89 protein-coding genes, 1 tRNA gene, 1 other RNA gene and 4 pseudogenes (1 of these 95 running past the window's edge) are annotated in these 94,600 nt (G+C 69.2%); 40 read left to right on the forward strand and 55 right to left on the reverse strand.

Features of this window, described 5'->3' with window-relative positions:
* Positions 1–835 carry the 5' portion of a glycosyltransferase 87 family protein gene (locus tag ON30_RS20340; RefSeq protein ID WP_083911539.1) on the reverse strand. Its footprint begins 479 nt before the window's first position, so 835 of the gene's 1,314 nt are visible here — the first part of the coding sequence; the start codon lies at positions 833–835; the stop codon falls past the left edge of the window.
* A 120-nt stretch (positions 836–955) separates the two neighbouring features.
* Between ON30_RS20340 and ON30_RS20345 the strand changes: the two genes are divergently transcribed.
* Positions 956–1,777, forward strand: a complete 822-nt coding sequence (locus ON30_RS20345; RefSeq protein ID WP_040709311.1) for a cyclase family protein — start codon at positions 956–958, stop codon at positions 1,775–1,777.
* A gap of 7 nt (positions 1,778–1,784) precedes the next feature.
* Here the strand turns inward: ON30_RS20345 and ON30_RS20350 are convergent, their stop codons facing one another.
* Positions 1,785–3,347, reverse strand: coding sequence for an FAD-binding oxidoreductase (locus ON30_RS20350; RefSeq protein ID WP_051029587.1), 1,563 nt, complete (start codon positions 3,345–3,347; stop codon positions 1,785–1,787).
* Between the two features lie 238 nt (positions 3,348–3,585).
* Here ON30_RS20350 and ON30_RS20355 point away from each other — a divergent pair.
* Positions 3,586–4,932: pseudogene (locus ON30_RS20355) on the forward strand (ammonium transporter); the annotation flags it as partial.
* Positions 4,933–5,393: 461 nt separating this feature from the next.
* Here ON30_RS20355 and ON30_RS20360 read toward each other — a convergent pair.
* Positions 5,394–6,413 (reverse strand): DMT family transporter, encoded by a 1,020-nt coding sequence (locus ON30_RS20360; RefSeq protein ID WP_083911541.1) that lies wholly within the window; start codon positions 6,411–6,413, stop codon positions 5,394–5,396.
* 414 nt (positions 6,414–6,827) lie between these two features.
* On the opposite strand from ON30_RS20360, the gene ON30_RS20365 reads away from it, so the two are divergent.
* The 3 genes from ON30_RS20365 to ON30_RS20375 all read left to right on the forward strand — a co-directional run bounded on the left by ON30_RS20365 (position 6,828) and on the right by ON30_RS20375 (position 10,639).
* The gene (locus ON30_RS20365) at positions 6,828–7,955 is read left to right on the forward strand and encodes a metallophosphoesterase (RefSeq protein ID WP_373282593.1); all 1,128 of its coding nucleotides are present in this window, start codon (positions 6,828–6,830) and stop codon (positions 7,953–7,955) included.
* Positions 7,956–8,243: 288 nt separating this feature from the next.
* The gene (locus ON30_RS20370) at positions 8,244–8,933 is read left to right on the forward strand and encodes a DUF899 domain-containing protein (RefSeq protein WP_040709083.1); all 690 of its coding nucleotides are present in this window, start codon (positions 8,244–8,246) and stop codon (positions 8,931–8,933) included.
* Positions 8,934–9,454: 521 nt separating this feature from the next.
* Positions 9,455–10,639, forward strand: a complete 1,185-nt coding sequence (locus ON30_RS20375) for an ATP-binding protein (RefSeq protein ID WP_245554133.1) — start codon at positions 9,455–9,457, stop codon at positions 10,637–10,639.
* 303 nt (positions 10,640–10,942) lie between these two features.
* Here the strand turns inward: ON30_RS20375 and ssrA are convergent.
* Positions 10,943–11,314: a transfer-messenger RNA gene (gene ssrA, locus ON30_RS36940) on the reverse strand.
* 360 nt (positions 11,315–11,674) lie between these two features.
* On the opposite strand from ssrA, the gene ON30_RS20380 reads away from it, so the two are divergent.
* Positions 11,675–12,979, forward strand: coding sequence for an ABC transporter substrate-binding protein (locus ON30_RS20380; RefSeq protein ID WP_040709085.1), 1,305 nt, complete (start codon positions 11,675–11,677; stop codon positions 12,977–12,979).
* Positions 12,980–13,015: 36 nt separating this feature from the next.
* Here the strand turns inward: ON30_RS20380 and smpB are convergent, their stop codons facing one another.
* The 9 genes from smpB to prfB all read right to left on the reverse strand — a co-directional run bounded on the left by smpB (position 13,016) and on the right by prfB (position 20,884).
* Positions 13,016–13,489, reverse strand: coding sequence for an SsrA-binding protein SmpB (gene smpB, locus ON30_RS20385; protein WP_040709087.1), 474 nt, complete (start codon positions 13,487–13,489; stop codon positions 13,016–13,018).
* An 85-nt stretch (positions 13,490–13,574) separates the two neighbouring features.
* Complete coding sequence (locus ON30_RS20390; RefSeq protein ID WP_040709089.1) at positions 13,575–13,790, reverse strand: WLR motif membrane protein; 216 nt, start codon at positions 13,788–13,790, stop codon at positions 13,575–13,577.
* 101 nt (positions 13,791–13,891) lie between these two features.
* Positions 13,892–14,968 (reverse strand): metallophosphoesterase, encoded by a 1,077-nt coding sequence (locus ON30_RS20395; protein WP_040709091.1) that lies wholly within the window; start codon positions 14,966–14,968, stop codon positions 13,892–13,894.
* A 34-nt stretch (positions 14,969–15,002) separates the two neighbouring features.
* The gene (recQ, locus tag ON30_RS20400; protein ID WP_245554134.1) at positions 15,003–16,868 is read right to left on the reverse strand and encodes a DNA helicase RecQ; all 1,866 of its coding nucleotides are present in this window, start codon (positions 16,866–16,868) and stop codon (positions 15,003–15,005) included.
* Between the two features lie 84 nt (positions 16,869–16,952).
* Positions 16,953–17,855: a permease-like cell division protein FtsX gene (gene ftsX / locus ON30_RS20405; RefSeq protein WP_040709092.1), complete on the reverse strand. Its 903-nt coding sequence runs from the start codon at positions 17,853–17,855 to the stop codon at positions 16,953–16,955.
* A complete protein-coding gene (gene ftsE, locus ON30_RS20410; RefSeq protein ID WP_040709318.1) occupies positions 17,855–18,544 on the reverse strand; it encodes a cell division ATP-binding protein FtsE in 690 nt (229 codons plus the stop codon). The genes ftsX and ftsE overlap by 1 nt, the downstream gene beginning before the upstream one ends.
* 50 nt (positions 18,545–18,594) lie before the next feature.
* Positions 18,595–18,792 carry an Rv3103c transmembrane domain-containing protein gene (locus ON30_RS20415; protein ID WP_157183787.1) on the reverse strand — a complete coding sequence of 66 codons (198 nt, stop codon included), beginning with the start codon at positions 18,790–18,792 and terminating at the stop codon, positions 18,595–18,597.
* Complete coding sequence (locus tag ON30_RS20420; RefSeq protein ID WP_083911560.1) at positions 18,779–19,624, reverse strand: mechanosensitive ion channel family protein; 846 nt, start codon at positions 19,622–19,624, stop codon at positions 18,779–18,781. The genes ON30_RS20415 and ON30_RS20420 overlap by 14 nt, the downstream gene beginning before the upstream one ends.
* Positions 19,625–19,768: 144 nt before the next feature.
* Positions 19,769–20,884, reverse strand: coding sequence for a peptide chain release factor 2 (prfB, locus tag ON30_RS20425; protein WP_040709320.1), 1,116 nt, complete (start codon positions 20,882–20,884; stop codon positions 19,769–19,771).
* A gap of 168 nt (positions 20,885–21,052) precedes the next feature.
* Between prfB and hisN the strand changes: the two genes are divergently transcribed.
* Positions 21,053–21,844 (forward strand): histidinol-phosphatase, encoded by a 792-nt coding sequence (hisN, locus tag ON30_RS20430; RefSeq protein ID WP_040709097.1) that lies wholly within the window; start codon positions 21,053–21,055, stop codon positions 21,842–21,844.
* Positions 21,845–21,943: 99 nt separating this feature from the next.
* On the opposite strand, the gene ON30_RS20435 is transcribed toward hisN, so the two are convergent.
* The 3 genes from ON30_RS20435 to ON30_RS40405 form a co-directional block, all read right to left on the reverse strand.
* Entirely contained in the window at positions 21,944–22,453 is a 510-nt protein-coding gene (locus tag ON30_RS20435; protein WP_245554135.1) for a GNAT family N-acetyltransferase, read from the reverse strand.
* A 1-nt stretch (position 22,454) separates the two neighbouring features.
* Positions 22,455–23,411 (reverse strand): NHL repeat-containing protein, encoded by a 957-nt coding sequence (locus tag ON30_RS20440; RefSeq protein WP_040709099.1) that lies wholly within the window; start codon positions 23,409–23,411, stop codon positions 22,455–22,457.
* Positions 23,412–23,496: 85 nt separating this feature from the next.
* On the reverse strand, positions 23,497–23,796 hold the full coding sequence (locus ON30_RS40405) for a hypothetical protein (protein ID WP_040709101.1): 300 nt from the start codon (positions 23,794–23,796) through the stop codon (positions 23,497–23,499).
* Between the two features lie 274 nt (positions 23,797–24,070).
* Here ON30_RS40405 and ON30_RS20450 point away from each other — a divergent pair, with 274 nt between their 5' ends.
* Positions 24,071–25,480: an acyl-CoA dehydrogenase family protein gene (locus ON30_RS20450; protein ID WP_174387535.1), complete on the forward strand. Its 1,410-nt coding sequence runs from the start codon at positions 24,071–24,073 to the stop codon at positions 25,478–25,480.
* Between the two features lie 34 nt (positions 25,481–25,514).
* A complete protein-coding gene (locus ON30_RS20455) occupies positions 25,515–26,729 on the forward strand; it encodes an acyl-CoA dehydrogenase family protein (RefSeq protein WP_040709103.1) in 1,215 nt (404 codons plus the stop codon).
* 93 nt (positions 26,730–26,822) lie between these two features.
* Here the strand turns inward: ON30_RS20455 and ON30_RS20460 are convergent, their stop codons facing one another.
* From ON30_RS20460 to ON30_RS20515, 13 genes are read right to left on the reverse strand one after another with little or no spacing between them, the layout of a single operon-like run.
* Complete coding sequence (locus ON30_RS20460; protein ID WP_245554136.1) at positions 26,823–28,049, reverse strand: tyrosine-type recombinase/integrase; 1,227 nt, start codon at positions 28,047–28,049, stop codon at positions 26,823–26,825.
* 35 nt (positions 28,050–28,084) lie between these two features.
* Positions 28,085–28,270 (reverse strand): helix-turn-helix transcriptional regulator, encoded by a 186-nt coding sequence (locus ON30_RS20465; protein WP_040709107.1) that lies wholly within the window; start codon positions 28,268–28,270, stop codon positions 28,085–28,087.
* An 11-nt stretch (positions 28,271–28,281) separates the two neighbouring features.
* Positions 28,282–29,976, reverse strand: a complete 1,695-nt coding sequence (locus ON30_RS20470) for a replication initiator (protein ID WP_051029598.1) — start codon at positions 29,974–29,976, stop codon at positions 28,282–28,284.
* Positions 29,973–30,146, reverse strand: a complete 174-nt coding sequence (locus tag ON30_RS39285) for a hypothetical protein (RefSeq protein ID WP_157183788.1) — start codon at positions 30,144–30,146, stop codon at positions 29,973–29,975. The genes ON30_RS20470 and ON30_RS39285 overlap by 4 nt, the downstream gene beginning before the upstream one ends.
* The gene (locus ON30_RS20475) at positions 30,143–30,481 is read right to left on the reverse strand and encodes a hypothetical protein (protein ID WP_157183789.1); all 339 of its coding nucleotides are present in this window, start codon (positions 30,479–30,481) and stop codon (positions 30,143–30,145) included. The genes ON30_RS39285 and ON30_RS20475 overlap by 4 nt, the downstream gene beginning before the upstream one ends.
* Entirely contained in the window at positions 30,478–30,687 is a 210-nt protein-coding gene (locus ON30_RS20480) for a hypothetical protein (RefSeq protein WP_040709112.1), read from the reverse strand. Before ON30_RS20480 ends, ON30_RS20475 begins: the two co-directional genes overlap by 4 nt.
* A complete protein-coding gene (locus ON30_RS20485) occupies positions 30,684–30,929 on the reverse strand; it encodes a hypothetical protein (RefSeq protein ID WP_040709114.1) in 246 nt (81 codons plus the stop codon). Before ON30_RS20485 ends, ON30_RS20480 begins: the two co-directional genes overlap by 4 nt.
* On the reverse strand, positions 30,926–32,293 hold the full coding sequence (locus ON30_RS20490) for an FtsK/SpoIIIE domain-containing protein (protein ID WP_051029602.1): 1,368 nt from the start codon (positions 32,291–32,293) through the stop codon (positions 30,926–30,928). Before ON30_RS20490 ends, ON30_RS20485 begins: the two co-directional genes overlap by 4 nt.
* Positions 32,290–32,532, reverse strand: a complete 243-nt coding sequence (locus ON30_RS20495; RefSeq protein WP_040709116.1) for a hypothetical protein — start codon at positions 32,530–32,532, stop codon at positions 32,290–32,292. The genes ON30_RS20490 and ON30_RS20495 overlap by 4 nt, the downstream gene beginning before the upstream one ends.
* Positions 32,529–32,765 (reverse strand): hypothetical protein, encoded by a 237-nt coding sequence (locus ON30_RS20500; RefSeq protein ID WP_040709118.1) that lies wholly within the window; start codon positions 32,763–32,765, stop codon positions 32,529–32,531. Before ON30_RS20500 ends, ON30_RS20495 begins: the two co-directional genes overlap by 4 nt.
* A 1-nt stretch (position 32,766) precedes the next feature.
* Entirely contained in the window at positions 32,767–33,621 is an 855-nt protein-coding gene (locus ON30_RS36255) for a DUF2637 domain-containing protein (RefSeq protein ID WP_051029604.1), read from the reverse strand.
* A gap of 2 nt (positions 33,622–33,623) precedes the next feature.
* The gene (locus ON30_RS20510; RefSeq protein WP_157183791.1) at positions 33,624–33,857 is read right to left on the reverse strand and encodes a hypothetical protein; all 234 of its coding nucleotides are present in this window, start codon (positions 33,855–33,857) and stop codon (positions 33,624–33,626) included.
* A 2-nt stretch (positions 33,858–33,859) separates the two neighbouring features.
* Complete coding sequence (locus ON30_RS20515) at positions 33,860–34,294, reverse strand: hypothetical protein (RefSeq protein WP_040709122.1); 435 nt, start codon at positions 34,292–34,294, stop codon at positions 33,860–33,862.
* Between the two features lie 195 nt (positions 34,295–34,489).
* Here ON30_RS20515 and ON30_RS20520 point away from each other — a divergent pair, with 195 nt between their 5' ends.
* Positions 34,490–35,350 carry an AAA family ATPase gene (locus ON30_RS20520; RefSeq protein WP_040709124.1) on the forward strand — a complete coding sequence of 287 codons (861 nt, stop codon included), beginning with the start codon at positions 34,490–34,492 and terminating at the stop codon, positions 35,348–35,350.
* Positions 35,347–35,874, forward strand: a complete 528-nt coding sequence (locus ON30_RS37630) for a kinase (protein ID WP_083911543.1) — start codon at positions 35,347–35,349, stop codon at positions 35,872–35,874. Before ON30_RS20520 ends, ON30_RS37630 begins: the two co-directional genes overlap by 4 nt.
* Before the next feature lie 1,682 nt (positions 35,875–37,556).
* Here ON30_RS37630 and ON30_RS20525 read toward each other — a convergent pair.
* On the reverse strand, positions 37,557–37,784 hold the full coding sequence (locus ON30_RS20525; RefSeq protein ID WP_040709126.1) for a hypothetical protein: 228 nt from the start codon (positions 37,782–37,784) through the stop codon (positions 37,557–37,559).
* 878 nt (positions 37,785–38,662) lie between these two features.
* The gene (locus ON30_RS20530; protein WP_040709128.1) at positions 38,663–39,340 is read right to left on the reverse strand and encodes a hypothetical protein; all 678 of its coding nucleotides are present in this window, start codon (positions 39,338–39,340) and stop codon (positions 38,663–38,665) included.
* A gap of 130 nt (positions 39,341–39,470) precedes the next feature.
* Here ON30_RS20530 and ON30_RS20535 point away from each other — a divergent pair, with 130 nt between their 5' ends.
* From ON30_RS20535 to ON30_RS20560, 6 genes are all read left to right on the forward strand, one after another.
* Positions 39,471–39,974, forward strand: coding sequence for an ArsR/SmtB family transcription factor (locus tag ON30_RS20535; protein ID WP_040709332.1), 504 nt, complete (start codon positions 39,471–39,473; stop codon positions 39,972–39,974).
* A gap of 150 nt (positions 39,975–40,124) precedes the next feature.
* Complete coding sequence (locus ON30_RS20540; RefSeq protein WP_040709334.1) at positions 40,125–41,747, forward strand: acyl-CoA synthetase; 1,623 nt, start codon at positions 40,125–40,127, stop codon at positions 41,745–41,747.
* A gap of 137 nt (positions 41,748–41,884) precedes the next feature.
* A complete protein-coding gene (locus ON30_RS20545; protein ID WP_051029654.1) occupies positions 41,885–43,543 on the forward strand; it encodes an acyl-CoA synthetase in 1,659 nt (552 codons plus the stop codon).
* Positions 43,544–43,643: 100 nt separating this feature from the next.
* On the forward strand, positions 43,644–44,207 hold the full coding sequence (locus ON30_RS20550) for a hypothetical protein (protein ID WP_051029606.1): 564 nt from the start codon (positions 43,644–43,646) through the stop codon (positions 44,205–44,207).
* A gap of 85 nt (positions 44,208–44,292) precedes the next feature.
* On the forward strand, positions 44,293–45,735 hold the full coding sequence (locus ON30_RS20555) for a PepSY-associated TM helix domain-containing protein (protein ID WP_040709339.1): 1,443 nt from the start codon (positions 44,293–44,295) through the stop codon (positions 45,733–45,735).
* Between the two features lie 99 nt (positions 45,736–45,834).
* Positions 45,835–46,533: a DUF8020 domain-containing protein gene (locus tag ON30_RS20560; protein ID WP_040709130.1), complete on the forward strand. Its 699-nt coding sequence runs from the start codon at positions 45,835–45,837 to the stop codon at positions 46,531–46,533.
* An 89-nt stretch (positions 46,534–46,622) separates the two neighbouring features.
* Here ON30_RS20560 and ON30_RS20565 read toward each other — a convergent pair whose 3' ends face one another.
* The 3 genes from ON30_RS20565 to ON30_RS20575 form a co-directional block, all read right to left on the reverse strand.
* A complete protein-coding gene (locus tag ON30_RS20565) occupies positions 46,623–47,390 on the reverse strand; it encodes an alkyl sulfatase dimerization domain-containing protein (protein WP_040709131.1) in 768 nt (255 codons plus the stop codon).
* A gap of 251 nt (positions 47,391–47,641) precedes the next feature.
* On the reverse strand, positions 47,642–47,890 hold the full coding sequence (locus tag ON30_RS20570) for a hypothetical protein (RefSeq protein WP_040709132.1): 249 nt from the start codon (positions 47,888–47,890) through the stop codon (positions 47,642–47,644).
* Positions 47,891–47,917: 27 nt separating this feature from the next.
* On the reverse strand, positions 47,918–49,606 hold the full coding sequence (locus ON30_RS20575) for a sodium:solute symporter family protein (protein WP_040709341.1): 1,689 nt from the start codon (positions 49,604–49,606) through the stop codon (positions 47,918–47,920).
* Positions 49,607–50,068: 462 nt separating this feature from the next.
* Here ON30_RS20575 and ON30_RS20580 point away from each other — a divergent pair, with 462 nt between their 5' ends.
* Genes ON30_RS20580 through ON30_RS20590 form a run of 3 tightly spaced genes read left to right on the forward strand, consistent with a single transcriptional unit; the run spans position 50,069 to position 52,808 of the window.
* Positions 50,069–50,665 carry a pyruvoyl-dependent arginine decarboxylase gene (locus ON30_RS20580; RefSeq protein WP_169334930.1) on the forward strand — a complete coding sequence of 199 codons (597 nt, stop codon included), beginning with the start codon at positions 50,069–50,071 and terminating at the stop codon, positions 50,663–50,665.
* Positions 50,662–51,237 (forward strand): hypothetical protein, encoded by a 576-nt coding sequence (locus ON30_RS20585; protein WP_040709133.1) that lies wholly within the window; start codon positions 50,662–50,664, stop codon positions 51,235–51,237. Before ON30_RS20580 ends, ON30_RS20585 begins: the two co-directional genes overlap by 4 nt.
* Positions 51,237–52,808, forward strand: coding sequence for a GGDEF domain-containing protein (locus ON30_RS20590; protein WP_083911546.1), 1,572 nt, complete (start codon positions 51,237–51,239; stop codon positions 52,806–52,808). The genes ON30_RS20585 and ON30_RS20590 overlap by 1 nt, the downstream gene beginning before the upstream one ends.
* 6 nt (positions 52,809–52,814) lie before the next feature.
* Here the strand turns inward: ON30_RS20590 and ON30_RS20595 are convergent, their stop codons facing one another.
* The 3 genes from ON30_RS20595 to ON30_RS20605 form a co-directional block, all read right to left on the reverse strand.
* Positions 52,815–53,489, reverse strand: coding sequence for a TetR/AcrR family transcriptional regulator (locus tag ON30_RS20595; RefSeq protein WP_040709134.1), 675 nt, complete (start codon positions 53,487–53,489; stop codon positions 52,815–52,817).
* A gap of 5 nt (positions 53,490–53,494) precedes the next feature.
* Positions 53,495–54,181: a DUF6319 family protein gene (locus tag ON30_RS20600; RefSeq protein ID WP_245554137.1), complete on the reverse strand. Its 687-nt coding sequence runs from the start codon at positions 54,179–54,181 to the stop codon at positions 53,495–53,497.
* Between the two features lie 239 nt (positions 54,182–54,420).
* The gene (locus ON30_RS20605) at positions 54,421–55,053 is read right to left on the reverse strand and encodes a TetR/AcrR family transcriptional regulator (protein ID WP_040709136.1); all 633 of its coding nucleotides are present in this window, start codon (positions 55,051–55,053) and stop codon (positions 54,421–54,423) included.
* A gap of 204 nt (positions 55,054–55,257) precedes the next feature.
* Between ON30_RS20605 and ON30_RS20610 the strand changes: the two genes are divergently transcribed.
* The 4 genes and pseudogenes from ON30_RS20610 (at position 55,258) to ON30_RS20620 (ending at position 60,101) form a co-directional block, all read left to right on the forward strand.
* Positions 55,258–56,298 (forward strand): NAD(P)-dependent alcohol dehydrogenase, encoded by a 1,041-nt coding sequence (locus tag ON30_RS20610; RefSeq protein WP_040709137.1) that lies wholly within the window; start codon positions 55,258–55,260, stop codon positions 56,296–56,298.
* A gap of 9 nt (positions 56,299–56,307) precedes the next feature.
* Positions 56,308–57,981, forward strand: a complete 1,674-nt coding sequence (casG, locus tag ON30_RS20615; protein WP_040709138.1) for a steroid-24-oyl-CoA synthetase — start codon at positions 56,308–56,310, stop codon at positions 57,979–57,981.
* Between the two features lie 530 nt (positions 57,982–58,511).
* Positions 58,512–58,734: pseudogene (locus ON30_RS41190) on the forward strand (alpha/beta fold hydrolase); the annotation flags it as partial.
* Positions 58,735–58,910: 176 nt separating this feature from the next.
* On the forward strand, positions 58,911–60,101 hold the full coding sequence (locus ON30_RS20620; RefSeq protein WP_040709140.1) for a DoxX family membrane protein: 1,191 nt from the start codon (positions 58,911–58,913) through the stop codon (positions 60,099–60,101).
* 174 nt (positions 60,102–60,275) lie between these two features.
* Here ON30_RS20620 and ON30_RS20625 read toward each other — a convergent pair whose 3' ends face one another.
* On the reverse strand, positions 60,276–60,752 hold the full coding sequence (locus ON30_RS20625; protein WP_157183792.1) for a hypothetical protein: 477 nt from the start codon (positions 60,750–60,752) through the stop codon (positions 60,276–60,278).
* Between the two features lie 1,266 nt (positions 60,753–62,018).
* Here ON30_RS20625 and ON30_RS20630 point away from each other — a divergent pair.
* Positions 62,019–62,207, forward strand: coding sequence for a hypothetical protein (locus ON30_RS20630; RefSeq protein WP_040709143.1), 189 nt, complete (start codon positions 62,019–62,021; stop codon positions 62,205–62,207).
* On the opposite strand, the gene ON30_RS20635 is transcribed toward ON30_RS20630, so the two are convergent.
* The gene (locus ON30_RS20635) at positions 62,204–63,373 is read right to left on the reverse strand and encodes an alpha-hydroxy-acid oxidizing protein (protein ID WP_040709144.1); all 1,170 of its coding nucleotides are present in this window, start codon (positions 63,371–63,373) and stop codon (positions 62,204–62,206) included. The two genes, ON30_RS20630 and ON30_RS20635, sit on opposite strands and share 4 nt — an antisense overlap.
* 53 nt (positions 63,374–63,426) lie before the next feature.
* Positions 63,427–64,254, reverse strand: a complete 828-nt coding sequence (locus ON30_RS20640) for a nuclear transport factor 2 family protein (RefSeq protein WP_040709347.1) — start codon at positions 64,252–64,254, stop codon at positions 63,427–63,429.
* 83 nt (positions 64,255–64,337) lie between these two features.
* On the opposite strand from ON30_RS20640, the gene ON30_RS20645 reads away from it, so the two are divergent.
* Both ON30_RS20645 and ON30_RS20650 read left to right on the forward strand, forming a co-directional pair.
* On the forward strand, positions 64,338–65,129 hold the full coding sequence (locus ON30_RS20645; RefSeq protein WP_040709145.1) for a phosphatidylethanolamine N-methyltransferase family domain-containing protein: 792 nt from the start codon (positions 64,338–64,340) through the stop codon (positions 65,127–65,129).
* A 99-nt stretch (positions 65,130–65,228) separates the two neighbouring features.
* On the forward strand, positions 65,229–65,924 hold the full coding sequence (locus ON30_RS20650; RefSeq protein WP_040709348.1) for a DUF8020 domain-containing protein: 696 nt from the start codon (positions 65,229–65,231) through the stop codon (positions 65,922–65,924).
* A gap of 283 nt (positions 65,925–66,207) precedes the next feature.
* Here ON30_RS20650 and ppnP read toward each other — a convergent pair whose 3' ends face one another.
* Positions 66,208–66,519, reverse strand: a complete 312-nt coding sequence (ppnP, locus tag ON30_RS20655; protein WP_040709146.1) for a pyrimidine/purine nucleoside phosphorylase — start codon at positions 66,517–66,519, stop codon at positions 66,208–66,210.
* 68 nt (positions 66,520–66,587) lie between these two features.
* On the reverse strand, positions 66,588–67,181 hold the full coding sequence (locus ON30_RS20660) for a lipocalin family protein (protein ID WP_040709148.1): 594 nt from the start codon (positions 67,179–67,181) through the stop codon (positions 66,588–66,590).
* Positions 67,182–67,445: 264 nt separating this feature from the next.
* Here ON30_RS20660 and ON30_RS20665 point away from each other — a divergent pair, with 264 nt between their 5' ends.
* A complete protein-coding gene (locus ON30_RS20665) occupies positions 67,446–68,291 on the forward strand; it encodes a MerR family transcriptional regulator (protein ID WP_040709150.1) in 846 nt (281 codons plus the stop codon).
* A gap of 165 nt (positions 68,292–68,456) precedes the next feature.
* On the opposite strand, the gene ON30_RS20670 is transcribed toward ON30_RS20665, so the two are convergent.
* Both ON30_RS20670 and ON30_RS20675 read right to left on the reverse strand, forming a co-directional pair.
* Complete coding sequence (locus ON30_RS20670; protein WP_040709153.1) at positions 68,457–69,806, reverse strand: TIGR01777 family oxidoreductase; 1,350 nt, start codon at positions 69,804–69,806, stop codon at positions 68,457–68,459.
* An 89-nt stretch (positions 69,807–69,895) separates the two neighbouring features.
* A complete protein-coding gene (locus ON30_RS20675) occupies positions 69,896–71,137 on the reverse strand; it encodes a PucR family transcriptional regulator (RefSeq protein WP_040709155.1) in 1,242 nt (413 codons plus the stop codon).
* A gap of 229 nt (positions 71,138–71,366) precedes the next feature.
* On the opposite strand from ON30_RS20675, the gene ON30_RS20680 reads away from it, so the two are divergent.
* The 3 genes from ON30_RS20680 (at position 71,367) to ON30_RS20690 (ending at position 75,398) form a co-directional block, all read left to right on the forward strand.
* The gene (locus ON30_RS20680; RefSeq protein ID WP_051029609.1) at positions 71,367–72,509 is read left to right on the forward strand and encodes an esterase/lipase family protein; all 1,143 of its coding nucleotides are present in this window, start codon (positions 71,367–71,369) and stop codon (positions 72,507–72,509) included.
* Positions 72,506–73,879, forward strand: a complete 1,374-nt coding sequence (locus ON30_RS20685; RefSeq protein ID WP_051029611.1) for a PucR family transcriptional regulator — start codon at positions 72,506–72,508, stop codon at positions 73,877–73,879. Before ON30_RS20680 ends, ON30_RS20685 begins: the two co-directional genes overlap by 4 nt.
* 295 nt (positions 73,880–74,174) lie before the next feature.
* A complete protein-coding gene (locus tag ON30_RS20690) occupies positions 74,175–75,398 on the forward strand; it encodes a lipase family protein (RefSeq protein ID WP_245554138.1) in 1,224 nt (407 codons plus the stop codon).
* Positions 75,399–75,472: 74 nt separating this feature from the next.
* Here ON30_RS20690 and ON30_RS20695 read toward each other — a convergent pair.
* Positions 75,473–75,766: pseudogene (locus ON30_RS20695) on the reverse strand (ArsR/SmtB family transcription factor); the annotation flags it as partial.
* A 110-nt stretch (positions 75,767–75,876) separates the two neighbouring features.
* Here ON30_RS20695 and ON30_RS39295 point away from each other — a divergent pair.
* Together ON30_RS39295 and ON30_RS20705 are read left to right on the forward strand one after the other, a co-directional pair.
* Positions 75,877–76,326, forward strand: a pseudogene (locus tag ON30_RS39295) (heavy metal translocating P-type ATPase); the annotation flags it as partial.
* A 188-nt stretch (positions 76,327–76,514) separates the two neighbouring features.
* Positions 76,515–77,384, forward strand: a complete 870-nt coding sequence (locus tag ON30_RS20705) for a CE1 family esterase (RefSeq protein WP_040709161.1) — start codon at positions 76,515–76,517, stop codon at positions 77,382–77,384.
* 31 nt (positions 77,385–77,415) lie between these two features.
* Here ON30_RS20705 and ON30_RS20710 read toward each other — a convergent pair whose 3' ends face one another.
* The gene (locus tag ON30_RS20710) at positions 77,416–78,066 is read right to left on the reverse strand and encodes a nitroreductase family protein (RefSeq protein ID WP_040709352.1); all 651 of its coding nucleotides are present in this window, start codon (positions 78,064–78,066) and stop codon (positions 77,416–77,418) included.
* A gap of 156 nt (positions 78,067–78,222) precedes the next feature.
* Positions 78,223–78,296, reverse strand: a tRNA-Met gene (locus ON30_RS20715).
* Between the two features lie 561 nt (positions 78,297–78,857).
* Between ON30_RS20715 and ON30_RS20720 the strand changes: the two genes are divergently transcribed.
* On the forward strand, positions 78,858–79,388 hold the full coding sequence (locus ON30_RS20720; RefSeq protein ID WP_040709163.1) for a transglycosylase family protein: 531 nt from the start codon (positions 78,858–78,860) through the stop codon (positions 79,386–79,388).
* Positions 79,389–79,533: 145 nt separating this feature from the next.
* On the opposite strand, the gene ON30_RS20725 is transcribed toward ON30_RS20720, so the two are convergent.
* Positions 79,534–82,530 (reverse strand): UPF0182 family protein, encoded by a 2,997-nt coding sequence (locus ON30_RS20725; protein WP_040709166.1) that lies wholly within the window; start codon positions 82,528–82,530, stop codon positions 79,534–79,536.
* Positions 82,531–82,759: 229 nt separating this feature from the next.
* On the opposite strand from ON30_RS20725, the gene ON30_RS20730 reads away from it, so the two are divergent.
* Complete coding sequence (locus tag ON30_RS20730; RefSeq protein WP_040709168.1) at positions 82,760–83,338, forward strand: PPA1309 family protein; 579 nt, start codon at positions 82,760–82,762, stop codon at positions 83,336–83,338.
* A 6-nt stretch (positions 83,339–83,344) separates the two neighbouring features.
* Here ON30_RS20730 and ON30_RS20735 read toward each other — a convergent pair whose 3' ends face one another.
* The gene (locus tag ON30_RS20735; protein WP_218006289.1) at positions 83,345–84,367 is read right to left on the reverse strand and encodes a YlbL family protein; all 1,023 of its coding nucleotides are present in this window, start codon (positions 84,365–84,367) and stop codon (positions 83,345–83,347) included.
* Positions 84,368–84,529: 162 nt separating this feature from the next.
* On the opposite strand from ON30_RS20735, the gene ON30_RS20740 reads away from it, so the two are divergent.
* From ON30_RS20740 to ON30_RS20750, 3 genes are all read left to right on the forward strand, one after another.
* Entirely contained in the window at positions 84,530–85,912 is a 1,383-nt protein-coding gene (locus tag ON30_RS20740; protein WP_040709170.1) for a zinc-dependent metalloprotease, read from the forward strand.
* A gap of 84 nt (positions 85,913–85,996) precedes the next feature.
* Positions 85,997–86,854, forward strand: coding sequence for a hypothetical protein (locus tag ON30_RS20745; RefSeq protein ID WP_040709172.1), 858 nt, complete (start codon positions 85,997–85,999; stop codon positions 86,852–86,854).
* 82 nt (positions 86,855–86,936) lie between these two features.
* The gene (locus ON30_RS20750) at positions 86,937–88,280 is read left to right on the forward strand and encodes an ABC1 kinase family protein (protein ID WP_040709174.1); all 1,344 of its coding nucleotides are present in this window, start codon (positions 86,937–86,939) and stop codon (positions 88,278–88,280) included.
* A 210-nt stretch (positions 88,281–88,490) separates the two neighbouring features.
* On the opposite strand, the gene ON30_RS20755 is transcribed toward ON30_RS20750, so the two are convergent.
* The 3 genes from ON30_RS20755 to ON30_RS20765 all read right to left on the reverse strand — a co-directional run bounded on the left by ON30_RS20755 (position 88,491) and on the right by ON30_RS20765 (position 91,591).
* On the reverse strand, positions 88,491–88,835 hold the full coding sequence (locus ON30_RS20755) for a WhiB family transcriptional regulator (protein WP_063719918.1): 345 nt from the start codon (positions 88,833–88,835) through the stop codon (positions 88,491–88,493).
* A 121-nt stretch (positions 88,836–88,956) separates the two neighbouring features.
* Positions 88,957–89,334, reverse strand: coding sequence for a hypothetical protein (locus ON30_RS20760; protein WP_040709175.1), 378 nt, complete (start codon positions 89,332–89,334; stop codon positions 88,957–88,959).
* Between the two features lie 112 nt (positions 89,335–89,446).
* On the reverse strand, positions 89,447–91,591 hold the full coding sequence (locus ON30_RS20765; protein ID WP_051029613.1) for an ATP-dependent DNA helicase UvrD2: 2,145 nt from the start codon (positions 91,589–91,591) through the stop codon (positions 89,447–89,449).
* Between the two features lie 107 nt (positions 91,592–91,698).
* Between ON30_RS20765 and ON30_RS20770 the strand changes: the two genes are divergently transcribed.
* Entirely contained in the window at positions 91,699–91,929 is a 231-nt protein-coding gene (locus ON30_RS20770; RefSeq protein WP_083911550.1) for a mycoredoxin, read from the forward strand.
* Positions 91,930–91,956: 27 nt separating this feature from the next.
* On the opposite strand, the gene nudC is transcribed toward ON30_RS20770, so the two are convergent.
* Positions 91,957–92,856, reverse strand: coding sequence for an NAD(+) diphosphatase (nudC, locus tag ON30_RS20775; RefSeq protein WP_040709177.1), 900 nt, complete (start codon positions 92,854–92,856; stop codon positions 91,957–91,959).
* Between the two features lie 45 nt (positions 92,857–92,901).
* Entirely contained in the window at positions 92,902–93,975 is a 1,074-nt protein-coding gene (locus tag ON30_RS20780; RefSeq protein WP_040709178.1) for a potassium channel family protein, read from the reverse strand.
* Here ON30_RS20780 and ON30_RS39300 point away from each other — a divergent pair.
* The gene (locus tag ON30_RS39300; RefSeq protein WP_157183793.1) at positions 93,969–94,151 is read left to right on the forward strand and encodes a hypothetical protein; all 183 of its coding nucleotides are present in this window, start codon (positions 93,969–93,971) and stop codon (positions 94,149–94,151) included. The two genes, ON30_RS20780 and ON30_RS39300, sit on opposite strands and share 7 nt — an antisense overlap.
* Here the strand turns inward: ON30_RS39300 and ON30_RS20785 are convergent.
* Positions 94,148–94,600, reverse strand: a 453-nt coding sequence (locus ON30_RS20785) for a PD-(D/E)XK nuclease family protein (protein ID WP_040709179.1), incomplete at its 5' end; no start/stop codon positions are given. The two genes, ON30_RS39300 and ON30_RS20785, sit on opposite strands and share 4 nt — an antisense overlap.

Raw genomic sequence — 94,600 nt, forward strand, 5'->3', positions numbered from 1 at the left:
GGATCGTGAACGTCGGTTCGGGCACGCTCAACCGGGCCAGCACCGCCTGGATGCTCTGGTTGGTGTGGAAGGCCGAACCGCTCAGCCCATCGACATTGCCCAGACCGCCGAACCAGTACTTCACCGAGGCGTCGGGCAGGACCGCGAAACTCAGCGCGGTCGCCGCCGCGCCCGTCACCGCGGCGGTGAGCGCGGCCTTGTAGTCCTTGCGCACCACGAAGTACAGGACGAACGCCGCCGGGGTCAGCTTGATCGCGGCCGCGATGCCCACCAGCATGCCGCGCCGCCAGCGCGGCTTCTCGGTCAGACAGTCCGCGGCCACCAACGCCATCAGCAGCAGGTTGACCTGACCGAAATCCAGTGTCGAACGGGTGGGTTCGAGGATCATCGCCAGCGGGGCGGCGCAGGCGGTGGCGAACAGCACCAGTCGCCGCGACTCGGCCGCGGGCCAGACCCGCCGGGCCACCAGGTACAGCGTCAACGCCAGCGCGGCCGTGGAGGTGACGAAGAACGTGAACGCGGCGGCGTCCCACGGCAACAGCGCGAACGGTCCGAGGAACAGCGCGGCGAAGGGCGGGTAGATGAACGGCAACCCGATGCCGAGGGTGGTCTGCGGCAACTGCCCGTACATGTCGCCGCCGTCGCGCAAGGTCTCCACGCCGAGGCGATACACCTGGAGATCGATGAATTCGGCGGTGATCTCCTTGCACGGCCACAGCGGCGTCGTCAGACACAGCGTCGCGAAGATCACGAGTAGCACCGGGAGAAGCCACAGTGCGCCCGGGAAACGGCGACTCGATGACTTCGACTTGTCGGCGGCAGCGGAACTACTCATCCGCGGCGACTATACCGGTGGACCCCCGGCCGACCGAAGTCCGCCGAGGAGTGCGGACGACGCGACCCCGCTTCGGCGACAATCCCGCCGTGGACGGCGATGGCCGGTATCTTTCGTGCGGTGTGTGCCCCCGAGATCGTGCGATCCGCTCACGACAATGCCGTGCGACCGAGTCGGCGGGGTCTGCTCGGCGCGCTGAGCGTCGCGGCCGTCGCCACCGCCGTCGGGAACCTCCCCCTGGCCCGGGCCACCCCGGCGCCGAGCCGGGTCGTGGACCTGACCCACACGCTGTCCCCTCGGCTTCCCGTCTGGCCGGGCAACCCGCCGCCCGCGATCGTTCCCGTCGCCACGCACGACTCCGGCGGCTTCGCGCAGAACGCGCTGGCGCTGTGGGAACACACCGGCACCCACCTCGACGCGCCCGTGCACCGCGTTCCGGGCGCGGCGACCGCCGACGCGATCCCCGCCGCCGACCTGGTCGCCCCGCTGGTCGTCATCGACATCAGCGCGAAGGCCGCCGATCCCGACGCCCTGCTCACCCGCGCCGACATCGACGAATGGCAGAACCGGCACGGCGCCATCCCGCCCCGTGCTTTCGTGGCCCTCTATTCCGGCTGGGAACGCCGCCTCGCCGACCCTGTCGCCTTCGTCAACGCCGACCCCTCGGGCACACCGCACGCCCCGGGCTTCGATCCCGAGGCGGCCCGGCACCTGGTCGCCGACCTCGGCGCGGTCGGCGTCGGCGTGGACACTCTCAGCCTGGACGCGGGCACCAGCCGCGACTACGGCGCGCACGCCGCGGTGCTCGGCGCGGGCCGCTACGGCGTGGAGATGCTGGCCAATCTCGCCGACGCGCCACCGAGCGGAGCCACGGTCGTGATCGGCGCGCCCAAGCACGCGGGCGGCACCGGCGGACCGTGCCGGGTGCTCGCCCTGGTCTGATCCGCGCTCAGCCCGGCAACCCGACCGACAGGACGTGCCGGAACTGGTCGCCGGGGTCGGCCGCCGCCTTCACCCGCTGCAAGCGCGGGTAGTTCCCGCCGTAATAGAGCTCGTGCCACGGCGTTCCCGAGGTGTTCAACGCCGGGTCGGCAAGATCGGGGTCCGGATAGTTGATGTAGCAGCCGTCGTTGCTCTCGTTCGCCACCGGCACACCGCCCGTCGCCGCGTACACCTCCCGATACACCTCGCGCGTCCAGGAGATGTGGCGTTCGTCGTCGATCGGCAGTCGCCACGCCGAGTGGATGAGCATCTTCATGAACGCGTGCCGGGCCGGGAACGCGGTGGCATCCGGTGCGACGGCATTGATCGCGCCGCCGAACGGCAGGAACTCCACCTCGGTCTCGCCGATGATGCACAGTTCGGTCAGGTAGCGGTAGAACACCCGCAACTGCTCGGTGCTGTAGGCGCGGCGCAGGTACGCCGACTTGACCTTCACACGCGGGGTGTTGCCCTTCGGGTAGTAGACCTGCCCCACCGTGTCCTTGTAGGAGGCCCGGGTACGGGGCTGCACGACCGGCGGCGGGAACACCCCGTCCGACACCGCGGCCACGAATTCGTCGAAGCGCTGCTCCGCGCCGGGAGTCGAGGCGTCGAGCAAGATGATCATCTGCGCCGACGCCACGCCCACCGTCCGGAAACTCATCGGCGCGTACAGGCCGGCGAACGGATCGCCCGGCGCGGAATGTCGCTCGAAGAACGACAGGTAGTTGCCCAGGAACCGCACGAACATGTCCTCGGTCAGCGCGGGCACCACCAGGCGGGAATGCAGCATCGAGGACGGCGCGGCGGGCAGGGCGCGACGCGGATCGTCGCCGTCCGCGCCGGGCGAACGGAACAGATAGCGCGTCACCACGCCGAAATTGCCGCCGCCACCGCCGGTGTGGGCCCACCACAGGTCCGCGTTCGGCCCGTCCTTCGTCGCGAGCACCGTCTCGGCCCGCCCCTGCGCGTCGACGGTGACCACCTCGACCCCGTACAGGTGATCCGCGACCAACCCGAACTGCCGCGACAGCGGACCATATCCGCCGCCCGCGACATGTCCGCCCGCGCCGACGCCGAGACAGATCCCGCACGGCAACGTCACACCCCAGCCCGCGAGCAGCGCGTCGTACACGCCTTTCAACTCCGCGCCCGCCTGCACCGAGAACGCGCGCTGCTCGGCGTCCCAGCCCACCGCCGTCATCCGGCCGATATCGATGATCGACCGGGTCCGCTCGTCGTCGACGAAACCCTCGAAGCAGTGACCGCCCGACCGCACCGCCATGCGCTGCCCGTCGGCCACCGACCGTCGCACCGCGTCGCGCACCTCCTCCCCGGAGGTCGGCACGAAGATCCGGTCCGGCCGCGCCACATACCGGCGGTTGTATCCGCGCAGCGTGAGGGCGGTGTAGTCGAGATCGCCCGGAGCCACCACCGCCGACTGCGCCGCGCTCGCCGTCGGAGCGCCCAGCGTGACCGCCGCGCCGCCCGCCGTGACCGCGGCGATGAACCGACGTCGTGACAATTCCACCGGGGGTCCCCCTCGACTCGAAGTTCCTGCGAACGTGCAGCGCACACACCGTAACGATTGCCACGCCGCGCGGCCAGATCCCACCGGGCGCGTCACCGGAACGGCCGCGTCGCCGTGGCTCACAGCGGGCGCGGCAACCTTTCGGCACAAACTTCATCGAGCCGAAACACGGGGGGCGTGTCGCAGAAACAGGACCTTCCGATGCTTCACGCGAACCCGTCGGACAAGGGGTGCGAGAGTGAATTCCGGAGACACCGCCTGGGTGCTGGCTTGCACCGCGCTGGTCATGCTGATGACACCCGGCCTGGCCTTCTTCTACGGCGGCATGGTCGGGGCCAAGAGCGTGCTCAACATGCTCATGATGAACTTCTGCACCCTCGGCGTCGTCGGCACGCTGTGGCTGCTCTACGGCTACAGCGAGGCATTCGGCGACGACGCCTACCGCGGACTCGTCGGCGACGCCTCGCACCTGCTGCTGCGCGACACCCACGACACCCTGTCCGGCCCGGCGGGACACCAGATCCCGACGATGGCCTTCGTCATGTTCCAGCTCATGTTCGCGGTCGTCACCACCGCGCTCATCTCCGGATCGATCGCCGAACGCGCCCGATTCTGGGCCTGGATCGCCTTCGCCGTCGGCTGGTGCACCCTCGTGTACTTCCCGGTCGCGCACTGGGTCTTCAGCTTCGACGGCTTCACCGACACCGACGCCGCCGGACAGTCCGAGGACCGCGGCGGCTGGATCGCCAACACCCTCGGCGCGCTCGACTTCGCCGGCGGCACCGCCGTCCACGTCAACGCGGGGGCCGCCGGACTCGCCGTCGCCCTGATCGTCGGCAGACGACGCGGCTGGCCGCAGAGCACGCCCCGCCCCCACAACGTCCCGTTCACCCTGCTCGGCGCGGCCCTGCTGTGGTTCGGCTGGTACGGCTTCAACGCCGGGTCCGCGTTGGGGGCCAACGGCATCGCGGCACTGGCGTTCACCAACACCACCATCGCCACCGGCGCCGCCTCCCTGGCCTGGATCATCGTCGAACAGATCCGCGACGGCCGACCCACCACCCTCGGCGCGGCTTCCGGCGCCGTGGCGGGTCTCGTCGCCGTCACCCCCGCCTGCGGCTACGTCGACCCTGTCGGCGCGCTCGCGATCGGCATCGTCGCGGGCGTCGTGTGCGCGCTGGCCGTGGCCTTGAAATTCCGGTTCCACTACGACGATTCACTCGACGTCGTCGGCGTGCACCTGTTCGGCGGCCTGGTCGGCACCCTGCTGGTCGGCGTATTCGCCGACGACGCCGTCAATCCCGCGGGCCGTGACGGACTCCTGCACGGCGGCGGCTGGGACCAGTTGGGCCGCCAAGCCATCGCGGCGGGCGCGGTGTTCGGCTACTCGTTCGTGTGCGCCGCGGTCCTCGCCTGGCTCGTGCACAAGACCATCGGATTCCGCATCGACAAACACGACGAATTCGAAGGCATCGACGAAGCCGAACACGCCGAGACGGCCTACGATTTCGGACCGCGGACGAGTCCGGTGGCCGCCCGCGCGACACCGACCGCTCCGCGCACGGCCACCGCCCCGGCGCGATCCGCGCCCACCGGGTCCACACCGACGTCCCCCCGGGCCGCCCCCACCCCACCCACCGGTTCCACGCCGACACCCGGGCGCGGCGCACCGGAACCCACACGGCCGAATCGTTCGCCGCAGGGCGAACTCCCGCCGCATCCGCGCGTGCTTCCGCCCCGCACTCCCGAAAGATATTCCGGCGCACCGGTTCCTCCGTTCGACGGTCGTCAGCCGTACGAGAGTCGGCCGATTCCCACCGCACGGCCGGGGGCTCCGATCGTCCGCAGACCGCCGGACCCGCGATTCCCCGAAGGCTGATCACCCCGGGGGGCGGTGGTTCGCCGCCCCGCGCCGGACGATGCGCCCTGACACGTGTGCGATTGGTGTCGCACCCACTGCGTATCTGGCGCTGAGAGATTCGTCATCGGCAGTGGTCAGCGCATCCCCGGTGCGTCGCTGAGCGCGCCTGCCTCAGCCGGGATTCGTCACCGGCGGTCGGTCGACGCGTCGCCGGGCGGTGTCGACATGTCGTCGGCGGCGAGTGCGCCTTCGTCCGTGCCGGACCGGTCGACGGCAAGGGTAGGTGCGTCCGCTGGTATCGGTGACACCGGCTGGCTAACAACGGCTTCGGCGGGCGTGCGGCGGCCGGATCGGGAGATCGCGACACCGGCCAGACACAGCAGTCCGCCGACCACCGCCATCGGCGCGGGCGCCTCGCCGAGCGCGATCCAGGCCATGACGACCACCAGGGCAGGCACGGCATAGGTTGTCACGCCCATGCGACCAGCCGTGGTGCGGGCGAGCGCGTAGGCCCACGTGGTGAAGGCCAGCGCGGTCGGGAAGACGCCGAGGTAGACCAGGCCGAGCGTCGAAGTCAGCGGCGCGACACGGGCTTCACCGACCAACTGACCGGCGAAGGGCAGACAGACCACCGCACCGACCACGCAGCCGCCCGTCGTCACCTGGAGCGCGGAGGCGCGCGCGAGCGCCGGTTTCTGCACGACCGTCGAGACCGCCCACGTCGCCGCCGCCAGCAGACACAGCAGCACGCCGAGCACCGCGCTGCCACCATCACCACCGTTGGACAGCCCCACCACGACCGCACCGCCGAAGGACACCGCCATACCGGCCAGCAGCCTCGGCGGGAACCCCTCGCCCAACACCAGACCGCCGAGCACCGCGATCATCACCGGCCCGGTGTTGATCACCATCGCCGCCGTGCCCGCGTCGACGTGCCGCTCACCCCAATTCAGCGCCACCATGTACACGCCGAACCACAACACCCCGGAGATCGCGACGGCCCGCCAGGTCTCCCGGGGCGGCAACACCTCCCCCGAGAACACCAGCAGCGCGACCAACACGACCGCCGCCGTCAGCAGCCGCCCCAACGCCAACGCCCCCGGCGAGAAATCCGCGCCCGCCGACCGGATGAAGACGAAGGCCGACGCCCACAGCACCACCGTGACCGCGGCGGCGAGCACGGCGGGACGCACAGCGTTCTTCATGTCAGGAACGCTAGGGCTCGAACGGGTTCGGCGCACGCGGATATTCGTCGACGAGTTCGTCCGCGGAGAACGTCCCTTCGCGCCGACGGCCACGCCGCGTCGATGCCGCCGAGCGCGCCGAACCTGCCGATGCCGTCGAGCGGGTGGACGTCTCTGCGCGCCGTCCGTCGACAGGTGACAGGTCCGCCACCATCGCCGGGGAGTGTTCGCGCACCTCTCGACGCCGCTGACGCGGACGCCTGTCGAATCGTGCCGCGCGTCACCGCCGGTTGTTCGCAGCGGGCGAAACGACGCAGGTAGCGGCGGGTATCCCGGGCACCCGCACCGAGCACCCGGTAACAGACTCCCGGTATCGTCGGAGGTTCCGCACGCGCCGGACGCGCGTCCGCTCTTCCGAGGACCCCGTTGAAGTATGTGCCCCGCGTAATCCTGTTCCTGACCATTCCCGCACTGCTGTTCGCGTTGCCGTGGTGGACATTGGTCGGCGCGCCCACCGACGGCCCCAGCACCCTGTTCTGGCTGGGTACGGCGGTCTTCGTGGTCGGCTACCTCACCTTGCCCGCCGCGATGCTGCTCGGTCACGGGCCCAGCCAGTCCGACGTCGGGAGCATCGTCGGTGACACGCTGCTCGGCATCGCCTGGGTGGTGTTCAGCTGGTCGGCGATCGGCACGGTCGCGGGCTGGTTGCTCGGCGCGGCGGGCGTGGACGAGTACGCCCGAATCGTCGCCGTCGGCGTGGCGGCGATCTCCGCCGTGCTGACCGTGTGGGGCATCGTGGAGGCGCGGCGCGTGCCGCGGGTGCGGACCGTATCCGTCGAGATCCCCGACCTCGGCGCGGGCCTGGACGGTCTGCGGATGGTCGTGGTCACCGACACCCACTACGCGGCGTTGAACCGTCGCCGCTGGTCGGAACGGGTCGTGGAGACCGTCAACGCCCAGCACCCCGACATCGCCTGCCACGCGGGCGACCTCGCCGACGGCTCCGTCGCCGCCCGCCACCGCCAGGTCGACCCGCTCGCCGGCGTCGTCGCGCCCTACGGCCGCTACTACATCACCGGCAACCACGAATACTTCGGCGATGCCCAAGGCTGGATCGACCACATGACCGGCCTGGGCTGGCAACCGCTGCGCAATCGACACGAGGTCGTCACCCGCGGCGGCGACCGCCTGGTCATGGCCGGAATCGACGACCCGACCGGCACCATCCTGCCCGGACACGGCCCCGACCTCGACGCCGCACTGACCGGCGCGGACCCCACACTGCCGGTCATCCTGCTCGCCCACCAGCCCAAGCAGGTCAAGCAGTCGGCGGCCGCGGGCGTCGCCTTGCAGATCTCCGGACACACCCACGGCGGCCAGATCTGGCCGTTCCACTACCTGGTCCGCCTCGACCAACCCGTCGTGGCCGGACTGAGCCGCCACGGCGAACGCACCCAGCTCTACACCAGTCGCGGCACCGGATTCTGGGGTCCCCAGCTTCGCGTGTTCGCGCCGAGCGAGATCACGGTGCTGGTCCTGCGCCGCCCGCAATCCCAGGACTGACCGGCGGTTCGTCACCCGCCGCGGCCGACCCGCCCGCGCGACGCCCGAGCGGCGGCGGGAGGTTCGCTGTACCCATCGTCGTCGGTCCGGCGATGCCCGCACACTTCCGTGCCCCTCGTCGGTCCGGCGATTCCCGCGCACTTCCATCCCCCTCGTCCGTCCTGAGATTTCCGCGCACTTCCGTGAACTCGCACCGATGAATTGCGCCGCCCCGTCACGTCCTCAGTTGCACAACGTGCTCGCGCGCACCTGCGCGCCCGCGACCACACCGCGACCAGTGAGGACCCCATGGACACGAAGGCATTACCGCCCGTCGTAGACGCCGAGACCTGGCAGGCCGAACTCGACACCCTGCGCGCCCGCGAAAAGGCGGCCACCCGCGAACTCGACGCGATCGCCGCGCAACGCCGCGCCCTGCCGATGGTCCGCATGCCCGACTACACCCTCGAAGGCGAGAACGGTCCCGTCACCCTCGCCGAGATCTTCGACGGCAGAGCGCAACTCATCGTCTACAACCACATGTGGTTCCCCGGCAAGACCTGGCAGTGCGGCGGCTGCACCGGTTTCACCTCCCAATTCACCCGCCTGGAATTCCTGGACGCCTACGACGCCCGCTTCGTCATCGTCACCCAAGGCCCCATCGACGAAGCCCTCGCCTACAAACACCGCGTCGGCAACAAGATGCCCTGGTACTCCACCGCGAACAGCCCCTTCGGGACCGACGTCGGCGCACCCCCGAACGCGGGCTTCGCCGTCAACGTCTTCCTCCGCGACGGCGACACCGTCTACCGCACCTGGCACACCACCGGTCGCGGCACCGAACAACTCAGCCACACCTTCCCCCTCATCGATCTGCTCCCCTACGGCCGCCAAGAAGAATGGCAGACCTCCCCCGCAGGCTGGCCCCAATCCCCCACCTACTCCCGCTGGCCCGGCCCCGAAGAAATAGCCGCCCACTACGGCCACCCCAACTCCTGAGCGCCCCACCTCGCCGCGTCGATCCCTCAGCGGATCGACGCGGCGAGTCCGGGGAGTCGTCACTCGCGGGATCGAAGACCTGCGCTACGCGACAGGCCCCGGTTCCGACGAGACCGAGCAAAACGCCGTCGAGCCGAGATCGGATCGGGAAGCCGAACGACCAACTCGGGACCGAACGCGCGACCATCGAGCCGGTCGGTACGCGACCAGCCAGCATTTCGGCGTACGACCGATCCGGCTGCGACCATCCGGCCATCAACTGTGCGACCATCCGGCCATACCAAGTACGACCAGATTGCCAAGTAGCCAGCGACTGATCTGCCAGCACACATGCGACCAGACTGCTACTGATGCTGCGACCAAATCGCCACACCCGATGCCCTACCTGCTATCTTACCTCTGCTGACCTGCCGATACCCATCCATCCGGGCGAAAGAGGTACCACGGTGCAAACCCGACTCGGGACCGCCCTCCCTCGCCGCGCGGAATCGGCCGTAGCCGATGCGCTCGCGGACACCCGGGTGGTATTGGTCAACGGGGCGCGACAGAGCGGAAAGAGCACCCTCGTCCGCCTGGTCGCGAAAGAACGCGACACCGAGTGGCGCGACCTCGACCTGGCATCGACACGGCAGGCGGCGCTCACCGACCCCGACGGTTTCATCGAATCACCGGACCTCATGGTCATCGACGAGATCCAGCGCGCGCCGGACCTGTTGCTCGCGATCAAAGCGCAGGTCGACCGCGATCCTCGCCCCGGCCGATATCTGCTGACCGGTTCGGCACGCGTCCTGGGTCTTCGCGCCCTGCCCGACACCTTGGTCGGCCGTATGGAAACCATCGAACTGTGGCCGTTCTCCCAGGGCGAGATCGACAGCACCCCCGACGCTTTCATCGACGCGGTCTTCGAGCACGGCCCCGAGATCCGCCACAACAGCGAGGTCACCCGCACCGACTACGCCGAACGCATTGTGCGCGGCGGATTCCCGGAAGCCATCGCGCGAACGAACGAGAAACGCCGTCGCGCCTTCTTCGACAACTATGTGGGCGACCTCATCGCCCGCGACGTGCGCCAACTCTCCGACATCGAACGAACTACCGAAATGCGCACCCTGGTGCGCATGCTCGCGGCCCGCTCCGGTCAACTCCTGGTGCCGTCGTCCCTGGGCAACGATCTCGGTCTCGGTGCCAATACCGTGAAGCGCTACCTGTCCCTGCTGGAAGAGGTCTATCTCGTCAAACGCATCCCGGCTTGGTCCCGCAACCTGTCCAGTCGCGCGACCATGACCCCCAAGGTCGCCTTCGTCGACTCCGGCATAGCCGCCAGCCTGATCGGCGCGGACACCCGCTCCCTGCTCCGCCCCGGCGGCCACCTCGGCCCTCTGCTGGAGGGCTTCGTCCTGATGGAGCTGGCCCGCCAGATCGGTTGGTCCACCGAAGACGTCACTCTCTCCCACTACCGCACCAAAGACCAGGTCGCGGTGGACGCCGTCCTCGAAAACCGCCGCGGACAAGTGGTCGGCATCGAAATCAAAGCCGCCTCGACCGTCGGCCCCGACGACTTCCGTCACCTCCGCCACCTCGCAGACCGCCTCGCCGACGACTTCATCACCGGAATAGTCCTGCACACCGGCCACCAAACCCTCCCCTTCGGCCCCAAACTGCGCGCCGTCCCCATCAGCGCCCTCTGGCAACTCTCGGCATCCTGAGATGACCTCAACTTGAACGCAGACTGCCCCTCCCGCGAAGAACAGGACATCCTCACCGCCACCGAGGATGACACCCCTGCACCCCGCCCGTTGTTCGGTGCCGCCCTGCTCACCCGCCTGGCCGAGCTCCGACCAGCCGTCGGCGGTGAAACGCCGGAAACCTATTCACGGCACGGAAATTTCGAATCGGTGACCAGTTCGACGCCACGGTTACGGCAGTGCCCAGAATGTGCCCAGTGCACCGAATCCGAGTAACACAAGGATAGAAAAAGCCCCTCACCTGGGCTTCAGGTGAAGGGCCTCTAGTGGAGCTGCCGGGAATCGAACCCGGGTCCTCCGCCGTGTCTTCAGGGCTTCTCCGTGTGCAGTTCGCTGTGTCTCTACTCGGATCTCCGGGTCTCACGAACAAGCTCGGATGACGATCCCAGTCGCTGTTGGATGTCCCGTCCGGCTCCGCGACCGAGTCGGACGGTGATTCCCTCTAGCTGATGCCAGTACCCGGACCGAGGGACGAGCCCGGACTGACAGAGACGACCTGCTACTTAGGCAGCGAGGGCGTACTCGCGCTGATTGGAATCGGCGCTTAATTGGTTGCAGCGACGCTTACGGTGGTCTCTTGCCTGCACCGACACGCTTCCCCTGAATCGACGTACGCAGTCGAAACCGTTCAGCCCCGTACGTGCCCGCACCGTGCGGGCTAGTCATGGTAACACCCGGGCGGCCCCGGTTCATTCCCGTATCGTCGCGGCCGGCACCGTGTGGAGCGTCGGCGGTTCACTTTCGGGTCTCGGCACTCAGTCGGACAATTGTCCAGTAAATGTGGCACAGCAGGTCAGCGGGTATTTCAACCGGACTTTCATGATCGAGTACGAAGGGGTATCACGATGCCCCCGGAATTCGGGGGACGGGGAATTGCGGAGTGAAATCAACCTGTGTCATGAACCGCCTCGGCGAGATCGGCTGTGAGGGTACTGTTTCCGATCGTCCGCGCCGCAGTGAAGGGTCTACGGGCGGGCGAGCAGAGGGAGCACAACCATGGCAATCACACGGGTCGGGCGTCGGTTGTTCCGCGGCGCCGCGGTGCCGTTGGTCCTCGGCCTCATCCTGGCCGCGGGCTGTTCGAGCCAACCGGACCGCAACTCGGGTCCCGGGGTCACGAGCGCACCCTGTCCACACGCCGTCCACAAGGACAAAGGGTGCATCTACCTGGGAGTTCTGTCCGACCTGGGGGGCGGGCCGTACGCGATCCTCGGCAACGCGCTACAGGACGGCCAACTCGCCTTCTGGCGCGAGGTGAACAAATCGGGGGGCATCGACGGCTACGAGATCGACATCTCGACATATGCCAGGGACACCGCCTACGACGCCGGAAAACACACGGAGGAATACTCCGATATCGAAAACCACATTCTCGCGTTGTCGATGAGTCTGGGCACCGCGCAGACATTGGCGGTTCTCCCACGAATGGACGCCGCGAACATGATCACCGCCGCGGCGACGCTGTGGTCCGGGTGGCAATATCGCGACGTTGATCTGAATCTCGTATTCGACGGCAGTTATTCGTATTGCACGGAGGCGATGCTCGCGCTGGATTGGTTCGCGCGCAATCACTATCAGCCGGAGAACATCGCGATCGTCGCCTACCGCGGCAACTACGGCGGCGACTACGCCAACGGTGTCATCAAGTGGGCCACCGAGAACGGCGCGAAGGTCACCACGCGCATCGACACCGGACCCAACTCCGAGGTCGGCAGCCAGTCCCGCGCCATCGCCGAGATCCTGACCCGACCAACGGATCTGGTGATGCTCTCGACCGGCCCCGCCGAAACCGCGGAGATCGTCGCCACGCTGGCGGCGGCCGGCTACACGGGCCGCTTCCTCGGTTCCGCGCCGACCTGGAACGGGGCGTTGATGCAGACCGCGGCGGCCCGACCGCTGGCCGAACTCTACAACTACACCTCCCCCGTCGACGGCTGGGACGGCAGCAGCGTCGGCGCGCGGCACGCGCGTGCCGCGGCCGCCCACGAACCGAACAACTGGGGCTACAACCTGGGTTGGGCGGTCTCCTACACGATGAAGGACGTCATCGCCGCCGCGGCTTCCGGCCAGGGCCTCAATCGCGCGTCCCTGCGGCACGCGCTGGAGAATCTCACGGTCGACTCCGAAGGCATGGCCGCGACCATCACCTACGGCGGCGCGGGCCCCAACCTCGCGAATCAATTCGCGGTGATCAACGCCCCCGACGCGGACATGCCGCTCGGTTCACGCACCCTCGTCCCGGAATATCGCGGGTCGACGCTGAACCGGGTCAAGCTGTCCGCGCCGTGCGCGATGCTCTGACCACTCGCGGACGGACCGCCGGGACACTCCGGCGGTCTAGCGCATCCCCTTCACCCGACGACCGATCTCGCGGGTGACCTCACGCTCGGCGGTGCGCCGCGCCAGATCCTGCCGCTTGTCGTAGTCCTGCTTACCCCTGGCCAGGGCCAACTCGACCTTCACCTTGCCGTCGGAGAAGTACATCGACAGCGGCACCAAGGTCTGGTTGCCCTCGCGGGACTTGCCGACCAACCGTTCGATCTCGCGCTTGTGCAGCAGCAGTTTGCGCACCCGACGCGGCGAGTGGTTGGTCCAGGTGCCGTGGCTGAATTCGGGAATGTGCAGACCGCGCAACCACACCTCGCCGTTGTCGACCGTCGCGAACGCGTCGACCAGGGACGCCTTGCCCTCGCGCAGGCTCTTCACCTCGGTGCCGACCAGCGCGATCCCGGCCTCGTAGACGTCCAGGATCGTGTAGTTGTGCCGCGCCCGGCGATTGGTCGCGATGACCTTACGCCCCTTCTCCTTCATAACGGTCAACTGTAAGTGACGGGGCAACCGGATTATTCCGAGGCCGCGCCGGGGCGCGACGGCGGTCACAGTGCGCGCGGGCGACTCAGTGGACCGTGAGGTAGAGAGCGAACAGGGCCACGAACGCGGCGATCAGCAACATGGTCGACACCCGGGGCCTGCCGAGCCGTTCGGGAGCCCGCCTGCCCAGCCACACCGACTCCACCGAAGGATCGAGCGCGTGGCGCGGCGGCGGACCGTCGGCGGCTTCGGCCTGAGCGGGACCGGATATGCCCGAGTCGTCCGCGGAATCGTCACCCATGTGTGCACCGTAACGCCGGGGGCGGTGTTCCCGCCCGGTTTGGCGGCCTCGTTTGCGATGCCGTTGTGATTCGGTGATGTCGGAGCACGGCGTTCGCGTTCCTAGGCCAAGCGGCGGCGGAAGGATTCGGTGGGCGCGCCGGTGGCGAGATCGACGGTGATCACCCGCAATTCGATGCCCGCGGTGTCGATGTCGAGCACCATGAAACCGAGGTGGTGAAAGGTCTCGAACAGGGCCGGATGGGTGGTGGGCGCGGATTTCGGTTCTCCGCCCGAGGTTTTCGCGGCGGCACCGGAGACGATCTGCCTGGTACTCCGTGATTCGGGCGTGGGTTCGAGCACTTGGAGGCAGTGATCGTGCCCGGACAGGATGAAGTGGCAGCGGCCGAGCACCAGATCCTCGAAGAACCGCTTCACGTGCACACCGTTGACGGGTTCGATCGGCAGACCCTCGTAGCGGCCCGCGTCGCCGTGCGGGCCGTTGCTCAGATACGGGTGGTGGGTGCACGCGATCTTCCACGGGGCCGTGGACTCGGCCAGCGCGCGATCCAGCCACGCGCGTTGGGCGTTCATGTATTCGCCGTCGACCGCCCAGTACGGTGAGAGCAGCGGTGGGATGTAGGCCGCGAGCGGGTTGAGGTCGAGGACGAAGAACTCCACCACCGGGTTCACCTCGGGCACCCGCACCGAGTAGTAGCGGCTCGGCATCCACCAGCGCGCCGAGTGGGCGTGGTATTCGACCTCGTGATTGCCGCGCAGCAGCCACCCGCCGTCGCCGGGGAACACCGAACTGGTGTCGTGGTTGCCGAGCACCATCGCCCACGGGAAATCCAGTCCGGCGTTGGGATTCTCGAATTTGTCGGCGAACTGCGGGTCGGTGGCGCTGTTCGGCCCGGACTCGTAGATGTTGTCGCCCAGGCCGAGTGCCAGGGAGAACGGTGCGCGGCGATGGTATTCCCGGGCGGCGTCGGCGACCGCCCACTGGGTGCGGGTGCCGGTGCCCGCGTCACCGGTGACCAGGACGCGCGCACCGCGCCCGGTGGGCATCGGATACTTCGTCACGCCCGGGGCCGTCGGCACCGCCTGGGCGGGGGTGAGCCCCACCAAGGTCGCGCCTGCCGCGACGGCCGCGGCTCCCGCCAGTAGTTCCCGCCGCCCGATCTCCCGCGCGTCGTTCATCCCGATACCTTCCCCGGTCCGTGTGGTCGGTGTCTCACACTTCGGCCAGGGTCGCCAGCACGCCCTCACCGTAGCGGGCGAGCTTGTTCTCGCCGACGCCGCTGACCGTACCGAGTTCGGTGAGATCGCGGGGCTTGAGCGCGGCGATGTCACGCAGGGCGGCGTCGTGGAACACCACGTAGGCGGGCACGCCCTGTTCCTTGGCGGTCGCGGCCCGCCATTCGCGCAGCTTCTCGAAGATCGCGACGTCGGCGGGCGCCAGGTCGGCGGCGGCCTTGGGGCCGCGGGCGGAGCGGGCCTGTTTGACGGCACGTTCGGGTTCGCGCCGCAGACGCACCTCGCGACCGCCGAAGAGCACCTCGTCGCTGGCCTCGGTGAGGGTGAGCACGCCGTACTCGCCGCGCACGGCCAGCAGGCCCTGGGCGAGCAACTGCCGGACCACGCCGCGCCATTCGGTGTCGCGCAGATCGGCGCCGACGCCGAAGACGGTGAGTTCGTGGTGGGCGTGCTGCACGATCTTCGGATTGGATTTGCCCAGCAGGATGTCGATCAGATGGCCCGCGCCGAAACGCTGGCCGCGTTCGCGTTCCAGGCGCAACACCGTGGACAGCAGCTTCTGGGCCGCGACGGTGCCGTCCCAGGACTCCGGCGGTGTGAGGCAGGTGTCGCAGTTGCCGCACGAACCGGTGGTGTTCTGGCCGAAGTAGGCGAGCAGTCGCGCGCGCCTGCACGATACCGTCTCGCACAGCGCCAACATGGCGTCCAGGTGCAGTTGCAGTTGACGGCGGTGCGCGGCATCGCCCTCGGAACTGTCGATCATCTTGCGCTGCTGCACGACGTCGTTGAGCCCGTAGACCATCCAGGCCGTCGACGGCAGTCCGTCGCGGCCCGCGCGGCCCGTCTCCTGGTAGTAGCCCTCCACCGATTTGGGCAGGTCCAGGTGGGCGACGAAGCGGACGTCGGGTTTGTCGATGCCCATGCCGAAGGCGATGGTGGCGACCACGACCAGGCCGTCCTCGCGCAGGAACCGCGCCTGGTTCTGCGCGCGGGTGCGGTTGTCCAAGCCCGCGTGGTACGGGACGGCCGAGACCCCGTTCTCGGTGAGGAAGGCCGCCGTCTTCTCCACCGAATTGCGCGACAGGCAGTACACGATGCCCGCGTCGCCGGGATGCTCGGCGCGAATGAATTCGAGCAACTGCCGGTCGGCCCGATTCTTCGGCTCGATGCGGTACTGGATGTTGGACCGGTCGAAGTCGGCGACGAAGCGCCGCGCACCGCCCAGGTCGAGCCGCTGGACGATCTCCTCGCGGGTCTTCTCGGTGGCGGTGGCCGTCAGCGCGATGCGCGGGACCTGCGGCCAGCGCTCGTGCAGCACCGACAGCGCGAGGTAGTCGGGACGGAAATCGTGACCCCACTGCGAAACGCAGTGGGCTTCGTCGATGGCGAACAGCGACACCGTCCCGCGATCGAGCAACTGCATCGTGGCCTCGGAGCGCAATCGCTCCGGAGCCAGATACAGCAGGTCGAGTTCGCCCGCGACGAACTGGGCCTCCACCGTGCGCCGTTCGTCGGGGAACTGCGTGGAGTTGAGGAAGCCCGCGCGCACGCCGAGCGCGCTGAGCGCGTCCACCTGGTCCTGCATGAGCGCGATCAGCGGCGAGACGACCACACCCACGCCGCGCCGCACCAGCGCGGGCACCTGGTAGCACAGCGACTTGCCGCCGCCGGTGGGCATGAGCACCAGCGCGTCCCCGCCCGCGACGACATGGTCCACGATCGCGCCCTGCTCGCCGCGGAAACTGTCGTAACCGAAGACGCGATGGAGAACCTGTTGCGCCGCACCGCTTTCGGAGTCGGTGTCGGCTATGCCTTCGGGGGAGAACGCCTCGGGTGCAGTCACGCGGCCCATCCTACGAGTGCCCGCCCGACCGCGTGACCCCCGCGAGCGGAGTTGTCCCCAGGCGCGCGGTTGTCCACACCCCCGCTATTCGCGGACGTAGTACCGCAACGTCGCGTAAGCCGTGGCCGCGGCGACCACGATGCCGACCGGCGCGATCGTCAACGCGACGATCGCGATGTCGTCGCCGGTGATGCGCGGGAAGACGTTGCTGTCGAACAGCGGGCCGAGCGCCCGGTCGATGACCAGCGGCCGCGCGACCAGCAGTCCGAGGATCGCCAGCAGCGAGCCCGACAGCGCCGCCACCACCGCCTCCATCAGGAACGGCAACTGCGTGTACCAGCGGGTCGCGCCGACCAGGCGCATGATGCTGACCTCGGTGCGCCGGGTGAACGCGGCGATCTGCATCATGTTGGCGATCAACAGCAGCGCGGCGACCGCCATCACCACCGCGAGACCGAACGCGGCGTTGCGCAGACCGTCGAACAGGCGCAACAGTCGGTCGACGAATTCGCGGTCGTTGGCGACGGTGCGCACCCCGGCCCGGTCGTGGAAGGTCTCGTAGATGTGCTCGTACTGGTCGCCGTCGGTCATCTTGACCCGCATCGAGGCGGGCAGCGGCGTCTCGGAGATGTACTGCACCATCTCCGGTTGGTCCTCGAACAGCTTCTTGGCCTCCTCGAGGGCGGCGGCGCGGTTGAGGAACTGCACGCTGACCACCCCGGAGGTCTTCTTCATGTCCGCCAGCAGCGTGCGGCACGGGTCGGCGGCGCAGTCGGGGTCGTCGGCGGAGATGGCGTCGTCGAGGTAGAAGCGCACCTCGAGGCGGCCGGTGAAGTACTGCTCGGTCTTGTCGGCCATCCGCACCGACAGCAGGCCGCCGCCGAGCATCGCCAGCGACACCGCGGTGGTCAGGATCATCGCGATGGTCATGGTCACGTTGCGGCGCAGGCCGGTGAAGACCTCGCTCCACAGGAAACTCGCCCGCATCAGCGATCCACCCCGTACACGCCGGTCGCCTCGTCGCGGACGAGTCTGCCCCGGTCGAGTTCCACCACCCGCCTGCGCATGGCGTCGACGATGTGGTTGTCGTGGGTGGCCATCACCACCGTGGTGCCGGTGCGGTTGATCCGCTCGAGCAGCATCATGATGTCACCGCTGGTCTCGGGGTCGAGGTTGCCGGTCGGCTCGTCGGCCAGCAGCACCAGCGGCCGGTTGACGAACGCGCGCGCGATCGCGACCCGCTGCTGTTCGCCGCCGGACAGTTCGGTGGGCAGCCGGTCGGCCTTCCCGCCGAGCCCGACCATGTCGAGCACCTCCGGGACGGTCCGCTCGATGAACTGGCGACGTTTGCCGATCACCTCGAGCGCGAACGCGACGTTCTGGGCGACCGTCTTCTGCTGGAGCAGGCGGAAGTCCTGGAAGACGCATCCCATCCGTTGCCGCAGCTTGGGGACCTTGCGGCCGGGCAACCGGTCGACGCGGAAGTCCGCGACGCGGATCTCGCCCCGGGTGGGACGCTCCTCCTTGAGCAGCAGACGCATGAAGGTCGACTTGCCCGAACCGGACGGTCCGATGATGAAGACGAACTCGCCCTTTTCCACATGGACCGTGATGTTGTCCAGCGCGGGTCGCGTCGAGGTCTGATACGACTTGGTGACGTTCCGCATGGTGATCACGGGGAGCCAGTGTAACCAGATCGTCACGCGGGCTCGCCCGCTCCGACCGGCTACCGTGCGGCGGGTTCGCCGACCGTCGCCGCGGGCGCGGTGTTCACCAGCAGGCCGGTGCCGATCGGCACGGTGGTCTCCGGCTTGACGAACAGGTAGAGCACGAAGGTCGCCACCCACGCCACCATCAGCAGCGCGGTCGACTTCCGCGGCCGCATGGATTCGCGCATGATGACCGTCACTTTAAGTTGCCTCACTGATTCCCTCCCGGCGCAGGGCCGCGGCGACTCGCACGCGCAGCTCACGGCCGACTTCGAATTGTTTGCCCGGCAAGGTCCTGGCAACCATCCGAATGTTGATCTGGTCCATCGCCAGATCGTCGATGCCCATGACCGTGGGCTCGTCGAGCAGCAGCGGCTTCAATCGGGGGTCCGCGTACGCCTCTGTACCGACCCGGTGCAGGATCTCGTTGACCCGGGTGATGTCCACGCTGGCGGCCACCGGCACGTCGATCGCGGCGCGCGCCCAGTCCTTGGAGAGGTTGGTCACCTTCACGATCTGTCCGTTCGGCACGGTGATCACCTCGCCGTCGGAGTTGCGCAACGTGGTGATCCGCAGCGTGACGTCCTCGACCGTACCCTCCGCCAGTTCCGAGGAGCCCGTCACGGCGATGCTCACCACATCACCGAAGCCGTACTGGCGTTCGGTGATGAGGAAGAAGCCGGCGAGAATGTCCTGCACGATGCGCTGCGCGCCGAAGCCGAGCGCCGCGCCGAGGACGGCGGCGGGCGCGATCAACCCGGTCACCTGGAAGCCGAGGCGCTGCAACAGTTCCATGCCGACCAACACGTAGACGATCGTCAGCACGACCCAGGTGAGCACCTGGGCCAGCGCGTGCCGATGCTTGGCCGCCTCGGTGCGCACCAGCGCGTCGCTGCTGCGGAAACCGGCGTCGATCTTCGTGGTGACCCTGTCCCGGACGAACGTCGCGAACCGGCTGAACAGGATCACCCCGAGCAGGAGTAGGACGATCTCCAACCCGCTGGACCGCAACCAGGCGGTCGTGTCGGAGGAGATACCGAGCGCGATCACCGCACCGGCTCCCGCCACTGCTCGTCAACCACAGAACACACGCCGAACAGGCTACAACGCCCGTCGCACCCGCACCGCGCGTCACACCGATTCGGCCCCGCCGACAGCGTGTCGCGGGGCCGAATAACAGTCCATCGCAAGCTAATTGGCCTGCTCACGCATGCGCCAGCGGATACCCGACTCGATGAACGCGTCGATGTCGCCGTCGAGGACGGCGCCGGGATTGTTCACCTCGTGGTTGGTGCGCAGATCCTTGACCATCTGGTAGGGATGCAGCACATAGGAACGCATCTGGTTGCCCCACGAAGCGCCCTCGTTGGTCTTGAGCGCGTCCATCTCCGCGCGCTCCTCCAACCGCTTGCGCTCGAGCAGTTTGGCCTGGAGCACGCGCATCGCCGAGATCTTGTTCTGCAACTGCGATTTCTCGTTCTGGCAGGTGACGACGATGCCGGTCGGGATGTGGGTCAGGCGGACCGCGGAGTCGGTGGTGTTGACGCTCTGACCACCCGGACCCGAGGACCGGTAGACGTCCACGCGGATGTCGCCCTCGGGGATCTCGATGTGGTCGGTGGTCTCCACCACGGGCAGCACCTCGACCTCGGCGAAGGAGGTCTGCCGCCTGCCCTGGTTGTCGAACGGGCTGATCCGCACCAACCGGTGGGTGCCCATCTCGACCGAGAGCGTGCCGTAGGCGTAGGGGGCCTTCACGGCGAAGGTGGCGCTCTTGATGCCCGCCTCTTCGGCGTAGGAGGTGTCGTAGACCTCGACGGCGTAGTTGTGCCGGTCGGCCCAGCGGATGTACATCCGCATCAGCTTCTCGGCCCAGTCGGCCGCGTCCACGCCGCCCGCGCCGGACCGGATGTTGACCAGCGCCTCGCGCTTGTCGTATTCGCCCGAGAGCAGGGTGCGGACTTCCATGGCCTCGATGTCACCGTGCAGGGCGGTGCGTTCGGCGTCGGCCTCGGCGAGCGCGGAGGTCCTGGCCTCGCCCTCTTCGTCCTCGGCCAATTCGTAGAGGACCGGTAGATCCTCGAGCCGCTGCCGCAGGGCCTCGACCCGGCGCAGTTCACCCTGCGCGTGCGACAGTTCGCTGGTGACCTGCTGGGCGTGGTCCTGGTCGTTCCACAGATCGGGGTCCGCGGCCTGGTGCTCGAGTTCGTCGATGCGGCGGCGCAGTTCCTCGATGTCGAGCACCGACTCCACCGTCTTGAGGGTGGTGTCGAGTTCGGCGAGGTCGGCGGAAACGTCGGGATGCACGAGGGTCAAGCCTAGCGGTCCACGCGAACCGCCTGCTCTTCAGGCCGGGCGAGCGGGAATCGGTCGGTGCGCCCGTGGGAGAGGTGTCGAAATGCTCATGCTCCGAGGGTACCGACGGCGGGTCACCGCGGCGAGGGGGTTTCCGGCCGCACCCGCTAGGGTTCGGGCGTGGCCGCACACTCCTCGGATCTGGAACTCGCCCTGCGACTCGCCGACGAAGCCGACTCCATCACCACTGCCCGATTCGGCGCGCTGGACCTGAAGGTCGACGCCAAACCGGATCTGACCCCGGTCTCGGACGCCGATCTCGCGGTGGAGGAATCGCTGCGGCGACTGCTCGGGCACGCGCGCCCGGACGACGCGGTGCTGGGTGAGGAATTCGGCGGCGAGGCGGAGTTCCGCGGCAGGCAGTGGGTCATCGACCCGATCGACGGAACCAAGAACTTCGTGCGCCGGGTGCCGATCTGGGCGACGTTGATCGCGCTGCTCGAGGACGGCGTGCCGGTGGTCGGCGTGGTCAGCGCGCCCGCGCTCGGGCGGCGCTGGTGGGCGGCGGCGGGGTCGGGCGCCTGGGCACAGGTGCATCCCGGTGCGCCGCAACCGCTCTCGGTGTCGGCGGTGCGCGGACTGGAGTCCGCGAGTCTGGCCTTCTCCAGCCTGTCCGGTTGGCACGAACGCGGTCTGCGCGAGAAATTCCTCGATCTGACCGACGAGGTGTGGCGGGTGCGCGGCTACGGCGATTTCTTCAGTTACTGCCTGCTGGCCGAGGGCGCGGTGGACGTCGCGACCGAACCGGAGGTGTCGCTGTGGGATCTGGCGGCGCTGGACATCCTGGTCCGCGAAGCCGGCGGCGCCTTCACCTCGCTGGACGGCGCGGCCGGACCGCACGGCGGTGACGCGGTGGCCACGAACGGTCTGCTGCACGAGCAGGTGCTGGCCCGGCTCACCTCGGGTGGGTGAGGGCGATCCGCCGGTGACGGCGCGGGCCTGACCGCCTTTCGTCGCGAGTTCGTCGGCAGGTCGGATCGCCGACGAAACAATCCGTCGCGACGCCTCGGCTCAGTCGAGGTCCTTCTCCATCAGCACCACCCGGTCGGTGCCGTGGAACTGCGGCGGCAACGCGGCCTCGCGGATCTCCCGGAAACCCTGGTCCGCGTAGTACTTTCGGAGCACCTGGTTGGCGGCGGCGGTGTCCAGGCGCTGCCGGGTGTGCCCGGCCGCGCGGGTGCGGTCGGCGCAGAAGCGCAGGATTCGCGCGCCGAGGGCCTCGCCGCGGCGGCGCGGGGCGACCATGAGTCCGTGGACGTAGCCCGCGGCATCGTCGTCGGCTCCCCAGAACTCGGGATCGCGCCAGATCAGGCGGACCGCCGCGATCAAGTCACCCTGGTCCCGCCAGACGAACCACTCGCCGCGCTCGGCCTCACCGGCGACCGCGCTCGCCGGATATTCGCCGGGCAACCACTGGGCGATGCCGTTGTCGACCATCCACCGCGCGAGTTCATCACGCAGGCGGGCGATGTCCTCGGCGTCGGCCGCGACGGCCTGCCGCATCGGCGCGGGGTCGATCACGTCAGCGACGCGGGTCGGCGGGGGTCAGGTCGAGACCCGCCGGCGGACGCAGGCGGCGCAAGTGGCCGTCCATCGCGGTGACGTAGAGCGCCCACTCGTCGCCGTCGCGGGCGATGCGCACCGAGGTCGTGCCGTCGGGTGGGGTGCGCGGGCCGGGCGGGAGCAGTCCGCCGACGATCGAGCACCCGTTTCCGGTGGCGGTGTCGATCGCGAAGATCGCGCCGTCGACGTGGTCGGCGACGAACAGGGTGCCCGACCTGGTCGCCTCCATGTCGTCGGGGATGATCGGCAGGCGCGGGACGCCGGAGACGACCGTCGAAGTGCTCGGCGCGGCCAGCGGAATGCGGAACACCTGGCTCGACAGGTTGCCCGCGAAGATCGAGACGCCGTCGGGGGCCAGCGCCACACCGTTGCTCAGCGGCAGCGGTGCCCAGTTCGGCGTGTGTTCGCCCGTGGCCGGTCGGTAGCGCGAGATGCCGGTCAGCGGACCGTTGACCACGCCGAGGGAACTGAACAGCAGGTCGCCGTCGGGCAGCAGCAGCAAGCCGTTGGGACCGTTGAGGCCGGTCAGCAGGACGGTGACCGCGCCCGTGTCGATGTCGTAGCGCTGGAGCGTGCCCGGCGCGGCGAAGGGGCCGTCGCCGGTGAGGAAATAGACCGAGGACCCGACGACCCGCACGCCCGCGGGTTGGTCCAAGCCGGTGACCAGCTTCTCGAAGCGACCCGCGGCGTCGAGGTGGGCGAGGTAGCCGTCACCGATGCCGGTCAGGTAGAAGCCGCCGCGTCCGTCGCTGTCGAGATTCTCCAGGCGGCCGACGCCTTCGAGGACCGTCTCCACGGTCCATCCTCGTCCGCAGGAGGGTTCGGCGTGTGCCGCGGGGACGAGCAGCAGTCCCATCGCGAGCGCCGCCGCCGTGACCGCCGCGCGCAGCCCGCGATGCCTGGTCGGATATGCCATGCGGGACAAGATAACAGCCGCGCGGTCGGTGATCGGGGAGTCCGCGGCGGCCGCCGTCCTTCATCCGCAGGCGGCCGCCGCCCGCTCACTGACCGCTGGAGATGCCCGGCGGCCGCGCCGATCCGGTGCCCGAACCCGAGGCGGACCCCGATCCCGATCCGGAGGCCGAACCGGTGCCGAGTTCGAACACGCCGGAGCCGAGGTCGATGCCGGTGCCCGCCTCGCCCGACCCGAAGTCGAGGATCGGCAGGCTGGAACCGAAGTCGACGACCGGGCCGCCCGGATCGAAGTCGGCGGGTTGCAGGGGCAGGCCGGGTTCGGCGGCGGCCGGGGCGGCCAAGCCGATCGAGGCCGCGGCGGCGGCGAGCAGAACGATGCGCTTCAAGGGAAGACCTCCGTTTCGGGGGCAACTGGGTGCCGCCACGGTAACGGAAATACCGCCAATCTGAAGCGGATTCGTTTCACTGTGTCCGATGATCCCGACGGCGGAAGAACCGCCAGTTCACCGGCCGTTCCAGATGTGTACCGAACGAGCGTCCAGGATCCGGATGACAATCCTCCAGAAGGCGCTCGACGCAGTTCTTACTCTGGAGTAAGATAGACTTACCGAGTAGTAAGATAGCTGGGCGCGGGCCCGGACCGACCACCCGAGAAAACAGGTGATGATGAGCACTCGAGACAGCGCAGCGACGCGACGTCGAAGCAACGGCCGCAGCAACGAGAGCGCTGTCGGCCTCAACCAGACCAAGCGGGACTGGATGGGCACCGCGATGCGGGTCATGACCACCATCACCGGCTCGGAACTGGCCGAGAAATACAATCTGCGCAAGCCGATCGAACGCGCCACCTACGAAGGCACCAAGACCGGATTCCGCACCCTCGGCGCGGCCACCCGCGCCTTCGCCAAGGTCTCCGGCGGCGGCCGGCCCAAGCGCCTGGCCGACAACGAGTCCAAGAACAAGGACCTCTTCGACCTCACCCCGTCCGACGAACAGCAGATGATCGTCGAGACCGTGCGCGACTTCGCCGCCGAGATCCTGCGCCCCGCCGCCTACGAGGCCGACGGCTCCGCCAAAGCGCCGCGCGACCTGCTCGAGCGCGCCGCCGAACTCGGCATCACCCTCATCAACGTGCCCGAGGAACTCGAAGGCGCCGCCAGTGAACGCGGCGCGGTCACCAACTCGATGGTCGCCGAAGCCCTCGCCCACGGCGACATGGGCCTCGCGCTGCCGATCCTCGCGCCCAGCGGTGTCGCCGTCGCACTGTCACAGTGGGGCACCGACGCCCAGCAGAAGACCTACCTGCCCGCCTACACCGGCGAGAACGTCCCGCAGTCCTCGGTCGTCATCGCCGAACCGCGCGCCCTGTTCGACCCGTTCGCGTTGCGCACCAAGGCCACCCGCTCCCCCAGCGGCTTCCGTCTCAACGGCGTCAAGAGCCTCGTGCCCGCCGCCGCCGACGCCGAACTGTTCGTCATCGCCGCCGAACTCGACGGACGCCCCGCCCTGTTCATCGTCGAATCCGACGCACCCGGCCTGGTCGTGGAAGCCGACCCGAGCATGGGTCTGCGCGCCGCCGGACTCGGTCGACTGCTGCTCGACGACGTCGCCGTCGGCGCGGACGCCATCCTCGGCGACGAGGACGCCGCCACCCGCGCCGAGCACTACGCCGACGCCGTCCGACTCGCCCGCCTCGGCTGGGCCTCCCTCGCCGCGGGCACCGGCAAGGCCGTCCTGGACTACGTGATCCCCTACGTCAACGAGCGCGAAGCGTTCGGCGAGCCCGTCTCGCACCGGCAGGCGGTCGCGTTCATGGTCGCCAACATCGCCATCGAACTCGACGGACTGCGCCTGGTCACCCTGCGCGGCGCCTCCCGGGCCGAACAGGGCCTGTCCTTCGCCCGCGAGGCCACGCTGGCCCGCAAACTCGCCACCGACAAGGGCATGCAGATCGGCCTGGACGGCGTGCAGTTGCTCGGCGGACACGGCTTCACCAAGGAACACCCGGTCGAGCGCTGGTACCGCGACCTGCGGGCCATCGGCGTCGCCGAAGGTGTCGTGCTCATCTGACCGGCCCGTTCCTCATTTCCAGGAGACCACACCCATGATCAACCTCGAACTCCCCAAGAAGCTGCGGGCCAGCGCGAACCAGGCACACCAGGTCGCCAAGGAGATCTTCCGCCCCGTCTCGCGCAAATACGATCTCGCCGAACACGAGTACCCCGTCGAACTCGACACCATGGCCGCCATGGTCGAAGGGCTCAACGACTCCGGCACCCAGAAGATCGGCGGAGCCTCCGGCGGCCGCTCCGACGAACACGCCACCGAACTGCTCGGAAACACCAACGGCGGCAACATGTCCGCGCTGCTCAACGCCCTCGAGACCTCCTGGGGCGACGTCGGCCTGATGCTGTCGATCCCCTACCAGGGCCTCGGCAACGCCGCCATCGCCGCCGTCGCCACCGACGACCAACTCGAACGCTTCGGCAAGGTGTGGGCCGCCATGGCCATCACCGAACCCTCCTTCGGTTCCGACTCCGCCGCCGTCACCACCACCGCCGTGCGCGACGGTGACGACTGGGTCCTCAACGGCGAGAAGATCTTCGTCACCGCCGGTCAGCGCGCCACCCACATCGTCGTGTGGGCCACCGTCGACAAGAGCCTGGGCCGCGCCGCCATCAAATCCTTCGTCGTGCCGCGCGACGCACCCGGCCTGTCGGTGGCCCGCCTCGAGCACAAGCTCGGCATCAAAGCCTCCGACACCGCCGTGCTGCTGCTGCAGGACTGCCGGATCCCCGCCGACAACATCCTCGGCAGCCCGGAAGTCAACGTGGAGAAGGGTTTCGCGGGGGTCATGCAGACCTTCGACAACACCCGTCCCCTCGTCGCCGCGATGGCCATCGGCGTCACTCGCGCTGCCCTCGAGGAACTGCGCACCATCCTCACCGAGGCGGGCGTCGAGATCTCCTACGACACCCCGCCCAACAACCAGCACGCCGCCGCCGCCGAATTCCTGCGCATGGAAGCCGATTACGAATCGGCCTACCTGCTGGCCCTGCGCGCGGGCTGGATGGCCGACAACAAGAAGCCCAACTCCCTCGAGGCTTCCATGTCCAAGGCCAAAGCGGGCCGCACCGGCACCGACGTCTCCCTCAAGGCCGTCGAACTCGCGGGCACCCTCGGCTACTCCCAGCACCTGCTGCTGGAGAAGTGGGGCCGCGACTCGAAGATCCTCGACATCTTCGAGGGCACCCAGCAGATCCAACAGCTGATCGTCGCCCGGCGCGTCCTCGGACTCACCAGCGCGCAGCTGAAATAGCTTGGCAGACAACGGAAAGCCCGCGCGGGTCAATCTAGCGCCCCGCGCGGGCTTTCCACTGTCCACGCCCACCCTCGCCCCATCCTGCACCATTCAGGCCGCCTCCAGGCCGTCGCCGGAAGGAAGCTCCCAGATCGAGGCCGTCTCGTCCACGGCCTGTCGAGCGCGCTCATGGCTGGACGGAAGCAGGTGGGTGTAGACGCGGAGGGTGAATCCGGCATCCGCGTGTCCGAGGTATTCAGCGAGTTCCTTCACCGAGACGCCACGCGCAAGCAGCTTCGAGGCGTAGAGGTGGCGAAGCGCGTGCATCCCGTCCGCCCGCTTCATGTAGACGAGGCCCGCTTTGCCGAACGCCGGTTGCCAAACGATCTTGTTGAACAGGTCACCGCTTATCGCCGCCCCAGTCGGAGTCACGACCAGCGGAGAAACGGTCGTGGCCTTGCCGTCCGCCGATGCCCACGGCAGAGTCACCGGTACAGAGGGGAACGCCGCAACGTGAGCGTCGATCACCGCCAGGAGCGCACGTGAAAGGGGCACGAAGCGCGTCTTCTCTCTTTTCGGAAGGGCAAACATCAGCGTGCCCCTGACGTACTTCACCTGTCGGCGGACATGCACCGTCATAGCCTCACGATCGATGTCCTCGGACGACAGACCGAGAATCTCGCCTTGGCGCAAGCCCAAGCCCACCCCCAGCGGCACCACCACCGAGTAGCGCTCATCGACCGCCGACACCCCCCGGCGTGCCCCCGCAACACGTTCATCACCCCACACCGCGATCTGAGGGCTCCTTCGAACCGGCCGCCGAACCGTCTTCGCCCGACACGGGTTCTCACGGATCAGCCTTTCATCCACCGCCGCATCCATCACCCCGACAACGATGTCGAACAGGACGGCCTTGTAGTTATCGGCGTACTTGCGCTCATCGAGACACCCCAACCAGTCACGAACCGTCGAAGGCTTGATACTGCCCACCGACAGGTCGCCGAAGACCGGATACACCCGCGAGTCCAACCGGCTGCGCAGCGTCTCCCGCGTCGCCGGATCAGACGACTGACCGCGATACCAACTCTCCGCGATCTGCCGAAAGGTCTTCCGCGACGCGCGGGGGTCGATGTACTTGCCTTCGCGCTTGTCGGATTCGACCTCGATCAGGAAGTCGTCGGCGCGCTTCTTCTCCCGATCCGGGAACGACTTGGAGCGCTCCGCGCCGTCGGGGTCGATGTAGCGGGCACGGTAGCGCAGGCCCTTGCCGAACAGTTCGGTTTTCTCCATCACCGGTTTGCCACGGCTGTTGACGATGGTGTTGCCGTCCTCGTCCACGGTGGGTCGCCACCATCGGTCTTCCACGTGGCCCATCAGGCAGCCTCATCCATATCGGCCCAGGCCCGCAGCTTGGACGGGTTGTAGCGCAGGTGACGACCGATCTTGCGGACCGGCGGACCGTCGCCCTGCCACTTCCACTGGTAGAGGGTCTTGACCGGCACACCGAGGTAGTAGGCCGCCTCGTCGGCCGTCCACATCCGATCGTCGGGCAGGTTCATCGCTTCACCTCCTAGGCTGCTACCGGCTGAGTTGCCGAACGGTTCGACGGATCGGGATCGGGTGGCCCCGCCGCCAGCAGGGCGCGTTCGTACTCGGCGCGCCAGGCGATGCGTTGGGCGATCGCGGACATGATCAGGTGATCCCGGGGCGGGACGTTCTTGTCGCCGTTCTCGACCGGAGTCACGATCACGTGCGAGCGGTCCGGCTTCACGATCCCGACCGCGCGCAGCAGTTGCCGAACGAACTCGGCGCGATCGGCCTTGTGGTCCGGGAGGGTCTTGTTGGACCAGCGGCGCGAGACCAGCACCCGACGACCGGGAAGCCCGAGCGTGTCCCGGCGGTGCGCCTTGGACTTGCAACGACCAGGCACCGTCTTGCCCGTGGCACCCTTCGGGGTGATGCCGTAGCGCAGCCACACCCCGCAGCGCGGCGAGCACGGGGTCCGGCACAACTCCTCGTGCAACCGGTCGTAGTGGATCGCGGTGCGGGTGGAGTCGGTGTCGAGGACTTCCGAGACCGACTTGGTCAGGTACTTGGTGACGTAGCCGATGGCCCGGTCCGCTTTCGGGCCGGGGATGTAGCCCTTCATGTGGCCCGGGTCCATGCGTTCGCCGAAGCGCACCACGTAGGCCGGTTCCAACTCGTCCACGGAGTCCATGACATCGAGGGCCTGATCCCAGGTCAGCAGCAGAGCCCCGGAGTCCGGGTCGGTGAACCCGCCCGCCGCGTGGTCCCAGACCGGCATCCGGTCGCCGCTGTAGACCTCTCGGTCATGATGCGGCCACCACACCTGGTGGTAGGTCGCCGCCGTCACCAGGCGCAGAATCTCCCGCGAGATGGCCGAGCGCAGCAACAGGTGAAGGTGCGGCGCACCCCGACGCTGGGGTTCGACCGTGGCGAAGTACTGCACGTCGTAGCCGACGACGCGGCGCAGGTTCTGTATCCAGCGGTCGACCAGTTTGGAGAAGTGCACGATGTCGCGCGCGGCGCGGGTGTAGTCGTACTCGTCGGGCCTGCGCGGGGAACCGTCGCCACAGGGTTTGCCGTCGGCGTCGGTCGCGCCGTCCTGGTTCATCGGGCCGTAGGAGGGCATGGTGAGGGTGACCATCATCGAGGATCGGTAACCGCCGATCTCCTTGCCGACCGTGGTCTTGGCGACCTTCTTACGCGGCAGGTCCGGCGCGTCCTGGCGGCGACGGGTCGAGCGCTGGCGACGGTCGGCGGGGGTGGCGTCGAAGGCGGGCAGCCGTCCCCGGAACCCGGTCTCGCGCAACTCCACATCCAGACTCGTCGCGATGTCGCGGACCGCTTCGGCGAGTTCGGTGTCCCCGGTGGCGGTGGCTTCGCGGTACTGGACGAACAGGTCCGAGCGCGCCCGAAGGAGATCCTTTTGCACGTCGGTGGCGGTGTCGGGAGTGTTGACCGGTTCTCGGTCGAGGTGCCAGCCCTCCCGGCATTGGGTCATCCGCAGGTAGCGGGCTTTCGCGGCGCAGGACGGGCAGACCGAGGCCACCGTGGATTTGCAGGGCGAGCCGACGTAGGAGACGGTCAGGGTCTTGGGGTCCTCGGTGCGCATCGGCACCGGGCGACGGCACACGGTGTGTTCGTCGGCCAGATCAGCGGCTACGGACCGGAAATCCGGCAGGCTACGGCGTTGGGCCGCTGTCTGCCGGACCGGCACCGACGCATCGTCGGTGGAGTTCATTCGGTGTCCTCGCTCGGGGGATCGAACAAGGCCATCTGGCCTTCGGTGGGGGCGTAGAGCTTGGCCGGGAGCCCGTTCGGTGCGGTGGTCCGGCGACGCTTCCGGACACCGGCCGCAGCCTTGGCGACGACCGGGTTCGGTTGCGAGGCAGCCGTTTTCGGGTTGCTCATGCTGTCCACCTGTCGGGACCGGCGAGGTCCGTGCGGACCGGCGCGGACGGGACCGGAGAGCGGCCGGACCGGGCGAACGCATCGGTGATCGCGCCCCGCAGCACGCCGAGGATGGCGGTCGCGTCCGCCAGTGTCATGTCCAGGTGGACAACGGCGGCGAATCCCTGTTCCTTATGGACGGTCACCTGGACCATGTCCGTGCCGTCGGGGCCGGTGTAGTGGCTGGCGAAGACTTCGCCGGTATCGCGGACACGGCCCCGATCGGCCGAGACGGTGACACGTCCGAAGTCAGGCAGGTGACTCGGTCGCCAGGAGACGCGGACCGGTGTGTTCATGCCGCCCACCCTCCGTCGTCGTCGGTGGTGTCGAGATCCCAGACCGGCAGGTGACCGGTCTCCGCGACCAGGGCGACCGCGACCGCCAGCGGGTCGGCACCGCGCCGTTCGAGGTGTCCCCGGCGACGGGAGGCGAGGTCGATCACGTTGTCGACGTAACCGGCACCACCGGGGCCGGACTTGCGGGTGTTGTTGGTGTGCTTCACTTCTCGGTTCCTCCGGTCGGGTCGTTGTCGTGTTCGTCGCGTTCGATGGCGCGGCAGGCGTCGCACAGGACGCGGTCGCCGTCGTAGAACCAGCCGACCGCGACGGAGCGGGCGTCGAGGTAGCTCACGGCCTGGGGGATGGAGTCGAAGCAGATGCCTTCGGACTCGTGTTCGCTGTAGGTGTCGCCGCAGGAATCGCAGTAGACGACGACGTGGATTTCGGCCACGAATCCCCGCTTCACGCCGCCACCGAGCCCTGTCCGTCACCGGGGATGCCGTCGGCGGCGAACTCGTCGTGCACGCCGAGCGGTTCGGATTCCTCGACGGGGGCGGGAGTGGCGTCGGGGACGGGCGCGGCGAGCACCGGGGTGGGGGTGTAGGTGTCGACGATGGCGTCGGCGGTGTCGTCGGACACCCAGAACGCCCGGACGCGGACGAACTCGGTCGAGCCGTCGTGCCCGACGTAGCCGACACCTTGTGTGGTCGCGTCGATCTTGTCGCAGCGGGCACCCCGTGCCCGAGCGCCTTGGCCGTGGACCATGGCGACCTGTGAGGGTTCATCCAGGCGGAGCCCGATGCGGACCGGGAACAGTTGCCGGACGGGCATGGTCTCCTTGCTGGGGTCCTGCAACGCGGCGATCACCGACACCGCCGCCGCGCGCCCCTGGGAGAGCAGCACGCCCATGACGCGTTTGAACTCGGCCTGCTCCTCGCGTGAGGCGTAGGCCGACAGTGCCGCAGCCTCATCGATGACGATGACCACCAGGGGCGCGTCCACAGTCGGGATGTGCTTGCGGACACCTTCCGAGCGCATGAGCGCCAACCGTTCCCGCAGCGTGGCTTCCGCCCCGGCCAGCAACTTCAGGATGTCGGGTACGTCGGTGGCGAACTCGGCGAACAACCGGTCCTCACCGCGGCCGAACTCCGCGCCGCCCTTCGGATCGCACATCACCACCCGCACCAACCCGTCACGGATGGCGGGTCCGAGACCGGCCAGCACCGACCACAACACGCTGCCTTTACCGGCGCCGGTGGCCCCGGCGAGCAGGATGTGGCCGTAGAGCACCCGCAGCCGCCACAGGTCGTGATCCTCGGTCACCCCGACCGGCACCGCCTCCAGATCGACCGAGGAATTCGCATCGACCGGCGGGAGCGGGACCGCAGCCGCCAGGGTGTCGAAGGTCCGCAGATCCAGGCGAACCGCGCCGGGGTGCGGGAACGACACCGACACCTCCGGCACCGCGAGGGCCTTGGACAGTTTGTCGCAGACGGTTTCGCTGGCCCAGTCGTCGGAGGACTGACCGGCCAGCATCAGCAGGTCGACCCGCAGGCCGTGGGCGGTGTACTCCCAGTCCTCCACCGGCGGGAACCCGGCATCCAGCGACCCGAGCTTCAGCGCCTTGAGCAGGTGGGCGCGGCGCTGGGGATCGGCCAGCACCGCCACCGCCAACCGCAGATCCAGCGGAGCCAGCTCCACGGCCTCGGCGACCTCGGCGGACCGCGCCGACTGCGAGACGCCCTCGGAGGCGATTGCGCGCAGCCACCACAGGCCCGAGGCACCCGTGGCCAGACCGCTGGCCAACATGACGGTTTCGGCGATACTCATCGCGCGCTCCCATCGAATTCGGTGGCCCGGCAGAACATCACGCACCCCGACACCACCGGCGACGTGGTTGCGGCGGGTGTGGTGGTGTCCACCGGGGCGGGGGTTTCGGTCACGGTCGTGGTCGTGGTCGTGGTTGGGCGGACCGGTTCGCGGGCGGGCGGGGTGGCCAGCACCCCGGCACCGGCGATCACGGTCACCGACGCGCACACCGCCGTCAGCAGCGCGGGAGTACGCATCACGCCACCGCCTTCACAGCGGCGCGGCGGTCGTGTTCGGCCACGGCATCGGCCAATCCGGCGAGCAGGGTGCGGGCATCAGCGATCGTGAGTGAGAGCGCCGAGCCGAGCCCGCCGAGTTCGGCGACGACGCGGGGCGGCGAAGCCGGGTCCTCGGCCAGGGCGTGCGGACGGTAGACAACCTGCCCGATAGCGATGTCGGGCATCGCGGTCAGCATCGAGGGAAGCGAGTACATGTCAGTGACTCCCAGCAGGGATAGCGATCGGCAACATCGGCTGCGTCGGTCGCGAGGGACGAACAGGAACCACCGGCACCGGGACCGGCGCAGCGGCCACCCGCAACGGCGCGGGCTCGGACACGGGAACAGGGGTGGGTTCGGGAGCCGGAACCGGCTCAGCGACAGCAGATTTCGTGTCAGCGGACTTCGCGTACTTCGCCGCCGTCGCGGCCGACACCCCGAGTTCACGAGCGATCTCGGCGAACGACTTCCCGGCGGCGCGCAGTTCGACAGCGCGAGCCACCACCGCCGGATCACGCCGAGACGACGACGGCTTACGGACAGGCTTCGCACGACGAACCGGGACAGGCGCGGGAGCGGATTCGGCGGGAGGAACCGGGACGGGATCGGTCGAGGCAGGCTCGCCCGCAACCGACACCGGCACCACCACCGAGCGTTGCGCAGCCCGGAACAGCAGCGCCAACCCGTGGGTGTCCGCCAGCAGTGAAATCGGAGCCACCGCCGCGACGATCGCCGCCGCCCACCCCGGCAACGGGTGACCCGAGGCGACCGCGTGCAGGGAATTGCCCGCCACGCTCACCGCCGCGCCGATCACCAACACCGCCAGGAAGAACCGACGCTCCGAACGCCCCGGCGAGACCAGGACACCGAACGTCGCCAACAGGATCGTTCCGTCCACGATCAGCGGGAACAGCCACGCATCACGCGCCGGGACCCGCGCCAACACGGCCAGATCGGCCAGAGTGGTGAAGGACAGCCGGAACGCCGCCACCCCGACCGCCACGATGATGACAGCGGCGGACCAGCGCGCCCAACGCATACCCGCCCCCGACAACCGCTGATCCGCCGCCATGATCACGCCGCCCTATCCGACGAGGCCGCCTGTGCCTCGTTGTGCTCGGCGAACACCGTCGGCAACTGACCGAACAGCAACCGGGCATCCGCGATGCTCAACGACAAGTAGGCGTCCGTGCCGGTCAAACGCACGACCACCGACGCCGGGACCGTCCCGAACTCACCCTCGACCGCGGGCCGGTATCCCACCGAGACCCCGTCGATGCCGGTGGTCGTGTTGCTGAAGTGCGACATGATCACGCCGCCTTACCGGCCGGAGCCGACTTCGCGCCGGAGTTGTCACCCTTGATCCCCGTCGCCCGGATCATGAATCCGATCGACTTGAACTGACCGTTTCCCGTCACACGAGGCTTGAGCAGCAAGCCCTCCAACTCGATCGGACGCAGACCCTCCAACACCTCCGGCTCCGACGGCACCGGCATCTGATCAGCGACGAAGGTGATGTCGAAACCCGCCTGAGCCGCCTTCCCGCCCGACCGGTCCATGATCGTCGCCTTCCACAGGCGCTTACCGGTCCCGCGACCCTCACGGTCGAAATCGACCGCCTGACGCTTCGGCGCGTCACGGTTCTCGCTGAACTCCGTCTGCGGCTGAATGTCACCCATCAGGAGCACGCCCTTCGGAAACACGGCACGAAAATCCGTCGGAATCCACATGTCTTTCAAAGCCATCTGATTTCACAACCTTTGTTCGGGGAGAGTCAGGTGATTTCCTGATACCTAACGGTAGCAAGTGCTTTCGTGCGAAAGCAACTACTTCTATCGCTCCGTTATGAATTCGTTACCATAGCGTGGAACTCCCAGGTCAGCAGGTCTGTCCTCCCTGCTACTCTCGGGAACGCAACTGCTACCAGAGGAGATCGACCGATGTCGGAGTCGGAACACTCACGCCCCGTGCCTGCGCACATGCGCATTGCGCAGGCGATCAGGAACGACATCGAGGCAGGACGTTTGCGCGACGGACAGCGATTGCCGACTACGCGGGCACTAGCGGATGAGTGGCAGGCCAGCCAGCTTACGATCACGAAGGCCATGGAGCAGTTGGCTACAGACGGCTACGTCACGAGCCAGGACCGTTCCGGCCGGATCGTCACCACACCCACCTCGGTCAGCCTGGCCTTGTCACCCGTGGTGCGCCCCGTCCGTCCTCGCGTGGTGTACGTCGGCGGCTACCCCGGTAGCGGCAAGAGCGAGTTCGCCAGAACCCTCGCGCGCGAGACCGGCTGGGCATTGCTGGACAAAGACACCATTGCGCGACCAATCATCGAACCCGCCCTTGAGGACCTGGGATCGACCATCAACGACCGCGAGTCGGATATCTACCTGACCCGCATTCGTCCACGCGAATACGACGCCCTTGCCGCAGTCGTGCGGGACAACCTCGAGGTGGGCAACTCTGCCATTGCCACCGCCCCATACCTGCGTGAATTCGCAGACCTCTCTTGGATGGAAAACGCCGTAGCCAACGCCGAGACGAGGAACGCCGATGCAACGTTCGTATGGGTACGCACGTCGCTTGAGACCATGTTGATGTACCTGCGCCGACGAGGAGCCGCACGCGACGCGGCGAAACTTGCGAACTGGGACGACTACAGCGCGAGCATCGATGTCGAGCTTCGCCCCTCGCTGCCTCACGCAGTCATCGACAACGACCCCGACAGTCCCCCACTCCGAACTCAGGCCCAGCAGCTCATAGGGAGCTTCCGACGCGAACCGATCGGCCGATGAGAGTTGGAATCGTCCTCTACGGCGCTCCGGCGAGCGGCAAAGACACGGTAACCGCCGAGCTAACTCGCCAAGATCCTCGCTTTCACCTCTTCGAGCGCGTGAAGGACGGGCCTGGTCGCACGACCGGCTACCGCATCGTCAGCCCCAAACAGTTCGATCAGCTATTGAACTCAGGCGAGTTGATCTGGTCCAACACCCGCTACAACGCACGGTACGCAATTGACCGACCCGGCATGCTTCACCTATTTGAGCGTGGACACATTCCGATCGTCCATGCCGGGCAGCCAGGAGTCATTCAGGCCGTACAGGCCGCGACACCTGATGTTCGCTGGCTGGTAGTCGAACTTCGAACCGATCGCGAAACCGCCAGTGCCCGCATAGCCGCGCGAGCAACCGGCGACACAGATGCACGCCTCCGAGCCTGGGACGAAACTCCGAACCTTACGACGACCGACTTGACGATAGACACCACCGTCACGTCCGCCAGCTCCGCAGCCAAGGCGATCAGCTCGCTAGTCGCCTAGAACTCTGCCAACCTCGGATACAGTCCAACTGTTACCCTGTATCTATCACGTATGTGATGCCGAGAGGGTGAGAGCGACGGGCCAACGCCGCCCCCACCGGTGGGAATTACCTAGCCCGCACTCGGCGGACCGCAACGAGCGCCCCGGCGATCACGGCAGCAACCGTCAAGACGATGCCGTAGTCGACCGGGGCCTTGCTCTTTCTCCGGCGATGTTTCGCCATTCCCACCACCTCCTCCCTGGGCGCGATGTCTGGACCAACGTCCATCGCCCCTCGGCAGGAGGTTCACACAGCCTACGTCACAGCCACGCCGAGACATCAAGCGCCGCAGAACGTTCGCCACACCTACCGTGAGTGATTGCCGAATTTCGCCATACAGGATCAAGAGCGCCCCGGCGGCGCTCCGCGCCGCCGCCGCGCACGCCACGCAACGGCACCCTCCTCGCAGGCTCGTCGGGCACCGGCGCGGCGGTGCGTCGGCGGACGGGAACGCCGCCGGGGCGCGAGGTGGTCCTGTCGAGCCGATATCGTCGGCGCCCTACCCCGGTCGACTCGCATACGGGCTGCCGCACGAGCTTCGCTCGCTTGCCTCGGAGACCACCTACCGCACATCCAGCCGTGGCCGGTCCCAGCCGATCCGATGCCGGCCCCGAGTCCGGTCGGGGGGCGTCCACCGGGGCCGGGCGAGGTGGGGGGATGGATGGCGAGTGCCCGAACGGCTGGATGGTGGGTGGAGCGTCCTTCGGCCGCTTGGCCCTGGTCTGTGGTGGCCTGCATTGTGATCCCGCGCCCCTCACACCTCAAGGGCGCGACAAGTCGCGTCGGCACGCCGATGGCCCAAGGGCCACCCTTGACCTGTGAGCCTCTGCGCGTGACGGGCAGGCCCTATGGGGCAGGCGGGTAGCCAGCCCCCGTCATGCGCAACCCACCACCGACCAGGGCCAACCGCAGTCGCCTCAGGCCGTCTACAGGCCGTGGGAGGCCGAAAAGTGCCCAGAACAGGCGAGAACTCCCGAGATGCATCACAGCAGCTCAGGAGTGTATTTCCGACCATCTGTCGATTTCACGGAGGGGTAGCCGAACGATCCTCGACATCTTCGAGGGCACCCAGCAGATCCAGCAGTTGATCGTCGCCCGGCGCGTCCTGGGCCTCACCAGCGCTCAGCTGAAGTGAGATGACAGGCCGGACCCGCACGGATCGGTTCACCGCCCGTGCGGGCCGGTCACTCCGGTCAGATCGTCGACCGGCAGACCCTGCCGGGTCATGGTGGCCTCGGTGTCCAGCGGCCGGATCTCGCTCTTTCGCTGTCCCGGAACCATCCCCAGCCCTACGCGAAATGCGGTCCGGCAGCCTCCGTAAGCTCCCGGCGGCAAGCAGGGTGCAGAGAGTCGCGGCAGGTCTGCCGGTGCGGGACGCGGCTGCCCGCACCGATGCCTTCGTTCCGTTGTAACCGACCGAGCCGCCGCCGCTAACTCGCCCCGGACCTGCGCGATGTTCCACGTTTCCGCCGTTTCGGCTGCTTCGGCCGGGGACGCCCCGGCCAGTCGACCCAACGCAACTCCGCGGCGGCGCTCTCGGGCACCAGACCCGCCGCGATCAGCGCCGCGCGGGGCGGCTCCCGCCCCGCGAGTCGAAACGCGCGGTCGGAGGAGTCCGTATCGTGCGACACGGCCCCGACGATCAGACACTCGCCGCCACACCGCCGAGCCCCTCGATGATCCCCGCCGTCAGCGGCGGCAGGAACTCGGCCGGAAGCCGATCCTCGGCGACCGCGCACAAGATCTCGGTCGCGCCATCGCTTCCCGGCGGCCCGAACTCGACGCCCACCTTGGCGAAATCCCCGCACCCCCCTCGATTCCGCACCACCGCCGCCGTCACCGACGCAAGCGAGATCGGAAGGAACACCACGGTTTCGATGGTAGAAGACGACGTGTGCTCGCGGCCTCGAGTTTCAGCGGAGCCGTGTAGTGTGGAGGGGTCACTTCGTGTGATGCCGGGTGGTGGAGCGTCGCGGTAACGACGCCCCACCGGGTGGGACTAACTAGCCCCGCAGGACTCGGCGGACCAAGATGAGCGCCCCGGCGATCACGGTAGCTGTTGCCAGCACGATGCCGTAATCGACCGGGGCCTTGCTCTTCTTTCGGCGATGTTTCGCCATCCCCCACCACCTCCTTCCTGGGCGCGTTGTGTGGACCATGTCCATCGCCCCTCGGTAGGAGGTGTCTTCACTCTACGGCAAGATAATCGCTGTAATTCACTGCGCTACAGCACTATTCGTGTTTCACAAGTCTGGGATCACGCTCGGCGCGGATCGGCGGCCGCGACGAGACACCACGACGCTCGGCGACACGTCGCGAAGCCGCCGCGCGGGTGCAGGTTCGGGCGCCGGTCAGCGGGTGCGGGCGCGGAGTAGGAGGAGAGTGGCGGCGAGGGCGAGGATCGCCAGCAGGGCGATGCGGTAGTCGATCGGGGATGCGCTGTCGGGGCGGCGATGTTTGGCCATGGCCCACCTTCTTGCCGGCGGTGTTCGGATCGGTCGAGCCGCCCCCGGTGGAGGCGGGACCACCTTACGGGATGACGTGAAGTGTTGACGCTCAGGGGCTTCCGGGGATCGGCGGGGCAGGGTGGCCTGCCGGGAGGCGGTGCGGCTACTTTGGTGCGGAGAATTCAGCGGATGAATCGTGCGGTACCCGGAACTTCTTCGAGGAGACTGGATATGCGTCGACCGAGTTTCACACGTTGTGTCACGGGTGCCGGCGACTCGGGATCGCCGGCACGGAGAGTCGTCAGCAGGTGTGATATTCGCCCGCGTTGACGGTGCGCGGCACCGCTTCCTCGGACAGGCAGCCGAAGGTGACGATCCCGGCGTCGTTGGCGCGAAAACCGGTGCCCGCCTGGGAGTTGACGCAGTAGAGCCCGGCGCTGTCCATGCGACACTTGGTGCCGTGGACGGTGATCTGGGAGCCGTAGGGAAGTTCGTCGCCGTAGCCCCGGATGAAGGGGCCGGGGTCGCCGTGCAGTCCGCCGACGGTGAGGGTCTGGCCTTCGTATTCGACCCAGCCGCCGACCCAGTTGCCCTGTTTGTCCGCCGGGCGCTCGGGCGGGTTCTTCAGGTCGACGAGGCAGACCAGCGCGTGCCTGCCTTCGTGGCCGTCGCTCATGCATTTGATCTTGCCGGTGGGGCTGGAGAAGGCGCGGTCGCCGGCGTCGAGGTCGCTGGTGACGCCGTCGTCGGTGCTCGCGGAGGCGTAGGCGGACCCGTCGGCGCGGGACCCCGCGTCGACCCAGCCGGAGACCTCGCCGAGCGCGGCGCCGGTGCCGGGCGCCGGTTTCGCCGCGGTCGTGGTGGGGGCGGCGGCGGTCGAGGAGGGGGTGGGGGCGGGATTCTGGTGCGCCGTGTGGTCGGTCGGGGAGGAACAGGCTGCCGCGAGGAGGACTAGTGCCGCAATGGCCGCGATACGCATGCGTTGCACCCTAGTGCCGCGAGCGCGTGGCGACGATTCGCCGATGTCGACACCGAATGCGTAAGCGGGCATGTCGAATTGGTCGGGGTTCGAATTGTCACGGGACGCGTGGTTCCCTACCCTCGTCGGCGTGGATCTGGAGGATCGGGTCGCCGCACTGGAACGGCGACTGGCGGTGTTGGAGTCGGAGCGGACTACGGCGGACGGGAACGCTCCCGGCGCGTCGGACTGGGCGATCCGGCGGTTGGGCGCGGATTTCGCCGAGTCGGACGTGGCGAACGGCGGGGTGTTGTTCGGCGGTTCGGGGCGGTTGCCCGCGGGGGATGTCTTCGGGTGGCAGACCAGTTTCAGCACCGACGACCTGCTGTTGGACGACGCCGACAGCGCGGCGGAATGTCTTGCGGCGCTGGGCAGTCCGGTCGGGCTGCGGTTGCTGCGGGCGATCCTGTCCGGGAGCAGGACGGCGGCGGAGTTGACCGATGTCGACGGTGTGGGAACCTCGGCGCAGGTCTATCACCACCTGCGGCAGTTGGCGGCGGTGGGCTGGTTGCAGACGGTGGGGCGCGGACGTTTCGAGGTGCCGCCGGGCCGGGTGGTGCCGCTGCTGGTGGCGTTGGCGAGCGCCAGACGGTGACCGTGCGGCGTGACAGCCGTCGCACAACGAGTTGATGTCCGCTTTGTCGCCTTCAATCGTGACACGTGACACACCCTGCTACGGTGTGCCCATATGCTGTACGAGTTCGCTTGGTCGAGTGCCTCGCGAGTTGCTGTGGAGGTGTTCGATATGAAGGTTGCGCACGTTTTCGAAGTCGTGAAGGCACTCGGACTGTTGCGGACCAACGGAATCTCCGACCCGACCAAGCCGCTCGAGACGCTGCGCACCATCAAGGAATCCAAGCTCTACGGCCCGCAGGCGACACTGGTCCAGCATTCCGCGCGGATCACCCCGAACGCGCCCGCCATCGCCGACGAGCGCGGCGAACTCACCTACAAGCAACTCGACGATCAGGCCACCGCGATCGCCCGTGGTTTGCGGGCGGCGGGCATCACGCAGGGCACGGTCATCGGCGCGCTGTGCCGCGACCACCGCGGACTGATCCTGGCCATGGTGGCGGCGGGCAAACTCGGCGTGAAGATCGCGCTGATGAACACCGGCTTCGCCAAGCCGCAGTTCGCCGAGGTGTGCGCGCGGGAGAACGTCAAGGCGATGCTGCACGACAGCGAATTCCTCGGCCTGCTCGACGCGCTGCCCGCCGACCTACCCCGCTATCTGACCTGGGTGGACGAAGGCGTCGACACCGCGGGCGAGCAGACCCTCGACGATCTGATCGCGGCCAACACCGCCGAACCGCTGCCCGCCCCCACCAAGCCCGGCGGCTTCATCATCCTGACCAGCGGCACCACCGGCCTGCCCAAGGGCGCGCCCCGCGAGAAGGCCTCGCCGCTGGCGACCGCCCAGTTCGTCGACCGCATCCCGTTCCCGCAGGGCGGCACCCAGGTCATCGTGTCGCCGATCTTCCACAGCACGGGTCTGGGCACCTGGCTGGTGTGCGCGGCGATCGGCAACAAGGTCGTGGTCCGCCGCCGTTTCGACGCCGAGGCGACGCTGAAGATGATCTCCGACCACAAGGCGGAGATGCTGGTGGCGGTGCCGACGATGCTGCACCGGATGACCGAACTGCCCGAGGAGGTCCGCGCCCGCTACGACCTGTCCTCGCTGAACTGCATCCTGCTCGCGGGCTCGGCGCTCTCGCCGGAACTGTGCGTGAAGGCCACGCAGGTCTTCGGGCCGAAGCTGTACAACCTCTACGGGTCCACCGAGGTCGCCATCGCCTCGGTCGCCCAGCCCGCCGACCTGGCGCTGGCCCCCGGCACCGTCGGGCGCTCGCCGGTCACCTGCGAGGTGCGCCTGTTCGACGACAACGATCAGCGGGTCACCGCGATCGACACCACCGCGCGCATCTTCGTCCGCAGCGGTTCGCCCTTCCAGGGCTACACCGACGGCAGGCACAAGCAGATCATCGACGGCTACATGTCCAGCGGCGACGTCGGCCACTTCGACGCCAACGGCCTGCTCATGGTCGACGGCCGCGACGACGACATGATCGTCTCCGGCGGCGAGAACGTCTTCCCGCAGGAGGTGGAGAACCTGCTGCTCGAACGCGAGGACGTGTTCGACGCCGCGGTGGTCGGCGTGGACGACGTCGAGTTCGGCAAGCGCCTGCGCGCGTTCGTGGTCCCGGAACCGGGTCGCACACCCGACGGCGAGGAACTCAAGAGCTACGTCAAGGACAATCTGGCCCGCTACAAGGTGCCGCGCGAGGTCGTCTTCCTCGACGACCTGCCGCGCAATCCGACCGGCAAGCTGCTGCGGCGGGTGCTGGTGGAGTACCAGGTCGACGCATAACGGGAGCGTAGCGGGGTGGAGACGACGGCCACGGTGTCCGATGGCCGGTTGCTATTGTGGGCGACAGCACTGGATCTCGAAGTAGCGGTCCACACCACCGCCAACCTCCGTGGGTGGATCGCGGAAGGTTGTCGTCGATGTCGTCTCTGCCCTTCCCCGCCCTAGGTGGCACCGCGCGTAAGGCGGCCGACGCCGCGCTCGGTGTGAACGTGATGCTCAAGCGCCGGATGTTCAATCCGCTGCGCCCGGACCACGCCATCCGCTCGGCCTTCAACGTCTTGAAGTTCGGTCCCTTCGCGGGCGTGGTCATGCACGCCGCGCAGACCAGGCCCACCGCGGCGGCCATCGTCGACGAACGGGGTGAGATCACCTTCGGTCAGCTCGACGAGCAGGCCAACGCCTTGGCGCGCGGCCTGCGCGCCCGCGGCATCGAGCCCGGCGACGTCATCGCGCTGCTGGCCCGCGATCATCGCGGCATGGTGCTGAGCCTGCTGGCCAGCGGCAAACTGGGCGTGCGGGCGGTGCTGATGAACACCGGTTTCGCCAAGCCGCAGTTCGCCGACGTCGCCACCCGCGAGAAGGTCAAGGCGGTGCTGCACGACAGCGAGTTCCTCGACTTGATGAGCGCGATTCCCGACACCATCCCGCGCATCCTGACCTGGGTGGACGAGAAGGACGGCGTCGATCCGGCGGTACCGACCATCGAGTCGGTGGCGGCGGGACAGTCCGGCGCGGCGCTGCCCGCCCCCGCCAAGCCGGGCGGTCTGGTCATCCTGACCAGCGGCACCACCGGCACCCCGAAGGGCGCGCCGCGCGACCGGGTCAGCCCGTTCGCCTCGGCGCAGTTCATCGACCGGGTGCCGCTGCCGGTCAACGGCACGATGCTCATGGCCGCGCCGATCTTCCACGGCACCGGCCTGTCGCAGTTCACCATCGGCTTGGCGCTGGGCAATCGGGTGGTGTTCCAGCAGCGGCGGTTCGACCCGGAGCTGACGTTGGCCAATATCGCGAAGTATCGGGCCGATTCGCTGGTGGTGGTGCCGACGATGTTGCAGCGCATCCTCGACCTGGACGACGACGTGCTGGCGAAGTACGACGTCGGCAGCATCAAGGTGATCTTCGCCGCGGGGTCGGCGATCGCGCCGGATGTGGTGACCCGCACGCTCGACCACTTCTCCGACAGCCTCTACAACCTCTACGGCTCCACCGAGTGCGCGGTGATGACGGTGGCGACGCCGGAGGATCTGCGCAAGGCCCCGACCACCGCGGGCAAGGCGCCGGTCGGGATCCGGATCGTGCTGCTGGACGAGAAGCGCGAGCCGATCACCGAACCGAACGTGACCGGCACCATCTTCGTCGACAACGGGTTCGCATTCACCGGCTACACCGACGGCCGCACCAAGGAGATCGTCGACGGCATGATGTCCAGCGGTGACGTCGGGCATTTCGACGCCGAGGGCCTGCTCTACATCGACGGCCGCGACGACGACATGATCGTCTCCGGCGGCGAGAACGTCTTCCCGCTCGAGGTGGAGAACCTGATCGCGGGACGCGACGACATCTTCGAGGCCGCCGTGGTCGGCGTGGACGACCGCGAGTTCGGCAAGCGACTGCGCGCCTTCGTGGTGCCCGGCCCGGAGTCCAAGCGCGATCCGCAGGAGATCAAGGATTTCGTCAAGGCCAACTTGGCCCGCTACAAGGTGCCGCGCGAAGTGGTCTTCCTGGACGAGTTGCCCCGCAACGCGACGGGCAAGCTGCTGCGCAAGCCGCTGATCGAGATGGACGTCGACGCCTGAGTCGATCCGGGCACGCAGGGGCCGGTTCCCGGCACGGGAGCCGGCCTCTCCCGTTTCCGGCGTGGCGAAAGGGCCGTGACCTCTCGGTTATCATCAGCGGGTGAGCATCGAGTTCGGCCGGTCGGCCGCCGCGGACCGCGACGCGGTCGCGCGGCTGCGCGGCGCGTCCGCCGGTGCGATCTCGGGGAGCCTGTCGTGGGCCGGGCACGGGTGGGCGGCGGGCGGTTCCGCCCCCGACAGCACCACCGCGGCCCTGCTCGTCGCGGCGGCCGCGGCCCTCGGCGCGCTGATCGCCGGGCTCGGCCCGCTGCGCGAGAGCGCCGTCGGTCTGGTGGCCGCGCTGTTCGGCGGCCAGGTCCTCGGTCACTTCGTGATGGGTTTCGGTTCGGGCCACCTGCATCACGGTGACGCGCAACTGAGCCCGAAGATGCTCTTCGGCCACCTGGTCGCGGCCGGATTCGCCGCGCTGCTGGTGCTCGGCGCGGAAGCCGCGTATCGGATCGGCACGGCCGCCTTGGCGCGGGTCGTTCCGCTGCGGCTCGTGCTGCCCGTCGTCCTCGAACCCGCTCCGCCGCGCACCGCGCACCGGGACCGGGTCGTCCTGCGGATCTTCGCCGCCCAGGCGCTGCGGACCAGGGGTCCGCCGTCGCTCGTTCGTTCCTGATCCTTCCCCTCCGGTGCGCGAACCCGTCGGTTCGCGGCCTGTCCGTGCGCGGACCACCGGAATTCCCCTCGGAAACGAAACGAACGTGACGACAACAGAAGATCTCCCCAACGGCGTCGCGGAGTCGACGCCGTCAGCCGAGCCCGCGCCGCGTCGCGCCACGGGCGCCGGGCTGCAAGCGCTGGCCTTGCGGCTGCACTTCTACGCGGGCGTCGTGGTGGCGCCCTTCATCCTGATCGCCGCGATCACGGGTGCGCTCTACGCCATCTCCCCCACCCTGGAGCAGATCGTCTCCCGCGATCTGCTGACCGTCGAGCCCGGCGGGACTACGCGTCCGCTGTCGGAGCAGGTCGCGGCCGCCGTGGCCGTCCGCCCCGATCTGGCCTTGGTCGCGGTCGCCCCCGCGCCCGGCGCCGAGGACACCACCCGCGTCCTGTTCGCCGATCCCACCCTGGGTGAATCCGAACGCCGCGCGGTCTTCATCGATCCCTACACCGCGCGGTCGGTGGGCGATTCGGTCGTCTACGGCAGTTCCGGCGCGCTCCCGCTGCGCACCTGGATCGACCGTCTGCACCGGGACCTGCACCTCGGCGAACCCGGTCGCCTCTACAGCGAATTCGCCGCCTCCTGGCTGTGGGTGATCGCCCTGGCCGGCCTGGTGCTCTGGATCCGGCGCGTGCGGTCGCGGCGGGCCCGGAATTCGGCGGCCTGGCTGTTCGCGCCCGACCGGTCCAAGCCCGGCAGGTTGCGGAACATGAACTGGCACGGCGTGATCGGGGTGTGGATTCTCCCGCTGGCGCTGCTGCTGTCGGTGACCGGGATGACCTGGTCCACCTACGCGGGCGAGAACATCGGCGACCTGCGTCAGCAACTGAGCTGGACGACGCCGGTTTTGGACACCGCGCTGCCGGGGGCCGCCGAACCCGCGCCCGCGCACGGCGACCACCACGCGGGCCACCGGGAGACGGCGCCCGTGGTCGACCCGAGCGCGCGGATCGCGCAACTGGACGGCGTCTACGCGGCGGCGCGGAACGCGGGCATCAACCGCGGAGTCGAGATCGCGGTACCCGCCGACGAGACCGCTTTCAGCGTCAAACAACGTCGGATGCCGGGCACCCTGACCGTGGACGCGGTGGCGGTGGACGGGGCGACCGCCACGGTCACCTCGCGCCTGCCCTACGCCGAGTGGCCGCTGATGGCCAAACTGACCAACTGGGGCATCCAGTTCCACATGGGTCTGATGTTCGGTCTGCTCAACCAGGTGCTGCTGTTGGCGGCCATGCTCGGGCTGATCGTCGTCATCCTCCTCGGCTACCGCATGTGGTGGCAGCGCCGACCCGCCCGCGGCGCGCGCTTCGGCCGGGCTCCCCGGCGCGGCGCGTTGCGGCGGAGTTCGCCGTGGGTCGCGGTCGCGCTGCTCGGCGCCGCGGCGGTGATCGGCTGGTTCGCCCCGCTGATCGGCGTCGGACTGATCGTCTTCTTCGCCATCGACATCATCGCCGGACAGGTGCGCCGTACGGCCGCCTGAGTCCGAACTTCCCCCACCGGCCTGCCGCTCGGCACGGCCGTCGGTGAGCCGCGCCCACAGCGCGCCACCTCCCACACTTCTCGAAAGGCACGTTCCCCCATGAAGTTCCGCACCCTCTCCCTAGCCGTGGCCTGCCTGGCGAGCGCCGTCGCCGCCACCACCGGCGTCGGTTCCGCCGCGACGCCCGACGCGGTCGGTTTCTCCGCGCATGCCACCGACACCGCCTCGATCATCACCGTCGACTCCGGTTCGCTGGTGGTCGCGGACAACGCGCTGAAGATCCTCGCCCCGGACGGCGCCGTGCTCGCGGGCACACCGCTGACCTTCCGCGTCGACGATTTCGAGTTCCCGCTCGAGGCCACGATCGCCGGTCGCGAAGCCACCTTGGTCCCGCAACTGCGGATGGAGCGCGCCGTCTACCGTCCGGTCGCGCTGCCCTACGAGGACAAAGCGCCCTGGAAGAACGAATACGACCGCGAACAGGCCGCGTGGAGCCGCATGACCAGCACCATCGGCATGGGCGCCACGCTCGGCACCCTCGTCGGCGGACTCGCGGGCGGCGGCCTCGGCTGCGTTCTCGGCGGGATCGCGGGCGCCACCGTCGCCTCGGCCACCATCGTCGGCCTGTTCGGGCCGTTCGTCCCGGCCGCGGTGGTCGGCTGCGTCGCGGGCGTGCTGGCGGTCGGGGCCATCGGCACGCTGGTCGGGCAGATCGCCATCACCGCGCCCGTCGCGATCGGCGCGGCGATCCAGTACGCGACCACGGTCAACCAACCGTTCGCGGCCCCGGCGAAGTAGTTCTCGCGGTCCGGTCCGGAGCGGGACGCTTCGGACCGGACTCCGCAAGGCGACGGCACATCGACGATTTACGCGAAATCTGCTGCGCGCTAACGCATGTGCATGTCGAACCCGGTGATCTCGCGGTCGATCAGGCCCATCAGCGCGCGCCAGGCCGTCGGGTCGCCGGAGACGGTCGCGGGTTCGGTGGTTCCGTCCAGATCGGTGACGGTGAGTTCGACCACCGCGTCGCAGTCGTCGGCGATCCCGTCGGTGACGACCAGGACCCGGTGCCGGACCCGGACGGTGAGCAACCGGTCGGCATCGGTGAACCGCAGTCCGAGGGTCAGCGTGAGGCCCGCGGCCTTGTCGGCGTCGAGCAGATAGCGCCAGCCACGCACGACCTCGGCCGGATCGCCGGGCGCGCCCAGCATCGTCAGCATGGAGCGGAGCAGATCGCCGGTGTCGAAGGCGCGTTCCAATTCCAGTGCGCCGGTGAGGTACCAGGAGCGGGCGATCGGGTTGAGCTCCTGGTAGCCGCGGGCCCGCAACGCGGCGGCCTCGAGCAGGCGCGCGTTCTCGTGGTCCGGGTTGGCGCGCAACGCGAGTTGGGTCAGTTCTGCGGCCAATTGGTGATCGCCCGCCACGTGGTCGTCCTCGGCGGCCGCCACCACGGCGTCGACCCCGCCCATGAGTCCGACCAGCCGTCGCGCCTTGTGCGCGGGCAACGACGGATAGAGATCGGTGGAATCGCCGCTGAACCAGCTCACCCAGCCGGTGAAGTATTCCGGCACCGCCGTGAACGGCGTCCCGTACATGGGCACGGTGTAGGGCGGATCGAGCAGTTCCTCGGGAATGTCCTTCAGGGCGTGCTGCAATTCGACCGGGGTGTAGCCCTTGTTGATCAGCCGGATCGACTGGTCCCAGAAATACTGGGTCGCGTCCCGATACTTGGTGACGGTCTCGCGGATGTGCCGCTTCCGGCCAAGTGCGCTCGACGTCGTAGGGATTGGGCACGGCGACTCCCTCGCGGCTCGACGTGTCCGCGCCGGGCGGCGTCGGACGCTCAGCCGCGATCCTGCCGCGGGCATCGCCGCAAAGCCTCACCCCGCGCGGATGAGGCGGACCCTCAGACCACCGGGTCGCCCTCGGTCTCCTCGGTCTTCGGCGTGGGCGGGACCTGGACCGGGCGCAGCACGACCCAGGCGATGAACGCCACGGCGACCGCGCCCATGCCCAAGCCCGCCCACAGGTTGACGTTGATGCCGCCGGTCTTGGCCTCCTCGGCGGCGGTGTCGTGGACCAGTCCGGTGACAATCAGGATGACGGCGTAGAGGCCGAGTAGCGCGCCGACGATGGTGCGGATGTCGAAAAGCATGGGTGGCTCCTTGGCGGCGGGGACGGATCAGCCGACGGCGATGTTGAGGATGATGACCAGGACCAGGGCGATGCCCGCGAGCAGGACCGGGCGCTGGTACCAGGGCAGGCTCGACTCCTCGGGATCGGTGCGGACCTCCTTCGGCGTCTCCGAATAGACGAGCCCGACCAGTTCGGCCGCCGGTTTCGGGGCGGTGAACCGGGTGACGATCACGCTGACGACGATGTCGACCGCGAAGGCGACGCCCGCCGCGACGAAACTCGCGCCCTGACCGGACAATTGGAAGACCTCGACTTCGTGCAGGATGAACACGAAGATGGCCGACAGGGTGCCCGCGACCAGGCCGGCCCAACCCGCCGTCGGGGTCATGCGCTTCCAGAACATGCCGAGGATGAAGGTCGCGAACAGCGGCGCGTTGAAGAAGCTGAACAGCGTTTGCAGGTAGTCCATGATGTTGCTGAAACTGCCCGCGATGAACGCGGTGAAGATCGCGGCCAGCGTGGCCCCGACGGTGGCCAGGCGACCGATCCGCAGGTAGTAGCCGTCGGGACGTTCCTTGACGACGTACTGCTGCCACAGGTCGAAGCTGAAGACGGTGTTGAACGCCGAGATGTTGGCCGCCATACCCGCCATGAACGCGGCCAGCAGGCCGGCGAGACCGACGCCGAGCAGGCCGTTGGGCAGCACCTCCTTCATCAGGTAGAGCAGCGCCTGGTTGTAGGTGGTGTCGCTGGTGTAGTTCGGGTCCGCGGTGACCGCCTGCTTGTACTCCACCATCTGCGGGACCAGGACCGCGCTGATCATGCCCGGGATGACCACGATCAGCGGGATGAACATCTTCGGGTACGCGCCGATGATCGGGGTGCGGCGCGCGGCGGAGATGGAGTGGGTGGCCAGCGCGCGTTGGACCTCGACGAAGTTGGTGGTCCAGTAGCCGAAGGACAGCACGAAGCCGAGACCGAAGACGATGCCGAGCACGGACATGAAGTTGTTGCTGAACCCGCTGAGCGCGTTGCCCGGCCAGGATTCCAGCTGCGCGGCCCCGCCCGGTGAGGCGGTGACCTTGTCCTGCAATCCGTCCCAGCCGCCGACGCGGTGCAGGCCGACCAGGGTCAGCGGCAGCAGCGCGGCCACGATGACGAAGAACTGGAGCACCTCGTTGTAGATCGCGGCCGAGAGTCCGCCGAGGGTGATGTAGGACAGCACGATCACCGCGGCCACAATCACCGACACCCACAGCGGCCAGCCGAGCAGCACGTTCAGGATCGAGCCGAGCAGGTACAGGTTGACGCCCGCGATGAGGACCTGGGCGACGGCGAAGCTGAGCGCGTTGACCAGGTGCGCGCCGGTGCCGAAGCGCCTGCGCATGAATTCCGGGACGCTGCGCACCTTGGAGCCGTAGTAGAACGGCATCATCACCACGCCCAGGAACAGCATGGCCGGGACGGCGCCGATCCAGAAGTAGTGGAAGGTCGGGAACCCGTATTCCGCGCCGTTGGCGGACATGCCCATGATCTCGACCGCGCCGAGATTGGCGGAGATGAAGGCCAGACCGGTCACCCAGGCGGGCAGCGAACGCCCGGACAGGAAGAAGTCGATGCTGGAGGAGACCCGCTGCCGGGCCAGCAGTCCGATACCGAGGACGAACACGAAATAGAGCGCGACCACGGCGTAGTCGACGGGATCGGCGTCCAGGCGCAGGGGCTCGGCGGCCAGATGCGCGGGCAGGGCGGTCAGTAGTGGGGATGTTTCGGCGAGCGGCACGGCGTCGTCCCTCCTGGCGGTGGTCCGGGCGGCGCTCGCGATCCGCCGCGGGTGCGGGCAGTGACGGCCGTCGCCTTTGCGTCCTACTGTGCGTGATTGTGCCTCACCCTCGCGGCACATTCACGCATAAAACCTGGACAGTCGCTCAGTGGCAGTGCGGGTGACGGCGCGACGGCGACGGGGTGAACCGCCCACGTTTCGGCAATCTCTCGGCAATCTCCGCGTGGCGCGAATCGTCCCGCGCGCGTCGCGACCGTGCGCCGCCGATCGCCGCCCACGCCGACACCCGAACGGGACACGCCGCCCCAGCACCGCGTTCACCCGGGGAAGGTGCGCGATCGAAGATCCTGACGCACAGTCGAATTTGACGCAGCGACGGCCTACAAAACAGGTCGGCGGTTACGGGAGGGCACTATGATTCACACCACCCCCTACAGCGGCCTACTCGGCTTGCAGTGGATCGATCGACTCCGCCCCACCCTCGGCCGACCGCGCACCGCCGATGCCGCGCGCGACCGGGGAACGGCGCTGACGATCGAGATCGGCGCCGCGACCGGGGTGGGTCCGACCGCCATGTCCGCGTTCGACGCGGCGTTGCGCGAACTGGGAGTGGGTGATGCCAACTTGATTCGCCTTTCTTCGGTGATCCCGCCGGGCGCGGCGCTGCGCCGCGGCGCCCGCGTGGCCAAGCCGATCGCCTGGGGTGATCGGCTCTACTGCGTCTACGCGGCGCAGCACGTCGCCGACCGCGGACGCACGGCGGCCGCGGGCATCGGGTGGACCTTGCGCGACGACGATTCCGGCGCGGGGCTTTTCGTCGAGCACGAAGGCGAGAGCCTCGAGGAGGTCGACGGCCTGATCCGGTCGAGCCTGGCCGATATGACCGCGCACCGCCCCGCGGAGTTCGGACCGGTCGGCACCGAATTGGCGCAGGTGCGCTGCACGGGCGAACCCGCCTGCGCGCTGGTGCTGGCCGCCTACGACACCGCGGGCTGGGAGCCGGGACGATGAACGACCGGGAGGTGCACGTCACGGTGGAGACAGCCATTCCCGAGGACCGGATCGAGATGTTCCACCGTCTCTACGAGGAGGCGTTCGGCCCGCTGCGCACCCGCGCGGTGGCCCGACAGGTGCTGCACCGCGCGGAATTCCGCGAGGAGATGATCGACCCGCGCGTACTCAAGTACGTGGCGCGCACCCGCGACGGCGAACCCATCGGGGTGACCACCCTGACCCGGCACCTGGAAACCGTGCCGTGGATCAGCCCGGACTACTTCGCCGCGCGATATCCCGAGCACGCGGCCCGCAACGCCATCTATTATGCGGGCTTCACCCTTGTTGCCCCAAGTGCGCGACAAGGGGCGGCTTTCCATGCCATGATCGAATCGGTAGTCCAGGTTCTGGTGGCCGAACGCGCGGCGGTGGGTTGGGACATCTGCTCGTTCAACAACACTCAGCTCTCGTTCGCCGACAGCATTCGGGCGGTACTCGACGAACAGACCAACGTCGAAGTCGCGGTGGAGGATTCGCAGACCTATTACGCAGCACGGTTCACCGAGGATGGAGCGACCGAGGGGGGCTGATGACCATCAGCGCAGGGCAATCCGCAGCGTCACCGTCGCCGTGCGGCGAAAGTCGGTGGTGCGCGGTACTTCTCACCGCGTGGACCGGTCTGATCGCCCTGCCGCTGCTGCTGCGCTCCGACACGCTGACCTTGGGCGTCATGGTCGCGGTGGTGACGGGCACGCTGATCATGATCGGCACCGGTTTGCGCAGACACCGTCCCGCCCGGCCGCTGCCGTGGTATCTGCTCTCGGCCTCGGCGGTGCTGTTCGCCGTCGGCACCGGCCTGCGTGATTTCACCCCGAACGGCGCGGGAATGCCCTGGGACGATCTGTGCACACTGGCCGGATATTTCGGGGTCGGCGTCGCGGCGGCGCTGTGGCTGCGGCCCCGGCACGTCGGACGCGACCACGAGTTGATGCTGGACTCCGCGCTGATCGGCCTGGCCGCGCTGCTGGCCTCCTGGACCTTCCTCATCTCGCCGATCCTGCGCACCGGCGCCACCACCGCCCACACGGTGCTCGCCGCCGCCTACCCGGTGCTCGACGCGCTGCTGCTCACCCTGATCGCGCATTCGGTGGCCACCGCCAACCGGTCGGAGACCTCGCTGCGCCTGGTCCACCTCGGCCTGCTGGCGATCCTGGTCGGCGATCTCGGCTACAGCATCGACACCGCGGGCACCGCCACGATCGGTCACGATCTGCTGCTCACTCCCCTGCTCGTCGCCTACGCGAGCGTCGGCACCGCCGCGCTGCACCCCACGATGGCCTCCCTCGGCGCGCCGCGCCGCATCCACCCGCACCGGTCGCGCCAGCGCGCGGGCGTCATCGCGATCGCGCTCATCGTGGCCTCGCTGGTGCCGGTCGTCGGGGCCGGCCTCGGCCTGGTCGACCGGGTGATCGTGGCCTCGCTGTTCGCGTTGCTGCTGATCGGAATGCTGCTGCGCAGCGAGCGCGCCATCCAGCGCTCGGCGCGCAGCGAACGGCGCGCGCAGTACCAGGCCGACCACGACATGCTCACCGGCCTGCTCAACCGGTCGGCGCTGCTGCGCACACTGGGCCGCGACGCACCGGGCGCCGACGCGCCGATCGGCCTGCTGTTCATCGACCTGGACGGATTCAAACTCGTCAACGACAGCTACGGCCACGCCGTCGGGGACGAACTCATCGCGGGCGCCGCCGCGCGCATCCGGCGGGTGGTCCGGCGCGAGGACATGGTCGCCCGCTACGGGGGCGACGAATTCGTGGTGGCCGCGCCCCTGGAACGCGCCGAGGCGGCGACACTGGCCGAACGACTGCTCGGCGCGTTCGTGCGGCCGTTCGAGTTGAGCGCGGGCGAAGTGCCCATCACGGTGAGCGTCGGCATCGCCTGCGGCGGCCCGCTCGCGGGCGAAGACGCGGTCTACGCATTGATCCGCGACGCCGATTCGGCGATGTACCACGCCAAGCAGTACTCCCTCGGCTACGCCTTCCCCGAGGACGCGCACGCACCACCGCCCGCCCCGGCGCGGCCCGCCGAACCCGAACGGGCGGCCGAACCCGAGCGCTCCACCGTCACACCGCGTCCGATCCGGCGCGAGACCGCCGTGTGAGCGTCCTCAGTCGCGCCGGGTCAGCCCGAGGGTGGCGTGGACGAACTCGAGGAACAACGGCGCTTTGGCCGGCAGGGCCGCCGCCCCCTCCTCGATGATGACGCGACGGGTGCGCTCCACGATCGCGTCCGGGATCATCCCGATCAGCGCGTCCGAGAGCACCGGCAGCGACGGGTCCTCGACGCGGGCCCGCTCGTAGCATTCGCGGTAGATCTCACCGCAGACATCGGCCGCGTAGTCGCGCAGCACGACGGTGGCCCGGTCCATGCACAGCGATTCCACGATCACCATCCGGGACAGGCCCGGTTCCGCGGCGACCACCTCGCAGAAGGTGTCGACCACCGAGGCGATCCGCGTGCGCGCGTCATCGGTGCCCAGTTGGTCCAGTTCCTCGGCGATCCGCCGCGCCAGCACCGACTGCGCCACCCGCATCGCCTCCAGGAAGCACTCCTCCTTGCCCGCGAAGTGCTCGTAGAACTTGCTGCGCGAGACCCTGGCCAGGGCGACGATATCGGCCAGCGTGGTGGCGGCGTACCCCTTCTGCTCCACCGAGGTGACGATGGCGTCGATCAGCCGCCCGCGCTGGCCGCCCAGCACGGCATCGCGGGTCAGCCGATGCCGTTCGGCGGAATCGTTCCAGTGCAACCGTTTCCGGTCCTCGGCCCGCGTCGGTGCGCCCATACCCATTACTCCGACAATTCCTCGAGAAGTTTGCGTGCTTCGGCGAGTTCGGCCTGCAACTGGGCCACCTTCGCCTGCTGCACACCGCGCGCCGCCTCCAGGATGCCGGCAACGACCTCGGCGACCTCCGGGTGCAGCACTTTGGCCGCCTGGGCGACCGCGGCGGAGGTGACCGCCAACCCGCGGATGGTGCGCTTCTTGCCGTTGACCACATCGACGGTCCACTCCCCGTCGGCGGTGCCGGTGAGGGTGACGGTGACCTCGGCGGCCGTCCGACTCTTGCGCGGCGCGGCGGTCTTGGCCGGACGCGGCGGCGCGGACGCAGCGGACTTGGCCGCGGCGCCCTTGGCCTCCTGCTCGGCGCTCTCGACCGGCGCGGTATTCGACGGTTGCGCGGCCGGAGCGGGGCTCGGCGGGGTGGCGGGGGTGGCGACGCTCGTCAGGGTCGACGGCTGGGTCACGGTGGATTCGTCCTTCCTTGTCGTCTTCGGCTGGGCGGCGCCGCGCGGGGCGGGCGCCGCCGGGCGGGGCGGTTTGGTCAGCGTGACCTCGCTCGGGGAGAAGGACAGCACATCCTTGGACCCCGTCGGCCGGACCTGGAGGAAATCGCCGTCGGCCGGGTCGCCCAGGGCGACGACCTTGCCCGACCGGCCCTCCTGCACCCCCACCGCGGCGGAGGTGAACCACACCATCGGTGGCCGTCCGCCTGCGATATCGGTAGCTATCTGGTGAATCTCCGTGTCCGACAATGGCTTGGGCTTGGTCCTTGGCGACGGCATGGTGCACTCCGAGCGGTTTTCGTGGATAGCTGCGTGCACAGATGATGCCGCACGCCACCGACACTTTCACAGGGCGGCGGCGAATCGACCGCCGCCCGCACCACTCGCGACACCACAGCTAACTTCGAGCTAAGAACACTGACGTCGCATTCTCACCCATTCTCACCCGGCGCGCGCAGGGCAGGGTACCAGATATCGGTCAGCACCTGCGCCGTCAGCGTCGCCGACAACTCGGCCCCGGACCCGTCCGAGCGCGCCGTGAAGAACCGTTCCAATTGGGCGACAAGCAGTTCCACGCGCAGCCGCGCCTCGGGCCTGCGGTCTTCGGGCCACCGGTCCAGGAAATCCGGCACCGCGTCGGGCAGCGCGTCCAGTGCGGCGCGCGCGATCTCGCGGAAACCCGGATCGACGGCCACCGCCTCGTTCCAGGCGGGCAGCAGTTGTCGATGCCGCTGGAACCATTCGATCACCCGCGTGGCCCATTTCACGAAATCCGCGCGCGACCCCGAGGTCAGGACGACGTCGAGATCCTCGCACAACGACCGCACCGACGGCACCGTCGTCCGGGCCGCCACCGCGCGCAGGACATCGGACTTCCCCGCGAAATGCAGATAGAAGGTGGCGCGACTGCACCCGACCGCCGCGGCGATGTCGTCCACGCGCACCGCGCCGTAACCGTGCCGGGCGAACAACTCCCCCGCGCTGTCGAGCAGTGCGGCCCTGGTGCGCGTCTTCTGCTCGTCACGCAGGCGACCACCGCGCGGCGGTCCGTCCTCGACATCCATATCCGACCCTCGACTCCCCTTCGCTGGACATCATGTCAGTCACTGGACACCCCGTCCACCCACTGTTACGTTGTTGCCTACGTCACTGCCCGCGCGCCACGTCCCGACGGTGCCGTGCACCACAGGACGCGGCGAGTACTCGAGGACCGATGTGATCCACCCGCGAAACCGCCTGTCCCGCAACCGCTCCGACCAGGCACGGCGATGAGAGCCCTCCAGCTGACCGGGCCGCAGACCCTCGAACTGCGCGAGGTGCCCGTCCCCGAGATCGGCCCCACCGACCTGCTGCTGCGCGTGGCCGCGGCCGGCATCTGCCACTCCGACCTGCACGTCCTGCACATCCCGTTCCGCATGCGCGACGAACCGCTCACCCTCGGCCACGAGATCGCGGGCACCGTCGAAGCCGTCGGCGACGCGGTCGACGGGCCCGCCGTCGGCGAACGCGGTCTGGTCTACCTGTGCTGGTCGTGCGGCCGGTGCCGGGAATGCGTGAGCGGCAACGAGAACGTCTGCCTCGCCGCCGGACGCACCGCCATGCCGCCGTGTCCCGGACTCGGCCCCGACGGCGGCATGGCCGAATACGTACGCATCCCCGCGAGTTCGTTCGTGCCGATCGGGGACCTGGCCTTCACCCAGGCCGCACCCATCGCCGACGCCGCGCTGTCGAGCTACCACGCCATCGCGGGCGCGCGCGAGGTGTTGCGGCCCGGCGCCACCGCGGTCGTCATCGGCATCGGCGGACTCGGACACGTCGCGGTGCAGATCCTGCGCGCCACCACCGCCGTCACCGTCCTCGCGGTCGACGTCGCCGCCGAGAAACTGGCGCTGGCCGCCGACTGCGGCGCGCACGAGGGCCTGCTCGCCGACGACGACACCGCGCGAGCCGTCCTCGACCGCACCGACGGACGCGGCGGGGCGGCGGTCTTCGACTTCGTCGGCACCGACGCCACCGCCCGCCTCGCCGTGGAATCGGTCGCCCCCAACGGCGCGTACCGGATGATCGGACTCGGCGGCGGCGCACCCGAGATCACCGCCGGACCCGCGGGCGGGCCGGGCTGGCCGTGGGGCGCGACCGTGCGCAAGTCCTACGGCGGCACCCGCTCCGACCTCATCGCCTCGGTCGACCTGGCCGCCGCCGGAATGCTGCGCGTCGAGGTCGAGACCTTCGACCTCGCCGACGGACGCGAAGCCCTGGACCGACTCGACCGCGGCCTGATCCGCGGCCGCGCGGTACTGACCCCGTGAGGACCCGCCATGACATCCGCTGACCCCCGGGAACGCGCGGCACGCGTCGCCGCCGAACTGACCGGGCCGGGCGGGCCGTTCGAGATGGCCGTCGAGGACGTGCTCGGCGCGGCGATTCCCGTACTCCGGCAACGGAAGACCTCACTGGTCGGGGTGCTGGCGGACTCCGCCGCCCTCGGCGACCGCGAATACCTGGTGACCGAGGACCGACGAATCGGCTACGCCGAACACGCCGCGTCCGTCGGCGCGCTCGCCGCCGCGTTGCGCGAACGGTACGGCGTCGGCGTCGGCGACCGAGTCGGCATCCTCGCCGCCAACAGCCCCGAATGGGTGATGACGTTCTGGGCCGCGCAACGCCTCGGCGCGATCGCCGTCGGCTACAACGCGTGGTGGACGCCACGCGAGATCGACTACGGACTGGGCCACACCCGACCCGCCGTCCTCATCGTCGACGACCGGCGCGCCGCCTCGCTCGCCGACCTGACGACCGACATCCCGGTTCTCACCGTCGAAAACGACCTCCCCGCACTCATCGCCGAATTCTCCTCCGCCGCAGTGCCTTCGGTGACCGGCGACGAAGACGACCCCGCCATCGTCCTCTACACCAGCGGCACCAGCGGCCGCCCCAAAGGCGCGGTGCACTCGCACCGGAACCTGCTGGCGGTCATCGACTACCACCGCTACAACGACGCGCTCGCCACCGCCCTGCGCGGCGGCGTCGAAGACGGAACACCGCGCGGACGGCGCTTCCTACTCACCTCCCCCCTGTTCCACATCGCCAGCCTGCACAACCTGGTCCTGCCGCGCATGGTCACCGGCGACACCGCCATCCTCTACAGCGGCGCGTTCGACGCCGACCGCGTCGCCGCGCTCATCGAACGCGAACGCGTCACCAACTGGGGCGCCATGCCCACCATGGCCGCCCGACTGCTGAGCGCCGACCTCGACCGCTACGACCTCTCCTCCCTCGCCGCGTTCTCCCTCAACTCCGCCCCCTCCTCCGCCGACCTCCAGAACCGCCTGCGCGAACGTCTCCCGGTCGCCGAGACCGCCCTGGCCACCAGCTACGGCATGACCGAATGCGCCACCGCCGCCACCCTTGCCGCCCCCGCCGAACTCGCCGCCCACCCCGACACCGTCGGCCGACCGGTCATCGGCGTCGACCTCCAGATCCGCGACCCCGCCGGTGACCCGGTCGGCGAAGACGTCGAAGGCGAGATCTGGGTCCGCAGCCCCTACGTCATGCTCGGATACTGGGAAGACGACGCCGCCACCGCCGCCGCCATCACCCCCGACCGGTGGTTACGCACCGGCGACATCGGCATCCTCGAACAAGGGCGGTTACGGCTGTCCGGGCGGCGATCCGATCTGATCCTGCGAGGCGGGGAGAACGTGTATCCCACCGAAGTCGAACACTGCCTCGACACGCATCCCGGGGTGCGGGAATCGGCGGTCGTCGGGGTCGCCGACGACGATCTCGGTCAGCGGGTGGCCGCTGTGGTGGTGCTGGAACCGGGCGGTGGGGTCACCGAAGGGGAACTGGCTGCGTTCGTTCGCGAACGGATCGCTTACTACAAAGTTCCCCAGGTGTGGAAGTTGGTGACCGATGAGCTTCCGCGCAATGCCACGGGGAAGGTTGTTCGGGCTGGGCTCGCCGAAAAGTTCTCGGAGGCAGCGGGATAGGGGGGTTCTGGTCGGGGGCTGTTCGGGGGTAGTTGAATGAAAGCTGTTCGGGGGTAGCTGGATAGAGCTCGGTGGGCTGCTGGCTTCGGGGGGTTACCAAAGATGGTGTGGGGGCGCTGGACGGGGTGTGGCGGGCCTGGGGGCGGGGGCGTTGCCGGCTTACGGGTCTCAGGGCGGTGTGCCCGGTGTTTGATTGGCCGCGCCTTCGGCGCGGCGTGTTCGCGGCCCCTTGTGTCTCGTCGGCCGGCGGGCGAGACTCGCGCCTGCGGCGCATGCGCTTCGCCCACCGGCCGACGAGACGGCCGCGAACGGCGCTCGTAAGACTCGCGCCCGAGTGGGGACGGGAGGCGGTGATGTTGCCTGTGAGGTGTACCGAGTGGTCACGTCCGGTGCCCGGCGTTTCGCCCACCGGCCGACGAGACGGCGCTCGTCGGGCTCGCTCCTGTGTGGGGACGTAGGTGGTGATGTTGCTTGTGGGTGTTGCCGTAGCGGCGGGGTGGTTCCGAACATCTTCAGCGCGAACCCGAGCGATGGCGGCCACTGATACGCCGCCATACCGGTCGATGTTGGGCGAAGTGGCCTGCTGACCTGGGGTCGCGAGGGCCGACAGTGTCCGCCGGACATGGCGATGATCCCGATGCGCTCTATCCCCGAGGCGGAACTGCACCTCTTCCCGCACTGCGGACACTGGGTGATGATCGAAGCCGCCCATTTCTCGAACGGGTGAGTCTCGAGTTCCTGCTCCGTCGGTGATCGGGGGTCGGCCCGCCGACGCGCGGCCCCTCTTCGGCCTCGCAACGCCCGTCACGCTCACGTGACGTCCTAGGATTGCCCAGGTCACCGGCTCGTGGGTGGCCTGCTCGCAGTGGTGTTTGACCATGGGGTTCACGGGAACCCGACCGCTAAGCCACCGAGAAAGGGTTGTCACCATGTTGTTGCGCCGACTTGCCCGCCCACTACTCGCCACAGCGTTCATCGCCGACGGCGTCGACACGCTGATCCATCCGCAGCCGCGCGCGAAGGCCGCCGCCGCGCTGGTGCAGCAGGGCGAGCGCTCGCTGCCGGACAATGTCGCCGCGAAACTTCCCGCCGACCCGGGCACGCTGGTGCGGGTGAACGCCATCGCGCAGGTCTCGGCGGGCACACTGCTCGCCATCGGCCGTGCGCCGCGCTTGGCCGCGCTGGTGCTGGCCGCGACGGTGGTGCCCGCGACGGTGACCGAACAGGATTTCTGGAACGAGAGCGATCCGGACCGCAAGATCGCCAAGCGCAACGCGTTCCTCAAGGATATGAGCCTTCTCGGCGGCCTGATGATCGCCAGCGCGGACACCGCGGGCAAGCCGTCGCTGGGTTGGCGCGGCAAGCGGGCCGCGAGCAAGACGGCGGCCGCGGTCTCGGCGGCGCTCCCGCTGGGCGCCGCCTCCGATTCCGGCACCGCCGCCGCCCTGCGCGAACAGGCCCACGACGCGGCCGTCAAGGCGCGGGAACTGGGTGGTGTGGCGGCCAGTCGCGGCGCCGAACTCGCGGGCAGCGCGCAGACGCACGGCGCGGAACTGGTCGAGGTCGCCAAGGAACGCGCACCCGAGATCGCCAAGAAGGTCCGCAAGTCCCGCTGGGCCGGTGTGGCCCGCGAGCAGAGCGCCGAACTGGCCGAAGTCGCCAAGAAGCGCGGCGCGCAGTTCGCCGAGATCGCCCGCGACCGCGGCGCGGAATTCGGCGAGGTGGCCAAGGAGCGCGGTGCGGAACTCGCCGACGTCGCCCGGACCAGGGGCGCGGAACTCGGCGAGATCGCCCGCAACCGCGGTGCGGAACTCGGTGAGGTCGCGCGCAACCGCGGCGCGGAATTCGGCGACGTCGCCAAGGGCCGCGGCGCGGAATGGGCCGAGGTCGCCCGCAACCGCGGGGCCGAATTCGGTGACGTCGCCCGCCATCGCGGCGCGGAATGGGCCGAAGTGGCCCGCAACCGCGGCGCGGAATTCGCGGACATCGCCCGCGACCGGAGCGCCGAACTCGCCGAGACCGCGAAGCAGCGCGCCCCCGAGATCGCCGCCACCGCCCGCGAACGCGGAGCCGAACTCGCCGACGCCGCCCGCGACCGCGTGGAGTCCCGCCGCCGCTGACCCGACCTCCGACAACCCCGTGTGCCCCGGTCCCGCGACCGGGGCACACCCATCTCACGACCCCGCTCCGGCAAAGCACGACACGCGTCGTCGCGAGGTCCACGACCAGCGTCGTCGCCAAGCCACCACCGACCTCGACCGCATTCGAAGGCGACCGCTCGGCCCTCGTTCGACTCAGGCGACGATCAGCAGCGGCTGCGGCTCGCTCTCTCGCCTCCCCGCGATCGAGGCGTCCTTCAATTCCCGCATCGTGGAATCCAACGTGAGCCCTTGGTCCTCGAGCGACGCCGCCGGATAATCGTTCGCGGACTTCGCGCCCCTGGCGATTCCGGAAACCCATGTCCAGTCATAGCCTTGCTGCACATCGACGAACGACAGCAGAACGGCATACGACTCACCACTCTTGAACTGCTCGACCACCGAACGGATCGAGTCCTCCGGCAGGCAGGCGATCACGACCGGCTCCCCTATATCCGTGTTGGTGCGCGCTATGAGCTGGGGAGGCCCGTCCGCCCGATCGGGCACATGCGTCCACGTCCCGAGGAAAACGCGCGCGGCGTAATCCCGCTCCCTGGCATCGCGCCCGAGCTGGATGCGCACCCAGAAACCGTCAGGGTGGTGCCGCTCCAGATGCTCGACGACTTCCGGCACCGACTCACCCTCGTCCAGCGCGAGCGCCAGCGCCTCCGGAAGTCCGCCCGCGCCTCACCCAAGGTGTCGGCCATGCCGACGCAGGCGATCGGATGAGACCGGTACGTCCAGGCCGGTTCGGAGTCCGGCTCATGCGAGAAGATCACGTGTTCACGCATCAACTCACCTCCTTCGAAGCCTGCTGCACGATGGTTTCGATCAACGCAATCTCGTCCGCCGAGGACGAGGCACGGGATCCGGTACGTCGACTACATCGCGCGTTCGATCGGCGGCCCGCGATCACCCTCAGGTGCGGTGCGTCGATGCTACTGGAATACTCTGTGTCGCTTCGGATGTCGAGTTCCAGCGACAGTCTGCGGGACACGCCGCGCGGCGCGCCGGGACGTCCCGCCAGTCCCTACCGGCGAGCCGAGGTACGTACAGTCGCTTCGAGTCGCCTGGACGATTTCGTTCGCCCGAAGGCTGCGCGAGATGGCCGGAGCGAATCGACGGCAGTGGCGGCGACGGGGTGAATCGGACGGCATGCAGCCACCGGACCGTTACGGATACCAGCAATGGGATGGCGAACAGTTCGGTAGCCCGCGCCGGAACCCGAGGGCGACTCGAACAGGTCCCGTCGGTGGGACGCGGCCCCGGTTCGCGGGAGCGGTGTCGACCGCCGCATGCCCGGACCGCGCGCGGCGGCGGGCTGCGGCAGTGGATGCGGATTTCGATCCTCGGTGGGCGACGGCCCGCCCCTGTCGCGTTCGGTGTTCGCGGTCGCGAAGGTCGAGTCCGAGGAGTTGGTCGCCGAGGACAAGCTGCCGCGATCACTCGGACAACGGCCGGTTCTGTCGACACCGCGCCCGGTCAGCAGGTGGTATGTGCGGCTCGGGCGGACCACCCGCCGATCCGCCCTATTCGGACATACCACCCCGCGAATCTTGCGCAATCGCGTTTCAGACTGGGGCGGACGGGAGTTGGGGCGGATCACAACGCGGAGCAACCGTCGGGCGGGTGCGCCACGCCCGGTTCGGCGACATCCGAGAATTTGTCGAGGGCAGCCGACACATTCGGGGAGGATTCCGGTACAACAGACAAGTGGTCGCCGAGTTCGTCGCGCGCGACATCGCGGCTCGCCGATCGTTTCCAGGGGCGGGGGCGGGATTCGCGCAACGGCGCAGCGACGACCTCCGCGAAGGGCGGGCAGCCGAACCGCCGCCCTTTCCACCTGTGTCCAGTGTGTCCAGGGGCAGGCCCCGAGCAGTCAGATTGTGAGCAACCGCAGTGGATCTCGACCTTCTCGACCGATACCGCGACGACGACGCGCTGGCCCGTGACCTCTCCGGTCCGCATCTGCGCCGCTTGGTGCGCACGGCGGTCGGCTTGTCCGAGGAATCCATCGACCTGTTGACCCGGCTCGGAGAGCGGCTGCGCACCGCCGAGGGCGCGCTGCCGGATACAGCCATGACCTAGTGTGCCGCACGGCCTTTCGTGGTCGGGCGGATGTTGGCGCGCACGGCGGCGAGGTCGCGGTAGCCGTTGACGGCCATCAGCAGGTCGGCTTCGGCGAGGGTCATGCGCAGTTGGTGGACCAGGCCGGGGACGCCGCCGAGGGCGAGCCCGTAGACGTAGGGGCGGCCGAGTCCGACCATGGTCGCGCCGAGCCCGAGCGCCTTGACGGCATCGGAGCCGGAGCGCACGCCGGAGTCGAACAGCACGGGGGCACGGTCGTCGACGGCGGCGACCACGTCGGGCAGCGTCTCGAGGGCGCTGAGTCCGCCGTTGGCCTGGCGGCCGCCGTGGTTGGAGCAGTAGATCCCGTCGACGCCGTGGTCGAGGGCGCGGCGGGCGTCCTCGGGGTGGGAGATGCCTTTGAGGATGATCGGCAGTTCGGTGAGGCCGCGCAACCAGGTCAGGTCGTCCCAGGTCAGCGAGTTGCCGAAGGTGCCGACCCAGTGCAGGACGATCATCTTGGGGTCGTCGGTACCCGCCATCTCCCGGAACACGGGGTCGCTGGTGTAGTTGGCGAGCACGTGGCCGCGCAGTTGGGGGAAGTTGCCGGTGGACAGGTCGCGCGGCCGCCAGCCGGGGATCCAGGTGTCGAGGGTGACGACGATGCCCCGGTAGCCGACCTGTTCGGCGCGACGCACCAGGCTCGCGGCGAGGTCGCGGTTCTTGGGGGTGTAGAGCTGGAAGAAGCTCGGGGTGTCGCCCGCGTGCGGGATCACCTCTTCGAGCGGGTCCTGCATGAGGGTCGAGAAGACCGCGGGCACACCGGTCTTCGCGGCGGCCTGGGCGAGCGCGAGGTCGCCGTGCCCGTCGCCGGTGACCAATCCGATGACGCCGACCGGGGCCAGGAACAGCGGCGCGGGGAAGGTGAGGCCGAAGGCGGTGACCGTCAGATCGCGTTCGGTCGCGCCGACCAGCATGCGCGGGATCAGACCCCAGTCCTCGAAGGCTTCGGCGTTGCGCCGCTGGGTGAGTTCGTCGCCCGCGCCCCCGGCGATGTAGGAGTGCAGGCCGGCGGGCAGCGCGGCGGCGGCCTTGGCTTCCAGCGTCGCGTAGTCCATCGGGAATTCCGGCAGGTTCCCGCCGAGCGCGGCGAAGTAGATCTCGTTCTGGTAGTCGGCGAACGCCATCGTCGCACCTTCCGTCTGCTCGGTCGGGAGGCGGAACGCTCCCGTTCCGGATCCTAGCCGGCCCCCGGCGAGCCCGGGTCGGCGTCGAGGTAGACGGTGATCGCGGTGATCTTCGTGCCGCGCGGGGCGAAGTCGACCATCGCGATGCCGTGCGCGCCGTCGAGGTCGACCGAGGCGCTGACGGTGCGGCCCGCGGCGATGAATTTCTCCCAGCGCATCTCCCGGACACGGTGGGTGAATTCCTCGACCGAGACCCGAGCGCCCGCAGGGGCTTCGAGGGCGGCCTGGTCGTCGACTATCACGCGAACCTGTTCCAGATCGGCGGCCGAGAGGGCGGCGGCGAGGTCGCGCACCACACGTTTGCCCGCGCGCCCGACACTCGACAGCGCCTTCATCATGCCCAGCGCGCCGCCCATCCCCTGATTGATCAGCAACTGCGGTCCGAGCTTGCACGCCGCGCCGATTCCGGCGGGTCCGGTGCGCAGCAACTGGCCGATCATCGGGGCCAGTTCCCAGTGCGCGGCTAGGCGCGCGATGCGCCAGCGGCCGTCGACTTCGGCGAGGTCGTAGCGCAGGTGCATGGGGACGCGCACGGTCGCGCCGGTCGACATCGTGGTGGAGATGTGCAGGTCACGCAGGACGGTGTGGTCGGCGACGAGGTCGCGGCGCACGTCGAAGGCGATGGTGTTGGGGCCGATGAAGGTGTCGTAGAAGCGACCGATGGCCGCGCGGCCGATGTGCGGGCGCGAGCCGACCGGATCGTTGACGGCGGCGTCGGGACCGAACAGGTCGACCCAGGTGTCCTTGTCGTGGGCCGCGACGGCCCGCGGGGAGGCGCGCACGGCCGAGAGCAGATCCTCGGCGAGCGGTGAGAGCGGCATGACGACCATGTTAGAACATGTTCTAATTTTTTCGCCGCCGATCACTCGGAGCGGGCGGCGCATCGGGAGAACAGAGGGACCGAATGGACTGGTACACCGGCGACACCACCTACGACACGGTGCTCACGATCGGCTTCGGCTTCGCCGCCTTCGTCCTGATCGGCGGACTGTTCGCGCAGAGTCCGTACGGTCGCTTCGCCACCACCAAAGTGGGCTTCAACCTGAGTCCGAAATTCGGCTGGTGGTTGATGGAGATCCCCGCGACGATCGTCTTCGCGGTCTTCTTCCTGAGCGGCCCGGACCGCTTCGAACCCGTTCCGCTGGTTCTGGCCGCGATCTGGCTGCTGCACTACGCCAACCGGGGATGGTTCTTCCCGCTGTCGATCCGGCAGGTGCCCGGCAAGCGCAGCACCTTCAACGTCACGGTGCTGGCGATGGGCATGTTCGTCACCACCCTGCACGGCTACCTCAACGGCGCGTTCTTCAGCCACGACTACCGCCACCAGTACGGCACGGACTGGTTCACCGATCCGCGCTTCCTGATCGGCGTGGCGATCTACCTGGGCGGGTTCACGCTGCTGATGCGCTCGGAGTCGATCGTGCGCAACCTGCGCGAGAAGAACGATCCGGGCGCTGCCGAATACAAGGTGCCGCACGGCTTCGGCTTCCGCTACGTCTCCTGCCCTGCCTACCTGGGCGAACTGGTGGCGTGGACGGGTTTCGCGCTGCTGACCTGGTCGTTGGCCGGTGTGGTGATCCTGTTGATCACCGCGGGCAACCTGGTGCCGCGCGCGTTCGCGACGCACCGCTGGTACCGCGAGCGTTTCGCCGACTACCCGAGCGAGCGCAAGGCCCTCGTCCCGTTCGTGCTCTGAGTTCGGACACCCGCGTGTAGCAAATGACAATCGTTGTCGTTAAGCTCCTCGGTGGCCATACGGCCACCGAGGCAACACGTGATGAGGGTGAAGAACTACATGTCGACGAAGAAGTCCGCGGCCGTGGCCGCGCTGCTGATCGGTGCGCTCGGGATCGCCGCGGGCGGCGCGCACGCCGCGCCGACCGAGGACGCCGCGATCGGATACACCGTGACCACCGCCCCCGACGCCACCGTGATCACCACGGACGCGGGAACCATGACGGCCGAGAACGGCGTGTTCACGATCCGTGCCGCCGACGGCGCTACCGTGGCGGGCGCGGAACTGCGGTTCCGCGTGGACGACTACGAATTCCCGATCACCGCGACGATCCGCGACCGGACCGCCACCTTGACCCCGCGCCTGGACCCGGCGCTGGCGGTCTACAAACCGGTCGCGCTGCCCTACGAGGACAAAGCGCCGTGGAAGAGCGAATACGACCGCGAGCAGGCGGCCTGGAGTCGGATGACCAGCACGATCAGCATGGGCGCCACCATCGGCACCCTGGCCGGCGGCCTCGGCGGCGCGGCGGTCGGCTGCGTCCTGGGCGGGATCGCGGGCGCGACCGTCGCCTCGGCGACCATCGCGGGCTTGTTCGGACCGTTCATCCCGGCCGCGGCGGTGGGGTGCGTGGGCGGGATCGTCGCAGTCGGCGCACTGGGCACCGTCGCCGGACAACTGCTGGTGACCGCACCGGTCGCGGTGCTCGCGGCGGCGCAGTACTTCACCACGATCACTGCGCCGTTCCCGCGCTGAACACGTCCGCCCACCTAACACGCCGGCCCACCTAACACGCCAGCCGAGCACACCGCGAGCGGACGGGGAAGCGCAGGGTACGCATCCGAGAGCGCTTCCCCGTCCGACGGTCGTGACCGTGTTGGGCGCACGATTGCCACGGCCGGACGTTCCGGCGGTACGGAACACCCCGAGCATACGGAACTCTATGGTCGGTAATCCGGACTTCCGCTGTTTCAGAACTTGATTCTGTGGCCCGAACCGACCCCCGGTCCGTTTACCGAGGGTCGGACGGGTGGTCCACTCAGCCGAAATGACAGACGTAGTGCAAGGTTTCGCGCACCTCGATGTCGAACGAGCTGTCACCCGGCACGCTGAACGACTCGCCGCCCCGAAAGGTCACCGTCTCGTCCGACCCCGCCAAGCGCACCGCGCACTCGCCCTCCAGCAGTTCCATGATCTCGGGCGCACCGGTGGTGAAGGTCAACGACGCGGGCAGGATGACACCCACCGATTTGGCGGTGCCGTCGGCCAACACGATGTTGTGACTGACGCATTTGCCGTCGAAATACACGTTGGCCGTCTTCGTCACGGTGACGTTCTCGAACTGCGACATCGATCTCTTTCCCGAGGTGAGCTGGACGCGTCAGCTTACCGAGCGACGCGCGGGCCTTCGGGCACGCCTCAGTTCACGCACAGCGGTCGGATACCGGTCAGTCCGCCCGTCGTCGGCGAGGTCAGGTAGAGGCAGCGACTCTCCCCCGCCGCGTCGATCGCCGCGCCGACCGCGTCCCACTGCTCGGCGTCCAGCGCGGGCGTGCGGGACAGGACGAAGCCCGACAACCGGTACGGGTCGGTGACCAGCGCCCACGAATAGTCGGGGCCCAGCGCGGTGACGATGTAGTTGGTGGGACCGTTCAGACTCTCCTGGGTGGGCACCCCCGGGAAGCTGACGTGCAACTGCGCGTTGGTGACGGTGTCGTTCACCGTGGCGGTGCCGCGGATCTCGTTCGCGGTGCCCGACCAGGTGGTGCACCGGTTGAACACCGAGACGTTGCCCTGCGGGTCGAGGGTGTAGGTGGCGCGAGTATCCATCGCGCACACCAGGTTGAACGGTTGCGGGACGGCGGCGAGTTGATGCCAGGTCCCGAGGTAACGCTGGAGGTCGAGCGAGGGAACGGGCGCGGGGGACGCGGCGGCCGTGCCCGCGCCGAGCGTCAACGCGGCGAAGGCGGCGGCCGCGACGGCGGCGCAGCGGCGCAGGTGGTGGGTGATCATGGATCTCTCGGACCTCCTCGGTTGTCCCTGTGAGTACTCACGCTACTACCCACCGCGGGAATAACGATGCATAATTGATTCAGAAGACCGATTCTCCCCGGCGCACCAGGAGGTCGACATGCGCCACGGCTGGCTGCCGCGCGCCGCTCGCGCACGAGTCGCGCCACGACGGTGAACGACCGGCCCGCCGCGTCGAACCGACCCCCGACGGGTGGACGCCGGGTCAGATCCGCTCGCGGTCGCCCGGACGGGCAGAATGAGGTGATGCCCGCCGGATCCGCCCCCGTCTCCGACGCGGCCGGATACACGGTGCGCGCCGTCGCCGAACGACTCGGCATCCCGACCGCCACCCTGCGCAGCTGGAATCGCCGCTACGACATCGGCCCGCCCCAGGATCGCCCCGGCCGCCACCGCCTCTACTCCGAACGCGACATCGAACTGCTCGACCGCATGGTCGCCCTGATCCGCGAGGGCGCCACCCCGGCGGGCGCGGCCGCCGCCGTGCGCGGGCCCGCGCCGATCCGCGGCGACCGGGCCACCCTGCTCGACGCCGCCTTCGCCCTCGACACCACGACCGTGTCGACGCTGCTCACCGCCCACGTGCGCGACTACGGGGTGATCGACACCTGGGACGAGGTGTGCAGGCCCGCCTTCGCCGACATCGTCGCGCGGCAACTCGACGGCGAGGGCTGCATCGACGTCGAACACCTGCTCTCCTGGTGCGTCACCTCGATCCTGCACCGCACCAATCCCCCGCCCGCGCTCTCGGCGTCGACCTCGATCCTGTTGGCCTGCACCAGCGGCGAGACGCACGCCCTGGCCCTGGAGGTGCTGCGCGCGGCGCTGGCCGAACGCGGCGTCGGCGCGCGCATGCTCGGCGCGGACGTCCCCGCCACGGCGCTGGTGGACGCGCTGTCGCGACACGAGAGTCCGAGCCGGGTGGTGCTGTGGTCGCAGCAGGAGTCCACCGCGCTCAGTTCGGCCGCGCGCGCCTGCGTCGGCGCGGGGGCGCGGGTGCTCGTCGGCGGGCCCGGGTGGGACGAGGTCATCCTGCCCGAGGGGGTCGGGCGAGTGGTCAGCCTGTCCGACGCCGTGGAACAACTGGCCTGAGCACAGCGTGGGCACGTTCCCCCGGCGCGCCTGTCCGACGCCGTCGAGAACACGGCCCGAGTCCGAACGGGCGCGTTCGCCCGGTGGTCGTCCCGCGTATCGATGCACATCCGATTCAGCGCGCGGTGCCCGAGAGAACCGACGCCCCGCGATCCCGGCGCGCGCTCAGCTCGTGCGGCCGAGCAGGTGGCGCAGGGTCGCCTCCAGGTCGCGGTGGCGGAAGGTGTGGCCGAGGGCGTCCAAGCGCGCGGGGGTCACGCGCTGACTGGCCTGGGCGAGTTCCCTCGACCCTTCCGCGCCCAACAGCAGTTCCGGGCCGAAATCGGGGACTGGCAGGAGGGCGGGGCGGTGCAGCACGCCGGCGAGCACGCGGGTGTAGTCGGCGTTGCGCACCGGGTCCGGGGCGACCGCGTTGACCGGGCCACTCAGGGCGGTGTCCCACAGCGCGCGATGGTAGACGTCGATCAGGTCATCGATGCCGATCCAGGACAGCCACTGCTCGCCGTCGCCGACGCGGCCGCCGAGCCCCGCCGTGAACAGCGGGCGCAGCAGTTTCAGCGTGCCGCCGCGCGGGGATTGCACGATCCCGGTGCGCACCCGCACCACCCGCACGCCCGCGCCCGCCGCGGCCGCGGTGGCCGACTCCCACTCCTCGACCAGGTCGGCGAGGAAACCCGCGCCGCGCGAAGCGTTCTCGTCCAGGACCTCGTCACCTCGGTCGTAGCCGTAGTAGCCGATGGCCGACGCGCTGACGAACGTCCGCGTTCCGCGGTCGGCGGCGAGTTCGGCGAGCGCGCGGGTGGGCCCGATCCGGCTCTCGACCAAGGCGCGCTTGTGCCCGTCGGTGAACCGGCCCGCGATCGACGCGCCCGCCAGGTGCACCACCGCGTCGATGCCGTCCAGCAGATCGGGCGCGGGATTGTCGGGGTCCCAACGACGTTCGTCGGCGTCGGCGGGATCGTGGCGGACCAGTCGCACCACACGGTGGCCGCCGGTCGTCAGGAACGCGCACAGCGCCGTGCCCACCAAACCGGACGCCCCCGTCACCGCGACGGTGGTCGGGGCGAAACCGTGCTCGGCGGCGCGGCGGTGCGCGCCCAGATCGTCGGCGAGTTGACGGTGGCGATAGGCGAACATGGACCGCAGCGCGAACGCGGGCACCGGCGAGCGCACCTTGTCGATGACGCGCGTGTGCTCGGCGTCGAGTTCCTCGAATTCGTGGGTGTGCTTCCAGCGCAGCAGCATTCCGGCGGGGAGCGAAGCGAGACCGTCGGTGGTCAACGCGTCGACGAAGCGGTGCGGCGGATCGTAGCCCGCCGGGTCGTGGCGGGCGATCCAGCGCAGCCCGCCGGGCAACCCGAGCACGGCTTGTCCGTCACGCAGCGAATCCGCCTCGGACACCGGGGTGACCGGCTGCCACGGCGGCGCGAGCCGGGTGAACGCCCCGGGCCTGGCGTACCAGGCGAACACCTCGGGACGGGGTACGGGAACGACGCTCGAACACTCGATGCCCATACCTCCGACTCTAGCCACGCCGCGCCCTCCCGCACCGTTAATGCATCGTTACGGCGCGTTCCGGACGGAATTCGCGCGGGGCGGCCGGGTCAGCGGGCGTCGTCCCGACTCGCGGGCGGGTGCAGGCGGTGGATCGTGACGGCGGCGGCGAGGATTCGCGAGTTGGTCGGCTCGGCGGGATCGATGCCGGTGAGTTCGCCGACGCGGCGCAGGCGGTAGCTGAAGGTGTTGGGGTGCACGTGCAGGTGTTTCGAGGCGGCCTTGCGGTCCGCGCCGAAGTGCAGGTGCGCTTCCAGCGCCTCGAGCAGATGCGGCGCGCCGAGCAGTGGCGCGATGCGGGCCGCGAGTCGGTCGCGCGCCGCGCCCGGCCTGCTGAGCTGGAATTCGAGCAGCAGGTCGTCGAGGCGATACACGCCCGGCGGACGCCCCAATAGCCGTGCGAGCGTGGCGAGTTCGGCGACCTCGGCGGCCGCGCGCGGCAGTTCCGCGCGCGGCACGGCGACACATTCGGCGAGATGGGTTGCCGCACCCACTTTCTCGTTCAGCGCGGCGGCCAGTTCCGCCGCACGGACCGCGGGCGCGCCGTCCGCGTGGATCGGGACGAGCGCGAGGCCGGTGCACCCGCCGAAGGACACCAGGGCGGTGCCGTTGGTGAAGGCGTCCAAGGTGCGGTGCAGGACGCGAATCCTCCTGCGGGCCAGCAGATCGGCGGCGGCGGTGGCGGTTTCATCAGGGGTGAGCTCGATGGCGAGCACGGTGTAGTTGTCGGTCAGCGGGGTGTCGGCGCGCGCGGACAGATCGTCGGCGGGCAGACCGAGCAGCAGCGCCGAACACAGTTCGCGGCGGGCCTCGCGCTCGACGTTGTGGATGGACTGTCCGACCTCGGTGTAGGTCTCGGTGACGACGATGGTGATGTGCATCAGCAGGTCCAGCAGACCCGCGCCGACGACGACCAGTTGATCCATCTCCGTCGGCGTCGCGAGCGTGGCCGCCTCGGCGAGGACCGCCTGCGCCGAACCGTGGATGGCCTGGAGCAGGATCGAGAGCGGGAATCGGTCCTCGGCGTGACGTTCGGCGACCGGGCCGACGAAAGCCACCACCTCGGCGTGGGTCAGCGTGCGGTTCTCGCCGATGGCGCGCAGGACCGCGTGGCCGCAGGCGTTGATGGCGGGAAGTACTTCCGCGCGGAAATGACCGTCGGGCAGGTCGGCCGCGGGCGGGGTCGCTCCGAGTCCGTCGGCCAGCAGGCGTTCGGCGATCCGCGGCCACCCGGCGAGCAGGCGGGTGAGCAGCGGAGCGTCCGCGAGGGACGGGGGCGATGCGGCTGACATGAGCCGATTCTCACCGAGGGCAACGCCGTGGACAACGCCTCGACCTCGCCGAACGAGACTTTGTCACCCGGGACAACATCGGCCCTCGCAGTTCGTTCGGCAGTGCAGTGACGACGCCGCGCCGCGCGGTCCAGACTTCTCGGTATCGCAACGGCGCTGCGTCGCAGATCACATTCGATCCCGGATAGTGATCTGCGACATACCCTTTCGAGGCCGCGCCGACGGACGGATGGGAAGTACGGAATTGTTCGCACAGCGGCAACACCTACGTCGGCTCCTGGCCTGCACCGCACTGGTCGCGGGCGCGGTCATGGCCCCCGGCCTCGCGAACGCGACGCCAGAGACCGACCTGCAAGCCTTCGCCGACACCCTGTCCGCCGGGCTCGCGCCCGCACCGGACGGTCGACAGCCGAAGGCGATCGTCGACACCGGCAGCGCCTCGGGATGGGGACGCAGCACCGCCGCGGCCGCCGCCGGGGAAGGCCCCGTGATGACCGCGCCGCTGGCCGCCTTCGCCCACGGCCTGCTCGCCCCGAACGCCGCCCCCGCCGGAGCCAACCGGTGGGACTGCAAGCCCGGCGCGACCCACCCGAACCCGGTGGTGCTGCTGCACGGCACCTGGCTCAACGCCTACGACACCTTCGCCTACCTCTCGCCGCGCCTGGCCGAGGCCGGATACTGCGTGTTCGCGCTCAACTACGGCCGCTCCGGACTCGTGGACGGCGGCGGGCTCGGCTCGGTGCTGCCCGGCCGCTACGGCGTCGGACCGATGGAGGAATCCGCGCGCCAGGTCGCGGAATTCGTGGACCGGGTGCGCACGGCGACCGGCGCCGACAAGGTCGACATCGTCGGACATTCGCAGGGCGGCACCCTCGCCAACCACTACCTCAAATTCGGCGGCGGCGCCGAAAAGGTGGACAAGCTGGTGACTTTCGGGGCCACCCACCACGGCACCTCACTGCTGGGCATCGCCTCGCTCGGCCGCTTCATCAACGATCTCGGCGTCGACATCCTGGGCTTCTACGAACCGATCGCGGGCCTGTCCAACATCCAGCAAGCCGTCGGCTCACCCTTCCTGAAAACGCTCAACGCCGGCGGCGACACCGTACCGGGCGTGACGTACACGGTGGTCGGGACGCGCTACGACGAGGTCACCAACCCCTACGACTGGACCTTCCTGCGCGCCGGAGCGGGCGCTACCGTCCACAACATCACCCTCCAGGACGGCTGCGAACAGGACCTCTCCGACCACCTCACCCTCATGTACTCCCCGCGCGCGGCGAGCATCACCCTCCAGGCCCTCGACCCGGCCGCGGCCGCACCGGTCTGCGAATTCAACCCGTGGCTGATCGGCGGGGGCGGCCGACTGTGACCGCCGCCCGCGCCTGCGCCGCCGCGCGGACCGAGCGCATCGTGGGACGACTGCTGGAGACCCTGCCCCGGCGCGGCGGGCGGGGCAACCTGCTGCGCGAGGAGATCCGCGGCGTGGTGGTGGGCTGTCTGGACCTGGTCGAGGACGCCGACCGCGCGGATCGGACCGCGCGGGCCGACGAACCTCGACTGCCCGACCCGCGTCGCCACGTCGCACGACCGGCGGACGCGGCCCGCATGGACCGCATCCACCGGGCGGCGGCGCGGTGGGCGGGCGTCGGGGTGCCGATCGACACCGTGCACCGCCTGGTGCGCGAGGGGTTCCGCCTGCACCTGGACGACGCCCTGCGCCCCGATGGCGACGAGGTCGCGCGCCTGCTCGACGCGCTGCACGCGGTGACCGTCACGGTGTCGACGGCCTACTCGGAGGTCGCCCCCGCTCGCGGCGAAGCCGTGGCCCGCGCGCTGCTGGGCGGCGACCGACGCGCCCGGCGGGTCGCCAGCGAGCACGGCGCGCCGCTCGCCGAGCGCTACCTCGTCCTCGCGGTGCACACGCGAGCCGCGTCGGCGATTCCGGGCCTGCCACGCGCCCCCCGACAGCATCAGCACGGCGACCGAGAGCATCGCGAACGGCGCGACCCACCTGTGGGTGGCATCACCCCCGAGGTGACCGCCTCGGGGCGTGACGGCGGGCAGGTGGGCTCCGGGGCGCACCCGACGGCGTCCGCGTTCCGGGAGGCGTTGGCGCGACACTGTGGGCAGTCGGTGCCCGCGCTGCTGAGCAGATTCGGCGGAACGGTCCTGGTCCCCTCCGGGACGGTGCCCGACGGCGAGATCGCCGAACTCGCCACGGCGGGCGGACTCACGGTCGCCGTGACCGAAGCCGCGGCCGAACGGATCCCGGAAGCCGCCGACTTCGCGCACGAACTGCTCGACCTCGCGCTGCGCATGCACGGCGGTCCGGGACTGCACCACTTCGACGACCTCGCCCTGGAATACCAGCTGACCAGGCCCGGACCCGCGCGCGACCACCTCGCGGGCGTCCTGGACCCGCTCGTCGACCATCCCGATCTCCTGGAGACCCTGCGCGTGCACCTGCGCAACGGACTCAACCGCCGCCGCACCGCCCGCGCGCTGCACATCCACCAGAACACCGTCGACCACCGCATCCGACGGATCGGCGCGCTCCTCGGACTCGACGCGAGCAGGCCCTCGACCCTGTGGCGGCTGCGCGCGGCTTTGGTCGCGCGCAGCTACACCCACCCGGACACGCTCGTCGCGCCCACCGACTCCGGTGACGAACTCGCGCGCGTTCCCCTGTGCTCCGCGCCAATTCACGCCGTCGACTCCGCGCACTACCGTGACCGATGAGGCCGATCCGGCCGACCGCAGGCCGTCTCGCCCCTCCGTTCCGCCGACCCGCGCGAGCGCCCCGGCGACTCGCGGTGACGGACTCCGATGCCGACCGCACGTGAGGACACCCGCCATGAGCCGACACCTACACCCGCTACCCGCCGACGCGCCTGCCCCCACAGGTAGCGATGCCGGATTCAGCACGATCGGCCACCCCCGCACCGACACTGGTGAACGCGACAGCGGAACGGCCGCGAGCTCGCACGACCGTCGCCTACCGCTGCCCGAGCACGATGACTTCTACCGTCCCCCGGTGGATTTCGCACGCTCCGCGCACGGAGCGATCCTGCGCGCCCGTCCCGTCGAACTCGCGCTGTTCGGCGTCCTTCCGCAACGGGTTTCGGCCTGGCACCTGCTGTTTCGCACCTGCGACCTGAACGGCGTGCCCGAAGTCGCGGTGACGACCGTGCTGCTGCCCGCCGGGAGCGGTGGCGAAGATCGGCCGCTGCTGTCGTTCCAGTGCGCGATCGACGGTGTCAGTTCGCGGTGTTCGCCTTCCTACGCGCTGCGGCGCGGAGCCCGTGCGCTGGGGGCGATTCCGCAACTGGAACTGCCGGTGATCGCCGAGGCGTTGGCGCGCGGATGGGCGGTGTCGGTGCCCGATCACGGGGGGCTCGGCGGCCATTTCGGGGTGGCTCGGGAGCCCGGCTATCGCGCGCTCGACGCGATCCGCGCGGCTCTGACTTTCGCACCGCTGGGGCTTGGACCCGCCACGAAAGTGGGCCTGTGGGGCTATTCCGGGGGCGGGCTGGCCACCGCGTGGGCCGCCGAACTGGCCGCCGATCACGCGCCGGAGGTGCGCGTCGTCGGCGCGGTGGCGGGTTCGCCGGTCGGCGACCCCGGGGCGACCTTCCTCCGACTCAACGGTTCGGCGATGTCCGGGTTCTCCACCGTGTGCGTGGCGGCCCTGCGGCGCGCCTACCCGGATCTGGATCGTCTCCTGCACCGGCACGCGGCGGCGGAATTCCACGCGGTGCTGGCCGACGCCGCCACCCGCACGACGCTGTCGCTGCTCCCCCGCCTGGCGCGCAGGAATCTCGACCGCTACACCGATTCGACCTTCGCCGACCTGCTCGACCGCCCCCGGCTACGTCGCGTACTGGCCGACATCCGACCCGGACACCGCCCGCCCGCGATGCCGATGCTGGTCGTGCAGGGCGTCAACGACGAACTGATCGCCGTCGAGGACATCGACCGCCACGTGGCCCGCTACCGCGACGCCGGCGCGCACGTCCGCTACCTACGCGACCGCCTCAGCCTGCACCTTCCCCTGCTCTACCTCGCCACCCCCGCCACCATGAACTGGCTCTCGGACCGCTTCGCGCACCGCCCGCTCCCCGAAGCCGTCACCGAGACCGTGTGGTCGCTGGCCGCCGCCTGCCGGCCGGGCGACCATCTGCGTTTCGCCGCCGTCTTCGGCCGCATGTTCCTCGGCCGCCCCCTCACCGCGCGACGGATTCGCCCGCGGGCCGATTGAGTCCGTTTCGCCGCCGACCAGCGGCCTCATCGCGAGTCCCGTCCCGGGGATCGGACGGCACGGGTGGGCCGGGTTCAGCCCGCGGAGTCGGTGCGGTCGGACAGGCCGAGGCGCAGATGTTCGCTGTGGTAGATGGCCTCGTCGAGCAGTTGCGCGACGTGGTTGTCGTAGAGGCTGTAGACGATCGAGCGGCCCGCGCGCGTGCCGACGACCAGTCCGAGATTGCGCAGCAGGCGCAACTGGTGGGAGACGGCCGACTGTTCCATGCCGACGGATTCGGCGAGTTCGGTGACCGCGCACGGACTGTCGCGCAATCGGCTCAGGATCAGCAGTCTGCTCGGGGTGGCCAGCGCCTGGAGGGTGGTCGCATCGACCGTTCCGACGACCCGCTCGCTCGCCGAGAGGAGTGCGGACACTCGGCGGACCCGCGCCCTCGACGCCGACCGACCTCCCCGAGGCGGCGGCGCTGGTGCGGACGCTGCGGCACGGCGGGCACACCGTCGCCGCGGTGACCTGTGACCGACGGGTGATCGGCGTGCTCGCGCTCACCGACCGCCCGCGTCCGGACGCCGCCGCGGCGGTCGAGTCGGCGCGCGCCGTCACCGGCAACACCCCCGTCCTGCTGACCGGCGACAACCGTGCGGGCGCGGACCTCACGCTGCGGACCGCCGACGCGGTCGTCGTCCGTGACAGTCTCGCGGCGGTGCCCGCGGTGATCGCGCTGTCGCGGCGCGCGCGTCGCGTGGTCGTCGCCAATCTGGTTCTCGCGGCGACGTTCATCGGCGTGCTCGTCGTCTGGGATCTCCTCGGACATCTTCCGTTGCCGCTGGGCGTCGCCGGACACGAGGGCTCGACCATCCTCGTCGCGCTCAACGGTCTTCGGCTGCTACGTGATTCGGCCTGGGAACGGGCCGCCCGTTCGGGATGACGCCCCGCGCGGTGCGCCGAGTCCCGACCGATGCGAGACCGGTCGCGGCGTTCCCCGGCCCACAGATCTGGGGCCTCGATGCCGTGGGTCGGTCCGCCTTAGGATCGCCGCAGCGGTCGGGAACTCGCGCGAGACAGGGGCATCCCATGCGGTGGAAGACGAGTAGTGGGTTATCGGCCGTCGCGGGGGTGCTGCTGAGTCTCTCGTTGTTCGGGCCGGCCGCCCCGGCGAGCGCCCAGGTCAGCGGCGACGGTCCGCTGCCGCCGCCCGCGGCGAACTGTTCGACCACGCCGACCGGTGCGAACAGCGTCGAACGCACGCTCGTGATCGACGACACCTCGCGGCGCTACAAGCTCTACGTCCCCAGCGGTCTCACCGGCCCGGCGCCGCTGATCGTGGCGGTGCACGGCGGACAGAGCAGTCCCGAGATCTTCGAACCCCAGACCGGCTGGACCGGCTTCGCGCAGGCCAACAAGGTCATCGTGGCCTATCCACAGGGCAGCAAGAACGAAGGCGCCGGCAAGTGGGCGTGGGAATTCGCCCGCAACGTCGGTCCCGACGTGGAATTCCTGCGCACCGTGGCCCACGACATCGCCGCCACCTACTGCGTGCAGCCGAAGCGGGTGCATTTCGCCGGTCACTCCAACGGCGGTCAGATGACCTCCCGAATGGCCTGCGACGCGGCCGATCTGATCGCCTCGGCCGCCGTCTGGGCGGGTCCGAAGGGCGCGTGGGACCTCGCCGACTGCCCGGCTTCGCGCGATATCGCCTTCGGCGTGATGCTCAACGACAACGACCCGATCGTCTGGCAGTGGATCGCCGAACAGCATCGCGACCACTGGCGGCAGATGAACAACTGCGGGACCCAGCACGGCGAGACCGGCCCGGGTGTCCTCACCGGGCAGCGATTCGACTGCGCGGCGGGCACTTCGGTGGTCTACCGCCTCTACGACGGACCCGACGACGTCACCCAGGCGCACGTGTGGCCCGCGGGCGCGCGCGGCACGGATGTGCGGGCGCGGATGTGGTCGCTGTTCACCGCCAACCCCCTGCCCTGACCTTCGCCCGGGCGGGGGTGGCGGTTCGCCGTCACCAGGTGTCGAAGTGCACGATCTCGTCCAGGCCGGTCCGGCCCGCGGGCTTGAAATCGGTGCCCTTGCTGTAGGCGACGGGGATCAACGCGCCCTGGGTAACCTTCTCGTACGGGATGCCGAGCACTTCGGCGGCTTCGCGTTCGTAGCCCAGATGCAGGGTGGTCCAGGCGGTTCCGAGCCCGCGCGAGCGCGCCGCCAGGCAGAAACTCCACACCGCCGGGAACAGCGAACCCCAATAAGAGGCGCTCTGCGCACCGGTGGCCCCGTCGACGCGGCCGAGCAGGCAGGGCACCAGCAGGACCGGCACCTCGCCCATCTTCTCGGCCAGGTACTCCGCGGAACCGGCCACCCGCTTGCGCGTGGCGTCGACCTCGGCGTCTCCGGTGGTCTTGTTGCCGAGATATTCCGGCGCCGACCGGTACGCCTCGAACCCGCGCCGGTACAGCTCGCCCAGCCGACGCCGCTTGTCGGGATCGGTCACCACCACCCAGTGCCAGCCCTGCCTGTTCGATCCGCTCGGCGCCTGCACGGCCAGTTCGAGGCATTCGCGCACCACCTCGAGCGGGACCTCGCGGTCCAGATCCAGCCGTTTGCGCACGGTGCGGGTGGTGGACAGGAGTTCGTCCGCGGTGAGGTCCAGTTCGATCGGCATACCTAGTCCCGTCGCTGTCTCGAGTGGGTGTCGACTCGACCGTACCGAAACCGTCGCCCCCCGCCGCGGCGATCGCGGGCCGGACCTCGACACCGGCCGGATTCGAAAAAGCTCAGGCCCGAGAGATGATCTCTCGGGCCTGAGCCTTTGTAGCGGGGACAGGATTTGAACCTGCGACCTCTGGGTTATGAGCCCAGCGAGCTACCGAGCTGCTCCACCCCGCGTCGGTGAACACAACATTACACACGTCTACGCGCGGAAGGCAAATCACCGGCGCGCGAGCGACGGACCGCAGGTCGAGTCGGGTGTCGAGCGAGGCCGGAGATAGCCGCCGGGAAGCTCGGGGTCGGGATATCGATTCGGCGACGGGCAGCGAAGCCGACAAAAGGGAATTCTCACGGGATCGCGTTTCGGCGACCGCCCCGACCGCCGGACGTGCGCGCGTGGACCGCGCGGTCCGCCGACAAACGTGATCCGATTCACTATCTCGCGGTGATCTCGACCACATCACCGTTGGATAACTACACGCGTGAAATACATTCCCAGGGCATTGTCCACCAGGGTCGATGCGTTCGATCCGGTCATTCACATCAGACAAAACCTGCGTTATCAAGATGTGATCTGCGGGCAATTCTTGGTTAGCGTCGGAACAAGGCCCGGAGGCAACCGCGGATGGGCTCCACCTCACGACGTCGCACACCCGAGACCCTGTCCCGCGTCGCGAGGCTCCCCGACCTCCTGGGGACAGGGACGCACACCGGTGGGCGCAGGGAGGGATCACAACCATGTCCGATCACCGCAAGTTCTCCACCCGCCTCGGCCTCGTCGCCGTCACCGGCGCGCTCGCCGCCGTCCCGTTCGCCCTGTCGACCGGAACGGCCGCCGCCGCACCCGCCTACGACTGGGACGGCGTCGCGCAGTGCGAGAGCGGCGGCAACTGGGGGATCAACACCGGTAACGGCTACTACGGCGGCCTCCAGTTCTCGCCGAGCACCTGGGCGGCCAACGGCGGTCAGGGTTCGGCCCACACCGCCAGCAAGGAAGAGCAGATCCGCGTCGCGGAGAACGTGCTCGCCACCCAGGGCGTCGGCGCGTGGCCGGTCTGCGGCCAGTACCTGCGCACCGCGCAGCCCGCGCCGGAACCCGAGCCCGAGCCCGCCGCCGTGCTGCCCGCCGAGGTCCCGAACACCGCGCGCGCCGCGATCGACCAGGCCGCCGACGCCGGTGCGCGGTTGGCCGCGCAGTACGGCTACGAATCGCAGTTCCGCGGTCTGCTCGACCAGAACCGCGACCTGCTGGACTCGCTGGGTCGCTGACGCCGACCCGTCGACGACCGAGCGTCCGCGGCGGTGCGCTCACTGGGACAGCGCGCCGCCGCGCACCGGCCCCCCGAAACCGGCCGGTAGCACAAGGAAAGGCCGCCCTCGGACCTCCGAGGGCGGCCTTTTCGTTCGCCTACGACTACGGACCCGCCGACTGGTAGGCCTTCACCGCGGCCTCCAACTCCTCCAGCGCCTTGCCGAAGTCCGCGAAGTTACCGGTCCGCATGGCCGCGCGGACGGCCTCGATCTTGCGTTCCAGCTCCTGGGCGGCCTGATCCTTGGGCGTGCCGCCGCCGGTGACGGGCGGCGCGGTGCCCTGCTGCTGACCGCCCGACGCGGGCGGGGTCGTGCCCTGATCGGTGCTCGGCGCCGTCCCCGGTCTGGGTCGGTTCACCGAATCGCCGCCGAACGGCGTCGCCAACGCGCCCGCGCCGGGGATCACCTGATTCAGCGCGTCCGCCAACGTCGAGGCGTAACCGACCTTCACACTGCCCGCGGCATCGCGATAGCTGACCAGCACCCGTAGCAACTGCGGGAACGTCGCCGTGTTCGGGCCGGTGTTGCGCTCGTTGTAGAACGGCTCCACATAGAGGATGCCGCCGTCGGCCACCGGCAGGGTCAGCAGATTGCCGTATCTGATCTTGTTGGAATTGGACAGCAGTGTCTTCTCGCGCGACACCTCGGGCGCCGTCGTCATCCGGTTCTGCGTCTGCTGCGGTCCCAATGTCTGGGTGTCGGTGGGCAATTGCAGGATCGTGAACTTGCCGTAGCCGTCCGGGTCCGACCGCACCGAGATGTAGGCCGACAGGAACTGCCTGTTGTAGCCGACCATCGCGCTGGTCAGGTTGAACACCGGCTTGTTCGTCTTCGGATCGCCGATCAGCACGTAGTACGGCGGCTGATTGGCCGCGGGCACCGCGTCCGAGGTCGGATCGCTGGGCACCGACCAGAACGCGTTGTTGGTGAAGAACTCCCGCGGATCGTTGACGTGGTACTTGGTCAGCATCTCGCGCTGCACCTTGAACACGTCCTCGGGATAGCGGAAGTGCGCCCGCAGTTCCGGGCTGATCTCGCTCTCCGGCTTCACCGCGTTCGGGAACACCCCGCGCCAGGCCGCCAGCACCGGATCGGTCGAATCCACCTCGTAGAGGTTGACCGAGCCGTCGTAGGCGTCGACCACAGCCTTGACCGAGTTGCGGATGTAGCTGACCTCCTTGCGGGGCAGCAGGCGACCGGTCTTGCGGTCGATGCTGTCCTCCACCGCGCCGTCGAGCGAGGTCGACTGCGCGTAGGGGTAGTTCTCCAGCGTGGTGTAGGCGTCGACGATCCACACGATCCGGCCGTTGACCACGGCGGGATAGGAGTTGCCGTCGGTGGTCAGCCACGGCGCGACCTTCTGCACGCGGTCGCGGGGATCGCGGTTGAAGATGATCTTGGAGTCGTCGCCGATGGCCGAGGAGAACAGGATGTTGCGCTCGGCGTACTTGGCGGCGAAGGCGAGCCGGTTGAACCAGTTGCCGATCGAGACGCCGCCCTGACCGGTATAGGTGTACTGGGCGGTGTCGGAATCGTATTCGCGCGGCCGCTGCCCCTCCTCCGCGCCGACGATCGCGTAGTCGGGATCGGCGCTGGCGATCATCTCGCCGAAGTAGACGCGCGGCTGATCCAACTTGAACCGCTGCTTGTCGGCCGGGGTGAACAGATCGCTGACCATGAAGATCGGGTAGCCGCTGTCGCTGCTGCCCGCGTCGGTCGCGTTCGGGTCCTCGGTCTGCGGCTTGTTGACCCGGTTGGCGGGCGCGGCGACGAAACCGTTGCCGTGGGTGTAGACGGTGTGCTTGTTGATCCAGTCGGTCTGGTTGCCCGACAGCGCCGAGGGCGAGAGCTCACGCGCGGCGACCACGTAGTCCTGGGTGTCGCCGTCGATGGTGTAGCGGTCGATGTCCAGCGATTCCGGGAAGCCGTAGAAGTTCTTCAGCTGACGCAACTGGGTGAAGGTGGGCGAGAGGATGTTCGGGTCGAGCAGTCGCGCGTTGGCGATGGTCGCGGCGTCCACCGGCACCTCGAGCGGGCTCTTGGTGCTCTCACCCTTGTAGTCGCGGTAGTCGATCTTGTCCTCGGTGATGCCGAACGCCTGCCGGGTGGCGGCGATGTTGCGTTCGATGAACTCGCTCTCCTTGTCCGCGGCGTTCGGGCGCACGGAGAACTGTTCGACGATCAGCGGATACACCGCGCCGACCAGGATCGAGGACAGCACCAGCAGCGCCGCGGCCATCGCGGGCACCCGCAGATCGCGCAGCACGATGCCGGCGAAGAAGGCGATCGCGCAGATCACCGCGATGGCGAGCAGGATCAACTTGCCCGGCAGCACCGCGTTGATGTCGGTGAACGAACCGCCGGTGAAGGTGGGCTCCTTGCGGCTGCTCATCAGCAGGTCGTAGCGGTCGAACCAGTAGGCGACCGCCTTGAGCAGCACGAACGTGCCCGCGAGGATGGCGAGTTGGATACGCGCGGGCTTGGTGAGCGTGCCCTCCCGGCCGCTCAGACGCAGACCGCCGAAGACGTAGTGGGTCACCAGGTTCGCGAAGAACGCGATCACCACCGCGACGAACAGCCAGTTCAGCACCATCCGGTAGAACGGCAGGTCGAAGGCGTAGAAGCCGACGTCGAGGTGGAACTGCGGATCCTGCTGCCCGAAGGACCCGCCGTTGAGGAACAGCTGCAACGTCACCCAGTTCGACTGGGCCACCAGCCCCGAGAGCACGCCCAGCAGCACCGGGATGCCGACGCCGAACAGTCGCAGCCTGCTCATCACCGTGGTCCGGTAGCGGGCGATCGGGTCGTTGGGTCCGGCCACCGGCACGAACACCGGCCTGGTCCGGTAGGCCAGCAGCAACGCCAGCCACACCACGACGCCGACCAGCAGCGCGACCGCGGCGAACAGGATGACGCGACTGCGCACCACCGTCAGGTAGACATCGCGATACCCGACCTCGCCGAACCACAGCCAGTTCGTGTAGGCGTCGGTCAGTCGCGGTCCCAACAGCAGCAGCGCCGCCAGGACGACCGCTGCCACGAGCAGCACTCGGCTGCGGCGGGACAACGAAGGTAAGCCGGTGGGGGGCCGCATGCCCACGTGCCACTCTCCAGGGTCCGGCGGCGACCGCTCCGTCGCCGGGCGATGCACCGCAGTCCGATGATGCGGGGTTGGTCCTGTCGGACCGTCTGGCGCCCACTCTACGGAAACGGACATCGCGGGGGGCGGCGGACCTCGCACGGCACCGCGGACCTGCGGTGGAGATCGCCCGCACGCGAGTCGCCCGGTCCCGCCACGCGGGCCGGGGCGGTGATGCGAGGATGGCCCGGTGACCGCAGACCTGCATGCCGAACTCGTCCTTGCCCGCTCCGTCCGGGAGGTGGCCGAATTCGCCGACGGCGAAGGCTGGGGTCGACCGCCGCAGATGTTCGCGCTGGTGCCCACCGCCGACCTGGTGGCCGCCGAACCGGGTCTGCTCGACCAACTCGACGAAGGCAACGAACTGACCCCGATCGCGCAGGAAGCCTTCCCCGAGGACATTACCGGCGGATCGATGGCCCTCGACGAATTCCTCGCCACGACCACCTGGCCGCCCGCGGTCAAGGGATGCGTGCTGGTGCAGGAGATCGTGGTGCTGCCGCCCGACGCCGAGAGCACCCTCGACGACGCGCTGGAACCGCTGTTGGCCGATCACGAAGCCGCCGACGCCGCCGCGCGCGCCGCCGCCGAAGCCCATCCCGGACGCCGCGAGGCCCGACTGCTGGCCGCGGTGCTGCGCGACGGCGCGTCGCTGTGCCTGCTGCAACTGCGTCCCGAGGACGACGACGAATTCGGCGACCTCGACCTGCGCACCTATCCGAATCTCGCGCCGAACCTGGTCGAGGCGCTGCACCACACCTTCGAGTAGGCGGGCCTACTCGCAGCCGACGGTCTCGCGCCCGGCCTTGATGTCGTCGAGCGAGCGCACCGCGCCCGCCAAGTTCTCGACCTTGACCAGGCGCAGGCCGTCGGGGGTGCGCTGTTTGGCCTCGTTGCAGTTGTCGGCGGGGACCAGGAAGGTCTCCGCCCCCTCCTCGCGCGCGGCGATCATCTTGTACTGGATGCCGCCGATCGGCCCGACCGCGCCGTCCTGGTCGATGGTGCCGGTCCCCGCGACGAATTTGCCGCCGTCGAGTTCGCCCGGGCTGAGCTTGTCGATCAGCGCGAGGCTGAACATGAGTCCCGCCGAGGGGCCGCCGATGTCGGCGAGGTTGAAGGTGACCCGCATGGGCGGGCGCGCGCCCTCGCCCGGCGTGATGCCGAGATAGCCCTTGGTCGGATCGTCGGGGCGCGCGGCCAGGGTGATGGTGGCGCTCTGCTCGGCGGCCCCGCGCCGGAAACGCACGGTCAGCTGACTGCCGGGCGCCTGCGAGGACACCGCCTTGACCACGTCGGCGGGCGAGGCGGTGGGCGCGTCGTTGATCGAGATCAGTTCGTCGCCGGGTTCCAGGATGCCCTTGGCGGGCCCGTCGCCGACGTTGCGCAGCAGCACCACCGTGGGCAGGTTCAGGAAGTGCAGGGCCGCGACCTCCGCGTACCCCTCGGAATCCTTGAAGTCCTGCTGGTTGGACTTGTCGATCTCCTCGCGCGGCACACCGGGCGGGTAGACCTCGGCGCGCGGGACCAGGCCGTGTTCGCCGCTGACCCAGAAGCCGAACGCCTCGAACAGGTTCAGCCCGTCGCGGACCGAGACGGTGGTCATGTTGAGGTTGCCGGTGGTCGGATCGACCTCGGTGCCCTGCACGTCCACGACCTGCTTGCCGTCGACGGAGCCGAGGGTGTTGAAGGTGGGCCCCGGCCCGAGCGCGACGTAGGGCACGGTGACGACGGTGCCGATCACACCGAGGACGAGCACCGGAAGCAGGGCGGCCACCAAGGTCATGATCCGACGATTCACCAGGCCCACCATAGTGACCGGGGGGGTGCGCGCGCGGTAGAGGCACGGTTTCGCGGCGCCGCGCCCGACCGTTGTTCGCCTCGCGCGAACACGACGCGCCGACCGGCCGATGGTGTGCCGTCGCACATCGGCCACGCGGTCCGCACGCGTAACGTTGGCTCTATGACAGACCTCCCCTTCGGTTTCTCCAACGACGACGACGATGCCCGCAAGCGTCGCGAGGGGCCGAGCGGCGCCGATTCGAACAACCCGTTCGGGTTCGCGACGGGCGGTGCGGGCGGCTTCGACCCGTCCCAGTTGGGGCAGATGCTGACCCAGCTCGGTCAGATGCTCAGCGGAATGGGTCAGCCCGGCGGCCAGGGCGGCCCGGTGAACTACGACGTCGCCAAGCGGTTGGCCCGCCAGCAACTCGGTTCGTCGGTCGCTCCCGTCTCGGAGGGCACGACGCGCGCGGTCACCGACGCCGCGCACTTGGCCGAACTGTGGCTCGACAACGCCACCACGCTGCCCGCGGGCGCGAGCAGAACCGTGGCGTGGACGCCGAACGACTGGATCGAGGAGACGGTCCCGACCTGGAAGCGGCTCTGCGATCCGGTGGCCGAGCAGATCTCGGGCATGTGGAGTACCCAACTGCCCGAGGAAGCGCGTCAGTTCGCGGGTCCGATGGTCGGCATGCTGGCCCAGATGGGCGGGCTCGCGTTCGGCTCGCAACTCGGTCAGGCCCTCGGCCAGCTGGCCAAGGAGGTGCTGACCTCCACCGATATCGGTCTTCCGCTCGGTCCCACCGGCACGGCGGCGCTGCTGCCCGCCGCGATCGCCGAATTCAGCGCCGGGCTCGAACAGCCCGAGAGCGAGATCATGGTGTTCCTCGCCGCGCGCGAAGCCGCCCACCAGCGCCTGTTCCAGCATGTGCCGTGGCTGCGTCAGCAGGTGCTCGGCGCGGTGGAGGACTACGCGCGCGGGATCAGGATGGACTTCTCCGCGATGGAGCAGGCCGCGCAGAGCATCGACCCGATGTCGTTGGCCGACCCGTCCAAACTCGAGGAGATCCTGTCCAAGGGCACCTTCGAGCCGCAGACCACGCCCGAGCAGAAGCAGGCGCTGGAACGGCTCGAGACGCTGTTGGCCCTGATCGAGGGCTGGGTGCAGGTCGTGGTCGCCGAGGCGGTCGGGGAACGACTGCCCGGCGCGGGCGCGCTGGCCGAGACGCTGCGGCGGCGCCGGGCCACCGGCGGACCGGCCGAGCAGACCTTCGCCACCCTGGTCGGGTTGGAACTGCGTCCCCGCAAGCTGCGCGAGGCCGCGGCGCTGTGGCGGCGGTTGACGACCGACGCGGGCATCGAGGCGCGCGACGGCGTGTGGGCGCATCCGGATCTGCTGCCACATTCCGACGATCTGGACTCCCCCGCCGGCTTCATCGACTCGGTGATCGGCGGCGGCGCGACGGCCTTCGACGACCCGCTGGCCCAGTTGGCCGAGACCGAGGCCCGTGAGGCCGCGGAGCGGGCCGAGCGTGAGCGCGACAAGGACAACGGCACGTCCTAGCTCCCCTGTGGACAGCGCGCGAACCTGTGGACAACCGCGGTTCGCTCGCGAAGCCGCAGGTCCCGGTCTGTGCATACTTCCGGCATGACCTCGACCTGTGCGCGCGGACCGATGCTGAACCCGAGGGTGACCGTCCTGGTCCGCCCGTCGGGGGTGGTGCAACTGGGCTGGGACCCCGAGCGGGCGCTGCTGTTGGCCCCGCCGGGGTTGGACACCGCCGCGGTCCTCGCCTTCGTGCGCCTGCTCGACGGTCTGCACACCCATCCCCAGGTGGTCTACGAGGCGGAGGAAGCGGGCCTCCCCGCCGAGCGCACGCTGGCGCTGCTCACCGAGATAGACGCGGCGGGCCTGCTGGTGCATCCGCGCACCCACCGCGGCCACATCCGCACGGTGCGCCTGCACGGGCTCGGCCCGCTGACCGACGCGCTCGCGATCGGGTTGGGCCGCATCGGGATTCATCCGGAACGATCGCGAGGGTACGCGCCCGACACCGTCACCGGGCGGTGGCGGACCGATCTGGTGGTGCTGGCCGACGATCTGGTGGTCGACCCGCACCTGGCCGCCGAACTCGTGGTGCACCGCATCCCGCACCTGTGCGTGCGCATCCGCGACGGCAAGGGGGTCATCGGTCCGCTGGTCCTGCCCGGTGAGACCAGTTGCCTGCGGTGCGCCGATTTGACCCGCGCGGATCTGGACGCGGACTGGCCGCATCTGGCGGCGCAATTGGTCGGGCGGGTCGGGCACGCCTCGCCCGCCGCCATCGCGGCGACGGCGGCGCTGGCCCTCAACGAGGTCGAGGCGATCGTGGCCTGCTCACCGTTGCGCACGCCCGCCACGTTGGACACCACCCTGGAACTGGATCTCGACTCCCAGTTGATCGAACAGCGGCACTGGGCCCCGCACGGGGACTGCGGCTGCCGCACGGTGCGCGCCACGGCATGAACGTGACGGTACTCACAGGCGGAGGGGGAAACTGATCACAATACGATGGCGATCCCCGGCTCGCGTCGGCCATGATGGATGGGTGTCCGATATCGTGCGCCGTCGCTCCTCCCGCAATGCCAAGCTGGCCAAGATTCCGCTGGGTATCGCGGGCCGCGCCGCCGTCGGGTTCGGGAAGAAGCTGGCGGGCGGGGACAAGTCCGAGATCAACGCCCAGCTGAACCAGAAGGCCGCCGAGCAACTGTTCACCGTACTCGGTGAGCTCAAGGGCGGCGCGATGAAGTTCGGGCAGGCGCTGAGCGTGATGGAGGCCGCGGTCCCGGAGGAGTTCGGCGAGCACTACCGCGAGGCGCTGACCAAATTGCAGGCCGCGGCGCCGCCGATGCCCGCCGCCACCGTGCACCGGGTCCTCGATCAGCAACTCGGCACGCAGTGGCGGCAGCGTTTCCAGCACTTCGACGACGAACCCGCGGCCTCGGCCAGCATCGGTCAGGTGCACAAGGCGGTGTGGTCGGATGGCCGCGCGGTCGCGGTGAAGGTGCAGTATCCGGGTGCGGACGAGGCGCTGCGCGCCGACCTGAAGACGCTGTCGCGGATGACGGGGCTCATCTCGTCGGTCATCCCGGGCGCGGACGTCAAGCCGATCCTCGCCGAGATCACCGAACGCACCGAGGAGGAACTCGACTACCGCAACGAGGCCGCCAACCAGCGCGCCTTCGCGAAGGCGTTCGACGGGCACGCCGAGATCCGGGTACCCAAGGTGGTGGCGAGCGCGCCGAAGGTGATCGTCACCGAATGGCTCGACGGCACGGCGGTCTCGAAGATCATCCAGCGCGGCGCAGAAGATCCCGAGGGCACCCGCGACCTGCGCAACCGGGTCGCGCTGCTGATGGGGCAGTTCCACTTCTCCTCGCCGGAGACGGTGGGCCTGCTGCACGCCGACCCGCACCCGGGCAATTTCATGATGCTGCCCGACGACACGCTGGCGGTGATCGATTTCGGCGCGTGCGCTCCGCTGCCGAACGGTTTCCCCGAAGTGCTCGGGCGGATGCTGGCCCTCGCGGTCGCCGACCGGTTCGAGGAGCTCACCGAACTGCTCTACGACCACGGGTGGATCATCCCGGGGCGCACCATCACCGATCAGGAGATCGCCGACTACTTGCGCCCGTTCACCGATCCGATCCGCACCGAATCGTTCCATTTCACCCGCAAGTGGATGCAGCGGGTGGCGGGCAAGGCCTCCGACATCTCCAGCCCGGAGATGAAAACGGCCCGGGCGATGCAACTGCCCGCCGAGCACGTGATGATCTTCCGCGTCCTCGGCGGGTCGGTGGGCATCCTGGCCCAACTCGACGCCGAGATCCCGTTCATGCGGTTGGCCAACACCTGGCTGCCCGGTCTGCGCGGGGAGCGCTCGGCCACCTGAGATCGGCGAATCAGCCTCCCGCACAACGCAAACGAGCCGCACACCGGATCTCACGGTGAGCGGCTTGTCTGCTTTCGCGTTCCTGGGCCCCGACGGCAAGGACCTCAGCGACCGGAGGGAGGGGAGACCTCGGCCCCGGGTTCGTGCTCCGCGGCGCGGCGAGACGCGCGCGGATCACGAACCCGGAAGACCGTTCGTCGTGATCGCCGCTCATGCGGAGATCGCGACCTTGCGCGGACGTCCACGCGGGCGCTTGCGGGCGATCACGACACCTTGGTCGAAGATCTCACCACCCCAAACACCCCAGGGCTCACCGCGATCCAGGGCCGCGTTCAGGCAGCCCTTGCGGATCGGGCAGGACTCGCACAGTGCCTTGGCCTGCTCGAGCTGAGCCGGGCTCTCGGCGAACCACAGGTCCGGGTCTCCGGCCCGGCAGGGCAGGACCTTCGCCACCTCGCGGGTGCGCGACGGACGGGCCACGGTTCGGCATGTCACGTGAGTGGTGGCCTGCGGCCAGCTCTCGGCGGTGAACACGTCGTTCTCCTTCAGCGTCATTTGCAGCGGTTCGTAACGTTGTCCACGAAACCGGTGGCTGTCGGCTGAAGTGCCGCTCGAAATGAGAATGGCCACGGATTTCGCTTCGTGCGATCCGTGGCCAGGAGGTCTGGGGAGTCCCCTACCTAGATCGACATCTGCGTCGATTCCTGATCACGATCGCTTGGTGTGCGGTGCGGAGGCGGGCTGCCTGCATGCCGCCCTCGTCCGAAACTTCGAGGGTTTCGGGGAGGGTGAATGCCTGCTCGTATCCGGCGAATGCGAAGACGCCGGCCGCCTGGATGGCCGCCGGGTGCCAGCTACCGCTGGCCGCGTCCTGGCGCAGTGCGCCGTTCAGCTGATGCGAGCACACGGTTTTCACCTGCGTGCCGGAAGCATCGACGCCGAACGCGCCCGCGACGGACGGACCGGTCCCCTGCAAAGCGAGGACCCCCCGGGAGGCCGACACGGGCACGGTCACCGCATCGCCGAAAGCGATGCTGTTCACGATGCTGTTCATGTTGTCTGCCTCCCTCCTGTACTCGTAACTGTCGGAACTGTGCGCGCCGAGATGCCCTCCCGGTGCGTGATTCCCACCATAGGCAATCGCGCGCGGCGGGACAACATATTTTCTACCTGCGGTTTTGTGATGTCGAAGATCGCGCGCGGGAGGCGACTATCGCGAGGATCTCCGCGCCGTACTCGCGCAGCTTGTACTGGCGGATGCCGGCGATCTTGACCAGATCTGCCTCGGTGCGCGGGAACTGCTCGGCGATGGCCGTCATGGCGTTGGCGGTGAGGATCGCCGAGGTCACCAGACCGGACTGCGCGGCCTTCTCCCGACGCCAGTCCATCAGGGCCGACAGCAGCGTCTCGTCGAGTTCGGCCGGACAGCGCGCACACCGTCCGAGCCCGGTGTCGGTGGCGCCGACCAGCATTCGACCGCACACCCGGCAGGTCGGCAGGTCGCGGTCGACCCGCTCCTTCGGGCGGGCGATCGGCGAGGCGGGCGAATCCTCCGGGACCAGCCCGTTCAGGAAGCGCGAGCGGCGGCGCGCGCGGCGCGCGCCGGGAGTGCGCGCCAACGCCCAGGACAGGTGCAGATCCCGGCGCGCACGGGTGACGCCCACGTAGAGCAGCCTGCGCTCCTCTTCCAGGGCGTCGGCGTCGGCCACCGACCCGTCGTCGGCCAAGACGTGCGCGATCGGCACGGTGCCGTCGGACAGGCCCACCAGGAACACCGCGTCCCATTCCAGCCCCTTGGCGGCGTGCAGCGAGGCGAGGGTGACCCCCTGCACGGTGGGTGGGTGGCGGGCCTCGGCGCGGGCGGCCAGTTCGCGCAGCAGACCGTGCAGGTCCAGGTCGGCGGTATGGGTGCGCAGTTCCTCGGTCAGGCGCACCAAGGCCGAGAGCGATTCCCAGCGCTGCCGTTGCTGCGCGCCCGTGGGTTCCTCGGCGGTGAGACCCACCGGGGCCAGCGTCGCCTTGACCAAGGTGACCAGGGCTTCCCCGCGCAACGCGGCCTCTGGCAGATCCTCGCGCCCCGCCGCCCGCCGCAGCGCCGAGACGGCCTGCCTGACCTCGGCGCGCTGGAAGAACTGCTCACCGCCGCGCACCTGGTACGGGATGGCGAGTTCGGTGAGCGCCTGCTCGTAGGACTCGGACTGGGCGTTGATCCGGTACAGCACCGCGATCTCGCGCGCCGGGGTGCCCGCCGCGATCAGCTTGTCCACGCGCGCGGCCACCGCGGCGGCCTCGGCGGGAACGTCGTCGTATTCGGCGAAGACCGGCGCGGGACCGTCGGGCCGCTGACCGATCAATTGCAGCCTGGTCCCCGCGATCCGCCCGCGCGCCGCGCCGATCACGCGGTTGGCCAGGTCGACCACCTGCGGGGTGGAGCGGTAGTCGCGTTCGAGGCGGATCACACTCGCCTCGGGGTAGCGGCGGGAGAAATCGAGCAGGTAGGAGGGGGTGGCGCCGGTGAAGGAGTAGATGGTCTGGTTGGCGTCGCCGACCACCGTCAGATCGTCGCGCTCGCCGAGCCAGGCGTTCAGCACCCGCTGTTGCAGCGGGGTGACGTCCTGGTACTCGTCGACCACGAAACTGCGGTAGCGCCCGCGGAATTCGTCGGCGACGGCCGGGAAGTCCTCGAGCGCGGCGGCGGTGTGCAGCAGCAGGTCGTCGAAGTCGAGCAGCATGCCGTCGGGGGTGATCTTCGCCGATTCGTAGGCGGCGTAGACGCGGGCCACCCGCTGCGCCTCGAACGGCGGTTCCCGGCGCACCGCCGCCGCCGGGTAGTCCTCGGGGGCGATGAGCGACCCTTTGGCCCATTCGATCTCGCCGGTCAGATCACGCAGGCTGTCGCTGTCGGCGGGCAGACCTTCCAGCCGGGCGGCCTGGGCGACCAGGGGAAATTTGCCGTCCAGCAGCCGCCACGGCACCTCGCCCACGACCTGCGGCCAGAAATAGGTGAGCTGCCGCAGGGCCGCCGCGTGGAACGTGCGCGCCTGCACCTGGTTCGCCGCGCCGCCCAGGTCGAGCGAGCGCAGGCGGGCGCGCAGTTCACCGGCCGCGCGGGCGGTGAAGGTGACCGCGAGCACCTGATCCGCCTTGACGTGGCCCGCCGAGACCAGGTGCGCGATGCGGTGGGTGATCGTGCGCGTCTTGCCGGTGCCCGCGCCCGCCAGCACGCACACCGGTCCGCGCGGGGCCCGGACGGCGGCGGCCTGCTCGGGATCGAGGTCGGCTGGATCGAGTGCGGGCACGGCGTCCATCATGACAGCCCACCCCGACACGCAGGCCGGTCGCGCGCGCCGCCGCCAGGAACAGGAACGCGCGGTCCGGCGTTGCACAGTCCGTGACCGATGCGAATCCTGACCTGACCATGTACTCCACCACCTGGTGCGGATACTGCCGGCGGCTGAAGAAGCAGCTGGAGGAGTCGGGCATCAGCTACGTGGAGATCGATATCGAACAGGACCCGGCCTCGGCCGAGTTCGTCGGCAGCGTGAACAACGGCAACCACGTCGTGCCCACGGTGCGCTTCACCGACGGTTCGACGGCGACCAACCCGTCACTGGCCAAGGTCAAGGAAGTCCTCGCGACCCTGGGCTGAGGCCCGTTCCCGCCCGACGGCCGCGCGTCAGTCGCGCGCGGCCCACGATTCGAGCATCGTCCTGGCGATGGAGATCGAGCCGGGCAGCAGCAGGCGCACGCCCCGGTCGCGGCTGGACCAGTCGCCCGCCGAGAGCGCGGCGCGCACCTCGTCGCGGCTGAACCAGTGCGCTTCGGCGATCTCGCCGTCGGAGAAGGTCAGCGGCTGTTCGGGGTCGGCGACCGCCGCGAATCCGAGCATCAGCGAGCGCGGGAACGGCCACGGCTGACTGCCGAGGTAGTGGATCTCGCGCACGTCGAGCCCGACTTCCTCTTTCATCTCCCGTTCGACGCACCGTTCCAGCGACTCCCCCGCCTCCACGAAGCCGGCCAGGATCGAGAACAGGGTGCCCGGCCAGGCGTGCTGACGCGCCAGCAGCACCCGGTCGCCGCCGTCGTGGATCAGGCAGATCACGGCCGGATCGATGCGCGGGAACTCCTCGCCGCCCGCCTCGCTCAGCCGGGCCCAGCCGCCCTTGCTCAGGACCGTCGCCGCGCCGTCGGTGGCGTCGAAGCCCGCCTTGTCGTGCCAGTTCAGCAGGGCCAGCGCGGCCGCGAGCACGCCCGCGGTGAAATCGTCGATCCCGCCCGCGAGCCTGCGCAGGTCGGTCAGTTCGCCGTCCAACTCGGCGTCGCGGATCGCCCACAGGTGCCTGTCCTCGGCGATGCCGAGGAAGACCGCCGCCGGGGCGGGTTCGGCCGAGAACGACACGGCGTCATCGAAAGCCAACGCGCCGTCGACCATTCTGATCTGCCCGCGGTGGTTGACGCGCAGCAGACGCGCCCGCGACCACCCCTCCTTCAGGGCCTGCTCGTCGGCCCGGACCAGTTCGGCCCGGTCGACGGTGGAACGTGACAGCAACGGCACGGCGTTCAAGGCGAAGGACACGCCTCGACCCTAGTCTGCCGCCGCGAACGACTCACCCGGAGACGGTCACTTCTGCACGCGACGGATGTAGAGCAGTTTGTCGCCCGCCTCGAGCGCGTCGACCTCGGGTTCGCCGACCCGGATCAGCTCGCCCGCGCGCACCACGCCGAGCACGATATCGCTGAGATGCCTTGGCGAACCGCCGATCTCGGCGGGTTCCACATCCCGTTCGGCGACCGCGAAACCCTGTTCGGGGGTCAGCAGGTCCTCCATGATCTCGACCACCGTGGGCGTGGTGGTCGCGATGCCGAGCAGTCGACCCGCCGTCTCGGAGGACACCACCACCGAATCCGCGCCGGACTGACGCAGCAGATGGGTGTTCTCGGCCTCGCGGATCGCGACCACGATCTTGGCCTTCTTGTTCAGTTCCCGCGCCGTCAGGGTGACCAGCACCGCGGTGTCGTCGCGGTTGGCGGCCACCACCACCGACGCCGCGTTCTGCACACTGGCCAGGCGCAGCACATCGGACTGGGTCGCCGAACCGTGCACCGTCACCAGACCGGCGTTGCCCGCCGCCTCCAACGCCACCGAATCGGTGTCCACGACGACGATGTCGGCCTGCTGCACACCGTCGGCGATCATCGCGTGGATCGCGGTCCGCCCTTTCGTGCCGTAACCGACGACCACGGTGTGATTGCGCACGCTGTGCCTCCAACGCTGGATCTTGAATGCCTGCCGGGAACGCTCGGTGAGCACGCCGATGGTCGTACCGACGAGCACGATGAGGAAGAGCACGCGCAACGGCGTGATGATGACGATATTGGCCAGCCTCGCCTCCGGCGAGGCGGGCGCGATATCGCCGTAGCCGGTGGTCGAGAGCGAGACCGTCGCGTAGTAGAAGGCGTCCAGGAACGACAGTTCGCCGCCGGAGTTGTCGTTGTAGCCGTCGCGGCCGATGTAGACCACCAAGGCCGCGCCGAACAGCAACCCGATCGCGAACAGCACCCGGCGGATCAGCGAAATCCACGGACTGGTCTGCGTTTCGGGAATCCGCAGCAGACCCACCAGCGCGAAATCCGGCCTGCCCGAGAGGCCGAGGCCGCGCGACCTGTCTCCGAACTCACCCAACACCGGTGTCATCACCCCTGCCGCTCATCGAGCTCGACCACTCCGGCGTCACCTGTACCTCCGGCACAGCACGGCAGCCTACAGGCTCGGCCGAATACCGCCACGTCTCGACGCGAACAGGCGGCGTGCGGTTGCCGCTGCAACTCCCGTTGATCACCCAGGCGCGGCGGGTCACCCGCGGGATCTAATCCGCGGGTTCGCGCGGTGGAGCCGAGGTGCGGATGAGGTCGGCGAGTTCGGCCGGGCCGGGCAGGCTGTCCGGGCGCACCGTGCGGCCGGATCGCACGTAGTGGAACGCCGCGCCGACCCGTTCCAGTACCTGCGCCTCGTCCGCGCCGGTGCGCGCGGCCATGAGCCGGGCCAGGGCCACCCGGTAGATCGCCAACTGCATCGCCACCGCGGCCTCGTCGTCGGGCCCCGGCTCGGCCCCGGTCTTCCAGTCCACGACGATCCAGCCGCCGCCCGGTTCGGCGAACACCGCGTCCATCCGGCCCCGGATCACCACCCCGGCGATCGAGGTCTCGAAGGCCACCTCCACCTCCAGCGGATCGCGGTGCGCCCACGCCGAATCCAGGAACGCCTCCTGCATCCGCGCCAACTCCGCGTCACCGTGCGACTCCGCCGGACCGTCACCGCC

It is taken from the genome of Nocardia takedensis NBRC 100417 (assembly GCF_000308695.1).
GTDB classification, from domain to species: domain Bacteria; phylum Actinomycetota; class Actinomycetes; order Mycobacteriales; family Mycobacteriaceae; genus Nocardia; species Nocardia takedensis.

Bases quoted from the DNA above. Each gene is read 5' to 3' on its own strand.
- ON30_RS20580 (WP_169334930.1), top strand. From the start codon at position 50,069: ATGATTCACACCACCCCCTACAGCGGCCTACTCGGCTTGCAGTGGATC.
- ON30_RS20650 (WP_040709348.1), top strand. From the start codon at position 65,229: ATGTCGACGAAGAAGTCCGCGGCCGTGGCCGCGCTGCTGATCGGTGCG.
- ON30_RS20620 (WP_040709140.1), top strand. From the start codon at position 58,911: ATGTTGTTGCGCCGACTTGCCCGCCCACTACTCGCCACAGCGTTCATC.
- ON30_RS20395 (WP_040709091.1), bottom strand. From the start codon at position 14,968: ATGAACGACGCGCGGGAGATCGGGCGGCGGGAACTACTGGCGGGAGCC.
- casG (WP_040709138.1), top strand. From the start codon at position 56,308: ATGACATCCGCTGACCCCCGGGAACGCGCGGCACGCGTCGCCGCCGAA.
- ON30_RS20765 (WP_051029613.1), bottom strand. From the start codon at position 91,591: ATGATGGACGCCGTGCCCGCACTCGATCCAGCCGACCTCGATCCCGAG.
- ON30_RS20470 (WP_051029598.1), bottom strand. From the start codon at position 29,976: ATGAACTCCACCGACGATGCGTCGGTGCCGGTCCGGCAGACAGCGGCC.
- ON30_RS20635 (WP_040709144.1), bottom strand. From the start codon at position 63,373: ATGGCGTTCGCCGACTACCAGAACGAGATCTACTTCGCCGCGCTCGGC.
- ON30_RS20770 (WP_083911550.1), top strand. From the start codon at position 91,699: ATGTACTCCACCACCTGGTGCGGATACTGCCGGCGGCTGAAGAAGCAG.
- smpB (WP_040709087.1), bottom strand. From the start codon at position 13,489: ATGAAGGAGAAGGGGCGTAAGGTCATCGCGACCAATCGCCGGGCGCGG.
- ON30_RS20380 (WP_040709085.1), top strand. From the start codon at position 11,675: ATGGCAATCACACGGGTCGGGCGTCGGTTGTTCCGCGGCGCCGCGGTG.
- ON30_RS20540 (WP_040709334.1), top strand. From the start codon at position 40,125: ATGAAGGTTGCGCACGTTTTCGAAGTCGTGAAGGCACTCGGACTGTTG.
- ON30_RS20605 (WP_040709136.1), bottom strand. From the start codon at position 55,053: ATGGATGTCGAGGACGGACCGCCGCGCGGTGGTCGCCTGCGTGACGAG.
- ON30_RS20370 (WP_040709083.1), top strand. From the start codon at position 8,244: ATGGACACGAAGGCATTACCGCCCGTCGTAGACGCCGAGACCTGGCAG.
- ON30_RS20390 (WP_040709089.1), bottom strand. From the start codon at position 13,790: ATGGGTGACGATTCCGCGGACGACTCGGGCATATCCGGTCCCGCTCAG.
- ON30_RS36255 (WP_051029604.1), bottom strand. From the start codon at position 33,621: ATGGCGGCGGATCAGCGGTTGTCGGGGGCGGGTATGCGTTGGGCGCGC.
- ON30_RS20500 (WP_040709118.1), bottom strand. From the start codon at position 32,765: ATGTACTCGCTTCCCTCGATGCTGACCGCGATGCCCGACATCGCTATC.
- ON30_RS20780 (WP_040709178.1), bottom strand. From the start codon at position 93,975: ATGACACCGGTGTTGGGTGAGTTCGGAGACAGGTCGCGCGGCCTCGGC.
- ON30_RS20760 (WP_040709175.1), bottom strand. From the start codon at position 89,334: ATGAACAGCATCGTGAACAGCATCGCTTTCGGCGATGCGGTGACCGTG.
- ON30_RS20670 (WP_040709153.1), bottom strand. From the start codon at position 69,806: ATGGGCATCGAGTGTTCGAGCGTCGTTCCCGTACCCCGTCCCGAGGTG.
- ON30_RS20665 (WP_040709150.1), top strand. From the start codon at position 67,446: ATGCCCGCCGGATCCGCCCCCGTCTCCGACGCGGCCGGATACACGGTG.
- ON30_RS20455 (WP_040709103.1), top strand. From the start codon at position 25,515: ATGATCAACCTCGAACTCCCCAAGAAGCTGCGGGCCAGCGCGAACCAG.
- ON30_RS20545 (WP_051029654.1), top strand. From the start codon at position 41,885: ATGTCGTCTCTGCCCTTCCCCGCCCTAGGTGGCACCGCGCGTAAGGCG.
- ON30_RS20640 (WP_040709347.1), bottom strand. From the start codon at position 64,254: ATGCCGCTCTCACCGCTCGCCGAGGATCTGCTCTCGGCCGTGCGCGCC.
- ON30_RS20595 (WP_040709134.1), bottom strand. From the start codon at position 53,489: ATGGGCGCACCGACGCGGGCCGAGGACCGGAAACGGTTGCACTGGAAC.
- ON30_RS20515 (WP_040709122.1), bottom strand. From the start codon at position 34,294: ATGGCTTTGAAAGACATGTGGATTCCGACGGATTTTCGTGCCGTGTTT.
- ON30_RS20740 (WP_040709170.1), top strand. From the start codon at position 84,530: ATGACAGACCTCCCCTTCGGTTTCTCCAACGACGACGACGATGCCCGC.
- ON30_RS20660 (WP_040709148.1), bottom strand. From the start codon at position 67,181: ATGATCACCCACCACCTGCGCCGCTGCGCCGCCGTCGCGGCCGCCGCC.
- ON30_RS20600 (WP_245554137.1), bottom strand. From the start codon at position 54,181: ATGGTGTGGTTCACCTCCGCCGCGGTGGGGGTGCAGGAGGGCCGGTCG.
- ON30_RS20590 (WP_083911546.1), top strand. From the start codon at position 51,237: ATGACCATCAGCGCAGGGCAATCCGCAGCGTCACCGTCGCCGTGCGGC.
- ON30_RS20755 (WP_063719918.1), bottom strand. From the start codon at position 88,835: ATGACGCTGAAGGAGAACGACGTGTTCACCGCCGAGAGCTGGCCGCAG.
- ON30_RS20360 (WP_083911541.1), bottom strand. From the start codon at position 6,413: ATGAAGAACGCTGTGCGTCCCGCCGTGCTCGCCGCCGCGGTCACGGTG.
- ON30_RS37630 (WP_083911543.1), top strand. From the start codon at position 35,347: ATGAGAGTTGGAATCGTCCTCTACGGCGCTCCGGCGAGCGGCAAAGAC.
- ppnP (WP_040709146.1), bottom strand. From the start codon at position 66,519: ATGTCGCAGTTCGAGAACGTCACCGTGACGAAGACGGCCAACGTGTAT.
- ON30_RS20475 (WP_157183789.1), bottom strand. From the start codon at position 30,481: ATGAACACACCGGTCCGCGTCTCCTGGCGACCGAGTCACCTGCCTGAC.
- ON30_RS20530 (WP_040709128.1), bottom strand. From the start codon at position 39,340: ATGCGTATCGCGGCCATTGCGGCACTAGTCCTCCTCGCGGCAGCCTGT.
- ON30_RS20570 (WP_040709132.1), bottom strand. From the start codon at position 47,890: ATGCTTTTCGACATCCGCACCATCGTCGGCGCGCTACTCGGCCTCTAC.
- ftsX (WP_040709092.1), bottom strand. From the start codon at position 17,855: ATGCGGGCGAGTTTCCTGTGGAGCGAGGTCTTCACCGGCCTGCGCCGC.
- ON30_RS20720 (WP_040709163.1), top strand. From the start codon at position 78,858: ATGTCCGATCACCGCAAGTTCTCCACCCGCCTCGGCCTCGTCGCCGTC.
- ON30_RS39285 (WP_157183788.1), bottom strand. From the start codon at position 30,146: ATGAGCAACCCGAAAACGGCTGCCTCGCAACCGAACCCGGTCGTCGCC.
- ON30_RS20675 (WP_040709155.1), bottom strand. From the start codon at position 71,137: ATGTCAGCCGCATCGCCCCCGTCCCTCGCGGACGCTCCGCTGCTCACC.
- ON30_RS20440 (WP_040709099.1), bottom strand. From the start codon at position 23,411: ATGGCATATCCGACCAGGCATCGCGGGCTGCGCGCGGCGGTCACGGCG.
- ON30_RS20520 (WP_040709124.1), top strand. From the start codon at position 34,490: ATGTCGGAGTCGGAACACTCACGCCCCGTGCCTGCGCACATGCGCATT.
- ON30_RS20610 (WP_040709137.1), top strand. From the start codon at position 55,258: ATGAGAGCCCTCCAGCTGACCGGGCCGCAGACCCTCGAACTGCGCGAG.
- ON30_RS20585 (WP_040709133.1), top strand. From the start codon at position 50,662: ATGAACGACCGGGAGGTGCACGTCACGGTGGAGACAGCCATTCCCGAG.
- ON30_RS20465 (WP_040709107.1), bottom strand. From the start codon at position 28,270: ATGAACCTGCCCGACGATCGGATGTGGACGGCCGACGAGGCGGCCTAC.
- ON30_RS20745 (WP_040709172.1), top strand. From the start codon at position 85,997: ATGACCTCGACCTGTGCGCGCGGACCGATGCTGAACCCGAGGGTGACC.
- ON30_RS20510 (WP_157183791.1), bottom strand. From the start codon at position 33,857: ATGTCGCACTTCAGCAACACGACCACCGGCATCGACGGGGTCTCGGTG.
- ON30_RS20645 (WP_040709145.1), top strand. From the start codon at position 64,338: ATGGACTGGTACACCGGCGACACCACCTACGACACGGTGCTCACGATC.
- ON30_RS20490 (WP_051029602.1), bottom strand. From the start codon at position 32,293: ATGAGTATCGCCGAAACCGTCATGTTGGCCAGCGGTCTGGCCACGGGT.
- ON30_RS20680 (WP_051029609.1), top strand. From the start codon at position 71,367: ATGGGAAGTACGGAATTGTTCGCACAGCGGCAACACCTACGTCGGCTC.
- ON30_RS20560 (WP_040709130.1), top strand. From the start codon at position 45,835: ATGAAGTTCCGCACCCTCTCCCTAGCCGTGGCCTGCCTGGCGAGCGCC.